This window comes from Dyadobacter luteus (assembly GCF_003383615.1).
GTDB lineage: Bacteria > Bacteroidota > Bacteroidia > Cytophagales > Spirosomataceae > Dyadobacter > Dyadobacter luteus.
Map to the genome: position 1 here is coordinate 115344 of NZ_QNUL01000007.1, position 114101 is coordinate 229444.

The 114101-nt window shown below is 42.7% G+C and carries 107 protein-coding genes (1 of these 107 only partly in view); 55 read left to right on the plus strand and 52 right to left on the minus strand.

Going from position 1 to position 114101, the window contains the following annotated elements; genetic code table 11:
* On the plus strand, positions 1-741 hold the 3' portion of the coding sequence (locus tag DSL64_RS11570) for a patatin-like phospholipase family protein (RefSeq protein WP_115831051.1). The gene continues 162 nt to the left of window position 1, outside the view; only the last 741 of its 903 coding nucleotides appear in the window; its start codon lies off the left edge, out of view; the stop codon is at positions 739-741.
* A 78-nt stretch (positions 742-819) separates the two neighbouring features.
* Here the strand turns inward: DSL64_RS11570 and DSL64_RS11575 are convergent, their stop codons facing one another.
* Positions 820-4134 carry a TonB-dependent receptor gene (locus tag DSL64_RS11575; protein WP_115831052.1) on the minus strand — a complete coding sequence of 1105 codons (3315 nt, stop codon included), beginning with the start codon at positions 4132-4134 and terminating at the stop codon, positions 820-822.
* Between the two features lie 375 nt (positions 4135-4509).
* On the opposite strand from DSL64_RS11575, the gene DSL64_RS11580 reads away from it, so the two are divergent.
* Entirely contained in the window at positions 4510-5277 is a 768-nt protein-coding gene (locus DSL64_RS11580; RefSeq protein WP_115831053.1) for an alpha/beta fold hydrolase, read from the plus strand.
* 26 nt (positions 5278-5303) lie between these two features.
* On the opposite strand, the gene DSL64_RS11585 is transcribed toward DSL64_RS11580, so the two are convergent.
* Positions 5304-5738 carry a hypothetical protein gene (locus tag DSL64_RS11585; protein ID WP_147300355.1) on the minus strand — a complete coding sequence of 145 codons (435 nt, stop codon included), beginning with the start codon at positions 5736-5738 and terminating at the stop codon, positions 5304-5306.
* Positions 5739-5810: 72 nt separating this feature from the next.
* Between DSL64_RS11585 and DSL64_RS11590 the strand changes: the two genes are divergently transcribed.
* The 5 genes from DSL64_RS11590 to DSL64_RS11610 all read left to right on the plus strand — a co-directional run bounded on the left by DSL64_RS11590 (position 5811) and on the right by DSL64_RS11610 (position 9868).
* Positions 5811-6518: an SAM-dependent methyltransferase gene (locus DSL64_RS11590; RefSeq protein WP_115831055.1), complete on the plus strand. Its 708-nt coding sequence runs from the start codon at positions 5811-5813 to the stop codon at positions 6516-6518.
* Between the two features lie 61 nt (positions 6519-6579).
* On the plus strand, positions 6580-7296 hold the full coding sequence (locus DSL64_RS11595; protein ID WP_147300356.1) for a hypothetical protein: 717 nt from the start codon (positions 6580-6582) through the stop codon (positions 7294-7296).
* A 100-nt stretch (positions 7297-7396) separates the two neighbouring features.
* A complete protein-coding gene (locus DSL64_RS11600) occupies positions 7397-8035 on the plus strand; it encodes an MBL fold metallo-hydrolase (RefSeq protein WP_115831057.1) in 639 nt (212 codons plus the stop codon).
* A gap of 20 nt (positions 8036-8055) precedes the next feature.
* Positions 8056-8757 carry a CDP-diacylglycerol--serine O-phosphatidyltransferase gene (gene pssA / locus DSL64_RS11605; RefSeq protein WP_115831058.1) on the plus strand — a complete coding sequence of 234 codons (702 nt, stop codon included), beginning with the start codon at positions 8056-8058 and terminating at the stop codon, positions 8755-8757.
* A gap of 109 nt (positions 8758-8866) precedes the next feature.
* Positions 8867-9868, plus strand: a complete 1002-nt coding sequence (locus DSL64_RS11610; protein WP_115831059.1) for a 3-oxoacyl-ACP synthase III family protein — start codon at positions 8867-8869, stop codon at positions 9866-9868.
* 19 nt (positions 9869-9887) lie between these two features.
* Here DSL64_RS11610 and DSL64_RS11615 read toward each other — a convergent pair whose 3' ends face one another.
* The gene (locus DSL64_RS11615; RefSeq protein ID WP_115831060.1) at positions 9888-10247 is read right to left on the minus strand and encodes a CoA-binding protein; all 360 of its coding nucleotides are present in this window, start codon (positions 10245-10247) and stop codon (positions 9888-9890) included.
* A 129-nt stretch (positions 10248-10376) separates the two neighbouring features.
* Between DSL64_RS11615 and DSL64_RS11620 the strand changes: the two genes are divergently transcribed.
* Entirely contained in the window at positions 10377-10949 is a 573-nt protein-coding gene (locus DSL64_RS11620; protein ID WP_115831061.1) for an NUMOD4 domain-containing protein, read from the plus strand.
* 9 nt (positions 10950-10958) lie between these two features.
* Here the strand turns inward: DSL64_RS11620 and DSL64_RS11625 are convergent, their stop codons facing one another.
* Positions 10959-11258: a HesB/IscA family protein gene (locus DSL64_RS11625; protein WP_115831062.1), complete on the minus strand. Its 300-nt coding sequence runs from the start codon at positions 11256-11258 to the stop codon at positions 10959-10961.
* A 135-nt stretch (positions 11259-11393) separates the two neighbouring features.
* Between DSL64_RS11625 and DSL64_RS11630 the strand changes: the two genes are divergently transcribed.
* Together DSL64_RS11630 and DSL64_RS11635 are read left to right on the plus strand one after the other, a co-directional pair.
* On the plus strand, positions 11394-11915 hold the full coding sequence (locus DSL64_RS11630) for a DUF7935 family protein (protein WP_115831063.1): 522 nt from the start codon (positions 11394-11396) through the stop codon (positions 11913-11915).
* Positions 11916-12056: 141 nt separating this feature from the next.
* Entirely contained in the window at positions 12057-14465 is a 2409-nt protein-coding gene (locus DSL64_RS11635) for an endonuclease MutS2 (RefSeq protein WP_115831064.1), read from the plus strand.
* Between the two features lie 63 nt (positions 14466-14528).
* Here the strand turns inward: DSL64_RS11635 and DSL64_RS11640 are convergent, their stop codons facing one another.
* The gene (locus DSL64_RS11640) at positions 14529-14837 is read right to left on the minus strand and encodes a hypothetical protein (RefSeq protein WP_147300357.1); all 309 of its coding nucleotides are present in this window, start codon (positions 14835-14837) and stop codon (positions 14529-14531) included.
* A 124-nt stretch (positions 14838-14961) separates the two neighbouring features.
* Between DSL64_RS11640 and DSL64_RS29545 the strand changes: the two genes are divergently transcribed.
* Positions 14962-15399: an energy transducer TonB gene (locus DSL64_RS29545; protein WP_115831066.1), complete on the plus strand. Its 438-nt coding sequence runs from the start codon at positions 14962-14964 to the stop codon at positions 15397-15399.
* Positions 15400-15420: 21 nt separating this feature from the next.
* Positions 15421-15858 carry an energy transducer TonB gene (locus DSL64_RS11650; RefSeq protein ID WP_115831067.1) on the plus strand — a complete coding sequence of 146 codons (438 nt, stop codon included), beginning with the start codon at positions 15421-15423 and terminating at the stop codon, positions 15856-15858.
* Between the two features lie 101 nt (positions 15859-15959).
* On the opposite strand, the gene DSL64_RS11655 is transcribed toward DSL64_RS11650, so the two are convergent.
* On the minus strand, positions 15960-17195 hold the full coding sequence (locus tag DSL64_RS11655; RefSeq protein ID WP_115831068.1) for an MFS transporter: 1236 nt from the start codon (positions 17193-17195) through the stop codon (positions 15960-15962).
* Between the two features lie 242 nt (positions 17196-17437).
* Between DSL64_RS11655 and DSL64_RS11660 the strand changes: the two genes are divergently transcribed.
* The 4 genes from DSL64_RS11660 to DSL64_RS11675 all read left to right on the plus strand — a co-directional run bounded on the left by DSL64_RS11660 (position 17438) and on the right by DSL64_RS11675 (position 24501).
* Positions 17438-18571, plus strand: coding sequence for a Gfo/Idh/MocA family protein (locus DSL64_RS11660; RefSeq protein WP_115831069.1), 1134 nt, complete (start codon positions 17438-17440; stop codon positions 18569-18571).
* 66 nt (positions 18572-18637) lie between these two features.
* Positions 18638-19783: a Gfo/Idh/MocA family protein gene (locus tag DSL64_RS11665; protein WP_115831070.1), complete on the plus strand. Its 1146-nt coding sequence runs from the start codon at positions 18638-18640 to the stop codon at positions 19781-19783.
* A 119-nt stretch (positions 19784-19902) separates the two neighbouring features.
* Positions 19903-20955, plus strand: a complete 1053-nt coding sequence (locus tag DSL64_RS11670) for a sugar phosphate isomerase/epimerase family protein (protein ID WP_115831071.1) — start codon at positions 19903-19905, stop codon at positions 20953-20955.
* A gap of 201 nt (positions 20956-21156) precedes the next feature.
* Positions 21157-24501: a ThuA domain-containing protein gene (locus DSL64_RS11675; RefSeq protein ID WP_229217052.1), complete on the plus strand. Its 3345-nt coding sequence runs from the start codon at positions 21157-21159 to the stop codon at positions 24499-24501.
* Between the two features lie 78 nt (positions 24502-24579).
* On the opposite strand, the gene DSL64_RS11680 is transcribed toward DSL64_RS11675, so the two are convergent.
* The 4 genes from DSL64_RS11680 to DSL64_RS11695 are packed head-to-tail and all read right to left on the minus strand — an operon-like array spanning position 24580 to position 27397.
* Entirely contained in the window at positions 24580-25416 is an 837-nt protein-coding gene (locus DSL64_RS11680; RefSeq protein WP_229217044.1) for a TIGR02757 family protein, read from the minus strand.
* Entirely contained in the window at positions 25406-25615 is a 210-nt protein-coding gene (locus DSL64_RS11685) for a hypothetical protein (RefSeq protein ID WP_115831073.1), read from the minus strand. Before DSL64_RS11685 ends, DSL64_RS11680 begins: the two co-directional genes overlap by 11 nt.
* Before the next feature lie 17 nt (positions 25616-25632).
* Positions 25633-26601: a septal ring lytic transglycosylase RlpA family protein gene (locus DSL64_RS11690; protein WP_115831074.1), complete on the minus strand. Its 969-nt coding sequence runs from the start codon at positions 26599-26601 to the stop codon at positions 25633-25635.
* A 7-nt stretch (positions 26602-26608) separates the two neighbouring features.
* Positions 26609-27397: a DUF4905 domain-containing protein gene (locus tag DSL64_RS11695; protein ID WP_158547908.1), complete on the minus strand. Its 789-nt coding sequence runs from the start codon at positions 27395-27397 to the stop codon at positions 26609-26611.
* Between the two features lie 57 nt (positions 27398-27454).
* Here DSL64_RS11695 and kdsB point away from each other — a divergent pair, with 57 nt between their 5' ends.
* Positions 27455-28192 (plus strand): 3-deoxy-manno-octulosonate cytidylyltransferase, encoded by a 738-nt coding sequence (gene kdsB / locus DSL64_RS11700; RefSeq protein ID WP_115831076.1) that lies wholly within the window; start codon positions 27455-27457, stop codon positions 28190-28192.
* A gap of 150 nt (positions 28193-28342) precedes the next feature.
* The gene (gene porX / locus DSL64_RS11705; protein ID WP_115831077.1) at positions 28343-29908 is read left to right on the plus strand and encodes a T9SS response regulator signal transducer PorX; all 1566 of its coding nucleotides are present in this window, start codon (positions 28343-28345) and stop codon (positions 29906-29908) included.
* A gap of 160 nt (positions 29909-30068) precedes the next feature.
* On the opposite strand, the gene DSL64_RS11710 is transcribed toward porX, so the two are convergent.
* The gene (locus DSL64_RS11710; protein ID WP_115831078.1) at positions 30069-30746 is read right to left on the minus strand and encodes a cell division ATP-binding protein FtsE; all 678 of its coding nucleotides are present in this window, start codon (positions 30744-30746) and stop codon (positions 30069-30071) included.
* A 159-nt stretch (positions 30747-30905) separates the two neighbouring features.
* The gene (gene fsa, locus DSL64_RS11715; RefSeq protein ID WP_115831079.1) at positions 30906-31565 is read right to left on the minus strand and encodes a fructose-6-phosphate aldolase; all 660 of its coding nucleotides are present in this window, start codon (positions 31563-31565) and stop codon (positions 30906-30908) included.
* Positions 31566-31843: 278 nt separating this feature from the next.
* On the opposite strand from fsa, the gene DSL64_RS11720 reads away from it, so the two are divergent.
* Together DSL64_RS11720 and DSL64_RS11725 are read left to right on the plus strand one after the other, a co-directional pair.
* Positions 31844-32548 (plus strand): tetratricopeptide repeat protein, encoded by a 705-nt coding sequence (locus DSL64_RS11720; RefSeq protein ID WP_115831080.1) that lies wholly within the window; start codon positions 31844-31846, stop codon positions 32546-32548.
* A 15-nt stretch (positions 32549-32563) separates the two neighbouring features.
* On the plus strand, positions 32564-32896 hold the full coding sequence (locus tag DSL64_RS11725; protein WP_115831081.1) for a transmembrane 220 family protein: 333 nt from the start codon (positions 32564-32566) through the stop codon (positions 32894-32896).
* Here DSL64_RS11725 and DSL64_RS11730 read toward each other — a convergent pair.
* Positions 32893-33663 (minus strand): biotin--[acetyl-CoA-carboxylase] ligase, encoded by a 771-nt coding sequence (locus DSL64_RS11730; RefSeq protein WP_115831082.1) that lies wholly within the window; start codon positions 33661-33663, stop codon positions 32893-32895. The genes DSL64_RS11725 and DSL64_RS11730 overlap by 4 nt on opposite strands.
* 47 nt (positions 33664-33710) lie before the next feature.
* Between DSL64_RS11730 and rsfS the strand changes: the two genes are divergently transcribed.
* From rsfS to DSL64_RS11745, 3 genes are all read left to right on the plus strand, one after another.
* The gene (gene rsfS, locus DSL64_RS11735) at positions 33711-34094 is read left to right on the plus strand and encodes a ribosome silencing factor (RefSeq protein WP_115831083.1); all 384 of its coding nucleotides are present in this window, start codon (positions 33711-33713) and stop codon (positions 34092-34094) included.
* 71 nt (positions 34095-34165) lie between these two features.
* A complete protein-coding gene (ftsH, locus tag DSL64_RS11740) occupies positions 34166-36238 on the plus strand; it encodes an ATP-dependent zinc metalloprotease FtsH (RefSeq protein ID WP_115831084.1) in 2073 nt (690 codons plus the stop codon).
* Positions 36239-36329: 91 nt separating this feature from the next.
* Complete coding sequence (locus tag DSL64_RS11745) at positions 36330-37277, plus strand: aldose 1-epimerase (protein ID WP_115831085.1); 948 nt, start codon at positions 36330-36332, stop codon at positions 37275-37277.
* On the opposite strand, the gene DSL64_RS11750 is transcribed toward DSL64_RS11745, so the two are convergent.
* The 6 genes from DSL64_RS11750 to DSL64_RS11775 all read right to left on the minus strand — a co-directional run bounded on the left by DSL64_RS11750 (position 37258) and on the right by DSL64_RS11775 (position 42715).
* Positions 37258-38361 (minus strand): nucleotidyltransferase family protein, encoded by a 1104-nt coding sequence (locus DSL64_RS11750; RefSeq protein WP_115831086.1) that lies wholly within the window; start codon positions 38359-38361, stop codon positions 37258-37260. The two genes, DSL64_RS11745 and DSL64_RS11750, sit on opposite strands and share 20 nt — an antisense overlap.
* On the minus strand, positions 38361-39278 hold the full coding sequence (locus DSL64_RS11755) for a phosphoenolpyruvate carboxykinase (ATP) (RefSeq protein WP_115831087.1): 918 nt from the start codon (positions 39276-39278) through the stop codon (positions 38361-38363). Before DSL64_RS11755 ends, DSL64_RS11750 begins: the two co-directional genes overlap by 1 nt.
* 22 nt (positions 39279-39300) lie before the next feature.
* Positions 39301-39741, minus strand: a complete 441-nt coding sequence (locus DSL64_RS11760) for a lasso peptide biosynthesis B2 protein (RefSeq protein ID WP_229217047.1) — start codon at positions 39739-39741, stop codon at positions 39301-39303.
* 5 nt (positions 39742-39746) lie between these two features.
* Entirely contained in the window at positions 39747-40013 is a 267-nt protein-coding gene (locus DSL64_RS11765) for a PqqD family peptide modification chaperone (protein WP_115831088.1), read from the minus strand.
* A gap of 62 nt (positions 40014-40075) precedes the next feature.
* Positions 40076-41614, minus strand: coding sequence for an L-piperidine-6-carboxylate dehydrogenase (amaB, locus tag DSL64_RS11770; protein WP_115831089.1), 1539 nt, complete (start codon positions 41612-41614; stop codon positions 40076-40078).
* 45 nt (positions 41615-41659) lie between these two features.
* Positions 41660-42715 (minus strand): saccharopine dehydrogenase family protein, encoded by a 1056-nt coding sequence (locus DSL64_RS11775; RefSeq protein WP_115831090.1) that lies wholly within the window; start codon positions 42713-42715, stop codon positions 41660-41662.
* Between the two features lie 111 nt (positions 42716-42826).
* Here DSL64_RS11775 and DSL64_RS11780 point away from each other — a divergent pair, with 111 nt between their 5' ends.
* Complete coding sequence (locus tag DSL64_RS11780) at positions 42827-44035, plus strand: BaiN/RdsA family NAD(P)/FAD-dependent oxidoreductase (protein WP_115831091.1); 1209 nt, start codon at positions 42827-42829, stop codon at positions 44033-44035.
* Between the two features lie 3 nt (positions 44036-44038).
* On the opposite strand, the gene uvrC is transcribed toward DSL64_RS11780, so the two are convergent.
* Genes uvrC through porW form a run of 4 tightly spaced genes read right to left on the minus strand, consistent with a single transcriptional unit; the run spans position 44039 to position 51566 of the window.
* Positions 44039-45847, minus strand: coding sequence for an excinuclease ABC subunit UvrC (gene uvrC / locus DSL64_RS11785; RefSeq protein ID WP_115831092.1), 1809 nt, complete (start codon positions 45845-45847; stop codon positions 44039-44041).
* Positions 45848-45888: 41 nt separating this feature from the next.
* Positions 45889-47019, minus strand: a complete 1131-nt coding sequence (locus DSL64_RS11790; RefSeq protein ID WP_115831093.1) for a glycerate kinase — start codon at positions 47017-47019, stop codon at positions 45889-45891.
* A gap of 12 nt (positions 47020-47031) precedes the next feature.
* Positions 47032-49329 carry a penicillin-binding protein 1A gene (locus tag DSL64_RS11795; RefSeq protein ID WP_115831094.1) on the minus strand — a complete coding sequence of 766 codons (2298 nt, stop codon included), beginning with the start codon at positions 49327-49329 and terminating at the stop codon, positions 47032-47034.
* 44 nt (positions 49330-49373) lie between these two features.
* On the minus strand, positions 49374-51566 hold the full coding sequence (porW, locus tag DSL64_RS11800) for a type IX secretion system periplasmic lipoprotein PorW/SprE (protein WP_229217048.1): 2193 nt from the start codon (positions 51564-51566) through the stop codon (positions 49374-49376).
* 133 nt (positions 51567-51699) lie between these two features.
* Here porW and DSL64_RS11805 point away from each other — a divergent pair, with 133 nt between their 5' ends.
* The 6 genes from DSL64_RS11805 (at position 51700) to atpH (ending at position 55012) form a co-directional block, all read left to right on the plus strand.
* The gene (locus DSL64_RS11805) at positions 51700-51945 is read left to right on the plus strand and encodes an AtpZ/AtpI family protein (protein WP_115831095.1); all 246 of its coding nucleotides are present in this window, start codon (positions 51700-51702) and stop codon (positions 51943-51945) included.
* A 15-nt stretch (positions 51946-51960) separates the two neighbouring features.
* Positions 51961-52320, plus strand: coding sequence for a hypothetical protein (locus DSL64_RS11810; RefSeq protein ID WP_115831096.1), 360 nt, complete (start codon positions 51961-51963; stop codon positions 52318-52320).
* Between the two features lie 24 nt (positions 52321-52344).
* Positions 52345-53439 carry a F0F1 ATP synthase subunit A gene (gene atpB / locus DSL64_RS11815; protein WP_115831097.1) on the plus strand — a complete coding sequence of 365 codons (1095 nt, stop codon included), beginning with the start codon at positions 52345-52347 and terminating at the stop codon, positions 53437-53439.
* Positions 53440-53486: 47 nt separating this feature from the next.
* Entirely contained in the window at positions 53487-53750 is a 264-nt protein-coding gene (gene atpE / locus DSL64_RS11820; protein ID WP_019942415.1) for an ATP synthase F0 subunit C, read from the plus strand.
* 180 nt (positions 53751-53930) lie between these two features.
* Positions 53931-54425: a F0F1 ATP synthase subunit B gene (atpF, locus tag DSL64_RS11825; RefSeq protein WP_229217049.1), complete on the plus strand. Its 495-nt coding sequence runs from the start codon at positions 53931-53933 to the stop codon at positions 54423-54425.
* A gap of 50 nt (positions 54426-54475) precedes the next feature.
* Positions 54476-55012 carry an ATP synthase F1 subunit delta gene (atpH, locus tag DSL64_RS11830; RefSeq protein ID WP_115831098.1) on the plus strand — a complete coding sequence of 179 codons (537 nt, stop codon included), beginning with the start codon at positions 54476-54478 and terminating at the stop codon, positions 55010-55012.
* 76 nt (positions 55013-55088) lie between these two features.
* Here the strand turns inward: atpH and DSL64_RS11835 are convergent, their stop codons facing one another.
* The 11 genes from DSL64_RS11835 to DSL64_RS11885 form a co-directional block, all read right to left on the minus strand.
* Positions 55089-55976 (minus strand): sugar phosphate isomerase/epimerase family protein, encoded by an 888-nt coding sequence (locus DSL64_RS11835; RefSeq protein ID WP_115831099.1) that lies wholly within the window; start codon positions 55974-55976, stop codon positions 55089-55091.
* A 33-nt stretch (positions 55977-56009) separates the two neighbouring features.
* A complete protein-coding gene (locus tag DSL64_RS11840) occupies positions 56010-57701 on the minus strand; it encodes a carboxylesterase family protein (RefSeq protein ID WP_115831162.1) in 1692 nt (563 codons plus the stop codon).
* A gap of 150 nt (positions 57702-57851) precedes the next feature.
* Complete coding sequence (locus tag DSL64_RS11845) at positions 57852-59102, minus strand: OmpA family protein (RefSeq protein ID WP_115831100.1); 1251 nt, start codon at positions 59100-59102, stop codon at positions 57852-57854.
* A gap of 145 nt (positions 59103-59247) precedes the next feature.
* The gene (locus DSL64_RS11850; RefSeq protein WP_115831101.1) at positions 59248-61791 is read right to left on the minus strand and encodes an ATP-dependent Clp protease ATP-binding subunit; all 2544 of its coding nucleotides are present in this window, start codon (positions 61789-61791) and stop codon (positions 59248-59250) included.
* Between the two features lie 63 nt (positions 61792-61854).
* The gene (locus DSL64_RS11855) at positions 61855-62511 is read right to left on the minus strand and encodes a WbqC family protein (protein WP_229217050.1); all 657 of its coding nucleotides are present in this window, start codon (positions 62509-62511) and stop codon (positions 61855-61857) included.
* A gap of 103 nt (positions 62512-62614) precedes the next feature.
* Positions 62615-63241, minus strand: coding sequence for an L-threonylcarbamoyladenylate synthase (locus DSL64_RS11860; protein ID WP_115831103.1), 627 nt, complete (start codon positions 63239-63241; stop codon positions 62615-62617).
* Positions 63242-63258: 17 nt separating this feature from the next.
* Entirely contained in the window at positions 63259-64266 is a 1008-nt protein-coding gene (locus DSL64_RS11865) for a glycosyltransferase family 2 protein (RefSeq protein ID WP_115831104.1), read from the minus strand.
* Between the two features lie 101 nt (positions 64267-64367).
* Positions 64368-65306, minus strand: a complete 939-nt coding sequence (locus DSL64_RS11870) for a YihY/virulence factor BrkB family protein (protein WP_115831105.1) — start codon at positions 65304-65306, stop codon at positions 64368-64370.
* A gap of 22 nt (positions 65307-65328) precedes the next feature.
* Positions 65329-65736, minus strand: coding sequence for an acyl-CoA thioesterase (locus tag DSL64_RS11875; RefSeq protein ID WP_115831106.1), 408 nt, complete (start codon positions 65734-65736; stop codon positions 65329-65331).
* A gap of 84 nt (positions 65737-65820) precedes the next feature.
* Complete coding sequence (gene mltG / locus DSL64_RS11880) at positions 65821-66858, minus strand: endolytic transglycosylase MltG (RefSeq protein WP_115831107.1); 1038 nt, start codon at positions 66856-66858, stop codon at positions 65821-65823.
* A gap of 62 nt (positions 66859-66920) precedes the next feature.
* Positions 66921-68000, minus strand: coding sequence for an Ldh family oxidoreductase (locus tag DSL64_RS11885; protein WP_115831108.1), 1080 nt, complete (start codon positions 67998-68000; stop codon positions 66921-66923).
* A 246-nt stretch (positions 68001-68246) separates the two neighbouring features.
* On the opposite strand from DSL64_RS11885, the gene DSL64_RS11890 reads away from it, so the two are divergent.
* The 6 genes from DSL64_RS11890 to DSL64_RS11915 all read left to right on the plus strand — a co-directional run bounded on the left by DSL64_RS11890 (position 68247) and on the right by DSL64_RS11915 (position 74938).
* Positions 68247-68876, plus strand: coding sequence for a DUF502 domain-containing protein (locus DSL64_RS11890; RefSeq protein ID WP_115831109.1), 630 nt, complete (start codon positions 68247-68249; stop codon positions 68874-68876).
* A gap of 79 nt (positions 68877-68955) precedes the next feature.
* Positions 68956-69570: a hypothetical protein gene (locus DSL64_RS11895; protein WP_115831110.1), complete on the plus strand. Its 615-nt coding sequence runs from the start codon at positions 68956-68958 to the stop codon at positions 69568-69570.
* A gap of 90 nt (positions 69571-69660) precedes the next feature.
* Positions 69661-70893 carry a 3-phosphoshikimate 1-carboxyvinyltransferase gene (locus tag DSL64_RS11900; RefSeq protein ID WP_115831111.1) on the plus strand — a complete coding sequence of 411 codons (1233 nt, stop codon included), beginning with the start codon at positions 69661-69663 and terminating at the stop codon, positions 70891-70893.
* A gap of 82 nt (positions 70894-70975) precedes the next feature.
* Entirely contained in the window at positions 70976-72568 is a 1593-nt protein-coding gene (locus tag DSL64_RS11905; RefSeq protein ID WP_115831112.1) for an FMN-binding glutamate synthase family protein, read from the plus strand.
* Between the two features lie 28 nt (positions 72569-72596).
* A complete protein-coding gene (locus DSL64_RS11910; protein WP_115831113.1) occupies positions 72597-73283 on the plus strand; it encodes a hypothetical protein in 687 nt (228 codons plus the stop codon).
* Complete coding sequence (locus DSL64_RS11915; RefSeq protein ID WP_115831114.1) at positions 73280-74938, plus strand: S8 family peptidase; 1659 nt, start codon at positions 73280-73282, stop codon at positions 74936-74938. The genes DSL64_RS11910 and DSL64_RS11915 overlap by 4 nt, the downstream gene beginning before the upstream one ends.
* On the opposite strand, the gene DSL64_RS11920 is transcribed toward DSL64_RS11915, so the two are convergent.
* Positions 74928-75464 carry an NUDIX hydrolase gene (locus DSL64_RS11920; RefSeq protein ID WP_115831115.1) on the minus strand — a complete coding sequence of 179 codons (537 nt, stop codon included), beginning with the start codon at positions 75462-75464 and terminating at the stop codon, positions 74928-74930. The two genes, DSL64_RS11915 and DSL64_RS11920, sit on opposite strands and share 11 nt — an antisense overlap.
* A gap of 72 nt (positions 75465-75536) precedes the next feature.
* Between DSL64_RS11920 and DSL64_RS11925 the strand changes: the two genes are divergently transcribed.
* The gene (locus DSL64_RS11925; RefSeq protein WP_115831116.1) at positions 75537-76451 is read left to right on the plus strand and encodes a DUF2911 domain-containing protein; all 915 of its coding nucleotides are present in this window, start codon (positions 75537-75539) and stop codon (positions 76449-76451) included.
* A gap of 75 nt (positions 76452-76526) precedes the next feature.
* On the opposite strand, the gene DSL64_RS11930 is transcribed toward DSL64_RS11925, so the two are convergent.
* The 5 genes from DSL64_RS11930 to DSL64_RS11950 all read right to left on the minus strand — a co-directional run bounded on the left by DSL64_RS11930 (position 76527) and on the right by DSL64_RS11950 (position 81820).
* Positions 76527-76946 carry a hypothetical protein gene (locus DSL64_RS11930; protein ID WP_115831117.1) on the minus strand — a complete coding sequence of 140 codons (420 nt, stop codon included), beginning with the start codon at positions 76944-76946 and terminating at the stop codon, positions 76527-76529.
* Between the two features lie 13 nt (positions 76947-76959).
* Complete coding sequence (locus DSL64_RS11935; protein WP_115831118.1) at positions 76960-79524, minus strand: PEP/pyruvate-binding domain-containing protein; 2565 nt, start codon at positions 79522-79524, stop codon at positions 76960-76962.
* Between the two features lie 102 nt (positions 79525-79626).
* Positions 79627-80235 carry a trimeric intracellular cation channel family protein gene (locus DSL64_RS11940; RefSeq protein ID WP_115831119.1) on the minus strand — a complete coding sequence of 203 codons (609 nt, stop codon included), beginning with the start codon at positions 80233-80235 and terminating at the stop codon, positions 79627-79629.
* A gap of 306 nt (positions 80236-80541) precedes the next feature.
* The gene (locus tag DSL64_RS11945) at positions 80542-81363 is read right to left on the minus strand and encodes a thymidylate synthase (RefSeq protein WP_115831120.1); all 822 of its coding nucleotides are present in this window, start codon (positions 81361-81363) and stop codon (positions 80542-80544) included.
* A gap of 28 nt (positions 81364-81391) precedes the next feature.
* A complete protein-coding gene (locus DSL64_RS11950) occupies positions 81392-81820 on the minus strand; it encodes an OsmC family protein (protein WP_115831121.1) in 429 nt (142 codons plus the stop codon).
* Between the two features lie 168 nt (positions 81821-81988).
* On the opposite strand from DSL64_RS11950, the gene DSL64_RS11955 reads away from it, so the two are divergent.
* From DSL64_RS11955 to DSL64_RS29410, 6 genes are read left to right on the plus strand one after another with little or no spacing between them, the layout of a single operon-like run.
* Positions 81989-82228 carry a 4a-hydroxytetrahydrobiopterin dehydratase gene (locus DSL64_RS11955; protein ID WP_115831122.1) on the plus strand — a complete coding sequence of 80 codons (240 nt, stop codon included), beginning with the start codon at positions 81989-81991 and terminating at the stop codon, positions 82226-82228.
* Entirely contained in the window at positions 82225-82926 is a 702-nt protein-coding gene (rsmI, locus tag DSL64_RS11960; RefSeq protein WP_115831123.1) for a 16S rRNA (cytidine(1402)-2'-O)-methyltransferase, read from the plus strand. Before DSL64_RS11955 ends, rsmI begins: the two co-directional genes overlap by 4 nt.
* A gap of 22 nt (positions 82927-82948) precedes the next feature.
* The gene (locus DSL64_RS11965) at positions 82949-84172 is read left to right on the plus strand and encodes a lipoprotein N-acyltransferase Lnb domain-containing protein (RefSeq protein ID WP_115831163.1); all 1224 of its coding nucleotides are present in this window, start codon (positions 82949-82951) and stop codon (positions 84170-84172) included.
* Entirely contained in the window at positions 84162-84953 is a 792-nt protein-coding gene (locus DSL64_RS11970; RefSeq protein WP_115831124.1) for an inositol monophosphatase family protein, read from the plus strand. The genes DSL64_RS11965 and DSL64_RS11970 overlap by 11 nt, the downstream gene beginning before the upstream one ends.
* A gap of 38 nt (positions 84954-84991) precedes the next feature.
* A complete protein-coding gene (locus DSL64_RS11975; protein WP_115831125.1) occupies positions 84992-85528 on the plus strand; it encodes a YfiT family bacillithiol transferase in 537 nt (178 codons plus the stop codon).
* A gap of 17 nt (positions 85529-85545) precedes the next feature.
* On the plus strand, positions 85546-85674 hold the full coding sequence (locus tag DSL64_RS29410) for a FeoB-associated Cys-rich membrane protein (protein ID WP_115831126.1): 129 nt from the start codon (positions 85546-85548) through the stop codon (positions 85672-85674).
* A gap of 226 nt (positions 85675-85900) precedes the next feature.
* Here the strand turns inward: DSL64_RS29410 and acs are convergent, their stop codons facing one another.
* On the minus strand, positions 85901-87790 hold the full coding sequence (gene acs, locus DSL64_RS11985; RefSeq protein ID WP_115831127.1) for an acetate--CoA ligase: 1890 nt from the start codon (positions 87788-87790) through the stop codon (positions 85901-85903).
* A 256-nt stretch (positions 87791-88046) separates the two neighbouring features.
* On the opposite strand from acs, the gene DSL64_RS11990 reads away from it, so the two are divergent.
* Entirely contained in the window at positions 88047-89279 is a 1233-nt protein-coding gene (locus tag DSL64_RS11990) for a THUMP-like domain-containing protein (protein WP_115831128.1), read from the plus strand.
* 50 nt (positions 89280-89329) lie between these two features.
* Entirely contained in the window at positions 89330-89980 is a 651-nt protein-coding gene (locus DSL64_RS11995; protein ID WP_115831129.1) for a hypothetical protein, read from the plus strand.
* Between the two features lie 50 nt (positions 89981-90030).
* Here DSL64_RS11995 and DSL64_RS12000 read toward each other — a convergent pair whose 3' ends face one another.
* Both DSL64_RS12000 and DSL64_RS12005 read right to left on the minus strand, forming a co-directional pair.
* Positions 90031-90387 carry an ArsC family reductase gene (locus DSL64_RS12000; RefSeq protein WP_115831130.1) on the minus strand — a complete coding sequence of 119 codons (357 nt, stop codon included), beginning with the start codon at positions 90385-90387 and terminating at the stop codon, positions 90031-90033.
* 26 nt (positions 90388-90413) lie between these two features.
* Positions 90414-91811 (minus strand): dicarboxylate/amino acid:cation symporter, encoded by a 1398-nt coding sequence (locus DSL64_RS12005; RefSeq protein WP_115831131.1) that lies wholly within the window; start codon positions 91809-91811, stop codon positions 90414-90416.
* A 374-nt stretch (positions 91812-92185) separates the two neighbouring features.
* Here DSL64_RS12005 and DSL64_RS12010 point away from each other — a divergent pair, with 374 nt between their 5' ends.
* Together DSL64_RS12010 and corA are read left to right on the plus strand one after the other, a co-directional pair.
* Positions 92186-93037 (plus strand): universal stress protein, encoded by an 852-nt coding sequence (locus DSL64_RS12010; RefSeq protein WP_115831132.1) that lies wholly within the window; start codon positions 92186-92188, stop codon positions 93035-93037.
* An 8-nt stretch (positions 93038-93045) separates the two neighbouring features.
* On the plus strand, positions 93046-94170 hold the full coding sequence (corA, locus tag DSL64_RS12015; RefSeq protein WP_199539380.1) for a magnesium/cobalt transporter CorA: 1125 nt from the start codon (positions 93046-93048) through the stop codon (positions 94168-94170).
* 79 nt (positions 94171-94249) lie between these two features.
* On the opposite strand, the gene pgl is transcribed toward corA, so the two are convergent.
* From pgl to gnd, 3 genes are read right to left on the minus strand one after another with little or no spacing between them, the layout of a single operon-like run.
* Positions 94250-94972 carry a 6-phosphogluconolactonase gene (pgl, locus tag DSL64_RS12020; protein ID WP_115831133.1) on the minus strand — a complete coding sequence of 241 codons (723 nt, stop codon included), beginning with the start codon at positions 94970-94972 and terminating at the stop codon, positions 94250-94252.
* Positions 94973-94976: 4 nt separating this feature from the next.
* Positions 94977-96482, minus strand: a complete 1506-nt coding sequence (gene zwf / locus DSL64_RS12025) for a glucose-6-phosphate dehydrogenase (protein WP_115831134.1) — start codon at positions 96480-96482, stop codon at positions 94977-94979.
* A 12-nt stretch (positions 96483-96494) separates the two neighbouring features.
* Positions 96495-97910, minus strand: a complete 1416-nt coding sequence (gene gnd, locus DSL64_RS12030; protein ID WP_115831135.1) for an NADP-dependent phosphogluconate dehydrogenase — start codon at positions 97908-97910, stop codon at positions 96495-96497.
* Between the two features lie 524 nt (positions 97911-98434).
* Here gnd and DSL64_RS12035 point away from each other — a divergent pair.
* Positions 98435-98818 carry a VOC family protein gene (locus DSL64_RS12035; RefSeq protein WP_115831136.1) on the plus strand — a complete coding sequence of 128 codons (384 nt, stop codon included), beginning with the start codon at positions 98435-98437 and terminating at the stop codon, positions 98816-98818.
* A gap of 58 nt (positions 98819-98876) precedes the next feature.
* Here the strand turns inward: DSL64_RS12035 and abc-f are convergent, their stop codons facing one another.
* Entirely contained in the window at positions 98877-100466 is a 1590-nt protein-coding gene (gene abc-f / locus DSL64_RS12040; RefSeq protein ID WP_115831137.1) for a ribosomal protection-like ABC-F family protein, read from the minus strand.
* A gap of 382 nt (positions 100467-100848) precedes the next feature.
* Between abc-f and DSL64_RS12045 the strand changes: the two genes are divergently transcribed.
* The 3 genes from DSL64_RS12045 (at position 100849) to DSL64_RS12055 (ending at position 105974) form a co-directional block, all read left to right on the plus strand.
* Positions 100849-101685 (plus strand): VOC family protein, encoded by an 837-nt coding sequence (locus DSL64_RS12045; protein WP_115831138.1) that lies wholly within the window; start codon positions 100849-100851, stop codon positions 101683-101685.
* A gap of 474 nt (positions 101686-102159) precedes the next feature.
* A complete protein-coding gene (locus tag DSL64_RS12050; protein WP_115831139.1) occupies positions 102160-104610 on the plus strand; it encodes a TonB-dependent receptor in 2451 nt (816 codons plus the stop codon).
* A gap of 14 nt (positions 104611-104624) precedes the next feature.
* Entirely contained in the window at positions 104625-105974 is a 1350-nt protein-coding gene (locus tag DSL64_RS12055) for a DUF4374 domain-containing protein (protein WP_115831140.1), read from the plus strand.
* 86 nt (positions 105975-106060) lie between these two features.
* Here the strand turns inward: DSL64_RS12055 and DSL64_RS12060 are convergent, their stop codons facing one another.
* Complete coding sequence (locus DSL64_RS12060; RefSeq protein WP_115831141.1) at positions 106061-106861, minus strand: class I SAM-dependent methyltransferase; 801 nt, start codon at positions 106859-106861, stop codon at positions 106061-106063.
* A 517-nt stretch (positions 106862-107378) separates the two neighbouring features.
* Between DSL64_RS12060 and DSL64_RS12065 the strand changes: the two genes are divergently transcribed.
* Positions 107379-109814, plus strand: a complete 2436-nt coding sequence (locus tag DSL64_RS12065) for an ABC transporter permease (protein ID WP_115831142.1) — start codon at positions 107379-107381, stop codon at positions 109812-109814.
* Between the two features lie 283 nt (positions 109815-110097).
* Complete coding sequence (locus DSL64_RS28825) at positions 110098-110445, plus strand: hypothetical protein (protein WP_147300358.1); 348 nt, start codon at positions 110098-110100, stop codon at positions 110443-110445.
* Between the two features lie 177 nt (positions 110446-110622).
* On the opposite strand, the gene DSL64_RS12075 is transcribed toward DSL64_RS28825, so the two are convergent.
* The 4 genes from DSL64_RS12075 to DSL64_RS12090 form a co-directional block, all read right to left on the minus strand.
* The gene (locus DSL64_RS12075; RefSeq protein WP_115831144.1) at positions 110623-111204 is read right to left on the minus strand and encodes a PIN domain-containing protein; all 582 of its coding nucleotides are present in this window, start codon (positions 111202-111204) and stop codon (positions 110623-110625) included.
* Complete coding sequence (locus DSL64_RS12080; RefSeq protein WP_199539381.1) at positions 111201-111650, minus strand: helix-turn-helix domain-containing protein; 450 nt, start codon at positions 111648-111650, stop codon at positions 111201-111203. Before DSL64_RS12080 ends, DSL64_RS12075 begins: the two co-directional genes overlap by 4 nt.
* Positions 111651-111776: 126 nt before the next feature.
* Positions 111777-112289 carry a helix-turn-helix domain-containing protein gene (locus DSL64_RS12085; RefSeq protein ID WP_229217051.1) on the minus strand — a complete coding sequence of 171 codons (513 nt, stop codon included), beginning with the start codon at positions 112287-112289 and terminating at the stop codon, positions 111777-111779.
* Between the two features lie 279 nt (positions 112290-112568).
* A complete protein-coding gene (locus DSL64_RS12090; protein ID WP_199539382.1) occupies positions 112569-113015 on the minus strand; it encodes a helix-turn-helix domain-containing protein in 447 nt (148 codons plus the stop codon).
* A 136-nt stretch (positions 113016-113151) separates the two neighbouring features.
* On the opposite strand from DSL64_RS12090, the gene DSL64_RS12095 reads away from it, so the two are divergent.
* Together DSL64_RS12095 and DSL64_RS12100 are read left to right on the plus strand one after the other, a co-directional pair.
* The gene (locus tag DSL64_RS12095; RefSeq protein ID WP_115831145.1) at positions 113152-113820 is read left to right on the plus strand and encodes a hypothetical protein; all 669 of its coding nucleotides are present in this window, start codon (positions 113152-113154) and stop codon (positions 113818-113820) included.
* A 30-nt stretch (positions 113821-113850) separates the two neighbouring features.
* A complete protein-coding gene (locus DSL64_RS12100; protein ID WP_115831146.1) occupies positions 113851-114057 on the plus strand; it encodes a hypothetical protein in 207 nt (68 codons plus the stop codon).
* Positions 114058-114101 lie beyond the last annotated feature (44 nt).

Consider the following 114101-nt stretch of genomic DNA (forward strand, 5'->3'; position numbering starts at 1 on the left):
GCCGAAAAAGGCATTATCAACTGGCAGACGACAGGTAGGCGTTTACTGGAATTCTGGATCAAAAATATCACCCATCCTCAGGATATTTCTACCTTACGTTCCAGAGTGATGTTGGGCGTCAACACGCTTATGAGCCGGTTTGATGGTCTGTTGGATCCTTCTCCTCTGCACGAACTGATTCGTAAAAATGTCGATGACTCTTTGCTGGAAAACAGCAAAATAAAGCTGAAGGTAGGTGCCGTGAATATGGAAAGCGGTCAGATCAAATACGTATCACCCAAGGATGGGCATTTTCTGGATTTTGTAAGGGCAAGTTCGTCCATTCCGATGCTGATGCCTGCTGTAGAAATAGAGGATGATTTATATCTGGACGGCGGTCTAAGGGAAGTACTACCTATCAGGCCCGCTCTGGCCGACGGAGCCACTGAGATCGTCATGATCGGTTGCCATTCACCCCATTTATACCAACCCGAAGGCCTTAACGCCCGCAACCTGATTACGCTGATCGAACGCGTGCGTGACATCACAGTCAACGAAGTGGCCAATAGCAATATCATCTGGGCTGAGTCATTTGCCGAACGGGCTAATCTGCGTGGCACGCCTATGAAACTGACCGTCATTCGCCCGGAAGCCCCCCTTATTCTGGATCTTCAACATTTTACTTCTGATGATATTTCCAGGCTGATTGTGGAAGGGTATAAGGCGGGGACTGAGGTATTGAGGAAAAAAGCGGTAGTATAAAACTTGGAGGTCTACAAGCAAAAAAGGCTCGAATCGCGATGATCCGAGCCTTTTTTGCTTGTAGACATTGTTAACTTCTTAGAAAGTATAACGCAATCCAACTTGCATATTCCAGGTATTACGTACGTCAAACCATTTACGATATGCTGTTTCCGGCAACACAGTCTGACCATCGATACTCACACTATTCATCGTAAATGTTGGCTTCCCGTCAGCAGTGACGCTTGCAACATTCAATAAAGAGTAGTTAAAGGTTGAACCACTGTTCAATTCTTGTCTCAAACCCCAATCTGAATTGAGCATGTTACCAAAATTCATAATATCTACAGTAAGTTGCAGAGAGTGGCGTTTCTTACCCACGTTTGTAAAGATATCCTGCAACACTCTCAGGTCAAAGCGGTTGAACCAAGGTAAAAGTCCAGCATTACGTGACACATAACCACCTTTTGCATCTTTCAACTCTTTATTGTTCTCAACAAACTTGTCGTAAGCGGCACGTTGCTCTTCAGGTGAAGCGGTCAGCAATACAGTACCAGCTGTGTTTCTCACCGTCAAAGGAGCAAATGTCAATTCAGAAGAATTGTTAGGAACATACATTAAATCCAAACTCACACCATCTCTGTTGATATCACCTGAATAGGTATAAGCAAAGCGACCTGCGCTGGTTCCCTGATAGAACAGAGACACTGAAGTAGCAAGGTGGTTAGCATATTCAATTCTGTATGAAAGACTACCCACTACACGGTGAGGAATAGCATACTGAGACTGGCTCAACAACATTTCGTTAGGATCGTTGATGGAATAGTTGTTTGACCAAGCAGAGTTTGCGGCAGAACCAGGGTTACCACTCACATCCTTCGCATTGCTGTAGTTGTAGAACAACGATCCGTAGAAACCTCTTCTAGCAGGAAGCGTCAAACCTAATGAAAGCGCTGAAGAAAAACCTTTGCTTGTATTGCTCAACACAGGTACAATAGCTCCTGTAGCAGGATTGTAAGTTGCATTTGCAGCACCGTTCCAGAAGTCACGTGTATCTCCAGAATAAGTCATTTTTGCAGTTGCTCTCTTTCTGTTTGCGTTGTATTGATAAGTAGCGTTGATATCTTTTGAATAGATGTAATCAACTGTCGCCACTAACGGTGTTCCCGGTATTTTATAATCTACACCTATGTTGGATCTCCAAACCTGAGGCATTTTGAAGTTTTTGTCAATAAGCGCTACAGTTCCCGGAGCAGTTGTTCCTGGTTGTTTCGGGAAACGATCCGGTAATTGATTTACCCAGTATAATGGATCAGGATTAAAGCCGGTAATAAGTGCCTGAGTAGCCGCGTTAACCGGCTCGAAAGTATTTTGCAATACACCAGAGTTAGTAGGCTGGTTGGTGAACCAAACAAAAGGTATCACCCCTGTAAAGATACCTGTTCCTCCACGCAATTGAAGTGAACGATCTCCGAATACATCATAATTCACACCCAAACGAGGCGAGAACAATGGTTTGCTCTTAGGCCATGTTTTTGTTGAGAAAGTTGTCTCGTTACCATTGATATCCAACAATTTCAAATTGTCAATTGCCGGGTTGTTCAAAGGCTCGTCGAAGAAGAATGGCATATCCGCTCTCACACCCAATGTCAGGTTCAGTCTGTCATTTACTGCGAATTTATCCTGCAGATACAATCCACCAAGACCAAAGTTAACAGTAGCCCATGTATCGTTCTGGAAAGGATAAGTAACACCGTAAACCGAAGGAGCTTTTTCTGTTAAGAAATCCTGAACCGAGTTATATCTGTAGTATGAAGTACCCAAACGCACATAGCTGTTTTCGAACTTCATCATTTCAAAACTAGCACCACCTGTGAAAGTGTGTTTCCCTGCAAGGAAAGTAACGTTATCAACAAAAGATAAGTTATTGTTCTTCATACCATTATTGTATGAGAACAACTCAGTACCGAAGCTCATGTAATTTTTACCGCCTTCCCATATATCAACCATTGGGAACAATGCCCCAGGAGTTGAACGGCTGGATTCAATATAACTATATGTAGCCAAAAGTTGATTAGACAACCTCGATCCAAAACTGCTGTTTAATTCAGCCGTAAGAGAGCGAACAATGTTCTTCTGCGCATAGTTGGCATTTTCGAATGCTATGGATTCCTTACTTATCCTGTTCGCACTTGAACGAGGATTAGGACCTGATGTCGCGTTGGTTCCCTGATCGTTGGTACCTACAACCTGGTTATAACGTAATGCCAGTTTATGCTTGTTACTGATGTTCCAGTCGATACGGGCAAGGAACTTGGTATTTTCGTTCTTATATTCATTTGCATAGTTTTCATAACGTCCCGGCTCGTATGAATACCGGCTTCTCAGAAAGTTACCCACTGCATCAAGATCTTCGGCGCGAACATTTGTTACGTTAGTTCCAGTGTTTCCACCACGTGAGGCAACCCAGTTATTACCAGGGAATACACTAGACTCTCTCTCAAAATTACCAAAGAAGAAGAGTTTGTTTTTTACAATAGCACCACCCAGACGTGCACCAAAAACTTTATTGCTTGATTTTGCTGCCTCATCAAGCTCCTCTCCGGCAACTTTTTTCCCGTTAAAATTCTGATTACGGTAAAATCCATAAACTGAACCGCTCAATTCATTAGTACCGCTACGTGTTACAGCATTTACTCCGGCTCCTGTGAAACCGGACTGACGAACATCAAACGGAGCGATATTAACCTGTACTTCCTGAATAGCATCTAATGAAATAGGCTGAGCCTCTCCGCCAGGAAGCAAATCATTGCTCAAACCAAAACCATTGCTGAAGTTAGCTCCATCAATTGTTACTCTGTTCAAACGGGCATCACGTCCGGCAAAACTTGTTCCGTTAGCCTGAGGCGTTAAACGTGTAAAGTCAGTTAACCCCCTTGAAATAGTTGGCAAAGAACTCAATTGCTTTGCATTGATGTTGGTGGAAGCACCAGTACGCTCTTCTCCGAACACATCTCCGCGAGCTGAACTTACAACCACTTCGCTCAATTGAGTGCCTTCATCCGACATTTGAATATTCACAATCGCAGTAGAACCAAGATCTGCAACGATATTGGTCTTTGATTGCTCCTTGTATCCGATGTATGTTACAGTAACTTTATAAGGACCACCTACACGAACAGTAGGAAATGCATAACGTCCTGTTTCGTTGGTTAGGATACCATATTGAGTACCAGATGGCTCATGTACGGCCTGAACTGTAGCTCCGGGAAGTCCTTCGCCCTTATCGTCTGTAATCCGACCACTGATTGTAGACGTTGTAACCTGTGCCATGACGTGACCGCCTAGCAAGGTCAATGAAAACACAAACAGCGCGGTGAACGCTGCCCTGAAAAGTAAACTTTTCCTGTTCATAAAATTTGGGAATTTGTTTGAAATTTGTGACAGGATCCTTCATGGATCGATGATCTAATTGCGTCGTAAAATAAGGGTATTTTTCTTGTATAACCAAAGTGTCCAATCCTACTAAAATGCTATACTATTGACGATAAATCGTTGATTTATTGAAATAATACACATTTCTATCATTAAAATAACACCACTTCTTATGTTAAATTTTCGTTAACAATAGGGCACAAAAATGCTTTTCTTTCCAACAATTACTCCCGACCTTTACCGCTATTGCAACAAACTGCAATTATGTATTCAATTTTGTTAATGATTATTTAACATTAAGCACTTTAAATGATCATAAAAATTATTTAAGCAACCATCGATTTTTTTTTCAGGATGAATCTTAATTATAAAAAATTTGGAGAAAATGGTCCGGCCCTCGTCATACTTCACGGTGTCTTTGGCTTTTTAGACAACTGGTTAACAGTAGGAAAGGCTGTGGCGGATCGTGGCTTTCAGGTATATCTGGTAGATCAGCGGAACCATGGGCGCTCACCACATGAAGGCGCACTGAATTATGAAACCTTCGCTGAAGATCTTAAAGAATTTATCGGACAACAGGAACTGCATAACCCCATTCTGGTAGGGCATTCCATGGGCGGAAAAACGGTGATGGAATATGCGGTTCGTTATCCGGATACCTTTTCCAGGCTGGTTGTCGTGGATATTGGTCCCAAGGCCTACCCTATTCATCATAAAAAGATACTGGAAGGGCTAAACCACATTCCTGTAGACACGATTGAGAACCGCCAGCAGGCCGACGATATACTGTCAGAATATGAGCCTATACCAGCAGTTCGTCAGTTTTTACTCAAAAACCTGTATCGTAAAGATGAAGGAGGTTTTGGATGGAGGTTTAATTTACCGCTGCTTTCTACAGATATGGCCCACGTGGGACAGGCCATTGCAACAGACACACCTGTAGAGATTCCCACATTATTTATGCGCGGCGATCACTCAGACTATATTCTCGACGAAGACTGGGAGGACATACAGAAAATATTTCCTGATTCGAAACTCGATACAATTCAAAATTCGGGGCATTGGATACAGGCTGAACAACCGAAGGCATTTCTGGAAAGCCTGCTCAACTTTGTCAGCTAATCCCTGTGCATACGTGCATTGCCGGATCACTGGCGACGCACGTATTTGAATTTTTCACCTTTACAATAAGTGATAATCAGCTGGTCGCCTTTCAAATCCATTTCCCATACTGAGCAATTTTCGCATTGGACTACAGCACATGCCGGATTAACATATTTCGCCGCCGGTTCAGGTATATCTTTCAGAGTATTACCAATTTTGTAAGCTTTTGGAGCACAACATACCTGCAAGCTGTCGGAAGTTAGCATGGTCCCATCCTGCAAAATAATCCTGATATCCTTGGCCGTTCCGTTCGCTTTCACCCAATACCTGTTACCGTAGGGACCTGTTTCCAGCTCGCTCAAATGCCACATCCCTGAAGACGACGCATCAAGAAAATCCATCTGCGGCATATTATCGCTATCCGTTGCGCAAGCAGATACGAGTAATAAAAGGAGTAAAATAAATAGTTGTCGTAACATTACATTTAACTTTGCTTGTTGATAAGATGCCTTTTCAGCTCCAAAGGTTGGAAATGAATATAAATATGTAGCATGAAAAACCCGCAGGGGACATCCCTTTACCTTATACCGTGCCCTCTGGCCGAGGATACCAATGACACAGTACTTAGTCCTTCCATCAAAGAAGCTATCCTCGAACTTGATGTTTTCTTTGTTGAAAACATACGTACCGCAAGGCGCTTTATCAGTAGCCTCAGATTGGGGAAGGTAATCGATAATCTCACTTTTTTTGAACTTACCAAAGATACTCCGGAAGAAGAAACCAGAAAGCAATTGCTTCATCTTCAAAAAGATGCGGGAATTATATCCGAAGCGGGTTGTCCCGGCGTGGCTGATCCCGGAGCCGTAGCTGTCAAAATCGCGCACCAGCTGTCTATACAGGTAGTTCCTCTGGTAGGGCCATCTTCAATTCTATTGGCGCTGATGGCATCGGGCATGAGTGGTCAATCCTTTGTTTTTCATGGTTACCTTCCTATCGATAAAGCGCTGAGGAAAAAGAATATTCAACAACTGGAGAGAGACGCGCATGCCAAGCTACAAACACAGATTTTCATGGAAACCCCTTTCCGCAATAATCAGCTGATGGATGCAGTTTTAGAGACATGCCAGGCGGAAACCATGTTGTCTGTCGCATCCAACATCACTGCCGCAGACGAGTTTATGAAAACATTGCCAGTAAAAGAATGGCGCAAAAAGAAACCTGATTTACATAAGAAACCAACCATTTTTATAATCGGGTAGTCTTACTGAAACACATATTTCCTTGCTCCTCGAAAATGCGGAGCTTGTTAAACGTTTTTTTATGAATAAATGGATATTTATCATGAGTATTGCTTTGGTAACAAGCTTGTACTCATGTAATAATGATACTAAATTAAATGGTGTAATCATGGTCGAATCAGAGTTTCAATCTGATTCGGATCCTGACGCTAACGGATGGACTGCCAGCTTCGCTGAATACAGGACAACAGCAGTTGATAGCGTTCTCAACCTGCAAGCCGGCGTTTCCAGATTACCGGCACCGCTGGACACAACACGGTATTCGTTGCGAATGCAAAGCAATAACCGTAGCGGTAATATGTTCATGTTTATGAAGAAGAGAATAACGGGACTCCGTAATAATACTGACTATCAAATCACATTTGATGTCAACCTGGCTACGCAATATCCCGATGCCGCTGATGTGATTGGCTCTCCCGGCAGTTCCGTATATCTCAAGGCAGGTGCATCTGCGGAGGAACCGGTTCGAATTGCAGAAAATGGTATTTACAAAGTTAATATTGACAAAGGAACTGAGTCAGCCGGAGGAACCCAGATGGTTACGCTTGGCAATGTGGCCAATGGTGGGAACACCTTTGTATATCGGCTCATTTCCCGCTCCAGCCCAGGCAACTCTTTGGTAGTACGAACCAACGACAAGGGCGAACTATGGCTTTGTGTTGGAACCGACTCTAAATATGAGGGATTAGTCAATCTCTATTACGACAAGATCAAGGCTACACTCAATCTGGCTGAATAATTGTAACGCTAACGATAAACTGGCTTGGCAAAGAGTTCAAGAAGTGTTTTGTAACTTTGCCGCCCTGTCAACGACTTTAAATCAGATCTTACCTATATAAATGATACAAGTACAATCCTTCACATTCAATCCATTTTCGGAAAACACCTACGTTCTCAGCGACGAAACGGGAGAAGCAGTCATTATTGATCCCGGTTGTCACAACAAAGCTGAGTTCGCGGAATTGTATCAGTATATAGAAACGAATGCGCTTAAACCGATCAGTATTGTAAATACCCATGCACATATTGACCATGTGCTTGGCGTGGAAGCTATTAAAATAAAGTATAATATCCCTTTTTACCTGCACCAACTGGATGAGCCAGTATTGAAAGCAGTAAGATCCTATGCATCCAACTATGGTTTTCCTGCTTTTGATGAACCAGCTATTGATGGTTATCTGAAAGAAGGTGAAAAAATCAGTTTTGGTTCTTCACAACTGGATATTCTATTCGTACCCGGCCATGCTCCCGGCCATGTAGCTTTTGTGAGTCATGAGCAGCAGTTTGTGATAGGCGGCGACGTATTGTTCCGCCAGAGCATAGGCCGTACTGATCTTCCGGCTGGTAATTTTGACGTACTGATCAACAGTATCAAAACGCAGTTATTTACACTTGGTGATGCATATAAAGTTTATGCAGGACACATGGGCCCCACCACTATTGGTTTCGAAAAAAAGAATAACCCATTTCTAAAATAGCTGCTACAAGCTCAGATTTCATGATCCGTAAAAATATTCCCAACGCGTTAACATGCGCCAATTTGCTCTGTGGCTGTATTGGTGTCGTTGAGGTTTTTCATAACAATGTTCTGCTATCCTGTCTGCTGATTGGTATAGCACTTGTATTTGATTTTTTTGACGGTTTCGTAGCCCGCCTCCTGGGAGTGTCATCACCTATTGGCCGCGACTTGGACTCGCTTGCAGATATGGTCACTTTCGGTCTGTTGCCTGCAGTTATTGTTTTTCAGCTACTGATGCAGAGTATTCCTGATCTGTTCGGCATCTGGAAAGCCTACCCTGCTTTTATGATAGCGATTTTCTCTGCTATCAGGCTTGCCAAATTCAACAACGATCCGCGCCAGAGTGATACTTTTATCGGTGTTCCAACACCAGCCAATGCCATGCTGATCGCATCGCTTCCTCTGATTCTTCATTTTTATGGTGACGAATGGAAGTGGCTGATCGTCAACACAACAAATTTATGGATACTTACAGCGGTAATGTCTTTTTTACTGGTGGCAGAAATTCCTCTACTTGCCCTCAAATTCAAATCATTCGGGTGGAAGGGGAATGAAATGCGGTTTAGTTTGATCCTAGTCAGTTTGACATTGCTATTTCTGCTGAAAATCCTTGCAATTCCTGTCATTATTCTCTTCTACATCCTGTTATCCCTACTTAACAACCTCATCGCTAAGAAGTAAAGGTCGGCGAAAATGACAGGTTTATTATTTTTTTTATTTCATTTGTAATCATGTTGCAATAATGCGCTTTCGCTAAGGTGCGACACTACTAAATCTTCTTATTGCAGATATGACTTTTTCCCGTATAACCGGTCTGGGCTATTATGTCCCTGAAAACGTAGTTACAAACGACGATCTTTCTCAATGGATGGAAACTTCCGATGAATGGATTCAGGAGCGGACTGGTATTCGGGAACGTCGTTTTTTTGAATATGGAAAAGACACCAACTACAGCATGGCTACCGCTGCCTCCCGCCAGGCTATGGAACGGGCCGGAGTCGGTGCCAATGAGGTGGATGTGATCATTTACGCTACTATTACTCCCGACTATTTTTTCCCTGGCTCCGCATTTTTAATGCAGCGTGAATTGGGAATGGATGGGAAACCTGTAATTGATATTCGTCAGCAATGTTCCGGATTTGTATACGCTCTTTCCATCGCCGACCAGTTTATCAAAACCGGGATGTATAAAACTGCATTGGTAGTGGGAGCCGAGATACAATCTTCATGGATTGACAAGAGTACTGCAGGAAGGAACACTGCGGTTATTTTCGGCGATGGAGCTGGAGCGGCAGTGCTTCAGGCTACCAATGATCCTGAACACGCTATTCTCTCCACCCACCTGCACGCCGACGGGCGCTATGCTGAAGAACTGTATGTGAAAGATCCGGGAAGCAGTCGTCCTGATCGTCCTGTGACACAAGACTTGCTGGATTCAGGTGGTTTTAATGTGTATATGAACGGAAATGCCGTTTTTAAACATGCCATTGTAAAATTTGGGGAGGTGATTCAGGAAGCTCTCAATGCCAATGGGTACAAATCATCGGATGTAAACCTTCTGGTTCCGCACCAGGCCAATATCCGTATCAGCGATTATGTAAGACAGCAAATGGGTCTTGCCGAAGAACAGGTGATTAACAACATTCAGCGATTCGGAAATACTACCGCGGCCTCAATACCTATTGCAATGGCTGAAGCATGGGAAAACGGGAAATTCAAAGAGGGAGATCTGGTGTGCCTTGCGGCATTTGGAAGCGGATTTACGTGGGCTTCAGCACTTATCCGCTGGTAATAATGTAGCGGTTACTTAACTAATATTGTCCTGATGCCAGCATCACCAATGTACAGCCCTGCACTGGTATGATATTTTTAGAACGGAGCATAATTTCAAACTCAGGATTTTCAGTTCCCGGATTGAAAATGACACGTTTGGGTTCCAGTGAAATAATATAGTCGTAATACTCAGGTTGATGACTTGGATTGACATACAGCGTAACTGTATCTATATCAGACAGGTTAATCTTTTCAAGATGAATCTCCTGACCCAAGACAGAACCTTTCCTGCGACCCAGCAAAAAAATAGAGTGCCCCATTGCAGTTAGTCTTTGTGCAGCCAGATAAGCGTATCTGGAAGGATTGGAAGAAGCTCCGATAATTAAGGTGTTCTTCATGTGTATAATTAGATGTAGAAAGTGAGAATTAATTTCATCAGACTAAGGAAACAGGCCACCGGTCAAAAATGTTTCATTTGATGATATGAGACGAGATAAAGCAATATCAAAAATATTACCTGAAATAAAATGAGCGAATCAAATGTAAGTCGGAGTTTCTGGAACGAAAAGTGGGAAAAAATAAAGTTCGACGAAATCGAAAATGCTCCCCATTACGAAGTTTCCAACTATGGCAGGCTGAAAAGTTTTCAGAACAATCCTAAGGATGGAGCAGTAATCAAAGGTTCCGTAATACAAGGTTATCGGTCGCTGAACATACGGGTTAGCGGAGGTAAAACGATTAACCGCTATGTCCACAAGCTTGTAGCAGAGTATTTCGTGGACAAGACAAGTGCTGAACATACCTTTGTTATTCATGTTGATTTTGAAAAACAGAATAACTATTATGAGAACCTTAAATGGGTTACTAAAGCAGAGATGATTGATCACAACAGAGAGAATCCTGCATTCATCAATCGTGTTATTCCCAAGCGAACCAAAAACTACAAACTGACAGAAAGTAAGGTGCGGATTATCAAAAAGTTGTTAAAAAATGACAACAATCGCCTGAAGATGATCGCAAAGCAGTTCGGAATTACCCACACTCAGCTAAACCGCATAAGATCAGGAGAGAACTGGAAACATGTAACTATTGAAGATTAAAATTACTGGCTATTGCTTATCTGAAAGAGTAGAAACCGTATAACCGCTGCCGTTCATCCCTTCTTCGTAATCAACCGAAAGGCCAACCACGTACATCAGATGCCGGCGGTCAATGTAAACCCTGATACCATCTATAAGATATAGCTGGTCAAATTCAGACTGGGTGTCAAAACCCAGTAAAAATGTACCACTACAGGCTCCGCCTTTCAGGCCGACCCGTAATCCATAGCTATCTGGTATCTTGTTTGCCTGCAAAGTTGAGATAATTTCCTCCCTTGCTGCTTCGGTAATTGTAATCGGATCTTCCATGTAACAGATATGCGGTAAAGCTAGCTAACATGAAATTACTTAAGGGAATTCGTTTTCTTCAAATATTCTTCTGAGTAATGTAAGTTATCTTGTAATTTTGGCTTCTTTAAATCAAAATTATCCTTGTTCTGCACAATGGACTACTATCTGAGTATTGCAACGGTTATCCTGGGCTTATCAATTATTGTTTACGGTGTTTACCTTACCATCACAACGGTAACGGATAAGATCATTTTAAAACAGCAGATCGAAGCAAGAAGAAAAAATACCGATCTCACTTTGCCTTTACGGCTGCAGGCGTACGAGCGCATGTCGCTTTTTCTGGAGAGAATTAGTCCTTCGAGTCTTCTGTTACGCCTGGCGCCTGTCGCTACCAGTGCATTGGAATTACAGCAAATCCTTTTGAACGATATCCGTGAAGAGTACAATCATAACGTCGCACAGCAGATCTATATCAGCAACAATACCTGGGAACAGATAGGATTGGCGATGAATGAAGTGATAGCCGATATCAATAACGCAGCAGCACAGGTTTCTCCGGAATCTCCTGCCACTGATCTGGGAAAGAAAATATTTTCGATTGTAATCGCACGGGAAACTCAACCCACCACTCATGCATTGAAAATCCTCAAAGACGAAGTCCGTGAAATCTTCTGATCGGTGATATTGAACTAATTACCTCTAAAAAATCTTATTTTGTTCTGAGTCGTATACATAAGTACTGCGACTCAGATTCAGTATTTATTTAATTTGACCTTTTGATTGGATAGCTACGCTGTTCAGTATTTATAAATAAGCATGTTATACCCTGCTACACTTGAACAAAAACTAGGCTTCGACAAATTACGTGACTGGCTCAGAGATGCATGCATTAGTCCGCTTGGCCAGTATTTTGTTGAAAAAATAAGATTTTCAGACAATTTTGGTATGGTTGAAAAACTGGTAAGCCAAACTGCTGAAATGAAAAAGATCCTGGAGATCGGAGAGAATTTTCCTTCGCAGAATTACATTGATGCCACGCCTTACCTCAAACGAGCTGCGATTGAAGGAATGCTACTCACTCAGGCTGAGTTTTCTGACCTGAAAGTTTCAATGCATACGATTAAACTTTGCATAAGCTTCTTCTCAAATCAGGAAGAAGGTGCATTTCCTTTGCTAGCGGAATACGCTAAAAACGTTCGTGTCGATAAGGCTATTACGGATGCTATTGAGAGGATCATTGACGACCGCGGACAAATCCGTGACTCTGCATCACCGGAGCTTTCCAGAATACGTCAGAAACTCATTTCAGAGCAAGCTGGCATCAGGAAGAAGCTGGATACCATGTTGCGTTCAGCCAAGAGCAACGGTTGGGTGAGCGACGATGTTTCTCTTACCATTCGTAATGGGAGAATGGTGATACCCGTAGCGGCGGAGCATAAAAGGAAACTCAAAGGATTTATCCATGATGAATCGGCGACGGGACAAACGGTGTTTATCGAACCGACTGATGTATTCGAATCCAATAACGAAATACGTGAACTGGAATACGAAGAGCGTAGGGAAATCAATAGAATTCTGTTAGAACTGACCAGTAAACTGCGCCCTTTCGTTCCTGATTTACAGAAAGCCTATCAATTCCTCGGATTAATGGATTTTCTGAGAGCGAAGGCAAAACTGGCTCAGGAAATGAGTGCGATCAGTCCCGAATTTCATAACCGGCAGTTTGTACAATGGTCCGAGGCGAGGCATCCCCTGCTCCATCTTTCTTTTCAGAAACAAGGAAAAAAAGTAATTCCTCTTAATATTGAATTGAAAGAGAAAGAGCGGATTTTAATCGTATCGGGGCCAAATGCCGGTGGTAAATCTGTTTCTTTGAAAACAGTCGGATTGATACAATATATGTTTCAATGCGGGTTGCTCGTGCCTATGCGCGAAGACTCATCCATGGGTTTTTTCCAGAACATTTTCATTGACATCGGTGATGAACAGTCGCTGGAAAACGATCTGAGTACATACAGCTCCCACCTGACCAACATGCGTCACTTCCTGACCATGGCCAACAAGCGAACCCTGTTTCTGATAGATGAGTTCGGAACCGGTACAGAGCCCGGATTGGGTGGCGCAATTGCCGAAGCCATTCTGGAGGATCTGACCAAATCGGGCGCTTTTGGTGTGATTAACACACATTACACCAACCTGAAAGTGTTGGCCGATAAAACCGACGGACTTGTTAATGGTGCCATGCGTTTTGATGGCGAACATATGGAACCGCTTTATCAGCTGGAAATAGGTCGTCCGGGAAGCTCATTTGCATTCGAAATTGCTTCCAAAATTGGTCTTCCAAAAGCTGTGGTTAATCGTGCAAAGGAAAAGCTGGGAACACAACAGGTTAATTTCGAGAAGCTTTTAAAAGAACTGGATATTGAACGACGCGTATTTTCGGAGAAAAATATCGAGTTGGGCATTAAGGAACGTAAGCTTAGCAAACAGCTTGAAGATTATAATCATCTAAAAACAAAGCTCGAAACGAACGAGAAAAAAATAGTAAACGATGCCAAGCAAAAAGCCAAAACGCTGATTGCCGATGCCAACCAGATGATCGAAAACACGATCAGGGAAATCAAGGAAAACAAAGCTGAGAAAGAGAAAACCAAGACTGTCAGACAAAATCTGGAGAAGTTTGGTAAGACCAGCTTGCAGCCCGAAGTCATTCCTGATCAGGAAAAACCTGAGGATATCTACGAACCGGAGGAAGGTGCTATTGTCGCGGGAAGTTATGTTCGTATTACCGGACAAACTGCTATCGGAGAAGTACTGAATATCAAAGGTAAGGATGCTGAAATACGTATTGGTGATCTTAAATCGACTATTAAGCTGAACCGCCTGGAAAGAGTCAGCAACAAAACCTACAAAGCAGCAACCGGCGAGAAAAAACTCAAAACAAGTGCAAAAGGTGTAGACCTGAACGAGCGCATGATGAATTTCAGTTTCAACCTGGACATGCGTGGCAAACGTGGCGAAGAAGCCCTCGGCATGGTTGATCAGTTTATGGACAACGCTATTATGCTCGGCTATGACGAGATTCGTATTGTACACGGAAAAGGAGATGGTATCTTACGAACGCTTGTCCGGAATCATTTACGTGGGTATTCCCAGGTAGGTGGTTTTCAGGACGAACATCCGGACCGCGGAGGTGCTGGTGTTACCATTGTGAAAATAAAGTAAGTGTTAAAAACGATCTCCTCAAGAGGTCGTTTTTTGTTTTTCTATACATTTCAAAATACCCGCCTATCGCACTGATTGCCACAAAAGGACGATAATTACTGGCAGTAAAACTCCAAGAGTTAAGTAACCAAAGAATTTTTTGTCTCTTGTAAAGAAGGTAAATAATAGACTTGATACCAGAAACAGAGCCGACAAAGCCAGCATCATAAAAAATGTAACCATCACTCCTGTCGCACACCGGATCCCTCCCTGCCCTTCCCACTTCGCTTCAATACTATACACTCCGCTCACAAACAAAATCCATAGCACGATATAAGTCATATAAGTTACTACAGCAAAGGGATGCCTCTTTAATTCAGTGGCGGATATCATAGTTATCATATTTTTATAAACACCCTAATAATAGCAATTTACGAAATAATAGATCTATTATTTTATATATAAAATAATTATATATAAATTTAACTATTGTTCCCGTATTGATTTGTAAAAGCCTATGTCTGCTCAATCGACTTTCACAACAGTGTTAATCATCAACCTTATCTACAATACAAATCTTGTTCAAGCACAGTCCCGTCAAAAAGCGATTTCGCAAATTGACAGTGTGAGCACAGAAAAACCTTATTGGGAATGCGTATTATCAAAGTCGCCAGAATTCCCGGGAGGACACACTGCGCTTCAAAAATTCATTCATGACAATCTGGTATCACCTCAATCTCCTGGATCTTTAAAACTTCCAGGACGAGTGTTTATGTCGTTTATTATTAATGAAGATGGCAGTTTATCTGATATACGTGTTCTTAAGGGATTGAGTCCTCAGCATGATCTGGAAGCAACAAAAATCATAAAATTAATGCCCAGGTGGAAGCCAGGCCGCTACAGGCACGATGAAATATCGAAGATAAGATATAATCTCCCCATCCTATTTCCTTAAAGTATCCCAAACCTCTTTACAATGAAACTTTACCGCCATCTCAAAGCCAAATACCCCTTTTCGATACAAATTGCTCTATGGACTATTTTACTGGTAGGCAAAGCTTATTTCCCATCATTTGGTCAAAGTAATTTGAATAAATCCGAAGAGCGGTATTTTACAGTTGTAGAGCAACAACCCGAATTTCCTGGTGGAGCTGAAGCCAGAAAGAAGTTTATCACTGAGAACCTGGTTGTCCCCGAATCTGCGCCCAATCAGAAAATAACCGGAAAGGCTTTTATTTCCTTTATCGTGAATACCGACGGTAGCAGACAGGATGTGACACTTGTCAAAAGTCTGAGCGCCGAACATGACAAAGAGGCACTTCGGGTAGTGAACGCCATGCCACAATGGAGCCCGGGTTCTCAATCTGGTAAAATGGTACGGGTCAAATACATGTTGCCAATTGACTTCAGATAATCCGTTCTGAATTAATCATTACAATCTCTCATCTATCGTGTAAAAGAAAAGGGTCGTCTCACCAGCTGAAACGACCCTTTTCCTTAATTAACTTTTATCTGTTAGTGAGCCGCTACAGCCGCAGTGTTCTCAACTTTACGTCCTTTCATCCAGAAGAACAGGATACCGAATGCAACGATCAACACTGCAGGGAATGCAATCATAGTACTCAGCGTAGCCTGACCAGCAGCCAGCGCCAATTCGTCACCAGTCAATCCCTGAGCAGCTTTTTCAGCAGTATCAGCATCAATCCATCCACCGATAATTGGCTGGAAGATTGAAGTTGAAAGCATACCTACACCACCGATGATAGACATACCCAATGCACCGCTCAATGGAACGTACTGTGCTACAAACCCTACCATAGTTGGCCAGAATAGACCTACACCCAGTGCAAAAATAACAGCTGCAAAGTATGCTGCAGGTCCTGTTACTGTGCTGAACAGGTAAATACCAATTGCAGTAAGGAATGAAGCAGTCCACAAAATACCTGTTGCACCCAATAGCTTCACTACCGGAGCAGCGAAGAAACGCATCACCGCCATCAGACCAGTAACCAGTGCAAGGATCAACATAGGGCTTGCACCGCTCTTACTCATAATCATTCCAGTCCATTGTTGAGGTCCGAATTCTGAGATTGCAGTGAACGCCATACAGAAGAAGATAAAAAGGAATAGCGGAGAGAACATTGCCTTCACGTTTTCCGCAATTGAACCAACAGCTTCGCTCGCAGGTTTCGGGAATGCCTGTCCGAAGAAAAGGAATACATAAATGATCGTTGGGATCATAATCACCCAAATCTGTGCCTGCCATCCGAATCCGAAATCTGTCATAAATTTCGAAATAAGACTACCTACCACAATTCCCCCAGGGAACCACATGTGAAAACGGTTAAGCATTTTATTCATTTTCAAACCTGTGTAAGCATCCGCAATCATAGGATTACATGCTGCCTCAGTACAACCGTTACCAATACCAATAAAGAATGTTGAAATCAAAAGCCCGGTATAGCCTCCTGAATAAATGGTCATCACAATCCCGATGATGTGAGAAACAAATGCCACCTGCATGATAGTTTTGGGTCCCACGCTTCTGTAAACCAACCCGCCGATTACCATAGAAATCGGGAATCCGAAGAAAAACATGGAGTTAATAAAGCCAAGCTGCTCGGCAGTAAGATTGAATTCTGTTCCTAATTGAGGAAGGATACCAGCACGTATACTGAAAGAGAACGCTGTGGTAATGAGCGCAAAACAACTTGCGTTAAAGAGTCTTGTGCTGTTAATCGGTTGAGACATGTGACCAGTAAATTTGAATATTTGAATGAGAAAGATTAAGAATTGGGGCTATACTTTAAATGTAAGATTTTCACAAAAAAAACAAATAATTGTCAAATCTACTACTCAATTCGGCAGTTATACCACGTTTTTTACACTATAAATTTATATTTGTAAAAAGTAAGAGTCACTCAGGGTGCACTTTTATGAACAGTTAATCTTTTCTAAACTTTAAACAAACAGGAATGTCACGAAAGATAAGAATGGGTATGATCGGTGGCTCACTTGATGCATTCATCGGTGGGGTTCATCGTCGTGCGGCCATCATGGACGGAGAGATTGAACTGGTTTGCGGCGTTTTCAGCTCTAATCCGGAGAAGTCCAAAGAAACGGGCAAAGCCCTTTATTTGCCTGAAGACAGGGTATACAGAGATTTTGAAGAAATGATCGCGAAGGAAAAGCTGCTTCCATTAGGTGAAAGAATGGATTTCGTTTCCATCGTTACACCTAACCATATGCACGCAGGTCCTACCAAACTTGCACTTGAAAATGGCTTTCATGTGGTATGTGATAAGCCGGTAACCCTAAATACCGAACAAGCAGAAGAGATCGTAAAAGTAGTTGAAGAAACAGGCCTCATTTTCTGCCTGACGCATAACTATACAGGTTATCCGATGGTGAAAGAGGCAAAAGAAATGATTGCGTCGGGTGCTATTGGTAAAGTAAGAAAAGTGATTGTAGAATATCCGCAGGGATGGCTTGCTACACTGGTGGAAGTTACTGGTAACAAACAGGCTGCCTGGCGCACTGACCCGAGCAAATCGGGAGCAGCCGGCGGATTAGGTGATATTGGTACGCATGCGGAAAACCTTGCCGAATATATCACAGGACTTAAAATCACGCAACTTTGCGCCGACCTGACCATTTTCGTAGAAGGTCGCCAGCTGGATGACGATGCCCATATTCTCCTGCGCTTTGACAATGGAGCTAAAGGAATTCTGCAAAACAGCCAGATTGCCAACGGGGAAGAAAATGATTTGAACATCCGTGTGTACGGCGAGACAGGTGGATTGCAATGGAAGCAGCTGGATCCCAACACATTGATCCATAAAACAAACCAGGGCGCAAGGATCATCCGCACGGGCGTGGGAAATCTGTCACGTGCAGCGCAGGTACATACCCGTATCCCGGCAGGACATCCAGAGGGATATTTTGAAGCATTCGCCAATCTTTATCGTAATTTCGCCGTGCATTTACGCGCCAGATGGGAAGGTAAAAATCCTGATCCGGTATATGATTTCCCGACTGTTTACGACGGCTTGCGCGGAATGAAATTTATTGATACTGTACTGGAATCAGATAAATCAGATCAGAAATGGACTGATTTCCACGAATAGCATCCAGTCGCTCTAAAGCAGAACACAACAATATTTTATACCTTTTTCAATTTCACAATCCATTCTATGAACAAAATTAAAGTTGGCGTAGTAGGTACCGGATTTATTGGACCTGCTCATATTGAAGCGTTACGACGTCTCCCTAATGTGGAAGTCGTTGCTCTTTGCGAGGTAACTGCGGAACTGGCACGCGAAAAAGCTGATTTGCTTGGTATACCGCGTTCTTACACTTTCGAAGACTTGCTGAAGCAGGAAGATATTCAAGCTATTCATATCTGTACGCCAAACTTCCTTCACTATTCTCAATCTAAGGCTGCTCTTCTTGCAGGCAAACACGTAATCTGCGAAAAGCCGCTGGCAAAAGATTTGGCTGAAGCTGAAGAACTGGTAGAACTTGCTGCAAAAACTGGTTTGGTTAATGCCGTTCACTTCAACCTGCGTTACTACCCGCTGGCACGCCAGATGAAGTCAATGCGTGAAAGAGGTGAGTTAGGTGAAATCTATTCTTTCATCGGTTCTTACCTGCAAGATTGGCTTTTCTACGAAACGGATTACAACTGGCGTCTTGAACCAGACAAATCAGGCGATTCAAGAGCGATAGCAGATATCGGTTCTCACCTGATGGATATTCTTGAATACATCACAGGCTTGAAGACTGTCTCAGTTCTGGCTGACTTCAATACAGTGCATAAGACACGCAAGAAGCCTCTTAAACCTGTTGAAACGTATTCAGGAAAAATGCTTCAACCTGAAGATTATGCTGATGTCCCCATCACAACTGAAGACCACGCCAACGTATTGCTTCGTTTCGACAATGGTAGCAAAGGGGTGATTACAGTATCTCAGGTTTCTGCCGGTCGTAAGAACCGTATGACTCTTGAAATCTCAGGATCCAAGAAAACTTTCAACTGGACTTCAGAAGCTCCGAACGAAATGTGGATTGGAAACAGAGACAAAGCCAATGAGGTTTTGATACGCGACCCATCGCTTGTAAACGACGATGTACGTTCTCTGATCACATTCCCGGGCGGACACAACGAAGGTTTCTCCGATACGTCGAAACAATTGTTCAAAGAAGTATACGCAGCAATCGCAGAAGGTAAGCAACCTGAGAACCCAACATTCCCAACCTTCGCAGACGGATACCGCGAGCTATTGATCTGCGAAAGAATCCTGGAAAGTAACAAGTCACAAGCTTGGGTAACTGTATAATTTTGAGTGAGTGATTGATTGACCGGGTCGGTGCGATGAGAGAATATCAAAATCAGTCAAGTAAATTAATACGATTGGTATGCTAACAGCTCAATGCTAATCGCTAAAAGCTCTTAAACATGAAAACAATAAAAGGACCAGGTATCTTTCTTGCCCAGTTTCTGGGGGATGAAGCACCATTCAATACTTTTGATGGAATTACCCAATACATGGCTGACCTTGGCTACAAAGGTGTTCAGCTTCCTATATGGGATCCGAGAATTATCGATATTAAAAAAGCTGCTGAGTCGCAGACTTATGCTGATGAGCTGAAAGGTAAACTGGCCGACAAAGGGCTGGAAATTACCGAACTTGCCTCTCACATTATCGGACAGCTTGTGGCTTCACATCCGGTTTATGATGAGCTGTATGATGGTTTTGCAGTTCCGGAAGTACGTAACAATCCGAAAGCAAGAGCGGAATGGGCTACACAACAGCTGAAGTATACGGCTATTGCAAGTAAAAATCTGGGATTGAAAGCTAGTGCTACTTTCTCAGGTGCTTTGGCATGGCCATTTCTGTATCCATGGCCACAACGTCCTGCCGGTCTGGTAGAAACAGCATTTAAAGAATTGGCAGCTCGCTGGAAACCAATTTTAGATGTATATGATGAAAATGGCGTGGATCTTTGCTACGAGCTTCACCCGGGAGAAGACCTTTTCGACGGTTCTACTTTCGAAATGTTTGTAGATTACCTGGATGGTCACTCGCGCGCGAATATCAACTACGATCCGAGTCACTTCGTATTGCAGCAACTGGATTACCTACAGTTTATCGATCTTTATCATGACCGTATCAAAGCGTTCCATGTGAAAGATGCCGAGTTTAACCCAACAGGTAAGCAAGGTGTTTACAGCGGATTTGCGGGATGGGCCGACAGAGCAGGTCGTTTCCGTTCATTAGGTGATGGTCAGGTTGACTTCTCATCTATCTTCTCAAAACTATCGCAGTATGACTACGATAGCTGGGCTGTTTTGGAATGGGAATGCTGCATTAAGTCGCCTTCACAAGGTGCAGCAGAAGGTGCTCCTTTCATTGCCGGACATATTATCGAAGTTACGACAAAGGCTTTTGACGATTTCGCAAGTGCGGGAACCGACGAAGCTTTCAACCGTAAAGTATTGGGTCTGTAGTCCTCAACTGTCGATATACAGTATATTAAGAGCCTATCATACTTATGTGTGATAGGTTTTTTCTTACATCATATTATAATTTTTGCAATAAAGTCTCGTTGAAACAGACCGTCCACTATCCTTTTCATAACCTCAATACAATTGCACATGAACCTCATTTCTTGCAAAATTCATTCAGGAGGAAAATTGATTCTCTCCATAATGATGCTTGTATGTTTTACATTCACCGCGTTCTCTCAGATCGTAGTACCGGAAAAACGAATTCTGGTATTCTCAAAAACAGCCGGATTCCGGCACAGCTCTATTCCTGCTGGTAAAAATGCATTAATTAGGCTTGGTAAAGAAGTTGGCTTCACAACTGACACCACCGAAAACGCGGCATTATTTACAGCTAAAAATCTAAAACGTTACAGTGCGGTCGTCTTCCTGAATACTACAGGAAATGTCCTGAATGACGCTCAACAGGAAGCTTTCGAAAATTACATTCAGGCTGGTGGAGGTTACGTTGGTATCCACGCTGCCACCGATACTGAATACGACTGGCCATGGTACAACCAGCTCTCGGGCGCTTACTTCGCGAGCCACCCGGGCAATCCTAACGTACAGGAAGGTGAAGCATTCGTGGTTAATGACAAGCATCCTTCCATGGAAGGTTTCCCTAAAAAGTGGAAAATCAAAGACGAATTCTATGACTTCAAAAATTTTAACAAGAAGGTAAATGTGCTGGTTAAAATAGATGAAAAGTCGTACAAAGATGGGAAAATGGGTGATGACCATCCCATGTCATGGTATCACGAATACGATGGTGGAAAGGCATTTTATACCAACTTCGGACATGAAGATGCTACTTTCGTTAATCCTGTTTTTGTGAAACACCTCACCGGCGGACTGCAATATGTAATGGCTGCGCAGCTCGACTACAGCAAAGCTCGCCCTGAAGAAAACCGTTTTACCAAAACGGTTTTGGTATCTAAGCTGGACGAACCAACTGAACTCGCAGTATTAGACGACCATCGTGTACTCGTAACTGAGCGTAAAGGGAAAGTGAAACTTTACAATCCTAAAACCGGTAAGATTAAACTTGTTGCAGAAGTACCGGTTTACAGCAAGCAGGAATATGGATTGATGGGGATGAATATCGACCCGAACTTTAACACCAACAAACTTGTATATCTTTACTATTCTCCTCCTTCCACCGAAAAGGATACTGCGCAACATTTATCAAGATTCAAGTATGACGACGTAAACGATACGCTGCTCCTTTCTACTGAAGAAGTGTTCCTGACGGTTCCGGTAAAAAGAACAGATTGCTGCCATACCGGCGGTTCCATAGAATGGGACAGCAAGGGCAATCTGTATCTCTCAACTGGTGACGACATCAACCCTTTTCAATCCGATGGATACGGGCCCCTTGATGGCCGTCCGGGGCGTGAAGGATGGGATGGCCGCCATACTTCTTCCAATACCAATTCTCTGAGAGGTAAAATTTTACGTATCAAACCGCGCTATGGCGATCGCAGAGCTAATATGCCAGGCGGCACCAACCTATATGATATTCCCGAAGGAAACCTTTTTCCCGCAGGAAATCCAAAGGCTCGTCCTGAGATTTACGTGATGGGCACCCGTAACCCTTACCGTATCTCTATTGACCAACGTACCGGTTTTCTTTACTGGGGTGATGTAGGTCCGGATGCTTCCAATGACAGCCCGACACGTGGGCCACGCGGATACGACGAGGTAAATCAGGCAAGAAAAGCAGGGTACTTCGGATATCCGATGTTTATTGCAGACAATAAGCCTTACATAGAATACGATTTCGAAACCAAAGTTTCAGGTAAACCTTTCGATCCGGCAAAACCGGTAAATGACTCTCCGCATAACACCGGGTTACGCGAGTTACCACCCGCGCAGCCAGCGTTCATTTACTATCCCTATGCTGATTCACCTGACTTTGGAGCTATTGTTGGTAAAGGTGGCCGTAATGCGATGGCAGGTCCGATTTATTATGCCGACGATTTCAAAAATACCAACATCAAGTTTCCGGAATTCTATAATGGCAAGTTTTTTTCTTACGACTGGATCAGGGATTATATCAATCTGGTGACGATGAACAAGGAAGGAGACCTGGTGAGTATTGAACGCTTTATGCCCAATACGAAGTTCAGCCATCCTATTGATATGCAGTTTGCCAAGGATGGCTCACTTTATACATTAGAATATGGCCCCAACTGGTTCGCGCAGAATGATGAAGCCAGCTTGTCACGCATTACTTACAATCCGGGTAACCGCGTTCCTCTGTCTGTGGCCAAAGCAACCAATACAACAGGCGCTGTTCCTTTGAAGGTGACATTCTCTTCAAAAGGATCTATGGACTACGACGGTGATGCGATCAAATACGAATGGACATTTGGCAAAGGGCTTGGAAAGAGCACATTACCTAATCCTACATTTACCTACACCAAAGCAGGAGAATACACAGCAGTTTTGAAAGTGACAGATAGCGCTGGCAACAGCCATAAGTCTGAGGTTGTGGTGAAGGCAGGAAACGCTATTCCAAAAGTGGATGTAGCCATAAAAGGTAACAAAACCTTCTATTGGGCCAACAAACCGGTTGCCTACGAGGTATCCGTAACTGACAAGGAAGATGGAAGCCTGGCAACCAAAAAAATCCCCGAAGATGAAGTGACACTCACGATCAATTATCTTGAAGGATTTGACAAAACACAATTGGCGCAGGGACACCAGGCCAATACAGGTTTTGAAACAGGAAAAAGAATGATCGAATTAAGCGATTGCAAAGCTTGCCATTCTGTTGATAAGAAATCTATCGGACCATCTTACCGCGAGGTAGCCAAACGCTACGAAAATGAGCGTAATTCCGTTAAAACTTTGGCTCAAAAAGTGCTGAATGGCGGCGGCGGTGTATGGGGAGAGCAGGCCATGGCAGCCCACCCACAGCATAAGCCGGAAGAGGCAGAAGAAATGGTGAAATATATACTGTCTCTTGCAAAAGAAAAAGTAGTTGACAAAAAGCCATTAAAGAGCACCTACCTGCCTGAGAGCAAGCCCAAAAGTGGTTCTTATATTTTCACGGCAAGTTATACAGACAAAGGAAATGGTAACATGGGCCCTCAAACCGGTTCTAAAACTGTGGCTCTTCGTCCGGCCAAAGTCAATGCAAACACATTTGACGCTGGTAAGGATTTTACCAAATTTAAGCTGGAATCAGGATCGGAAATCGTGATTGGAAAACACAATGCCTATATCGCATTCGATGATGTAGACCTCAGCGGAATCGCAAATATCGAAGCTGCTACCAGCATCAATGACCGATTCCAGGCAGGCGGAACTCTGGAAATCCGATTAGATTCTCCTGCGGGAATCAAGATTGGAGAGGCAAAAGCAGGTTCTGCTACAACAAGTATTCCTGTGAAAGCACCGGCTGATAACAAGTTGCATAAGCTCTATTTTATTTTCAAAAATCCGGAAGCAGGAGCTAAACCACTTTTTTCTATCGATACCTTACAGTTCAACCGTATTCAATAGAATCGGATGTAAAAAAAAGCAAAAACGCTATCGGAGTACTAATCCGGTAGCGTTTTTGCTTTACAAGAAAATCTACTTTTAAAGAGATTGAAATCTGTTATTCAGGATTGCCGGTGTTGCGAATCCTTCTATTCCAAGTCCGAATAAAGCGAAGTCGTATTTTGCAGGATCCTTAGGATCTAATGTTCGCAATGAAGCCGTCAATTCTACTGCAGTCTGCCAGTCTGTGACAGGTCTTTTAATCAATCCCAGTAATCGCGCAACGCGATCCACATGTACATCGCACGGACATACCAGTTGTGCAGGACTGATGTGGTTCCAGATACCAAAGTCTACACCTTTGTCGTCCTTACGGACCATCCAACGCAGAAACATATTGAGACGTTTACACGATGACTTACGAAGTGGGTTGGCTATATGTTTTCCGGTGCGGGCAGGGAAATTCTCTGAGTTTCGAAAAAGGGTATTGAAACCGATAAGTCCATTCTCAATAGTCACATCGTCTTTCGATACAAAATTGCTGAAAGCAAATTCGAGAGAATCGTGTTTGCTGTAATAGTTTTTAAAAAAATCCAGGAAATACAAGGTATCCGTGGCATTAAAAGTACGATGCTTGAAGTTCAGGAATGGTTTGAGATCACTATCCTCATAGTTGAGCATGAAGTCATGCGGAGCATTATCCATCATGACAGCTAACTCCAGACATTTGTTAATAATGGTTTTGCGCTGTCCCCAAGCCAGCACCGAAGCCCAAAAACCCATAATTTCTACATCCTGTTTTTTGGAAAAGCGGTGTGGAATACTGATCGGATCATGGGGAATGAAATCAGGCTTGTTATATAAAGCTGTCTTCTCTTCCAGCAAATCAGATACATACGCAGAAAAGACACTGGTCTCCTGAAAACTATTTTGCACTTGTTTTTCCTAAGAAATAAGCCAGGATTCTGGATATGCCTGAAAAGAACATTACTATTCCTGAAAAAAGAAAAGTAAAAATGGCGATAAAAGGATAAAGTACTGTAAAAAGAGCACTCCACAATTTATAGCCGGTCGTGTTTTTCAGTGCGGCTCTTTCCTCTTCTCTTTTAGAGCGGAATTGTGGTGAATGTTTCATAAATAACTATGTATCAATTATTCCAAATAACTTACTACAGCACGGAAACGTTTGCTGTTAGGCGAAACTTTCTCAAATGCCCTCGATGACAGCTTGATCACAATGTCATCATTAATACTCGTATCAGGTATACGGCCTATTACACGCACGATAATTTTTTCCTGATTATACTCATTCAGGACTTCGACCAGCGCGCCTATCGGTGCGGTGCGGTGTAATCCCAAAAACTTACTCGTACTCTCATCTGTTTCAATCATTTCCGCCAACCCTGACTCTGATTTTCTCTTACCACTCACCACTTTAGGTGCCACTACCTCTTCAACAGGTTTTACAACTTTTTCGGGTACTGCAGTTTTAGCTCTCACAGAATCTTTTACCACAGTGGTAGCAACCACCTTAGGCGCGGGGGCAGGTGCTGGTGGAGGCGTTTTAGCTCCTGCTTTCTCACTTACGATCAGCTCTTGTCCATCTTTCAGATTGTCATCTGTCAGGTTGTTCCATTTTCTGAGATCAGCCATTAAAACGCCGTATTTTACGGCAACACGGTACAGTGTTTGTCCTGCTTCAACTTTGTGTATACCATTCGGTGCTACCGCAGTAGTGGTGGTAGCTGATGCAGGAGTAGTAGCTTTGGGAACTTCTGTCTTTGTTGTTTCTGCCGGTTTCACAGCTTCAGCAACTTTCACTTCTTCCTTCTTTACTTCTTTTGGTGCAGCCCCCTTCGGAGTATAAGGAACCCTTATCGTTTGCCCGAATTGTATCTGATCACTGATTCCCGGATTCGCCTCTCGTAATGCGTGAATAGTTGTTCCATATCTTCTCACAACGGCAAACATCGTTTGCCCCTGATTCACCCGGTGTAGTATAAATACTTTACCACCAACCCTTTCAACTCCCACTGAATCTACCGCTACACTTCCGTTAGCACGTGTACTAAACCCTCCAAATAAACCGGCGATCAGAGCCAGGCAAAAAATATACTTCATTTAAATATTATAGTGTTAAACTTTTAAATTCGTTGTTGTTCTTCAAATAGACCAGATTTCTTCCCTTAAGTAACACTGTCGATCTCCCTATTCCTTCTCTGCCTTCAGATAGCCTTTCGTGGAGTAATTGCTCCATTTGATCGGTCATTATCAACAGATATTCTGATATTTTATCCTGCTCGTAAAGATAATAAGAAAACATCATATAGGGTCTTTTATCCAGATAATCAATAGCCACAGGAACATGCCCGTCAGTAACACGGGAAATAAAAGATGCCAGCTGGTCAAAATAGTCGTTTCCAACCATGTAACGAACCGGCTCAGCTAAAATTATTTGCCGATGTTCCGATTCTCCGTCTGTTTCTCTATCCGAAACAACCAAACCGGTTTCCGCTTTACACTGCAGATATTTGTATTTATCACCAAACCTCGTCGCTACCTCAATTTTGTCTTGATCAATCGTTCTGACCAATACATGATTGGGAAGAGCCCATTGCAATTCTCCGTTACCACTGTCTATCATGAGCAAATCTGTCGGCTCGGGAATATCAGAATGCCTGTAGTTATGTAAAAACAGGTGTTTGTAAGAAAAAGCTGTCATAGAGCTAAACCAATCCGCACCCACCACCGAGGCTTCCCACAGCACTTCCGAACGACCTGTATCAATCACCGCAAAAGAAACTTCTTTGTTTTGTCCACTTCTCAGCTCAATTGCCCATAAATTACTCTCGTTGTCCTGGTCGGGTAAAATCCGCCATATATTTCGCGAAAATTGATGTGAAAAAAGTTTTTGCAATTTTTTAGCTTTATTTTGAAACGAAATTTGAAAGTAAACAATCTAACACCAATATCTGTGCAAATTTTAGGAATAATACCCGCCCGATATGCATCCACCCGATTTCCAGCCAAGGCGCTTGCCGACATTGGTGGGAAAAGCATGATCCGGCGAGTATATGAGCAGGCGTTAAAAGCAGAAAAACTTCATAAAGTAATTATAGCCACCGACGATCAGAGAATAATGGATCATGTCAGGGATTTCGGGGGTGAGGCAGTGATGACTTCTACTGAGCACCAAAGCGGCACAGACAGATGCTTCGAAGCACTAACTAAAACAGAAGGAAAATTTGATTATGTAATTAATATTCAAGGTGATGAACCTTTCATAAACCCGGATCCTATTAACAATCTGGCTAATGAGCTGGACGGACAAACTCAATTGGCCACACTGGTAAAGGTGATTGATCAGGAAGATTTGCTTTTCAATGTGAATGTTCCCAAGGCTGTGCTTAATACGCGAAATGAAGTCATGTATTTCAGCAGACAAACCATTCCTTATCTGCGCAATCATGAAAAAGAAGAATGGCTTCAGCATCACAGATTCTATAAACACATCGGTATATATGCCTACCGTTCAGACATTCTGGAATCGCTTACGCAATTGCCGGTAAGTTCTTTGGAAAAAGCAGAAGCACTTGAACAGCTCAGATGGCTTGAAAATGGCTATGCAATTCGTGCAGTTGTAACCAGCGACGACTCCCATGGAGTAGATACGCCGGAAGATCTTGACAAGGTTTCCCGCAAATTTCTGTAGTCGCTCTGGCGTGGTATTTTTAGTGTTTTTGGGACCTGTATTGAGAAAATGTTAAAATAGGTTAAAACGGTAAATCTTATACGAGTTTACTTTTCGACTCGTTATCCTGTAAAGTTTTTAATTAAAATCATTAAATAAGAATCCCCGCTTATGCAATACAATATTCTTTGGGCCGATGATGAAATAGATCTTTTGAAACCACATATCATGTTTCTTACCAACAAGGGTTATAACGTTACGCCTGTTAACAGCGGAGCAGATGCCCTGGACCGGATAGAAAATGATCGCTTCGACATCGTTTTTCTTGACGAAATGATGCCTGGTATGACTGGTCTTGAAACCCTGGCTCAAATTAAGCAACAGCAGCCCAATCTTCCTGTGGTAATGATTACCAAAAGTGAGGAAGAGCATATCATGGAAGATGCGATCGGATCAAAAATCGACGACTACCTCATTAAGCCGCTGAACCCAAATCAGATACTACTTTCGGTTAAGAAAATACTTGATAACAAGAGACTTGTTACTGAAAAAACCACATTAAGTTACCAGCAGGAATTCCGCAACCTGGCCATGCAATACCAGGATCGGATAGGTCATGATGAATGGGCTGATATCTATAAAAAGCTTATCTACTGGGAACTGGAATTGGAAAATTCTGATGACGATGGCATGTCGGAGGTTTTCAGCATGCAGAAAAGTGATGCTAATGCCAATTTCTGTAAATTCATTGAAGACGAGTATGAAGACTGGCTGAATGATCCGAAGTCTGACAAACCAATCCTATCTCATCAGTTGATGAAGCAGAAGGTGTTCCCGCATCTTAAAGGGTCCGACGAACCGGTCTTTTTCCTTTTAATTGACAACTTCCGCTACGATCAATGGAAGATGATCCAGCCGATTCTTCAGGAGTACTTTAATATCGAGGAAGAATCGTCCTACTATTCTATTCTCCCAACCACCACAGGTTATGCCCGTAACGCGATTTTCTCCGGATTGATGCCGAGTGAAATGGAAAGGAAGCATCCGCAATGGTGGGTGAGTGATGAAAATACACCGGATGGTGAAGAAGGATTGAACAATCATGAATATGATTTCCTTCAAAAACAATTGGAGACAAACCATCTGAATATAAGGTCATCGTATCACAAAATCCTGAATACCAACCAAGGGAAAGCACTTATTGATAACTTCAATAACCTGCTGAATAACCAGCTGAATGTGGTCGTTTACAACTTCGTTGATATGCTGTCACATGCACGCACGGACGTACAGATGATCAAGGAACTTGCACCGGACGAAGCAGCTTATCGTTCCATTACCAAGTCGTGGCTGATGCACTCTCCTCTGCTTGATTTCATCAAAAAAATAGCTGAGAAAAAAGCAAGATTAATCCTGACTACAGACCACGGGATGATTCGGGTTCAGAAGCCTGTTAAAATTATTGGTTACAGAGAAACCAACACCAACCTTCGCTACAAGCACGGTAAAAATCTTGGATTCGACGACAACCACCTGATGGTATGCAGAAAGCCTGAGAGATTGTTCCTTCCAAAACCACACGTGTCCACTTCATATGTGTTTACCAAGGAGGATTATTTCTTTGCTTACCCAAACAACTATAATCAATATGTGAATTTATACAGAGATACTTTCCAGCATGGAGGAGTTTCTTTGGAAGAAATGATCATTCCTTTTATTGATATGAAGGCGAAGTAGATTTTTGATAAGAGGAGTAAGAGGTAAAGAAGTAAGAATTACCTGACAAATCTAATCAATAAAAAAGGTTCAGAATTTGCAGATCCCGGTAAGGGACTTGTAAACTCTGAACCTTTTTCGGTTAGTATTTATAACTTCAGCTAATACCTGTTACTCGGAATCAACCTTCTGTAACGCTTCCGTTTTCGCATTTCAGTACGCGGGCGGGAAACTTACGCAAAAATTCGTGGTTATGTGTTGCCATCAGAATGGCAGTACCTGCGTTGTTGATGGTTTTAAAGACCTGCATAATCTGATCGGCTACCTCCGGATCCAAATTACCTGTAGGCTCATCTGCAATTAATATTTTAGGTTCGTTGAGCATGGCCCTTGCGATTACCACACGCTGCTGCTCACCTCCCGAAAGTTGATGCGGCATGCGTTTTTGTGAAGTACCAAGCCCAACCTGCATCAGCACTTCTGCAATACGTTTTGAAATCTTACCTTTATCTTTCCAGCCTGTTGCACGAAGTACAAAAGAAAGATTGTCTTCAACAGAGCGGTCTGACAACAATTGGAAATCCTGAAAAACAATCCCGATTTTACGTCGCAGAAAAGGAATATCGCTTCGTTTGATCTTGTGGAGCTCGTGACCTGCTACTTTAGCTGAACCAGTATGCAACCAGAGGTCAGCGTATAAAGTTTTCAAAAGCGAACTTTTACCACTACCGGTTCTTCCAATCATGTACACGAACTCACCATTCTTGATTTCAAAATGCACATCATTTAGTACAGGGCGATCTCCCTGGTAAATGTCTGCCCGATCCAGTAAAATAATCGGCTCTGCTGCCTCAGTCATAGTCAACTAAAAAAGGTTTCAAAAAACTCAGTGTGCTCTCATTATAAACACAGTCGGAAACAAAAACCATAGCTTCTGCCTCCGACTGCCGAGACCTGTCATGTTCTGAGGATATCAGAACGTGACCAGACCTGAAATATTACTGTTGTTACCTGTCAATTACTTTGAATTTCCTTTTGCGTAATCAGCAAGGAATTTTTCAAGACCGATGTCAGTAAGTGGGTGCTTCAACAATGCTTCCATTGCGCTCAATGGGCCTGTCATTACGTCAGCTCCAACTTCTGCGCACTGGATAATGTGCATTGGGTGACGCACTGAAGCAGCAAGAACCTGAGTTTCGTAGCCGTAGTTACGGTAGATAGTCAAAATTTGCTCGATCAAACCAATTCCGTCTGTTGAAATATCATCAAGACGACCAATGAAAGGAGATACATAAGTAGCGCCAGCCTTGGCAGCCAAAAGAGCCTGTCCGGCAGAGAAAATCAAAGTACAGTTGGTACGGATACCTTTCTGAGAGAAATATTTAAGTGCTTTCACACCCTCTTTGATCATTGGAATCTTCACAACAATCTTGCTATCGATTTCAACCAATTCTTCGCCCTCACGAATCATTCCCTCCAAATCAACAGAAACAACCTCAGCACTTACATCACCGTCTACGATATCGCAGATCGCCTTGTAGTGGCTCAGGATATTGTCTTTACCTGTGATTCCTTCTTTAGCCATCAAAGAAGGGTTTGTTGTTACTCCGTCCAAAACACCTAACTCGTGCGCTTCCTTAATTTCTTTAAGGTTTGCGGTATCAATAAAAAATTTCATATCGGGAATTGTATGGTTTAATTTCTCACAAAAGTAGAAAACGATAATCAAACCAAAAAGAAAGATGTGAATTGAAATAGAAAGGCACAAAAAAAGGCAAACCGAGAATCTCACTGCATCAACCACCTACCCTTGCTTCCGTCAGGACCTGGGGGATTCGGAAGGAGCTAGTAGTTCCGATTTGCCGCTGCAAAGATAAAGACATTTTATTGACAAAAAGAAAACATTCGCATCACTTTCCGATTACTTTTGTGCGAACCATCTAGAAATGAACAATTATGCCGCGTCAATTTTTTTTATTTTTTTTATTTATCATCACCTCTTGCTCCCAATCTTCTGATGCTTTCCTGAAAAAAGGGAAGGATTTAATGCGCGAAGGAAAAACCCGCGAAGCCATCGAATTCATCAATAAAGCCATTGAAAAAAATACTTCAAACGCCGAAGCTTTCAATTTGCGTGGGGTAGCCTACTACGAATTGAAGGAATATCCGAATGCGATGCTTGATTTTAATCAGGCCATCAAAATTTCCCCCGATTCCTATCGTCCCTATTTTAACCGCGCTCTGTTGCAAAAAAGTGAAAACCGCCTTGACTCTGCTCTGGCAGATTACAACAAGGCCGCCGCTCTTGCACCTGACACCTCCGATGTATTTTTGAATCGTGGTGAACTGCTTGCATTGCTTGAAAAACTGCCAGACGCAGTTCAGGACTTCGAAAAAGCCACAAAACTGAACGAGAATAACAAAATGGCATGGTACAATCTTGGTAATACGTACTACAGACAAAAAGACTATACAAAAGCGTCTCTGGCATTCCGTCAGACTCTTAAACTGGATTCTCAATATGGGAAAGCATACTATGGCCTCGGGCTGTCGCAGTGGTATGAGGGAGAAAAAGATCTGAGTTGTGGCAATTTCAAGCAAGCTGCCAATCTAGGGTATTCTGATGCTGTATCAGCGATGAGCCAATTCTGTCAACAATAATAATTCTGTACATCAATGAAAGCGTTACTAAAAATCGGCCTGGGTATTATGTTCATCATATTCTCTTACCTGCAGGTCAACGATCCGGACTCGGGCATCTGGATAGGGATATATAGCTTTGCTGCATTAGGCTGCTATATGAGTTTACGGGATCTATGGCCTTCCTGGGTATATTATGCCCTGGCAGCAGGCTATGTCATTGGTGCAATACTTCAATGGCCACCGGAATTCGAAGGCGTATTGTTCGATCAGATGCAAATGAGAAGCATGAATATAGAGTTGGCGAGAGAATCTCTCGGACTCGGAATATGCGCGATAGCAATGGCCGTATTAGGCAAATGGGGTTAAGCATTCCAAACCCATTCAATCTCTTTTAAACCAAAGGACCTGATTTCCTCTTCACCGTTTAACTGAACAAGAATCTGTCCGCTTTCAGCAACTCCCTGTACTATTCCGCTTACGTCTTCATTATTGTAACGGAATAGTACAGGAGACTGAAAACCATATAAATGCGAAAGATATTCTTCCCGGATTTTGTTGTAGCCATCACTTCGAAGCAATTGCTGATACCGGATATCCAGGAAGCTTATTATTCTGTCAAATTCTTCCTTAAGAGATACCTGTCTGCCTATAACCTGAGCCAGTGAGGAAGTCCTGCCTGACTCAAATACGAGTTGATTGATATTGACTCCTATACCTACGATGGAATGGGAAATACTGCCACCCTGAATAGAATTTTCAATGAGGGTTCCACTCAGTTTTTTACCTGACACATAAATGTCATTGGGCCATTTGATTTTCACCTGATCCGTGTGCACCCGAAGCATGTCATAAATCGCCAAGGCGACTACCTGACTGATCAAAAACTGCTGATCAATTGCCACAGTCCGTGGTTGCAGGATGAGCGAAAACATCAGATTCTGCCCGGGTTCAGAATGCCAGGTAGTTCCTCGCTGACCCCTTCCGCCAGTTTGGTTGTCGGCTATGACAACAGTCCCCTCCTCTCCTATACCACTATGCACTAATTCAGCCGCTATGTCGTTTGTTGAATGACAACTTGGCAGATATATTATCTTTTTGCCAATAATTAGGGTATTATGTATAGTGTTGTACAATTTTTTTGCTTTACTTTAGAGTTTATAGAAATGGGAATCAATTACGCATGAAACAACGCAAAAATAAAGAACTATCATCAAAAGATCTCTCCGAGCTTGTAGCTAAAGGAATGGCGGAAAAGAAAGGGCTTGATATAGCAATTCTGGATCTCAGAAATGTTAAAAATTCAATTACTGATTTTTTTGTAATCTGCTCGGGTAACTCCGATACACAAATCGACGCACTTGCCAGCTCTATAGAGGACGAAGTGTACAAGGTTTCTCAAACCGAACCATGGCAAAAAGAGGGTAAAGCCAATGGGGAATGGATATTGATAGACTATGTCGATGTGGTTGCACATATCTTTAATAAAGACCGTCGCCAACATTATGATCTCGAAGAGTTATGGGGTGATGCTGTTGTAACGCACTTTGAAGACTCCGTGGCTTGAACTGACAGAGCAGTGAACACTCACCGCTTTGTAAATGTTGTTTAGTATATTTCTCTTAATTAATACACAGAATGTCTGAAAACGATAATAAGCGAGGGCCGCTAGGCCCGAAAAGTCCGCAGAAAGGTTATCAGGGATGGATTATAGCCGCTTTGGTAGCTACTATACTGGGGATTACCTACCTGAACCGGACATCAACGATACGTGAAACAACTCAAAAGCGTTTTGAGAAAATGATGGCCGACAAAGAAGTCGCCCGTGTAACGATTGTTAATGATAAGTCCGTTGAGGTTACATTAAAACCTGAAGCGCTGAAGTCGGATAAATATAAATCCCTGAACAAAGAGAATACGTACTTTGGCGGAGAGTCTGTTTCACACTATCAGTTTCAGGTAACATCCGCTGAAACGTTCAAGAAGGACTTTGAAAAAATGCAGGAAGGAACTCCTGCCAATGATAAAGCTGAGCTTGTAGTTGACACCCGCAATGACTGGTATAGTTTCCTGGGAACGTGGGGATTCTTTATTGTAATGATACTTGTCATGTATTTTATACTTGGCAGAATGTCAGGAGGTGTTGGTCCGGGTGGACAGATTTTCAATATTGGCCGTTCACGTGCGACATTATTTGATGCTGAAAACAAGGTAAAAATAACGTTTAATGATGTTGCCGGTCTTGAAGAAGCGAAAGAAGAGATAAAAGAGATTGTGGAGTATCTGCAATTTCCTGACAAATTCAAGAAACTTGGTGCTAAAATTCCAAAAGGAGCTTTACTTGTAGGACCTCCGGGAACTGGTAAAACACTCCTTGCAAAAGCTGTGGCAGGAGAGGCAGGCGTGCCATTTTTCTCTCTGTCGGGTTCCGACTTTGTTGAAATGTTTGTCGGAGTAGGTGCTGCACGTGTACGTGACCTTTTCAAACAAGCAAAAGAGAAAGCACCTTGTATCATCTTTATTGATGAGATTGACGCAGTAGGTCGCTCTCGTGGAAGAGGTGCTATGCCTGGTTCTAACGACGAACGTGAAAATACACTGAACTCCCTTCTTGTTGAGATGGATGGTTTCGCGACTGACTCGGGAATAATTATCGTAGCTGCGACCAACCGTCCGGATGTATTGGATCCTGCATTGCTACGTCCGGGACGTTTTGACCGCCAGATTTCTATTGACAAGCCAGATGTAATTGGCCGTGAAGCTATCTTCAAAGTTCATTTGAAACCATTGAAGTTATCAAGTGACGTTAATATTCAAAAATTATCTTCTCAAACTCCCGGATTTGCCGGAGCTGAGATTGCTAACGTTTGTAACGAAGCAGCACTTATCGCCGCCCGTCGCGATCGTGAGGAAGTAACCATGCAGGATTTCCAGGATGCAATGGACCGTGTAATCGGTGGATTGGAAAAGAAAAACAAACTGATTTCTCCTGAAGAAAAGGAGATCGTTGCCTACCACGAAGCTGGTCACGCTGTAGCGGGCTGGTTCCTGGAACATGCCGATCCCTTGGTAAAAGTTTCTATTGTTCCCCGTGGTGTTGCAGCTTTAGGTTATGCACAATATCTACCGAGAGAACAGTATCTGTATCGTACCGAGCAATTGTTTGACGAAATGTGTATGACCCTCGGTGGCCGTGCCGCTGAAGATGTAGTCTTTGGTAAAATTTCTACAGGTGCGTTGAGCGATTTGGAAAGAGTAACCAAACTTGCTTACAGCATGGTTACTGTATATGGTATGAATGAGCGTATCGGTAACGTCTCTTTCTACGATTCGAAGCAAAGTGATTACGCCTTCACAAAACCATATTCTGAGTCTACATCTCAGGCTATTGATGAAGAAGTAAGAAATCTGATTGATAAAGCTTACCAGTTCGTGAAGCAAATGCTGACTGATAGAAGAGATAAGCTGGAAGTGCTTGCAAAAGAACTTCTCGAAAAAGAGATCTTATTCCAGGCTGATCTGGAAAAACTGATTGGCAAACGTCCTTTTGATAAGGAAACAAGCTATCAGGCTTATATCAATCGTCGTTCGAATGAAGAAGCAGCTATTCATGAGGAAGTTGTAAAACATTCTTTGGATCAGGAAAAACAAGAAGTAAAACCATCGGAAGATGAAATGATTGCTGAAAGCAAAGATGCTTCAAACGAATAGCATAAATTAATTTTTAAAAGCCGGATAGTCCTCAACTGTCCGGCTTTTATTTTATACATTAGTTTCACATTTTCCCTAAATCAATGCAACTATGGCCTTCGAAATTATAAAACAAAAATTCGGCGAACTGACAGAATACGTTTTACAGGAAAGTGAATCGGGCAACCGATGTGTGATTATCCCGGAACTTGGTGGAATAGTGCGACAATTATCCCTTCGTAAAGGTTTGACGCTTTTTTCGGTCATCAAGACACCACCCACTCCGCTGAGCCTCCAGGAGGATACCAAAAGTGCAAGTGAGCTATTGTTCCCGTTTGCCAGTCGTATACCGGATGGTCAATATACATTTCTTGGAAAAAAATATCAGCTTAGTAAAAACGAGACAGGCAGACGTAATGCAATTCACGGGCTTGTGAGGAAACATCCGTTTAAGCTCGAAGAACAGATTGTGCATCCTGACTTTGCGAGTATTAAACTTTCTTTCCACTTAGATAACACAGAAGGTTATCCGTTTCAGGTCAGATTTTTTGTTACTTATAAACTTAGTGCAGACGGAAAATTTACTGTTAGTTACAGCGCTATTAATGAGGGTCATGAGCCGTGTCCCGTCATGTTTGGCTGGCATCCTTACTTCATGCTTGGCAATGAAGACGTGGATGCATGGAAAATAGATATCCCGTCCAGTCAAATTGTGAAGTTCGACGACAATATGATACCGCAAGGAGTTGCTCCGTTCAATGAGCAATTACCGATGCTTCTGTATAAAAATGAACTCGATAATTGCTTTATTATAAATACCGAAAGTGCTGCTGTAACAACAAGGTTGATTTCAGATAACCAGCATGTAACCCTGAATATTGAACAAGAGACTGGCGAAGGCAAGTTTAACTATCTGGTATTGTACACACCACCAACACGCGATTGCATAGCCATTGAGCCTTTAACCGGTAATGTAGATGCTTTTAACAATGGAGAAGGATTGAACATTCTTGCCAAGGGACATACTGTTGATGGTACTATTACAGTACATCTGAGTTAGGATTTTGCCTGTACCAGCGTGCTTTGTCAAGCAATAGACCTACTTCGGAAAGATACTCAAGGTGCTTGGTAAGCACCTTACTTTTATGCTTAAGACCATCGTGAACAGACATACCATGCAAGAAATAAGGCCAGGAAGAATTAGAAGCTGCCGGCGGCATTTCTGTCCAGGTCTTAATAAATGAGGTTACATCCACCGCTTCAGGTTGAATTTGCCACGCATCTCTCCATGGTAATCCAAGAGATTTCAACAAACCAAGGCTACGGACAAGTAATGTATAAATACCCTTTTCTCTGGCAAGCTTTGCTACAAGATTCCAGTCTATTTCACTTCCCCACCTTATCATAAATGCTGAAAAATCAGCGATGTATTTCAAACGACTCCATTGTTCCTTACCGCCATGGTGAACCAAAAGCAGTAAAAACTGATACTCGTTACTAAACGCATCAATCTTTATGTTTTGAATAGTGTACTCTTTATGAAACTGGTTCCATTCACCGGATGGAAATTGAAAGTGTAAACGGGGATATGCTACTTCCCAATGTGCTTCCACCATACTGGACGTAGCAGAAGCTGTATTTTCCAGGGGAATGTGATAGTCGGTACGAAAAAATGCTTCAGTACGGGACTTAGACTCTAAAAGAAACTGACGATAAGGATCAGGATGATAACCTGCTTTGGCAAGTAGTTTTAAAGCCTGTTGGAAGGTCGCACGATCAATGAGCAAATCAATATCACCAAATTCCCTTTTGCCTACGTCACCATACAGCCAGTCGGCCCACACGCTTCCTTTATACGCATAGCAAACTACACCGTTCTCCTTCAATATATTGAACAAACCGGACAGCTCCCGTAAAGACAGTAAATTGATAAAGGCGATTCGCTGACATTCCTCAATCAACTCTTTCTGAAAAGAAACACTGATCCCACTCTGATGAAGATAGTTCAGGAACTGCGGTCTGACGCCATGATAGCGAACCATTCTTTTCAGGGTCACTTCATCAGGATTTGACGCATCCGTCAACCTGGTCTGCAAACATGCTGAAAGCAATAAATTCATTTCATCAGAGAACTGTGCAGGCATCAGACGGGATTTAATACGCTTGAAATACTGTCATTCACCCATTTTTCCAGATTGGCAAAGCCGTCAGGTCTACGTTTTCGCCACATCTCCGCATGAACTGCACATTGAAAACTCTGCTTAAAATGCTCTTTCAGCTTATCCCCCTTCAACAGCTGAACAGGTAAAGGAAAGTTTTTAATCGTCTCGATAGGTATAGCAGTTGCCGCAAGTGAAGTCAGCACAGCCTGGTTTTTTGCCTTATGAATAAAATATACCGCCCTCAACCTTACGGGTTCCTGAGGAAAATCAGCAGTCGGATGATAAGAAAACTTGTTCACTCCTTCGCTTACAGGCTGTAATTCATTTCTGTCATATTCCAGTCCTTTTACAGTATTGTCCCAGATTTTTAATTGCGGATAGGCCGGAACAATATACGGTGCGCCGGTAGAGTCAAAAGTAATTGCCGTGAGGTCATCACTCAGTAATTCACAGCCAGTCTTGATAAATGCTGCTGCGGTTGTCGACTTTCCGGCTCCGGGGTTTCCCATAAAACACCAGGCTTCATTACCCACTTTCACTGCACTCGCATGAAGCAGAAAATGGCCTCTTTGGAATAGTAGCAGACCTATAGCCTCGCTTACAGTGAACAAACTGATCAAATTAGGATCAGTTGTGTAGGGAGATACGATGAGGGTGCTTCCGTCTATAGCCTCAAAATCGGCTATTTCCGGCCAGTGTAAAATTAAGCTTCCAGCTTTTCCCTTGCCAAACATGGCACGGATACCACGCCGGTAAATGGGAGTTTTAAGTAATTTAGGCAACTGAATATCCCCTGCTTTTATATAGAGGTCAATATCAGGCACATTTTCACCGATACTCAACTCAGGCAAACTAATTTCAGAGCAAATATTTAATCCAAATGCTTTATAGAAGTACATCGAAGAAGGCTATTTTAATTTATCATTCCCATACCCATAAACGCTGGTAGGAAACAGTTTCCGGCCAGTCACCAATGATGACCGAACCATTCTTTTCAACCCAGGCATGCGCTTCAAATACTTTGGCCGGGGTGATTTCCACACCTATTTCCAAAGTTAAAGCAGGAACTTTACGGAGTAAATATTTGGTAGCTAATGCTCTGGGCAGACATAGCAGTTCCACAGGTAGATGATCTGCTGCTGACTTCACCGCCCATACCGCAGCATCAATTTGCTGACCTGACACGTCTTTCTTTTTGTCCGATTTTGCCAATCGGTTATAGACTTTTCTGAAGGTGGGAAAAGGCAACAAAAGCAAGCCCGACTTAATAAGCAACAAACTTACAGAAGCTTTAAAGAAAAGCATTTTTTCTTCATTGCGAAGTTGTTTCCACCTGTTGCGATATGTGTGTAGACTTTTCAATTTGATCAGTCAGCTTGCTCTATCAGTCTTTCTGAAATCAGATCTTTCAGTAAATCTTCTACATCTGTTTCACAATCTGCCTTGTCAACATCATATTCTGCCAGAACAGCTTCGCACAATTGCTCCTTCGTTTGAGGTCCTTTTTCCAGTAAATCCCAAACAAGCCCTCCTACTTCATCCAATCCGTAGTAAGCACCTTTGCTGTGATTGAGTATGACTGTCTCACCTGCCACTTTGGAGGCGATTTGCTCAGAAGTAAGCCTGTATTTCATAGTATCGAATGTTTCTGTATTGATTATAATGTGTGCCTTATTGTAACAAAGTTAAAATATAATCAGTCGATCTCAAACTTTATCCCTTGCGCAAGCGGTAATACTGATCCATAATTGATGGTATTAGTCTGACGCCTCATGTAAGCTTTCCAGGCATCAGACCCGGATTCGCGTCCTCCGCCGGTTTCTTTCTCTCCACCAAATGCCCCCCCTATCTCCGCTCCTGACGTACCAATATTTACATTTGCGATACCACAGTCGGAGCCCGATGCCGATAAATACCTTTCGGCTTCTCTTATATTCAATGTAAAAATTGCTGATGATAATCCTTGCGGAACATCATTTTGTAATGCAATGGCTTCATCCAAACTATCATATTGAATGAGGTACAGCACCGGAGCAAATGTCTCATGCTGTACAATTGGAAAGTGATTCTCTACTTCTGCAATACAAGGTGCTACATAACAACCTGATTCAAAACCTAAACCCTGCAGTTTTTGAGGTTCAATAAGAAAACTTCCGCCCTGTTCTTTCACCGCTGTAGCCGCTACTTCATACTGTTGCACCGACTGCTGATCTATCAACGGACCTACATGATTTTTTCCATCCAATGGATTTCCGATCCGAAGTTGGGAATAGGCTTTAACAAGCCGTGTCTTTACTTCTTCATAGACATCTTTATGGATGATTAGTCGCCTTGTGGATGTACAACGTTGCCCGGCAGTTCCTACAGCCCCAAAAACCACTGCAGGAATGGCTACCTTCAGATCAGCAGAAGGAGTGATGATGATTGCGTTATTTCCACCTAATTCAAGTAAACTTTTCCCAAGACGCTTTGCCACTGTCTCTGCTACCTGCCGGCCCATCCTCGTGCTTCCTGTGGCAGATATCAGCGCGACACGATGGTCAGCAGAAAGCCATTTCCCTGCATTGCTATCACCGGTAAGTAAACATGAAAGCCCTTCGGGCAGATTATTTTTCTCGAATATTTCAGCAACTATATGCTGACATGCCAGTGCCGTAAGAGGCGTTTTTTCAGATGGTTTCCAAATGCATACATTACCGCACACCCAAGCCAGCATCGCATTCCACGACCACACTGCCACAGGGAAGTTGAACGCTGAAATAATTCCAACAACTCCCAACGGATGCCACTGTTCGTACATGCGGTGGTCAGTACGCTCGCTATGCATGGTAAGACCATATAACTGACGTGATAATCCTACAGCAAAATCACATATATCAATCATTTCCTGCACTTCCCCCAAGCCTTCCTGCAGGCTTTTACCCATTTCATAGCTAACAAGTATTCCCAAATCTTGCTTGTGTCCGCGCAGACTGTCTCCAATTTGTCGCACTATCTCCCCGCGACGGGGCGCAGGTACGAGCCTCCACTCTTTGAAAGCAGCTACCGCTGAATCCACAAGCTGGTTATAGTCCGACTCCCCCGCTATCGTAACATCCGCAATTTGTTGACCATCGACTGGTGACCAGGAAATTAATGTTCCCGCTGCTCCGTCCCAAAACTTCTGTCCGGTACTCAACCCCTTATTTGAAGACGCTATTTTTAATTTTTCAAGAACTGCTTTTATATCTGCCATTTAATTAAATGCTTTTGTACATAATACCACAAACTACCAACCACATCAATCTTTAAAGAACTGACCATTTCCCGTATTCAGGAAATCGGCAAGGACGATATCTTCCTGTTTAATAAAACCTTTGGAAGGCAAACTCCCATCCGCAACCATTTCCACTACAGACGCAATGGAAGCAGCGGTTGTCCAGGATATAGCTCGCCAGTGCTGTCCGTCAATATTGACCGGGTGGTAGGCTCTGTAAAATTCCTCTCTTTCCAGTTGTTCGCCTTTCCATCCTTCCACCACGGCATACACATATACCACATCCTGCTGAACCGGTGGTTTCGCTTCCGTCAGTATCTTTTCTACTAACTCTCTTTTTTCTTTCAGGATCAGCTCGTAAAGCATAAACCGCATCAGCTGACAATGCCCCGGATAACGAATGGTCTTGTAATTTAAAGTATCCAGTTTGCCTTCGTACGTTTCACACATGGTTCCTAAGCCGCCGGATGTACTGAATGCCTCAAACTCCTGTCCTTCAATATTAATCATCTCAATCCCTTCAAGAGAAGGCACCATTTTCCTGACTCCGTTATGAATCACTTCTGCATCATTGATATATTCATTAACAACCCCAGCCGGAGACCATGTAAAGGAGTAACCCATCAGGCCATTCGGATAACGCGGTAATGCTCCAACCCGTAGTTCAATATCTCTAAGTTTGGTAAACCTCTTTGCCAGATCTGCACCTACAATACCGATGAAACCTGGCGCAAGTCCGCACTGAGGCGCCATTACACCACGGCTGTCTTTAGCCATTTCTCTGATCGCAGTTGTTGTGGGCACATCTTCAGTAAGATCGAAATAATGAATTCCGGATTGATATGCCTGTTTGGCAATAGGTAGATTCAGGTTGTAGGGCATACAAGACACAACTCCGTCGAAATCGGAGAAAATGCCTTCTAAAAAACCAGGCTTTAAAATATCTCCTTCCATAACCTGAAAAGGCAGCTTTGTATCAGGAATCACCTTATCAATGCCTGTTACTGTAAATCTTTTACTCAGTAGAGTTCCCACTAGGGAGCCTACCTTACCTAATCCGATGACAAGAATATTACGCATATAGTTTATAGATGAATAAGTAAAATTATTTTTAGGATTGAAGAAAGATAGGAAAAGAATGAACAGTTTTTAAAACTTACCTCTCATTTTTGTATTCAACTTCACTTTGTTATGCAAATTGTTATTATCGGCGGAGGCGCATCCGGATTTATGGCAGCAATTACTGCTGCTGAGACTTTTCCTGGTTCAGGTATACAAATTCTGGAAAAAAACAGAACGGTACTTAATAAGGTACGTATATCCGGTGGTGGCCGCTGCAATGTAACACACCGTCCTTCCGATCTCAGGTTCTATATCAAAAATTACCCGAGAGGAGAAAAATTGTTGCGTAAACTTTTATCACAGTTCAGCGCACAGGATACTGTCGATTGGTTTGAAAGTCGTGGCGTAAATCTCAAGACGGAAGAAGATGGCAGGATGTTTCCCACTACTGATTCATCTCATACGATCATCGAATGCTTAACAAGAACTGCAAGAGAACTTGGTATTGCTATCAGGACATCGGCAGGTGTGACATCATTTACGCAAGATGAGTCCGGCTTCGCCCTAACTATGGATGACAACAGTATAGTTCATTGTGACCGATTGCTGATTGCGACAGGAGGTTTTCCCAAACGTTCGGGATTCGACTGGATCGAACAACATGAAATTATTGCTCCGAATCCTTCTCTTTTCACATTTAATACACCAGATAACTATTTGCTTCCCTTAGCGGGAGTATCTGTTCAGGATGCGCTTGTGAAAATTTCAGGTACCAAACATGAATGGCGCGGGCCACTATTGATTACGCACTGGGGATTCAGCGGGCCGGCTATTCTCAAACTATCGGCCTGGGGCGCAAGAGACCTGGCAGATAAGAACTATGAATTTACATGCCGTATTAACTGGATTCCGGAAATGAATGAGCAGCAGTTACGTGAATTTCTGGTTGCTGAGAAAAGCAAGACTCCGAAACAACAGATCAGTAGTCACGCCAAATTTGGTTTATCCTCACGTTTATGGAAAACTTTTACAGAACAGGCTGAAATTCCTGACAATCTGATCTGGTCGGAAGCGCCGCATAAATTACTGAATCGCCTCGTTGACATGCTGACAAACAGTCAATTTGAAGTAAAAGGAAAAACTACTTTCAAAGAAGAGTTTGTCACCTGCGGTGGCGTGGCCCTCTCTGAACTCAATGCTGAAACACTGGAAAGTAAAAAAATACCAGGCTTGTTTTTTTCAGGTGAAGTAATCGATGTGGATGGCATAACCGGAGGCTTCAATTTTCAGAATGCATGGGCATCCGGTTATGTGGTCGGGAAATCTATCGGGAAGTAATAGTTACTGTGCCATGGCGTCGAAATAGGCACGAACCTTCCTGGCACGATCCAGTCCGATCAGGGGAGTTAATGTCTCCAGCGAGCTTTCCCGAATAGCTCTGACAGAACCAAAGTGTTTTAATAGCTTCGTGGCAGTCACTTTACCTACGCCATCAACCCCTTCAAGCTCACTCACCAGGCTTCCCTTGCTTCGTTTGTCGCGGTGGAAAGTGATAGCAAACCGGTGCGCCTCATCCCGGATCTGTTGAATCAATTTCAGAGATTCGGATTTTTTATCGATATACAAAGGCAGAGAATCCTCAGGGAAATAAATCTCCTCCAGTCTTTTGGCAATACCAATAATAGGAACCTGTCCATAAATCCCAAGACCTTTCAATGCATCACAGGCTGCGCTAAGCTGCCCTTTCCCCCCATCTATAACGATCAGATCCGGCAATGGCTGGTCTTCAGCGATTAAACGTAAATACCTCCTCCCAACTACCTCATTCATCGAAGCAAAGTCATTAGGCCCTACTACAGTTTTAATATTGAAATGGCGGTAATCTTTCTTTGAAGGTTTTCCTTCTTTGAAACACACCATGGCCGACACCGGATTTGTTCCCTGAATGTTGGAGTTATCAAAACACTCAATATGTCGGGGAAGTGTTTTTAGCTGTAAATCCGTTTTAAGTCTGATCAGCACCCTGTCCTTTTTAGAAGTTGTGGCAGAAGCCTCCACTTCACGACGCTCCGCCTTCTCTCTCCGGAAATACATCACGTTTTTCATGGACATATCCAGCAATTTCTTTTTATCGCCAATCTGAGGGACATTCACCTCTAATTTCATTTCAAGATCCGGCCGGATATTACAGAGCATTTCCCTGGCTTCGCTGCCATACTTTTCGCGCATCTCAACGATCATCATAGCCAGAATTTCTGTATCACTTTCGTCCAGCTTCTTTTTGAGCTCTATGGTCTGTGTTGCTACCATATAGCCCTGCTTGATCTTCATGAAATTCAGATACGCCGCCTCTTCATCCGATACGATGGTGAGCACATCAATATTCCCGATCTTGGGATTGATCACTGTTGCTTTACTTTGAAAAACAGAAAGATGCTCTATCTTGGTTTTCCAGGCATGCGCTTGTTCAAAAGCCATCTGTTCAGCGGCAGCTAACATCTTTTCTTTAAAATATTGTTGTGGCAAAGCCAGATTCCCTTTCAGTATCTGATGAATCTGTTCAATTTCCACATCATAATCCTCTTCTCCCTGCAAACCTTCACACGGACCTTTACAATTACCAATATGATATTCCAGGCAAACCTTGAATTTCCCCGCTTCCACGTTACTTTTAGTCAACGGCAACTGGCATGAACGAATCGTATACAGCGCCTTAAACATATCCAGCAAAGCATGCATGGAACGTAATTGGGCGAAAGGACCGTAGTAGGTACCTTTTTTCCTGTCCAGATTTCTAGTTACAAATACGCGGGGGAATCGTTCATGAGTAATACAAATGAACGGGTAAGTCTTATCGTCTTTTAAAAGAATGTTGAACTTAGGCTGAAGCTGTTTAATTAACTGATTTTCCAGTAACAAAGCGTCCCATTCACTGTTAACGATGGTATATTCTATCCTTCTGATCTGACTAACCAGCCTTTTTGTCTTACGGTCGTGCTGACTGGATTTGAGGAAATAGCTGGAGACACGGTTGCGCAGGCTTTTTGCTTTACCTACATATATAATCTCTCCGGTTTCATCGAAATATCGATAAACACCAGGATCAAAGGGGATTTTTGAGAGTTCTTCCTTGTAATTAAATTCAGGCATTCTGAGAATTCGTGTCTGTTAAACCGGAAAAAATCCAGGCGTTATTTCCGAAAAAACAACCGTACCAGATTAAAAGTTGCCTCTTCAACCAACTGACCTGCCTGAGAAAGCGCAGCATCCAGATCCATAGGAGCATTCAGAATAGAAGTTGCATAGGTAACCCCGGCATCTCTGGTTTCCTGAGCTGAAATTTGTAAAGATCCGCACACTACGGCCAAGGGCACATTGTATTCACCACATATATCTGCAAGCCCCTTCACCACTTTTCCTTTCAATGTCTGCTGATCCACCTTGCCTTCACCAGTAATGACCAAATCCGACTTTTCAATAACCGAAGCAATATCAGCCTGCTCCATCACAATACCGACACCATTTTTAAGTGTTGCATTTAAAAACCACAGACAGCCGGCACCAAGCCCTCCGGCAGCTCCTGCGCCTGGTACCTGACTTACATCCTGATGAAACTGATTGGTTGCAACTTCTGAAAAATGCCTGAGTCCATTATCAAGAAAAGCCACCATTTCTTGATCTGCTCCTTTCTGCGGACCATAAACATATGCTGCACCATTTTCACCGTAAAGCGGGTTAGTGACGTCACAGGCTACAATGACACTAACCGAATGCAGTTCGGGAATCACCTTTTCAGAATCAATCCGGTCAACAAGATGCAGGTTACCACCGACAGGTGAAAGTTCGTTTCCTTCTTTATCCAAAAAAACATAACCCAATGCGGCGGCCATGCCCATACCACAGTCCGTTGTAGCACTACCACCAATCCCCAGAATAATCTTTGAAACTCCACCTTCCACTGCCAGCCTGACAAGTTGTCCTGTCCCAAATGTGCTGGTTTGCGTCGGGTTATGCTCTGAAGGATCAAGCAAATTCAGACCCGAAGCAGCGGCCATTTCAATATAGGCCGTATTTCCGTCCGAAGATATTCCGTAAAATGCATCAATAGGTCGCCCCAGCGGATCCTGAACATGCGCTTTCACCTGTTGCCCACCAGCCAATCTTGTTAAAATTTGCATGGTACCCTCTCCGCCATCCGCCAGCTCCATGGCTATGACTTCAGCTTCAGGATAAGCCAGCATAATACCGGCTTCCATAGCTTTGCATACTTCGCCGGCTTCCAGCGATCCCCGGAATTTATCAGGAGCAACAAGTATCCGCATTTTCTTTATGAATTAGAACAACACACCTTCATCTTCTGATCTTGAAGGCGGAATGTAGGTATCAGTGCTATCCGTTGAAGAAACACCACAATCTCTGACATAGTTATCAGGTTTGTTAAAAGGGCCTTTGCGGTACTCTGTCAGGGTCGCATCATTATATACCTTTTGCATAAATAGTCCCCATGCGGGCATGGCCATTCTACCACCCTGACCGAGTGCAATGGTACGGAAGTGAATACTTCTATCCTCTCCTCCTACCCAGATTCCCGATACCAGATGCTGAGTCATACCCATGAACCATCCATCAGAATAATTCGAAGTTGTTCCGGTTTTTGCAGCAATCTCATTTCCTTCTGTCACACCATACTGACGCAGACGACCTGCAGTTCCTCCCGGATCTTCCACAGCACCACGCATCAGATACAACATATTATATGCCATATTCTCACTCAGCTCCTGATTTTGTTTCTGATAGAACTGTTGCAGGATGTTACCATGTCTGTCTTCAATACGAAGAATTGTCATAGGCTCTGTACGATGCCCGCCGTTCGCAAATGAGCAATAAGCCCCAACCATTTCATAAACGGATACATCACTGATACCCAAACAAAGCGCCGGCTTGGGATCTAGCGGACTTGTGATACCCAATTTGTGAGCATACTCAACGACAGTCTGCGGTCTTACCATTTTCATGATGTGCGCACTGACAGTATTAATAGATTTCCCCAAAGCCTGTCGCAAGGACAAAGAGCGATAAGAATATTTATTGTCTGAATTTTTAGGAGACCAACCGCCCGGAACGCCATCAGCAGGACCGAAATACACCGGAGCATCCGTTACATGGTCACAAGGCGTAAGGAAACTTTTATCCAATCCTGATACATAGACAAACGGTTTAAATGTAGAACCAGGCTGACGTTTACCCTGCTTCACGTGATCATATTTCAGGTGTTTAAAATTGATACCACCCACCCAGGCTTTGATGTGTCCGTTTCGCGGATCCATCGACATCATACCCACTCGCAGGAAACGTTTGTAATACTTAATAGAGTCAATAGGACTCATAGTAATTTCTTTTTCTCCGTCCCACGAGAATACCTTCATTTTGTAAGGTGTCCTCATCACCTGCCACGCTTTCTCTTCACCCAAATCACGTTTCAGCGCAATGAAATGCGGAGACATCCTCACCGCACGGTCTATGAAGCCAGGAATTTCTTTTCCATTTGCATCTATCCATGGATTACGCCCCTTCCAGTGTTCATCAAAAAGTTTCTGCTGTTGCTTCATATGTTCCTGCACAGCTTGCTCCTGATAGCGCTGCATGCGGGAATCAATAGTGGTATAGATCTTTAATCCACTTGTATACAAATCCAGATCCGTATCGTGTTCCTCATTATAAAGCTTCACCCAGCTTTTCAGATAATTACGCATCGACTCTCTGAAATAGGGAGCTAATCCTGTATTATGGCTGTCTACAGTGAAATCCAGATTGAGTGGCTGTTCCTTGTAAACCTCAAACTTTTCCGGAGACAAATAATCATATTTCATCATCTGCGCCATCACCGTATTCCTTCTATTGATGGTATTAGTCGGGAAACGAAGGGGGTTATATAAGGTAGGATTTTGAAGCATCCCAACCAGTACAGCTGATTCAGGCACATTCAAATCCCAGGCTTCCTTATTGAAATAAGTTTTCGCAGCTACTTTAATACCGTAAGTATTGTTCCCGAAAGAGACGGTATTCAGATACATTTTAAGAATTTCCTGTTTGGTGTACTTCCTTTCCAGGATAACTGAAAGAATCCATTCTTTTGTTTTTGAAATAACAGTCCTGACCAACGGAATATAGCCCAACGCACCGCGGTACTTTTCTGAACGTGTCTGAAAAAGGTTTTTAGCCACCTGCTGTGTAAGTGTACTACCTCCACCCGAGCTCGAATTTCCTGATACAACCCCCTTTACTACCCTCAGCAAACTACGCGGGTCAATTCCCGAGTGGTTTACAAAACGGGCGTCCTCAGTAGCAATAAGCGCTTCCAGTAAATTTGGAGAGATCTGTCCAATTTCAATAGGAGTTCTATTTTCAAAGAAATATTTACCCAACGATTTTCCATCTTCTGAAATCAGCTCGGATGCAAGCTCACTCTTTGGGTTTTCTAATGTCTTCAGATCAGGCATTCCTCCGAACAACCAGAAGAAGTTAAAACTTACAGCAACAATATAAAAAATGATCAGTCCCAGTCCGAGTCCTACAAATCTCCAAAGGCGGATGATGCTACGACGGTATTTTCCTGGTTGTAATTCAATCATGTGACGGGGTATTATGAATAAAGACAAAGATATAAAAACAGAAACTATCTCCTTCCGGCAGATATTGAGCCCAGTTCCTGCATTTCTTTCAAGCGGGGCAGGTAGACGCTCGAAGGATATAAACTAATAAACTCAGTAATAGATTGTGCGTAAGCTTCCTTTCCCCGCACTTTTCCAATCAGAAATACGCGCAGCAGAGCAAATTTGTCTTCCAGTGAGCTACCTTTATAGGAAGGCATATTATTTTCTATGCTATTCAGAGCCTTGTCATAGTCTCCGCTGCTGTACATTTTGTACATATCCTCATATTCCCTAACCTGGCCTCCTGCTGCAAGTTCGCCTTCTTTGGCCGGAGCTTTGCTAATAAGTCGCGCATACGTTGAGTTCGGAAATTCGGCAAGCAATCTGTCCTTCCACTTAGGCTTCTCAGGATTTTCTTCTGGGAGACTCAAATACATCAGATAATATACTTCATCCTTATAACCTGTTTTAGGGTAGTCATTCAGCACCCGTGTGAATGTGGTAACGGCACGTTCATCTTCACGCAAGTCGAAACGGTACACCTTGCCCAGTTTATAAAGCGATTCTTCTTTTACTTTATGAGAAGCCGCAAGTGTTTCCGGAGTTAGCGGAACATGGCTTTTCAATTCCTTATGCTGTGCGAGCCAGGCATCGCTCCCTTTCTTCATTTCCCTATTTTCTTCCACTGCAGCGGAATCAACAGATGCAGCAGCAACCATGTTAGCAGCGGAGCTCATCTGTTTGCTACTTCTTCTCCAGTTATCCTCCAATACCCTGTTACCCCATATTCTCCGAAACTCAATCTTTCCCTGATTAATCATGGCAGGGTCATACAATTCCCATCTTCTCTGACTCAGATCCAAAACCGGTCCGTTGCCAGGTTGGCCATTGGTATTGGCAGCCGCAGCAGCTTTCATTTTTTTCTCCTCTTCTACCCTTTTCTTCTCATTTGCTGCTATAATATCATCAATCTTATTGTCCAGAGCTGCCGGATTCATAGCTGCCAGTTTCTGCAAGCTGTCCTCCCTACTTACAATCGTAAACTCGTTCACGAAGTTGTCCAGAGCGCGTTTTCTTTCCGCCACCAATTTATATTCAGGAGCTTCTCTCGGTAAAATTGAGAGGGCGCTATCGTAATACATTTTAGATAAATCGAACTTCTCCAGTGACTCATAATTGATACGGGCCAACTGCAGGAATGTATAGGCTTTCTGTGTTTTATTTGAGCCTGCGTTGGCAGCTGCTGATTTTTGAAGATACTCTACCGCCTGCGGCAAGTTGTTCTTGTGCTCTGCAAGAAGCCCCATCGTGAAGTACAATCTGTCCAACAGATCCAAATTCTTTCTGTCATTGAGCATCTTTTCAAATCCTACGGAAGAAAGGTCCACCTTCGGATCCAGAATTACCTTGTTCTGAAGAGAATTCATGGAAGCATAAAATCCCAGATCGTAGTCAGGTTTATTCTTCGATACTGCTTTATAATGTTTGTTGGCTAGTGCATACTGACCCAACTTGTCGTACATCTGCGCGGCAGCAAAATGCAAACGAGCTGTTTCAATGGACTTTTTCAAAAGAGGGAAAGTTTCTTCCAGAATAGCCACTGATGTCAGATACTCCTCATTTTGCTGGTGCAGATATGCCTTAGTAAGATAGAAATCCCGGGTGGTGCTCTTCGATAATGGTTGCTGACTCAGGTATTCAGCTACACCTAATGCATTCGAAAAATCCTTTCTTGAAATATAAGCTTTCATTAACACCACCATGGCGTCGTTCTTGTCCTTCTCGTCTTTACCATTGGCATATACATAACGCAATGCTTCCAGACCATCGGCCCATTGTCCCAGATACAACCTTGCCTTTCCAAGAATGATATAGCTGTTGTCCACCCACTTACTATTCTGGTGTTTTTCTGCAACTATAGATGTTTTCTTTATAGCATTCTCCAACTGAGGCTTTGCCGGAAGAGCAAGTATAGAATCAAGAGGTATGAGGATAGGCAGTATTTGATTGTAATTTTCTTTATATGCTTTTTTAATAGCGAATTCAGCCTCTTTCAAGTCCTGATCTGCCATGAAATAAGCATTGTATCTGGCAGAAAAATTGTGAGCACCCACAGCTGCAGGCCTGGTGCTGTACTGCGAACATGCCGCAATTACATACACGAACAGAAGGCAACAGATGAATTTGCTCGAACCAGATATTAATTTTCTTATCACAAACAGTTATTTTAAGGGGTGATTTGATGGGTTTTGCGCAAAAGTAAAACGCTGTTTCGGACAATTACGTATCGAAGATAATGCCATTTATAAAATTTGAATCAATTTTGCACTGAAAATCCCATGACGCAATATGGCTACTCCACAGAAAGAACCGCAAAATGAGTCCTCCGGTAAAAATGTTTCCAGCTTGGTAAGGTACTCAGGAATGGCCATGCAAATGCTGGGAACGATTCTCGTTTTCACCTACGCAGGCTACAAGCTGGACGAATGGCAGCAGAACAAAATACCTGTCTGGACACTCATTTTGTCACTGATATCGATCGCAGCGTCACTTTATTTATTAATCACCGGAATTTCGCGTACCGGCAAACAGTAACCTATTCTTTAACTCATGCTACGCAGCATCCTTGCTACACTGATATTAGGAATTGTACTATTCCTTGCTCCTTACATAGGACTTGATTCCTACCTGCATCCGTACATCTGGTACATCCTTGCATTCTTTCTGGGCATATCTTTTTTGATTCACCGCCTGATGGAATTTGGCTTACAAAACAACAAAGAGAAATTTGTCAGTTTTTACATTTCAACCATCGTAGCCAAGCTGATTCTGAGCCTTATTTTTATTGGCATATTTTTATACAAAGGGCTAAGTGATTCATTTCTATTTGTTATCAACTTTTTTGCACTCTATTTATTTTATACATGCTTTGAAATATATGGTTTGTATCGTAACTTGCGCCGCGATTGACAAAGCATAGTATTTCAAGCATTTATGTATAAGCATTTCAGACTGTTATTAACCACTGCCCTTGTTGCGGCAACTTGCTTTTTTTCTGCTCCGGCAAACGCCGATGATCATGCACAACACGAGCCTAAAAAGGTAGTGGAAGGCATCAACGACGCAGAGCACAAAATTGAACATAATCTGGAAGAGTCAGAAAAAGAGTTCAACATTGGCGAGATGATTATGCACCACATTGCAGACTCACACGAATGGGAGTTTACACATGGTGTAGTATTGCCGCTTCCGGTAATTCTTTATTCCGAAGACAGAGGTCTTGAAGTATTCTCTTCAGCCAATTTTCACAACGATCACCACGAATACAACGGATACCACCTGGTACACGGAGATTCAGAGCAAATCGTTCCTGTTGATGAATCACGTGTGATCTACGATTTTTCCATCACGAAAAACGTGGCATCCATGCTGATCAGCGCAGTGCTTCTTATTCTGATCTTTACAAGTGTTGCAAAGTCATACAAAAGAGGAAAAGGAAAAGCGCCTAAAGGATTCCAGTCCGCAATGGAAGTGATCATTCTTTTCATCCGTGATGAAGTAGTGAAACCTAACGTAGGTCCTAAATATGAAAGATATTTACCTTACCTGCTGACTCTGTTCTTCTTTATCCTGATTAACAACATCATGGGTCTGCTTCCAGGCTCGGCTAACCTTACAGGTAATATCGCAGTGACAATGACGCTGGCAGTGTTGACATTCATCGTTGTTCACCTGAGAGCTAACGGACACTACTATAAGCACCTTGTTAAGCCTGACGGTGTACCGATTCCTTTATTGCTGATCATGATCCCGGTTGAGATCGTAGGTGTGTTCATGAAGCCTTTCTCTCTGATGGTTCGTTTGTTCGCAAACATCACAGCTGGTCACATCATTCTTTTAAGTCTTTTTGGTCTGATCTTTATATTCCAAAGCTTTATGATTGCTCCGGTAATCTCGGTTTTCGCCCTGTTCCTTAACTTCATTGAGATCATGGTTGCGTTTATCCAGGCTTTCATCTTTACCCTTTTGTCGTCTATGTACATCGGAAGTGCTATTCAGGAGCACAGCCATGCTGACCACGGACACTGATTTTGTATCTCTTTTTTATTAACTATATATTTTAAAACAAAACAATTATGTTGCTTCAAATCTTACTTCAGGCTGCAGAACAAGGTGGTGCAGGTCTAGCTGTTTTCGGTGCTGCTATCGGTGCTGGTCTTGCTGCTATCGGTGCTGGTCTTGGTATCGGTAAAATCGGTGGAAGCGCTGTTGAAGGTATCGCTCGTCAGCCAGAAGCTGCTGGTGCTATCCAGACGGCAATGCTTATCATCGCTGCTCTTATCGAAGCGGTTGCGTTGTTCGCAGCGGTAATCTGTCTGCTTATTTCTTTCAAGCTTTAACAAAGGCTTTGCAAGAAAACGGTCATCCGTTTTCACTTTCTGTTTGTACTAGACTACAGAATGGCACAAAAAATTTACCGTGGGAGCAATAGGCTTCCACGGCTTTTAATAACAAAAGAGGTCAATAATTATTCTGGCAGCAGTTGCCTTACATTTTACCACTAAAACTCATTTAATACTATGTCATTGCTTACTCCTAACCCAGGCCTTATTTTCTGGATGCTGGTGGTATTTTTGCTGGTTGTTTTTATCCTGGCGAAATTTGCATGGAAGCCAATTCTGAATGGTTTGAAAGAACGTGAAAACGAAATTCAGGGTGCACTTGATCTTGCAGAAAGAACAAAGGCGGAAATGGTTCAATTAAAGTCTGACAACGAAAAACTTATTGCTGAAGCTAATGCAGTAAGAGATCGTATACTTCGTGACGCTAAAGCTGCGGCTGACCGCACTATTCAGGAGTCAAAAGATGTAGCTTCTGTTGAAGCGCAGAAAATCATCGAAAGTGCACGTGAAACGATCCGTCAGGAGCAACAGGTTGCAGTTTCTAAAATCCGTAAGGAAGTTGCTACGCTTTCACTGGAAATCGCTGAGAAGGTATTGCAACGCGAATTGAAAGACAAAGAAGCTCAGCAGTCATTGATTTCTGAACTTGCAGCTTCTGCGCGCCTGAACTAATTTTTCTCATTGAGGCCGATAAACCTCATTTTCAATAAAATTCAATTACTATGTCTGTTAGTATAGTTGCAGCCAGATACGCAAAATCGCTGATTGAACTTGCAAAGGAGAAAAATGTTTTGGAAGCAGTATTTGAGGACATGAAATTGTTCAAAGATACAGCAGACAATAACCGCGGACTAATGCTTGCATTGAAAAGCCCTGTAGTACGCCACGAAAAGAAACTTGGCATTCTTAAGTCGCTTTTCGAAAACCGTGTTCATGAAGTGTCTTTTGCTATATTTAATATCATTACCCGTAAGAATCGTGAAGCAATTATCGATTCAATCGCGGAAGAGTTTATCATAGCATACAATAAATTAAAAGGAATTCAAAAGGCTACCGTGGTAACTCCGGTACCTCTTACTGACGAACTTCGTTCTCAATTCAGCAAAATCGTTGCTTCTGCTACTGGCAGTACCATTGAGCTGGAAGAGAAACTGGACGAAAATCTGATCGGAGGCTATATACTTCGTGTAAATGACCGCCAGATTGACGCGTCTATAAAAAGTAAACTCAACGAGTTGAAACTTCAGCTTGCTGATTAATTTTTTTTATCTGCATAATGTGGAAAGACCCGGCTGCAATGCGGCCGGGTCTTCTTTTTTACAGCATTTTTCAGAACTAAACCTTCAGCGCTTTTACGTTCTTAAAGCTTGTCGCAATCGCATCAAACACAGGGCGCTTAGACACATCCTGTTCTACGAAGAAATTGGTAAGCCCCGCCAGTTTTCTCTGGGCAAATATCCTTTTAAAGTCGATAGAACCCGTTCCTACCTCAGCAAAAGACTGATCGCCTTTGTCCATATCCTTTACGTGCCACATTGGGAAACGACCAGGGTACTGTTTGAAAAGATCTACCGGATCAAGACCTGCTTTTGCAACCCAATACAAGTCAAGTTCAAGTTTCACTAGTGCAGGATCAGTTTTTCCCGCGATATAGTCGTAAGGAAGTTCGTCATTCAATTTCTGAAACTCGAAATCGTGGTTGTGGTAAGCAAACTGCAACCCAGCTTTCTTGGCTACCTCTCCTGCTTTGTTGAAAAGATCAACATACTTTTTGTAATCCTCGATAGACTTTCTCTCGCCGGGAGTAAGATATGCACAAACAACATATTTGTGACCCAATTCTGCGGCATCATCTACGGCTTTCTCCCATCCGTTGGACAAGCTTCCCTGATAGCCTGAGTTTTGAACACCTGCACCGTAGTGACCACTCACCGGATTCAACTTATACTTTGCCAATAAAGCTTTCAGCTCCTTCGCAGTTTTACCAAAGAACTTACCTTCGCTGTATCCAAACAATTCAACTTCTTTATATCCGATCGCAGCCACTTTCTGCAATGTACCTTCAAGATCTTTGCTTATAGCGTCACGTAATGTATAAAGCTGTAATCCTACATTAGAGGTCTTCTGAACCTCGAAATCAAAACGGGACAACATTGGAGTCACCAACGCAAATGCGCTGGCTTTGATAAATGATTTCCGGGAAATCTTTTCGTCAACGTTCATTGTATATAAAATAAAAGTAATTAATAGATGTGCTTATTCAGTGATTGTCACTGCACCACTCGCCGCGACCGCCTCCCGCAATTTGCCGGTAAGTTTCCAGAGATCAGACAAATAGCCTTCCGCTACTACGTTATCGCTCTTGCCCTTGTATAAAATCAAATCCTTATATGAGTTTAGTTTCCTATGAGCTACCGGAACAAAAGGCAAACCCCTATCTTCAGAGCCTTCCCACCAGGGCAATCCGGAATTGACCGCTACATAACGTCCGTTAACCGGAAATACGTATAGCAGACCAAAGTCCTTTGCAGACTCTTTCAAATGGACAGGAAGACTGGAGGCGTATTGCGCTACTACAGAATTCGTTTCTTTGGTTCCGAACAGGATCAGATTAGAACTTTCTATATCTGACTTACGCAGTTCTTTATCGGATACAACTCTCGGGAAAAACATCATTCTCCCTAAAAACGGGCCACGATACTGGGCCCAATCTGCCGCTTTTGTAGCAATGGCAATCCTCTTTGCCAGCTCTTCAGCAGATGGGGCATCCTTCGTCCCATACACATATACATGGCGGGAAGAGAATGCATCGAAAATAGGACCTTCTGCACCTTTTCTCTTAGTCAACTGAGTACTGGTATTTAACGGAAGTTTTTTTAAACTCCATTTATTATCAACTTTTTCCAGCGCAATTGTACTGTCTGCCTTTGTATTCAATATTGTTCCGTCCGCATCTATTTTAAAGCTTGTACCTGACTTAAAACGAGGATGATCCTTTAAATTGAATGTAACTGCGTTAAGATTTTTGCTTTTGAAAACCAACGAATTTTCTTTACCTAACTGAGCATCAATATCCGCCAGACTACCCTGTTCTATTTTATCGAATGTTATCCAAAATGCCTTGTTGTACTTATACTGTTTGCTCACAAAGCGCACTTTCGCAGGAAAAGGATCACGTACTGCCGGACCAAACCATTCGAAAATAAACTGGTTGTCGTAAGCATTAACCCAGCTGTCATGTTTGACATTAGCAAACTCCTTATAGAATACTTCAACACCCATATCCTGCAAGTCTGATACCCACTTTCGGGTTCCTTCTACAGGTACCACCGGATCTGCATCACCATGGAAAAAATGTACAGGAAAATTCAATGCATTAGGAGCAAGGTCTTTTGTTCCTGCCGGCGGAGCCGGACATACCGGTGCAATGGCCGCCCAGATATCTGGTCTGGTTAGTCCGATCCACAGTGTACCGCCCCCTCCCATTGAGAGACCCGTCAGATAGATACGGTTTTCATCAATACTGAATCTTTTTTTAACATCGTCAAGCACATCATAAACATCCTGCTCAGGTACGCCCTGGTAGCCTGCTGTTCCTCTTGCCAGAGGTGAAGCTACAATGTAATCCACATCGTCCCAGGCGGGAAAATATCTGCTCGCTTCCACGTCCATTTCGTCTTCTGCATTACTCTTTCCAAAGACACGCCGCAATGCAAGACGGTGATTGGAGCCTGCGCCGTGCAACATCATCACCAACGGATATTTTTTTGCGGGGTCATAATTCTTTGGAAGGTATAAACCATAGGGTTGTTCCGTGTCGTCAACATCGGAAAAGAAAGTGAGCACCTGTGGCCCGGATGGTAACTTTTGTGACCTGGCAGGATGAGAAATCACAAAAAGCAGGCAAATAACAGTGAAAATGTAACCTATTCCGGAATTTGTTTGCATTACCATTGTCAAATATGATGTAGCTCTAAATTTAGGATAAATCCTCCATAGATTCGGACATTAGCGGTATCAAAATATATTTTTTATACAATAAGAACAAAAAAAGACCCGGCGCAAACCGGGTCCTCATGGCTAACAAATCAACAGGATTTACTTCTTTGTAACTCTTACAGCAATTCTACGGTTCTGAGCCCTTCCCTCTTCGGTATCGTTGCTTGCTACAGGATGTTCCGGACCATATCCCTCTGCATCCAATCTTTCCGTAGCTACACCTTCCGATACAATTGCAGCCTTAACGGCATCCGCTCTTTCCTGAGATAACTTTTTATTGATTGCCGCTGTCCCGGTGTTATCTGTATAACCTCCTATTTTCAGAGAGGCAGCTGGAAATGCTTTCAATATCTCAGCAATATTCTTTGTCTGTTCGAGCGACTCTGCACTCAATTTATTACTTCCAGTCTCAAATGTGATCCGATCGAAATTAAACCAGGTTGTTTTGTCAACCAACTTATCTTTGTCTTCAATAAAAGTTACAAGTTTGTTCTCGATACCAAACTCCGGTATATTCAACTCTACACCATTAGGCAACTTTCTTTTAAAGAAACTACCAAGGACTTCCAGACCGTCTTTGATTTTTCCCGCCGTGGAATCAACTAAATCTGAAACTGCAACCGTTGCTGAATCCAAAGCCGCGCCGGTTCCATTAACTACAACCGTTTCATCCTTTTTGCAGGTTTTCAGTATCCATAACAAACCTAATATCGCCAATATAACAATCAGCCAGATCGGCCAGGACGATTTCTTTTTCTCCTCATATTCATGTTTAACATGTGTCTCTTCCGAACCTTTAAAATCTCCCAAATCTTTAAAATTAAGCAGACTACTGAACCCGGCTGGCAAAGCAGCCAGCACCGCATTTTTCTGCCCCATCAAATGGGAAGTAAGTCCCGACAAGCCATAGCCGGATGATTTTACGTCACTCCCAATAATACTCAAAATCAAAGGCGCAACTATACCGATCAGTGAATTGGAAGACGATTGTTTTAAACCGGTATCCTCGGAAATTTTGGCAGATAATCCAGGTAGTGTACCTTCAAAAAACACAGGTAACAACTTCTTTCCGGCAGCCAATATTTGCTGAAACTTATCGCCATTGCTTAATATGTCTGGTAAGTTAGACAGCAGGTTATTTTCTTCGTAACCTCTTACAACTTCGAGTACCTCACCTGCTCCGCGGGTAGTAGAAGCTTTTTGCATAACGGCCCCTAAGACTGATGGCAGAATGGCATTCAAACCATGTTGTACAGCAGAAGGCTCTTCATTCAGCTGGCCCGCTAGTTTTCCTACGTTTGAAGTGTTTAGATAACTCTTGGCTAACTCAAGAATATTGATAGTTGACATAAAAGTGGTGTGTTTGATGTACAGTGAATAAAATCCCCAATGAGACGCCAACCTACCTGGAAGTCACACAAATTCTCAAATAATATGTACAAAAACAGGGCAGATCTTTCGACCTGCCCTGCAGCATTATAATTTATCTGAAAAGTTAGTTAGCTAACTCCTCTTCCTTCTTTCTTACTTTGATCGTTAACTCCTCTGAGTTTTCCTCATGATTCGCAACCAGAACATCTCCTTCTCTCAAATCACCCTTCAGAATCTCTTCCGCAACAGGATCTTCAAGATATTTTTGAATGGCTCTGTTCAAAGGACGGGCACCATATTGCGGGTCATATCCTTTCTCTGACAAAAAGTCTTTCGCAGCTACGGTCAATTCGATTTCATAACCCAAACCTTTTACGCGGCTGAACAATTTACCAAGAGAAATATCAATAATCTGGTGCAGATCTTCTCTCTGAAGAGAATTGAACACGATCACATCATCCAAACGGTTCAGGAACTCAGGTGAAAATGCCTTACGCAAAGCACTCTGAATTGTTCCTTTCATGATATCATCCAGATTTTCAGTCTTCGCTTTGGTAGAGAAACCAATACCGGCACCGAAATCTTTCAGGTCACGCGCTCCGATGTTCGAAGTCATGATAATGATCGTATTACGGAAATCAACTCTGCGACCCAAACCGTCAGTTAAGATACCGTCGTCCAAAACCTGAAGCAGGATATTGAATACATCAGGGTGCGCCTTTTCAATCTCATCCAGCAGTACTACACTGTAAGGCTTTCTTCTGATTTTTTCAGTCAACTGGCCACCTTCTTCGTAGCCAACATATCCCGGAGGTGCTCCAACCAGACGAGATACACTGAATTTCTCCATGTACTCACTCATATCGATACGCACCAGCGAATCATCTTTATCAAACAGATAAGTAGACAGAACTTTCGCCAGCTCGGTTTTACCCACACCTGTTGGTCCAAGAAAGATAAACGATCCGATTGGTTTCTTAGGATCTTTCAACCCTACACGTGTACGCTGAATTGCTTTCACAAGTTTCTCAATCGGAGGATTCTGACCGATAACCTTCGCTTTTAATTCATCGGCCATGTGCAGCAATTTCTTGCCTTCATCCATCGAAACATTGGTAACAGGAATACCAGTCATCATCGCTACTACCTCTGCTACATTATGCTCAGTAACTGTATAGCGTTTTTGTTTCGTTTCCTCTTCCCAAGCCTGTTTTGCACGCTCCAACTGATCGATCAACTTTTTCTCACGATCTCTCAATTGCGCAGCTTCTTCGTATTTCTGGCTTTTTACAACACGATTTTTCTCCTGTTTGATATTCTCGATTTGTTCTTCCAAAGCAAGAATGTCTTCAGGAACCGTAATGTTGCTGATGTGCACACGAGCACCCACCTCATCCAGTACGTCAATCGCTTTATCAGGCAGGAATCTGTCTGTGATATATCTCTCAGACAACTTTACAGCTGTACTGATCGCTTCCGGTGTATAATTAACGTGGTGATGTTCTTCGTATTTATCCTTGATGTTTTCAAGAATCTGAATGGTTTCCTCAATTGAAGTAGCGTCTACCATTACCATCTGGAAACGACGGGCTAACGCGCCATCTTTTTCTATGTACTGGCGGTACTCGTCTAGAGTGGTAGCACCAATACATTGAATTTCTCCACGTGACAATGCCGGCTTAAACATATTGGATGCATCCAAAGAACCTGACGCACCACCAGCTCCTACGATTGTATGAAGTTCATCAATGAAAAGAATTACATCCGGAGATTTTTCCAGTTCATTCATAACCGCTTTCATTCTTTCTTCAAACTGTCCGCGGTACTTCGTTCCTGCAACAAGAGAAGCAAGATCAAGCGTTACCACACGTTTCCCGAAAAGAACTCTTGAAACCTTTTTCTGAACAATTCTCAGAGCAAGACCTTCGGCAATCGCAGTTTTACCAACTCCGGGTTCACCTATCAGAATCGGGTTATTTTTCTTGCGACGACTAAGTATCTGGGCTACGCGTTCGATTTCCTTTTCACGACCAACGATAGGATCTAATTTTCCAACTTCAGCCATTTTTGTCAAATCACGACCAAAGTTATCCAGTACAGGAGTACGTGACTTTTCTCCGCCTTTAGCTTCTTTTCCAGAAGCCTGGCCGCTACCTCCTCCACCGAACATGCCACCTCTTGCTTCGTCGTCTCCGTCTTCGGTTTCCGGCCCCATGTGAGGTCTCGAACCAGATGATTGATATTCCAGCATTTCTTTAATGACTTCGTAATTAACGTTAAACTTATGTAAGATCTGAGTGCCTACATTATCTTCATCTCTCAGGATGGACAGTAGTAAATGCTCAGTACCTATCAGAGGGCTTTTAAATATTTTCGCCTCCAGGTAAGTAATCTTAAGCACCTTTTCCGACTGTCGGGTCAAAGGGATATTCTGGAGATTTTTTACATTATTAGTAGCAGCACCCTTGGTTGCCTGCTCAATGGTCTGTCGGACGTCGTCCAGCGAAACCCCCAGCTTCTTCAGCAGCCCAATCGCCACTCCATCGCCCTCACGAATCATTCCTAATAATAAGTGTTCGGCACCAATGTAATCATGCCCCAGCCGTAGCGCTTCTTCCCGGCTCAGAGAGATTACTTCTTTCACTCTATTCGAAAATTTTGCTTCCATTATGCAGCAATAAAAGTGTTTACTATTCTAAACGCTACATGAACCATCTTTGTTCAATAAGCTTTATCGACTCTTCAAGGATCTTAACAAAACACTTTTTGCTTCCGGCCCCATATTAAAAATCAGATCAACAATACTAAGATTACTCACAAAATCATTCCCAAAGGTCTGATAATAGGGTTCGGGTGCATAATATTTGAAAATATACCCCGCTTTTTTATTGTTAATTTGAGAAATCTCATTCAAAACGCCATTTTCGCCATTTTTAGTACCTGACAAATTGTACGTTACTCTATTCTTAATGCCTACCAATCTAAGACAAATTGTCAATAATTCATAATTCAGATCGATCAGGAAGTTATACTTCTTCTGAAATATACCTAAAAATTCAGGGGCGTAGTACTCATAAAACGGCGACTTTCCGTAAGCAGCCTGCAAACACCCAAGATGACGCCTTACCCAATCCTGGCTATAGTCTATTTTCACATCTTTTGTCAAACCGTGATTATCGATACTGACAGGAACCGTGAGTGTATCCACTTTATTGGCGGTTAAAACCTGACACCGGTTGCGGAAAGTCTGCTTCACATACCGCTCTTCAACGTCAATCCAGATGTGATCGTAATGAAGTATACAAGCGAAATATTCCAGACTGGGAAGATACTGCAATTCAATGCGCGCCTCCCGTGAAGGCAGTTCATTTACAGGTGATTGTGGCACTATCAAATATGGGAAACGGGAGCGAGATTATCAAAAAAACAATAACAAATATTTTGTATATATGCTAATATTCAACTCCAACTTAATTATATACAAAATTACTCTAAAGAAAGACTGACGTATCCCCAAGCCCCTCCCTTACAATTTCAAAATCGTCGCCATCAGCCTTTATGATCGTGGATCCTATGTTTCCTCCATATCCGCCATCTATCACGATATCTACCTGGTGCTGAAACTTTTCGAATATTAGTTCGGGATCCGTAGAATACTCAATCACTTCATCATCATCTTTTATAGATGTGGTAACGATTGGATTGCCGAGCGCTTTAACGATTTCACGGGGAATATTATGATCAGGAATACGAATACCAACCGTCTTTTTATTGGTATTTAACAACTTGGGAACACTATTATTAGCATTCAAAATAAAAGTATAGGGACCGGGAAGGACTCTTTTCATCATCTTAAATGCTACATTTCCTACCCTTGCATAGTCAGCAATATGGCTCAAATCATAGCAGATAAATGAAAAGTCGTTTTTCTGAGGTTTGATACCTTTTATACGCGCTATCTTTTCGACAGCCCGTGTATTAAAAATATCACATCCCAGACCATACACCGTATCCGTCGGGTAAATGACCAGACCTCCATCTTTGAGGCATTCAACAACCTGACGAATTCGTCTCTCATCAGGATTTTCAGGATATATTTTGATTAATTCTGCGGGCATGGCGGAAATTAGCTTTTTTAGTGAACAATATCAAAAGCTAAATCCTTCCCTGAAGTGATTAATTTATAGATATTGTTGATATAGAACCGATACAGAGAATTGACCGGGATATGTAATCGGCACAGAAATACAATCATCTCCGTCTTCCAGCCAGGGTTTTCTATATAATTAAGTAATTTCCTAAATTTTAATGCCAGATCGAATTCCTGAGCATAAAGACATTTTCTGATGAAGCTTCGGATCCTGTTTGCCAGCAAATCAAATTCTTCCTGATCCCGATTTAAATCGTAGGCTTTGTTACAAACCGTATAACAACTATCCAGGATACCACTTCCTTTTTCCAGAATCTGGAATTTAAGAGAATTAGGAACATCTCTTTTCGAAGTCAGGATTTCATCGAGGTAATAATATTTATAAGCAGAAGCAGAACGTATCCAAAAATCAAAGTCTTCAAATGCCAAAGACTCATCATAGCCTCCAAGGTGTTTCAGCACACTCGTCCGCATCATCATTGTTGGTGTACAGATAAAATATTTCTCCAGAACACGCTTATATACATCTCCGCTTGGCACTGTTCCTATCGCTTTCCCTTCAGCGTCAATTTGAAAATGATACTGAAGATGCTTTCCATCCACGTCTATGTACCTGGCATTGGAGAACACTACGGCATAGTCTTCCGAACAGGACTCAAATGCTGCAACCTGACTTGATATCCTGTTTGGAAAAAATACGTCGTCACCTGATAAGTCAATCACATATTTCCCTTCTGCTATCGCAAGTCCCTGATTGAAAGCTTTACAGAGGCCTTTATTAAACACATTTCGGATTAAAGTTAGCTCAGGATGAATCTCCCTTGCCGCCTCTATCAGATTTAACGTATTGTCGGCACTTGCATTATCAATAACAATGAGCTGAATATTGGGATAATCCTGGGCAAAAACGGCAGAAAGGCATTCGCCTATAAACCTTTCATGGTTATAGGTCGTCAAAATAACACTTACGAGGGGTTGTTTTCTATCTTCCATCCTTCTGTGAACCACCTGTATTAACTGGTAATTTTAAACGATTATAATAACCGTAAGTCACAAAAATCCGAAATAATACTACAAAACAGAAGACCTACTTATTATTCGGTTCCAGCCTTCCGAAGTCGCTGACGCACACGTCGTTTGGCGGTATCAATACTTGCGTTTACCTCGAAACCCAGAATAATTACAAAAGCAAGCAAGTAATACCAGATCATCAGCGCTATCAGCGTCCCGATAGAACCGTATAGCTTGTTATAAGAACTGAACCGCGATAGATAGAAAGAGAAACCAAGGGTTGCCACTAAAATGAGTACAGAAGCAATAACAGTACCAAAGTTAAAAAGCGTGTAGCGCTTGCCTTGGCTCGGGGCGAAACGATAAATCAACGATATAGCCAACATCAGTGCACCGAAAGTAATCAGGTAACGTGTAACGTTAAACAGGAAAACCACCCAGCTATTCTGAAAAATATTCCATCCACTCAGATAGTTGATAACGGCGTCGCCTACAATAAGCATCAGTATTGCGACAACCACTACAGCAATAAGTAGTAATGTAAGTAAAATGGCAATACCACGTTTCTTTAAAAACCCTCTGGTTTCCTGTTCTTCGAATACGACATCAAAAGAATGCATTAAAGACATCATCCCATTGGTCGAGGCGATCATGGTGAAGATGAAACCAAAGGAAAGTACACCACGGCGAGGTCTGCTAAGAATATCCATAATAGTCTGGTCAGCATCTTCATATATGCCCCGGGGCATCGCCTCCTGTAGCATCGTCATAATCTGCTTGTCCAGATCCGCAATCGGGATATATGGAATGAGTGTAAAAAGAAAGATAATCGCAGGAAAAGAGGCAAGTGTCAGGCTGTAAGCAACTGCAGACGCTCTCTGGTCTATATCAAATTTTCTGTTGCTATGGACAAGATTCAGCAGAATCTCATAAAGAGATATTGTACCGCGAAATAAGGTATTCCTTTGAGCCCAGAGAATCAGCTGCTTGATATGCCGGTTTCTCAACAGTTTTTCAAGCATAGTATGCGTCTTAAGATTCAGTTTAAAAATACGGTTTCAATTTTTCGAGCAGTCGGTCGGGTGCCATGCACAATTTGGCATTATCCATACGCTGAAAAACAAGGGTGGTCTCGCCGGTATTTAATAAATCGCCATCCTGATTACGGATCTCGTAATGAAAAATTACGCGAACACGGGGCATTTCATTTAAAGTCACCTTGATACTCAGCAAATCGTCGTAACGGGCAGGTTTCAGATATCTTGACCGGTTTTCATAAACGGGCATCATTACCCCTTCACCCTCCATCGCCTTGTAATGAAAATCGATGCTCCTTAATGCTTCCACCCTACCGATTTCATAGTATCTGGCATAGTTTCCATAATAAACATATCCCATTTGGTCTGTGTCCGCGTAACGTACTCTGATTCCTTTTACTTCGTATGAAAACATGTAAATATTTTATAATTCTGTTTAAAAACAAGAGCCGGATGAATCGTCAACCCTTCATCCGGCTTTCTGGTATTTACATCTATCTTATTTCATAATGTTCAATCTGTTAAGCTCAGCCTGATACATACGGGCATTGTTCAGATGGTCGGGATAAGTTTTGGCAAATGCATGATAACCTGACAAATCTGCTTTGGCACACATGTACAAATACTCGTGTTTGTCATAATTTAATACCGCATCCAGCGACTTAAAATCAGCCACGCGAATAGGCCCCGGAGGCAAACCTATATTCACATAAGTATTGTAAGGAGACTTCACCCTTAGCTGATCATTCAGAATGCGTTTAATTGCAAAATCCTGCAACGCAAATTTGATGGTAGGATCGGCTTGTAACGGCATCTGAGCATTGAGGCGATTCATATACAAACCTGCTACTCTTGGTCTCTCATCTACCTTACGCGCCTGCTCTTCTTCAACGATTGATGCAAGAATAGACACCTGTACAGGTGTCAGACCGATTTGTTTGGCTTTTGATAAGCGCTCTTCATTCCAGAATTTTTTATACTCTGAGTGCATCCTGTCAAGGAACTTCTCCGTACCCGTGGTCCAGTATATCTCATAAGTATTAGGCAGGAACATCGAAACAATCGTGAGTGTATCCAAACCATATTTACGACACACTTCCTGGTCATTCAAAGCCTTTCTGAAATTATCTTCTCCAAATTCAAAACGGCTGCCGATTCTACGGATCAGGTCTTCCTTCAAACGGATGTTATTAAAGGTCAACTTTACAGCATCCTGTTCACCGGATACGAGCTTTTTTACAGCCTGATAATTGGTTGTATTCGGTTTAAAAACATAACGACCCGGTTTGATATTCTCGGGATAGTCAAGGAATTTTGCCAGAAAACGGAATGAAATCTGGTCGGTAATGACCTCATGTTTGTTCAATGAGTCCAGTACCGTTTTGTAATCAGCGCCTTCAGGTATTAATAAGGCAAAGCTCGACTCCTTGTCAGCCTGAATATTCGGCGTTTTGAAAATCTGCCAAAAGTAAAAAGTGAATGTAGTGGTCAGAATCGCTATCGTGACAAACAACCCTACTTTAAAATTACGCGACATGGTGGTTAGCTTTAAGCTGTTAGTGGTGAGCCATCAGCCATTTAGATAATTAAATTGTACAATTATAAATTACTTTCAAAACTGATACCGAAGCGCTTTGCCAATTCTGATAGTGACAAAACGACCGGTTCAAGCAACTCGATACCTTCAACACTTCTGACTGCTTCAATTTCCCTTTCAGGGTCACCAGGAATCAGTACACGTTTACCTTTCACAGCCTTTGCTCCCCGGAATGCACCAATCCATTTATCCATATCTTTTTTGAATTCGTCGGCAGGCCTGAAACCGTCGATACGCATCGCGCCCAGAAAGTGGCCGGTTCCCAAGCCTACTCCTTCCTGCGCAGACATAAATCCGGCAGTGGCAAATGGCGGAACCCATGGACCAAAATTAGCGCCTGACAACACACCCGAAAAAATATCAACAATGGCTCCCAGCCCGTATCCTTTGTGGCTCCCATGTTCTCTGTCTGAACCCAGCGGAAGCAATCCGCCGCCGCTTTTCACAGCATTGGAATCTGTAGTATCTTCTCCCTTAGCATCCTGCGCCCAGCCCAATGGTGCCGGCAAACCTTTGCGCTGCAGAATTTCGAACTTTCCATACGCTACAGCAGTAGAAGCAAAATCAGCAACAAACGGAGGTTCATTTAATGCTGGTACGGCCACTGCGATTGGATTGGTACCCAATAGTTTTTCCAATGAAAAAGTAGGTGTCACAAGCGGTGCTGCATTAGTCATGGTCATTCCGATCATTTCCTTCTGAAGAGCGAGCATGGCATGGTAGCCGGCAATTCCAAAATGATTGGAATTACGTACAGACACCCAGCCTGAACCCACTTTTTCCGCTTTCTCCATCGCAATTTCCATTGCACGTGGTGCTACTACCAACCCCAATCCCTTGTCTCCATCCACTACCGCAGTACTGGGCGTTTCATGCACAACTTTTATATTAGGAGTAGGATTAAGCCGGCCATGATCATAAAGGCGGACGTAACCAGCGAGCCGCGCAATTCCGTGAGAATCAACTCCTCTCAAATCGGCACTCACCAACACTTCTGCTGCCAGTCTGGCCTCTTCGGGCCTGCAACCAATAGCTAAAAATACTTCTTCTGTAAAATGCTTTAAATAACTTGCCTGATACATATATGGTCAAAAATGTGCGATACTATTTACAAAGAAGCCTCCGGCACGAAATACCAACCTACTTCGCCGGGTGCAAATATCCATATTACATTAACATCGTCCAATATTTTACCATTCCAATAATATCGGCAGCGGATCATTAATCTTTTACCCCCAAATGCACGTATAATGCTGAAATAAGTGAAAATTTGTAGTGAAAACAGCTGATTCAGCTTTTCAACTCTCTTTTATTAGCATGAAATATACATGGAAATAAGAAACAGCTTTTTGAAACGAATCCTCAGTTATTTTATCCGCGGACTTGTTTTGGTAGCTCCGTTGTACGCAACCGCCCTTATTATCTGGACGGGGATAGAGTTTCTGGATAACATCATCCCGATCAATGTTCCCATCTCAGGAAGAAAAGACGTATACCTTCCCGGCCTGGGCGGACTCATCATTATCGGTGGGATTGTATTGCTTGGATTTTTCTTTTCAACAGTTGTACCGCAATCCTTTTTGCGGTTCACAGAGAGCATCATGCGGAGAATTCCGTTGGTAAGCCTGATCTATTACTCCATTAAAGATCTCATTCTCGCGTTCGTAGGGGATAAGAAAAAATTCAATCAGCCTGTGCTTGTTACTGTGTACAAGGATACGGGTATAAAAAAAATCGGTTTCATTACACAAACAGATCTTAGTCATCTCCATATTGAGGAGCATGTGGCGGTATATATGCCGTTTTCCTATTCTCTGTCAGGCGAATTATTTATTGTGCCTGCTGAAAATGTTACGGTTTTGGATACAAGTGCTACTGATGTGATGAAAATGGTCATTTCCGGCGGTGTGTCAGTGAAAATCTCCAAAGAAGAGAGTGAAATTGATGAAGAGCAATAGTGCAGTTGCAAGCAACATTGCGCACGCTTTACCCGTTTTAAAGGAATGATTGCCTATCTTTGAACGATTCCTTTTTTACATGAAACAATATCTTACAATACTATTCTTACTGGCGGTCGGACATTTTACAGCTTCGGCCCAGGATCAGTACGATCCGCAAAAAGCGCTTTCCAGTGAAGAAATTTTCCTTAAACAAAACAGTAACAACAAGGTAATAGCCACTCCGGGTCAGAAATATATCGTTCTCGATGCTTCTCCCGCAATAGGAGGATTTCACCGCTACAGATTTTTCCCGGGAGATAATATCAAGTTCAGACTCAAAAACGAATCAATCCGCTTTAATGAACTGATCACCGGCGTTACCGATTCATCCTTCACTATAGGAACGGTGAATGAAGTCATGAAAAGAATGGATTATCAGGATGTACTTCTGAAAGACATTCGCCTGCTGAAAGTGTCACGTCGTATTCCATTTGTGACGCAGGCAGCCTATTTGCTCCCTTTTGCAGGACTGATTTACGTAGGTGCTGATTTCTTCAACAGAGGTATCGACAACAAACGCTTTACCACCGACGGATCCACACTGATTGTAGGAGGTGCCATTGTAGCTACAGGTATATTTTGCTACAAAGTTTCATTTTCATCCCTTAAGATCAACAACAGAAATAAGTTGAAAGTATTGGAAACATACTGACGCCAACCCTGTAAACACTTCATCGTACAGCAAGCCTATTGAAATTTCAAATCCACCATTTTTTGCTCCAATAACCTGTTATTCAATAAAGTGAAATCTATACTTGTTCATCCGCCTCAGAATCCCATAGCTACAGAAATTAAACTTGCTGCATCCAAAAGTGAGTGTAACAGAGCGCTGATTATCAATGCGCTGACCGGATTTACTTCTGAACTTACCAACATTTCTGAGGCACGTGATTCACAAACCATGTTACGTCTGCTGGCTTCTGACGAGGAAACCGCTGATGTAATCGACGCCGGAACAACCATGCGCTTTCTGACTGCCTATTTCGCAGTGACCAATCAGAAAAAACGCATGACAGGCACGCCAAGAATGTGCGAGCGCCCGATCGGAATTCTGGTAGATGCTTTGAGAACACTTGGAGCAGATATTCAATATGAAAAAGTGGAAGGTTATCCTCCGCTGTTACTGAATGGATTTAAGTATTCAGGACAAAATACTGTTAGCATACGCGGCAATGTCAGCAGCCAATATATCTCTGCCTTACTCCTTATAGCTCCGTCTTTACCGGAAGGTATCACCATTCAGCTTGAAGGAGAAGTAGGCTCACGCCCGTATATCGAAATGACGCTGAAGCAGATGGCTGCTTTCGGAGTGGATTATCAGGCAGACTGGCACACGAATACATTGCACGTACCTGCTTCGAAATACAAATCAACTCCTTACGCCATCGAGTCAGACTGGTCAGGAGCAAGCTACTGGTACAGCATCGTCGCTTTGGCAGAAAATGCTGAAGTAGAATTACTGGGTCTGAAAGAAGATTCGCTTCAGGGCGACAGCGCTATTGCCGAAATCATGAGCCACCTGGGAGTTGAAAGTATTTTCACTGAAAGAGGTGTTTTACTACGTAAAATAGCTCCTTCGCCATCTATAGGATGGGATTTTACAGACTGCCCCGATCTTGCCCAGACAGTTGCCGTTTGCTGTGCAATGAAAAATATTCCTCTGTCATTAACAGGCATTGAGAGTTTAAAAATAAAAGAAACAGACCGTGTGCTCGCACTCCAACAGGAACTTCAAAAACTGGGTGCCGAGTTAAAAGAAATTGAGACCAATCACCTATACCGTGTTTCACGTATAGCCGATTTTCCTGATACGACACCGTCTATTCACACGTATGACGACCACCGCATGGCCATGGCCTTTGCTCCAGTTGGTATGATGCATCCTATATTGATTGAGGAGCCGGGCGTAGTGGTGAAATCGTATCCGGGTTACTGGAACGATCTTGCCAAAGTGACGACCTGGGAAGAAGTATAGTATAAAGGGTCCGTCAGGATAATATGGCTAAACTTTATTATCTTGACGGATTCATCATACTGTATTCTGAACTAGTTACCAAATGGAGTCCTTTTTTCATTTCCTCTCAGTTATCCCGATCTGGGTTTATATTATTGTCCTGTTACTGGCTATCGCGCTCAGGGACATTTTTCAGAAAAAACATACCATCCAACATAATTTCCCGCTTGTAGGTCACTTCCGCTACCTGATTGAGACCATAGGGCCTGAGTTACGCCAATACATCGTTGCCAACAACAGAGAGGAACTTCCCTTCAATCGCAGACAACGTTCCTGGATTTACGCCTCCTCCAAGAAGGAAAACAACTACCAGGGATTCGGTACGGATCAGGATATGACAGAGCCTGGTTATGTGCTCATTAAGCCGGCTATGCTTCCTTATCAGCTGCCTGTCTCTCATCCGCACCATGTGATCAATGCGAAGGATCCCAATCATTACACAATTCCAAGTGCCAAAGTAATCGGAGAATACCACAGCCGAAAACGTCCTTATCGTCCCCGTTCGATCGTCAATGTGAGTGCGATGAGTTTCGGCTCGCTTTCTGCAAGAGCTATAGAATCCCTGAACAAAGGCTCTTTTGAATTCGGCAACTACCACAATACCGGCGAAGGCGGGCTTTCGCCTTATCATCAGTATGGAGCCGATATAGTGTTCAATATGGGAACTTCTTACTTCGGAGTACGCGATGACGACGGAAACTTTGTAATGGAAAAGCTGGTCAGAATGACTGAGTCAAAACCCGCCGTGCGGCTGATTGAGCTCAAACTATCGCAGGGCGCCAAACCGGGCAAGGGTGGTGTTCTTCCTGCCAGTAAAATCACAGAAGAAATTGCTGAGATCCGCCAGGTACCTCTTGGTAAGGATATCGTATCACCTCCATACCACAGCGCTTTTTCAGGGGTGAGGGGCATGGTAGATTTTATTGAACAAATGGCTGCTGAAACCGGATTACCGGTTGGAATTAAATCGGCTGTCGGGAAGACCGATATGTGGGAAGAACTGGCAGATATTATGGTAGAAACCGGGAAGGGACCCGACTTCATTACCATCGATGGCGGTGAGGGTGGCACCGGAGCTGCTCCTCCTTCATTTGCAGACCACGTGTCCCTTCCTTTGGTTTTTGCTTTCAGTACCGTTTACAAAATATTTCAAAAAAGAAACCTTACTGATAAAATCACCTTTATTGCCTCGGGAAAACTGGGGCTACCTGCTCAGGCGATCATGGCATTTTCTATGGGTGCCGATGTGATCAACGTAGCGCGGGAAGCGATGATGGCCATCGGATGTATACAGGCTCAGACTTGCCATACCAACCGCTGCCCGACGGGTATTGCCACAAACAACAAATGGCTGGAAGCAGGTATTGACCCGGCACTTAAAAGCGCCCGGTTCAGGAATTATGTACAGACATTTTCGAAAGAAATCATTGAACTCACGCATGCTGCAGGCTACGAGCATCCGTGTCAGTTTGGGATGAATGACATTGATATATCTATGGGCGATAATAACAAAACTGTTCCGCTGGCTGATAATTACGGCTATCTGAAATCGATAGTTCCTTATTCGGGAATTGATGCATTATTGGAATGCAAGCATTTGGGGGGAAGAAAAAAAGCTGCTCCGGCGACAGCCTGAAACACGTTGATCTAAATACTTTGCTACGATGGTCTTCAATACAAAAAGAAGTTTCATCCTACTGATTTTCAGTCTGATCTTATCAGGTTGCAAAGAAAATACTGCACCTGAAAGTGTTTCAGACTATGACTACTTTCCGGTTCAATCCGGAAGTATATCCCGTTTTACTGTCACCAGAACAACCTATTTCCCATCCGGCCCTCAGCGGGTCAGTGATTATCAGATTCAGTCAGTTGTTGGTGAAGTATTTAACATTACAGATAAACAAAGTGCTAACCGGATTGCATATATCAGCAAATGGAGCCAGTCCGAATGGCGTACTGATTCTTCAGCAGCAATATGGCGAACTGCTGATAAAGCGTTCGCTCAGGAGCATGGACAAACAATCATTAAAATGTATTTTCCATTGTCTGAAGGTCTGTCATGGAACGGAAATAGCTATAATCAGGGAGCAGAACAGCCCTTTCGCTGTGTAGACAAAGGAAAACCCAAACAGATTGGTTTACAGTATTTTCCTAATACCGTAACCATCGTCAGACAACAGGACTCAACACTTTTATCGAAAAATAAGTATATTGAAATATACGCTGCCGGAGTCGGTCTGGTAGCTACAGAAAAAATACATGTGAAATACTGCTATACACCAGATTGTTCGGGCACAATTGTTTCGGGATATGAAGAAAAAGCAGTGATTCAGGAACTCAACACGTTATGATTCGACCTATATTCCTTTCTTTTATATTTATGGTATGTCTGGCGAACATCTCTCTGGCACAAACCAATCCCAGATATCTGGTTCTGTTTAAAGACAAAAACAATTCTCCTTATTCCGTCGAAAACCCCACTGCGTTTCTCTCTGAACGCTCTGTCTCACGAAGAGAACGACAAAGAATCAGATTAACGAATACCGATTTGCCAGTGAATCCTGCCTATGTGGAAGCAGTCAAACAGACCGGCGCTAAGGTTATTTATACTTCACGGTGGTTCAATGGTGCCCTCGTTGAGGCCTCAAACGTACAATTAGATCAAATCAAGTCACTACCTTCTTACAAAGGAATCGAGCTCAATCTTCCTGTAGCTAACATCACTACTGCTTCTCCGGGCATACATCGTGTCGGGGCTGTCAATGATAAGCTTGGCACTGCGGAACTGGACTATGGCCGAATGGCTAATCAACTGGCATTGATGGAAACCAGCGTACTGCACAACAAAGGTTTTTATGGGCAAAATATGCTGATCGCTGTCCTCGACAATGGTTTCTCAAACGGAAATCTGGTCAATTTTCTAAAACCTGTGTTTGATGAAAACCGACTTGTTGATTCGCACGATTTCGTTGCCCGCGATGGCAATGTTTACAATGATGGCGCTTCGGAGCATGGCCTGAAAGTCTTGTCTACTATGGCCGCCTATCTCCCTTCTTCTATGATCGGGGTTGCTTATAAAGCTTCCTTTGCCTTGTATCGTACAGAAAATGACGAAGGAGAATCACCTTATGAGGAGATTACATGGTTGATGGCGGCTGAAAGAGCGGATAGTCTGGGTGCGGACATTCTCAATTCGTCGCTAGGTTATCGTACTTTTTCTGGCGAATTCAATACCCCGGCGTACAATTACACACGTGCGCAAATGGATGGCAAAACCACTATTATAGCCAGGGCAGCCAGATTCGCTACACGAACCGGCATGCTCGTCATCAATGCCGCTGGCAATGAAGGTAGCGCAGGTCTGGCCTCCCCTGCCGATGTCGATTCTGTTCTTACAGTTGGCGGTACCACCTATGATTTCAGTCCGTATTCCAATACTTCCGTAGGTCCTAATGCGCTCAATCAGCGCAAACCGGATGTAGCCGCCGTTGGCGCTGGCACTGTAGTTGGAACCAGCCTGGGAAGTGCTACATCAGGTAATGGAACCTCGTTCGCCGCTCCGCTGATCGCCGGGCTCAGTGCTATTTTATGGCAGGCACATCCGCAATTAACTGCCCAACAGATTATTGGTATTTTACAGAAATCGGGTCACCAGTACACTACTCCCGACAACATTCTTGGATACGGTGTTCCAAGGCTATCCAGAGCTGAGCAGATTATCAATGAAGAACTTGTCCCACTGGGAACCGAAGGAAGTATATTGAATGCAATTCTTCTGCATCCAAATCCCACAGAAGGAGATCTTACATTGACGATTCCTGTTGCACTCAGAGACAAAAAAGCCACTCTGGAAATTTACAACCAGAGCGGCAATACCTTGTTCAAAAAAACACTTTTATTGACTGAAAAAACGCCGGTTGCTCCTACGCAGCTAACTTCAGGTTTGTATATTCTGAAAATACGGGTCGGCGAGCAGGAACGTAGTATCCGTTTTATCAGGAAATAGTTTTTCTTGCCATCCTGACAATGGATTCCGAATTGTTGTATTGTTCGATCTGACTCAAAGGAACCCATTGCAAATCGCGGGATTCTGAATTGATAATCAGCGGTTCATTAGCATCTGCGATAAACAGAAAGCGAACATCGTAATGATAATGCGCCTCATCTTTCGGATTCGCAGGAATCAAATGAATATCCACGTCAAAAATCCCATCACTGTCTACTCTGAAGTTTAACAAACCCGTTTCCTCTTCAATTTCTTTGCGGGCTACAGCGAGTACATCAGGATCGCCATCACAATGCCCGCCCGGCTGAAACCAGCGATTCAGCTTTCTGTGATGCATCAATAATACTGACTTCCGGTCTTCAGATATCACCCATCCTGATGCTGTGACGTGGCCTGTTTTTAAGGTACGTTCGAAGCAATCTTCATGTTCTGTAACAAAAGTCTTCATTTCCGACTGCATCTTCATTTCTTCCGGATCGCTCGTTTGATAAGCGTCCAGCAGAGAAAGCAAACTGTTTCTATTCATCTTAGGCTATCTGATTATTTCATTCTAATTTCGCCGCAAGTTAAATTATACTTACACAAACCACCTTGTAAAATGAAAAAGTATCTCCTATCGGTTTCCCTGATATTAGCACTTGCCTCAGCATCAGTTGCTCAACGTACTCCGCAACCAAGTTCGGCGGCAGGGTTAACGCAGGCAGTCGGTGTTTCTGACTTTACCGTAAAATATTCGCGTCCAAATATCAAAGGCCGTTCTATATTCGCTGAAGGTTCAGCACTTGCTCCTTACAATGAAGTATGGCGTACAGGAGCCAACATGGCCACCACGTTCGAATCAAGTACAGATTTCTCCTTCGGAGGTAAAAAAGTGGCAGCCGGTAAGTATGCCTTATTTTCTATTCCATCCGGTGCAGCCTGGACTGTAATTTTGAATAAAAACTTCAATCAGGGCGGAACTGACAATTACAAAGAGGCTGAGGATGTTGCACGTATTACAGTGGCACCTACATCAGCGGAATTTACAGAATCATTTTCTATTGATTTCTCCAATATCACAGATAGCACTGCATTTTTGAACATCAACTGGGCATCTGTGAAGGTACCTGTGCAAATCGGTGTTGCGACTGAAACACTTACAATGACAGGCTTGAATAAGGCTCTGGCTGACAAACCGGAAGATGTTGCGGCTTTGCAAAGCTCCGCAGGTTATATGCTTACCACAGGCAAAGACCTTCCACAAGCGCTTTCTCTTGCAGACAAAGCCATCGGTTTGAAAGAAACATTCTCAAACCTTTGGTTGAAAGCACAGATCCTGAATAAAATGGGAAAAGTAGCTGAAGCAATACCTGTTGCTCAAAAAGCTTTGACAGTCGGCGCTGCCTCAGGCGAAGGTGCTTTTGCAAGCTTCTACAAAGGCCAGATCGAAAAAGGAATTGAATCGATGACTGCTAAATTGCCTACCGTGAAAGAAGCTGCAAGTGCTGTAAAAGGGAAGAAGAAAAAGAAGTAATTGAACGACTGTAACGGTCCAACTGACAGCCATTCTTATGTGAGTGGCTGTCTTTTTTTTGCGTTTATTTGATGCTTACTTTGTGAACCCTGATAATACCAGCGCGTTATTATCACAATAAGATAATTGGCGTGTACGCAGATCCCCCCCTTCATACAGGTTCTTTTTAATAGCAATTCTCTGTTCTAAAATAAAAGTACTGTCAACCGCCTTCAAAACCCGGACGCTGATGAACTCGTCCTTCGTTCCCTCTATCTGAGCATTCTTTTGATCCCGTGAAGGAACAGATACCCATACCTCTTCACTGTCAGCCTTACTCACATTTTTGACGGTAAAGATCACATCAACGCTATCTGCGAGACAACCACTTTTTGAACTGTTATTATATAAATACAAAGAAAAAGAGGTGAACTTGTCATTTCCAAAGTCAAGTAGACAACCCTGGCTGACAAAGACGAAAAATAGGATAAACAATGACGGTCTGATACGTTTCATGGTTTGCTGACGATTATTTCTTAAAAATTCTGGTTGTTTGGCTATGGTTTTTATATTGTCCTTCCAGGGTGATTTTCGCAATAAAACCGGTTACTTTAGGAACGATATTTTTCAGGTCAACCTGCTCTTCGTAAGTTCCGGCGAATTTGTAGCCGAGCGATTTTTCAAGAATTTTAGTACCATTAAGTAAGTATAGTTCAATCTTTACACCTCCTCCTTCTTTATTTTCAAATTTAAAATGAACAGTTTTTTCAAAAGGATTGGGGAAAGCGAAAAAATGAAGGGCTGGTGTATCGGCAATCTTATCCTCTTCATAAAAATCCACCCCGGAACTTGTATTGGCACCCAGCCAGGGACGGGCCTGTTTAATTGACAGATAATCTTCCTTTACAATTTTGTATTCGATTTCAATTGAAAAATGTGGATCATTTTCGGCTTTGTATAATCTTTTGAAACGGTTATGAATCACCTTTAAATGATCCTTCATTTGCGCCATGTATTTTTTATCCAGAATCAATTTTGAATTGGATAAATTAGAAAATCTGACCACCGTAAAATCCGCATTGCTCTTGTTACCCGCTTCCAGAATAATCTCCTCCGGTATTGATAAAGCCTCCGGATTTGTAACCAAATCTTCACCCAGCTGATTATTGAGATAAAAGGTTTCATCAGTATAATAAATCGGATCAGCACTTACACCAACCCCATTTAATATTTCATCCTTTTCATTGGGGTGACACAAAACCCCCATTGAAGCTGCAAAATGATCTATTCTGTAAAATTCACGCTCATCGTAAGCTCTGAAGTTCCACATACTTGCATATACCTGCTTTATAGATTTTGAGATATGGCCTTCATCAGGCTTCTGGGTCTTGGAATCATAAAGACCCGCGCCGCTGAAATTGGGAAGGTCTTCATTATTAGTACTGGATCTACATCTTATAGGCTGTCCCTTGGGAAACGCGTTTTGCATTACAGCCAGATCGTCGAGCATCCACTGTGGCATCTCTCCCTTCTCAATCTCCTTTCTGAATTTCTGCAACTGTTTATCTCTCGCAGTCGCGTCGTGGATAAAAGTAGAGTCGGAGCGGATGTGTGCTATTTTTTCAAAGAAACCATTGTGTTCCATAAAAACACGATAGTAATGAAACGGCACACCAAAACCGTCCGGAATGGTTTCAGCACTGAAACCAAAAGTTCGCATTTCGGCGAGATTCGCGCATTTGGCACCAAAAGAGTCCGACATATCAAAGCGAATATCATCCAACCTTGCAATTTTGGTCCGGGTCAAATTCAATGGCGGTATCTGATTGTTCTTTGGTCTTAGCGCATCAAACCATGCATTTACCGCTTCCAGATTAGACTCCTCAATACTAAACTCGTTTTGTTTTACGATGTAATGCACATATTTCCCTACGAGATTTGCTATTCTCTTGTTGTTTGCAGGATCTTTTATGTAGGCATTAGGCACTTTATCCTGAATAGCCCTCAGATTCACATGCGAAAGCGGAGTCTGAGAAACAGCGCTGATAATGCCCCCTGTGCGAGGCATTTCATTCGGAAGACTTTCATAAATGACGATGTCACGAATACCCGGAATATCACCAAATTCCATTTTACGAAGTAGTCCATAACCCTCTGCCTGATTGAGCGCCATATAGTCGATATCAGCAAGAATATCCTCTTCCAATAATACAGGGATTCTGGAACGGTCATACAGTTTTTTCTCTTCATGATACAAAGGAAGAGCTGCATTGGGCATTGGATAGTAAGCCAGATTATTCTTTAAAAACGGCATGTTCGCTGCAATCAACTCATAGGCCATTTGCACCTTTTTGAAAGAGAAGCTATCATTGGGCTCGAATTCAAATCTATAAACACCCAGTGCACCGCTTGCAGATTTAAGATTCTGATGAAATACAATTTCGCCTCTTAATTCAAGTGGAATTTCTCCAAAACCGCCACCAGAATTGATCTTTGTCGCCAGCTTAAAAGAGGCATGCAGCTGATGCGTATTTGAATTCATAAAATAGAGCTGAGCGCCCTTAGGATTATCACGCACAATGTAGAATTTCACGAATTGCAGGTTTTTCAAATGCGGATCTATATCGGAAACTCCATTATGCTGAAAAGATAATTTCGTAAATATTTCCCTGGTCGGTATATGCACTGCTCCATCTTTGAAGTTGATTTGTTTGGCAGCATTAAATGGAGATTGATTAACAGGATTGACAAATTCAGTCAGATCGTCAATACCGTCTCCATCTGAGTCATGAGGCTTGGAGACAGGATATTGCAAAACCTGGTAATGACCTGCAGAATACGCTCCTATCGATTCCTTTAAAGTTACAACACCATCCTTGCCCGGCGCCATGTCTGTACAATAGACAAAAGGCTCATCTAAGGTGTTCCTCACCTTTAACAGATAATAGAAGTCGGGCCTTCCCTCTACTTCGAAATTGGCAATATGATTTTGATCAATGTTAAATTTGTGAGGTACAACATCCTGAGCATTAATCCAGTGAAGAGGGAGAACACAGAGAATAAATAAAATCAAGTATGCAGAACTTCCTTTCATAAATATTTATTCTGATGTGTGTAATCCTGTGTGAAGGACTGTCGAATTGTCTGGCAGTTACTTAAAGACGAACGCAGTTAATACTACTCAATCATAAAGGCATTATCTGAAAAAGCGTGGTACCGTCCACTCATATCGGACAGCCAATATTCTGATTACGATAATGAGCAAAGACGCCGATATAAAAGCCACATTACGGCTTGCTCCCAGATTGTCCAGTAAAAGATAACAGCAGGCACCGGCAAAACAGGCTGTAGCGTATACTTCCTTCCTGTAAATAATCGGGATTTCGTTTGTCATTACATCCCGGATTACTCCTCCCATAATCGCAGAGAAAATTCCCATAATGGCGGCAATTTCAGGTCTCACTCCCAGATTCAATGCTTTCTCTGTTCCTACAATAGTGAAAAGTGCAATTCCACAAGTGTCAAAAAGGAAGAGTGTCTTACGAAGATTAAGAAGAAATTTGTAGAAAATAAACGTAACCAAAATCCCTGCCATGATAGCATAGATGATCGTGATGTCGCTAATCCAGACAAGCGGGTAGCTATCAAGCAGAATATCACGCAAAGTACCACCTCCGATAGAAGATATAAAAGCAGTAAAGCTGGCACCAAACCAATCCTGATGCTTCTGGTCTTTCATTGCCAGTGCACCGGAAATTGCAAATGCAAACGTTCCGACAATTTCCAGAATATACTGAATACTCATTTTTTTAATGAAGAAGGAAGAATAGGGAATTAAGAATTATGAATGAAGAATTAAAAATAGTAAAAAGCCTTGCCGATAACTTCTTAACTCCGGATTCCTTAGCTTCCCGTTCTTAATCTCTCAGTTTTCTAAGTAGCCACAGGCCGTCGAGAATTATATAAAAGGGAGTTAAGAATTATGAATGAAGAATTAGAAATAGCAAAATCCTCGCCGATAATTTCGTAACTCCGGACTCCTTCACTCCTCATTCTTAATTCCTAACTCCTTAACTTCCTCCTTCCTCCTTAACTTCTCATTATCAATTCCCTAAACCGCCACAGGCGCCTTAATTCCCGGCCACGGGTTATAGTTTTTCAGTTCAAAATCTTCGTATTTGAAATCAAAAATACTCTTTACATCCGGGTTGATTTGAAGTATTGGCAGAGCACGCGGTTCCCGGCTCAGCTGAAGATCAACCTGTTCAAGGTGGTTCGAATATATATGGGTATCTCCGCCAGTCCAGACAAAATCCCCCAGGTCAAGATCACATTCCTGAGCAATCATCATAGTCAGCAATGCGTAGCTGGCAATGTTGAACGGAACACCCAGAAATACATCAGCACTACGCTGATACAATTGGCAAGACAATTTCCCTTTCGTTTCACCAGCCGCCTCATCCGGAGGTGCTACATAAAACTGAAACAAAGCATGGCAGGGCTGCAACTTCATTTTTGAAAGTTCAGTAGGGTTCCAGGCAGAAACCATAATTCTACGTGAATCAGGCGTATTTTTCAGCAGTTTCAGTACCTCTTCCAGCTGATCCACCGACTTTCCGTCGATACCTTCCCAGCTTCTCCACTGCTTTCCGTACACCGGCCCCAAGTCACCGTTTTCATCTGCCCACTCGTCCCAGATCGAAACTCCGTTTTCTTTCAGATAAGCGATATTGGTCTCACCTTTCAGAAACCACAACAGTTCATGAATGATCGATTTGGTATGTACTTTTTTGGTAGTTACAAGTGGAAAACCATCTTTCAGATCGAAACGCATCTGATAACCGAACACACTGATCGTTCCTGTTCCGGTTCTGTCCGTTTTCTTTACTCCGTGTTGAAGAATATGGCGGAGTAAGTCGTGGTATTGTTGCATGGGATATTAAGTCTCTGGTCTGGTAATATTAAACAGTAGCAATCTCCACACTGTGCGTGATTTCCGCTAATGCTTCAAGTTGTGCTGTAGCCGAGCAGTATTTCTCCATCGACAAACCAATCGCACGGTTGATCTTGTTCTCGTCTAATGCATTACCCGCAAACTTGAAGGTAAGATGTATTTTCCTGAAAGGTGAACGTTTTGTTCCTTCCTCTTCCACGCGATCGCCGTCGGCAACAATCCTGAAATCGGTAATGTCCTGCTTTTGTTTTTTCAGAATCAGAACTACGTCTATGGCGCTGCAGCTTGCAAGCCCCATCAACAGAAGTTCCATCGGACGAACGCCCTGATTACTGCCACCAATTTCCGGTGAACCATCGGTATGTACCTTGATCTCAGAAGATCCGCTTCCTTCGAAGTGGAATGCGTCATCCACTCTTACAAGTTCAATTTTCATAATTCAATTTCGTTCTGTTTTCCTGTTTGCAACAGGCTGTCTTATCTTTACCTATAATGTTTATCAGGTAATCAAAGTTCAAATATACTTGATCGCCGGAGTTATAAAGTTAATTACTGTATATTCGTTCTGAAATGACATTCCGTTTATACCAAAAGCCTGAAAACTATGTGGACCGAAGAGAATGATAAACTGAAGAGGACTTTTGAATTTAACGATTTCAAAGAGGCTTTCGCCTTTATGAAAAAGGTGGCTGTAGTAGTAGACGATATGGATCATCACCCCACCTGGACAAACACCTATAATAAGGTCGAGATAACACTCACCACACATGACGCAGGCAACAAAGTCACAGCCAAAGACAAAAAACTCGCTGAGGCTATAGATCAGATTTTTGAAAACAAATGAAGCTTTTTGTAGTACCTACTCCCATCGGGAATCTCGAAGATATTACCCTTCGGGCAATTAATGTTTTAAAAAGTGCCGACGTGATTCTGGCAGAGGATACACGCACTTCCGGTAATCTTCTGAAACATCTCGGAATCAGTAAACCATTACAGAGTTACCATATCCACAACGAGCACCAGACAGTCGCCCGGGTTACCGAACGTATTCTGAAAGGTGAAACGATGGCACTTGTTTCCGATGCCGGAACGCCGGCCATTTCTGACCCTGGTTTCCTGTTGGTGCGTGAGTGCCTGCGGCAGGATATTCCCGTGGAATGTTTGCCCGGCCCTACGGCTTTTGTACCAGCGCTGGTGAACTCAGGTTTACCCAATGACCGGTTTACATTCGAAGGTTTTTTACCCCATAAAAAAGGAAGACAAACCCGCTTGCAGCAGCTTGCTCAGGAAGAGCGAACGATGATTTTCTACGAATCTCCGCACCGACTCCTGAAGTCTTTGCAGCAGTTTGCTGAGTATTTCGGTGCCGACCGCCCGGTATCAGTATCACGTGAACTCACGAAAATGTTTGAAGAGAATGTTCGGGGAACAGTTACCGAAGTACTGGCACACTTTTCTGCCAAAACCATAAAAGGAGAAATCGTGATTATTGTTGGCGGGAAAAACAGCGCTCAAAAAGTTACAGATGATTCTGAAGATTAATAATTCCCGACAGCCATTCTCCATGAAGACATTAAGCAAATCCACCTTTACACAAAAGATATTTTTAACCCTTTCTCTAACATTCCTACTGATTTGCCACCAGGCTACTGCTCAGTTTGAAACCCTTAGTCCTGAAGCCAAGGTGAGCCTGATTACGGTAAGTCCGGGCAAGGAGTTATATTCAGGGTTTGGCCATAGTGTTTTGTGGGTCTCAGATCCGATTCAGCGTATCGACCGCGCCTATAATTACGGTACATTCAGTTTTGAAACAGGCAATTTTTACGTCAAATTCCTGAGAGGTACACTCCCCTATTCTTTATCTGTCGGGCCGCTTTATTACCAGACAGCCTATTGGGAATCAGAAAACCGTTCTATTAAGGAGGAAGTATTAAACCTTTCAGCTGCTCAGAAACAGAAGCTTTACAACTTCCTGGAAAACAATTATCTGCCGCAAAACAGGCTCTATCAGTATAAGTTCTTTTTCGACAACTGCTCTACCCGGATGGCCGATGCGCTGAAAGCTGCTTGTGGAGATAGTTTGCAGTTTCCGGGATATACGCATGAAAAACGTAGTTTCAGACAATGGATTGACAAATATGCCTACAAACAAAACCCATGGGCTGACTTCGGGATGGATCTGGCGATCGGTGCTCCTTCCGATGAGATTGCGACGCCAGAGCAGGCCACCTTCCTCCCTGATAACCTGAGCACTGCATTCGCCGATTCCAGGATTAAAATCGGAGGGCAAACATTGCCTCTCATCGCTTCTAAACGAGATATTTTTATAGCCCAACCTGCCGATCATGCGGAGCTGATCACTCCGATGATTTTCTTTTGGGCATTGGCAGCAATCATACTGGCGTTCACCTACTGGCAGATCAAAAAAGATAAACTCAATTTTTTTCTGGATAAATTTTTATTTGGATTTGCAGGAATTATAGGCTGGTTCATTCTTTTGTTATGGTTCGGAACAAACCATGGAGTAACGGCCTACAACTACGATATTCTTTGGGCTTTCCCGCTTTGGATGCCCTTGATCTTCTTTATCACTCCAACCAGAAAGCCATCCTGGTTTCAGTTTTTATTGATATTCTATGGATTTCTATTACTTTGTGCAACCGGAAATCTGGCAAAACATAATCTGGTCGTTATTCCTATATTACTGACCCTGATTACCCGGGTTTACTATATGAATAATTCACTTTCTAAAATTCCGTCAGGCGGAAAAATTGCGAATGAATCTTGAATTACTGACCCAACAAACCGTAGAACTCGTTAGAAAAGCTTCGACTTTTATTCAGCTCGAAGCTGCGCTTTTTTCACGGGATAAAATAGAATATAAAGACCTGAACAACCTGGTTTCCTACGTCGACAAGGAAGCAGAGAAACTACTGGTGGCAGGATTGAGTGAAATATTACCGGAAGCCAGTTTCATTACAGAAGAAGGCACTACAGGGCAGGAGCCGGACCCTAATGCTTTGAACTGGATTATTGATCCTCTGGACGGAACAACCAACTTCATTCATGGAATTCCTGTCTATTGCGTAAGTGTTGGGTTAGCCAGAGGAAAAGACTTGCTGGTAGGAGTGATTCATCAGCCCAATATGGACGAGATGTTTTACGCCTGGAAAGATGGAGGAGCATGGTGTAATGACAAAAAACTTTCCGTATCAGGTACGCCTACATTGCAGGAAAGTCTGATCGCAACAGGCTTTCCCTACTACAAATTTGAGAAACAGAAACGCTACATGCATATCCTGGAATTGCTGATGCGCAAAACGCATGGTATACGGAGAATGGGAGCTGCGGCTGTGGATCTGGCATATGTGGCTGCCGGAAGGTTCGACGGTTTCTATGAATACAATCTTAACTCCTGGGACATGGCTGCCGGTGTATTGATGATCAAGGAAGCTGGTGGAACAGTCACAGATTTTAATGGTGGCGATAACTATCTTTTCGGAGGTGATATCATAGCAGCAGCCGGAGCACATCAGGAACTCGTTGAAGTAATAAGGTCCAATTTTTGATGTGACCTTATTCCGTTAAATTATAAAATCACAACACCATGGAACTTGAAAAACTGCGTTACCCTATCGGCCAGTTTACGGCTCAGGATAGCTACTCACCTGCTGAAAATAAAACCAACATTCAGATCATCAGTGCGCTCCCATCCAAGTTTATCAACTTACTGGGAAGCTGGAACGATGAAAAACTAAATACGCCTTACAGGCCAAATGGCTGGACAGTCAGGCAGGTTGTTCATCATGTCGCGGACAGCCACATCAATGCGTACACCAGGACACGGCTTGCGCTTACGGAGGACAATCCAACTATTAAACCTTACGACGAAACTGCATGGGCTGAATTGCCAGACGCGAAAACAGCACAGGTAGAATTGTCGCTTCAACTGATACGCTATGTGCATCTTCGGTGGGTATTGCTTCTCAACTCGATGAATGACGCGGATCTGGCAAGAACGTATTTCCATCCGGGAAGCCAGGAAACGGTGCGAATGGATACGATGATAGCGCATTATGCATGGCATAGCGAACATCATTATCAACATGCTTTCCAGTTGGGTGCGAGGAACAATTGGCAATAAACTGATGTTTTCACGGCATGGGTATACAAGAAATCATCGTTCTGCTCCTATTCGCCGTTGCAGCAGGATTTATGGGCTGGAAATTTTACAAATCCTTTAATCTCAAAAAAGGAGGAGGTTGCGACAAAGGATGTGGATGTAAATGATAATGGTTAATTGTTAAGGATTAATGGTTAATGTAAACCACTAACCATGATTATCAACTATTAATACTATAGCAAACAGTTAGGAGCAATTGTTTGTAATTATTGTATATCAATAGACATCATTGTAATTGATATCAGCAAATAAAAATGGTTAATTGTTAATATAGATCCCGAATCCGGTCATCATTAACAATTAACCATTTACCATTAACAATTAATCACTGCCTCACAGCGCTCCTTTTTTGATTTCCTCTACTACTGCCGGATCCAGCAAAGTGGACGTATCTCCAAGGTTATTCATCTCTCCCTCCGAAATTTTCCGGAGAATCCTTCTCATAATTTTCCCTGAACGCGTCTTCGGCAATCCTGAAACAAACTGAATTTTGTCCGGCTTGGCAATAGGGCCTATAATGCGTGACACCGTTGCCAGAATATCCTTGCGGAACATTTCTGCATCATCCGGCTTCGACTCCGTAATGATGTAGGCATATATCCCTTGTCCTTTAATATCATGCGGATAACCCACCACAGCAGATTCCACCACACCGAGGTGCATATTAATCGCATTCTCAACTTCGGCAGTTCCAATTCTATGGCCTGACACATTCAATACATCATCCACCCTACCGGTAATGCGGTAGTAGCCATCCTCATCTCTTAAGCAACCATCACCTGTAAAGTACATACCCGGGTAAGTAGAGAAATACGTTTGCTTACAGCGTTCATGATCTCCGTAGGTAGTCCGGATAATACCCGGCCATGGAAACTTGATACACAAATTACCACTCACGCCATTTCCTTCAATCTCCTTACCGTTTTCATCCACCAGTACAGGCTGTATACCAGGTAATGGCAAAGTAGCATATGTCGGCTTTTCCGGTGTAATACCTGCCAGCGGAGATATCATAATACCGCCGGTTTCAGTTTGCCACCATGTATCTACAAGAGGACAATGACTGCCACCAATGTTCTGCTTGAACCATTGCCATGCTTCTTCATTGATTGGCTCTCCTACCGATCCCAGTTTGGTAAGCGAGGACAAATCATGATCCTTTACGAAATGTAGCCCAAAGCTCATCAGCGAACGAATTGCAGTTGGAGCAGTATAAAGAATATTCACTTTATGCTTCGCAACGATCTGCCATAAACGTCCTGCATCGGGGTAAGTCGGTACACCTTCAAAAACGACAGATGTCGCTCCGTAACAAAGCGGTCCGTAAACGATATAGCTGTGCCCGGTAATCCAGCCGATATCTGCTGTACAGAAATGGATCTCTCCCGGTTCGTACTGGAATACATTGGCAAATGTATAAGTAGCGAAAATCATATAACCGCCACACGTATGCACCACACCTTTAGGTTTTCCGGTAGAACCCGATGTATATAAAATGAAGAGCGTGTCCTCTGCATCCATGGGTTCCGCAGGGCATATCGAATCGACATGTTTTACTTCTTCCTCCCACCACAAATCACGGCCTTTCAGCATGGATACAGGAGTCCTTGTTCGTGTCATGACGATCACACTTTTTACCGTTGAGCACTGATCAAGGGCAGTATCAACAGTTTCCTTCATCGGGATCACCTTATTTCCACGGAAAGCACCGTCCGAGGTGATTACCATAGTACAGGCCGAATCATTGATCCGGTCGGCTATAGATTTGGCAGAAAACCCTCCGAAAACAACAGAATGAACGGCACCGATACGGGCACATGCCAATACTGCTACCGTAAGCTCGGGCACCATTGGCAGATATATACAAACACGGTCGCCTTTTTTGACACCATGCTTTTTTAGTACGTTAGCAAATCTGCAGACACGGTCATGCAGCACGCGATAAGTAATACTTACAGCTTCATCATCCGGGTCATTAGGCTCCCAGATCAAAGCTACCTGATCTCCTCTTTCTTCAAGATGGCGATCCAATGCATTTTCTGTGATGTTCATTTCGCCACCTTCGTACCACTTCACATTAGCTTCATTGAAATCCCAGCTCAATACTTTCTTCCAGGGTTTGCGCCATTTGAATTGCTGACCAATTTCAGCCCAAAAACCTTCGGGATCATCTACACTCTGCTGATAGGCTGTCTGGTATTCTTCAAAGGTCTTTATTCTCATGATCAATACAGGTTAACATAGCGAAATAGGATAATAACCGTCAATTTATAATTTTCATTTGGTTAGTCCTACTCAATCAGGAACAGAAATTATTGTTCATTCTGAGAAAAAATAACACTTAAATCAGAATCAACTGATAATCATTTAGAAAAACATGAAAATTTATAATTTTTACAATACGAAACATTACTTACTAAATACAATTGACAGAAATTTCTGTACTTTCGAATGAATATCCGTCTGCATAAATAGCTTCATGAACTCCGAAATTCCTCCACTTTCTACCCATCTTAACAACGGCTTAACCGAGACCGAACTGGCATTTATTGAAGTGCATCAGCACGACGATATCACTCAGCTTCTTCTCTCTGCAGCAAGGTTTAAAAATGTGGATGTTAAAAAGCTTGCAGGCCAGATTCATGCAAGACAAAAAGCTACCAAAAAACTTCCAGAGTGGGTGGCCGAGCCAAAAATCTGGTTTCCTCCTGCTCTTTCTGTAGAACAAAGCTCTTCGGAAGCTACCGCACGTTTCAAAGCGAGTCTGGTATCGGGCAAATCGTTAATTGATACCACAGGAGGTATGGGAATTGATGTATTTTACATGAGCCGGAAGTTTGAGTCAGCCATGTATTTTGAACTACAAAAAGAGGTAGCAGATGCAGCTGTTTTCAATTTTGGTTTATTCAACTGTAAGAATATTACAGTCAGGAATACCGATTCTGTGGGAGCCATCGCTTCTGAAAAGCTCAAAGCAGACTGGATCTTTTCGGATCCCGCGCGAAGGGATAGTAACAAAGACAAGGTAGTAAAACTTTCTGATTGTGCTCCTGATATACCGGCCCATCTTGACCTGTTGCTGGAAGCAGCTCCGGATATACTGATTAAAACATCCCCATTACTGGATATTGATCTGGCTGTAAAAGAGTTAAAGTATGTAAAGGCGGTGTACATTATCGGATACGATCAGGAATGTAAGGAACTTTTATTTCACCTTCGCCGTGAGGCGGTCGAAGTGGATTTCGAGTTGAAACCACGTGTTTTAAATCACAATGGTGATGTAACATCCTCACTGGACTTTACGAAATCAGAAGAGCAGAATGCATTGGTGACTTACAGTAATCCGCTCGGTTATCTCTACGAACCTCATGCCGCTGTATTAAAGTCGGGCGCATTTAAGACTGTAGCTACAAAACTTGAGGCTTATAAACTGGCTCCAAGCAGTCACCTGTATACTTCAGAAAATAGCATTGAACACTTCCCCGGCCGCACATTTGAGGTCATCGGGTACTGTAAACCTGACGGTGGAGATATCCGGAAATTGATCGGACAAGACAAGGCAAATCTGACAATCAGAAATTTTCCTGCAAAAATTCAAGACCTGAGAAAAAAATGGCGTCTCAACGAAGGTGGCGACATTTATCTATTCGCAACTACACTTTCCGATAATAAAAAAGTTGTAGTAGCCTGCAGAAAACCAGCCACGTTATAATCATCTCAACGCCGGTTCAAACGGTCTTAACTTCTTGGTAAAAGAAAACTATGAAATCAAACATTGCCTCCGCAGCTGTTGCCTTATTTGCTATGCTTTCTATATCGGCATCGGCTCAAAGCGTATTTCCGGGAAAAGAAACAATTGATAAAAAAGAGTTTTCAGGTCTTACACTAAGTCAGGGAATACAGGATAAGTACCTGAGCAACTATTGGGAAACTTATCTGGCTAAGTATGGAAAAGTAAAAGGTAAAAAGGGGAATTACAGTATTGAAAAAGCAGGCATCACAAATATTTCTCCGAACGCTGTTCAGGTTACCAGCCAGGTAGCATCGGTAAACAAAACGCTTTCGAAGGTATTTATCGCACTGAATGTCGACGGCTCTTATGTAACAAGTGAAAATGAACAGTCGTACAAAGCCGCAGAGCAATTGCTTAAAGATTTCTCGGATTACGCTGCCGCAAGCGAGCAGGTACGATTGGCCGATGAAGTGTTCACTACATCTGAAAAAAGTCATCAGAAACTGCAAAAGCAGATTGAAGATACCACCAAGGATATCGACAAAACTGAAAAAAAACTGGTTGAGCTAAGAGCAGAACTGGAAAAAGGTAAAACAGACTCACAAACTTCACTGGCCGATTTACAGAATAAACAAAAGGCACTGGAAGCTGCCAAAGTTAAAGTTCCTTCTCTGAAATAGCCTCAGAAAAAATAATCCCCGGATGAGCAAACGTCCGGGGATTTGTGTATTTACGAAAGTAATGTTTTCTGATATTCAGCTTCTGAAAATCCAAGCAACACTGCTTTTCCAGATTCATCTTCTATCAGAGGTCTTTTGATTACCGAGGTTTTATCAGTCATTAGTACTACTGCTGAATCAATATTGTTTACAGCTGCTTTTTCTTCATCTGTCAAAGCCTTCCACGTAGTACCTGCTTTGTTTACCAACTTCTCCCAGGGGAATACCTCCGACCAGGTTTTCAGTTTATCCTCCGTAATCCCTTTCTTTTTATAATCATGAAAAGTATATGGTATTTTGTTCTCGTCTAGCCAGGTACGCGCTTTTTTTACAGTATTACAATTGGGAATCCCATATACAGTCAACATACTATCAATTACTTTTAAATTCGAAATTATACCTCTGTACCTCCGTCAACTGCAAGCTGATCGGAATTATGCATTTTTTCATCGTCAAGCTCCCCTTCCCAACGTGCCACCACAGCTGTAGCCAGGCAGTTTCCTGCCACATTCACAGTGGTTCGTGCCATATCCATCAGCTCGTCGATACCCATAATCAGCAACACGGGCCATTCAGGCATTCCGAAGTTTGCAATAGCACCCAGCAAAATTACAAGCGTCGCCCTTGGTATACCCGCTACACCTTTACTGGTTAACATCAAAAGAAATACCATGGTGATCTGCTGACCGATAGACATTTCTGTACCAGTTGCCTGTGCCACAAAAACCGTTGCCAACGCAAGGTAAAGTGTAGAACCATCCAGATTAAAACTATAGCCTGTTGGCATTACAAAGGCTACAATCTGACGGGGTACACCAAACTTCTCCATTTTCTCCATGGCTTTGGGTAACGCGGCCTCCGAACTGGTGGTAGCAAATGCAATAGATAATGGTTCGAATATATTTTTAGCAAGTTTGATAACCGGAATACGGGCAATAAGCGCGACAGGTACAAACACAACCAATACAAATACAACCAGCGCGCAATACAAGGTTGCCAGTAGTAACGCCAGATTTTTAAGTACATCAATACCCATGTGACCAACCGTTTCCGCAATCGCAGCCCCTACCCCGATCGGAGCGAAAAGCATGATAATTTTGGTAAACTTGAACATCACTTCGGCAAGCAGTTCTACGCCGGCAACAAACTTTTCTTTCTTAACGGCAGGTAGCATCGCAAGACTGACACCAAACAAAACACTGAAAACAACGATCTGCAACACTTCGCCATGGTAGATAGACTTCGCCATGTTCTCAGGAAATGAGTGAACGATAATGTCCTGCCAGGTTTGTTGCTTCACTTCAGGAAGCGTCGCATTCAGCGAAGCTGGTGGAATAATTCCTTCACCCGGCTTAAACCAGTTTGCAAAAACAAGTCCGATCAACAGCGCGAAAGTGGTGACAACTTCAAAATAAACCAGAGACTTCCATCCCATACGTCCTACCTGTTTCAGGTCGGAGTGACCTGCTATCCCAGTAACCAGCGTAGCAAATAGCAACGGCGCGATCACCGTCTTAATCATTTGCAGAAATATCTGTCTTAGAAAATGAAGATTGGTCCCCATTTCCGGAAAATCATAACCAATTTCTGTTCCAACCAGCATTGAGATCAGAATAGAGGTGGTTAGATTTCTTTTGATAAATGCGAATACGAGCAGCCCCGCCAATGCAAGCCAACGTAACACAAGCAGGACCTCGTCCTGTATGGAAACGATATTGTAAGCATTCAGAACGGTGGCAATGGCAGCAACACTAATGAGGGCTATATTAACAATGGTAATTTTGCTCTTCATACAGAAAATTTGGTGTAGGATATGCGATATAAAAGGTAAACATAGGGAAAATCATTTTAACGAACACTGCACGCCCGACCGCAATTCACACGAATTACAAAATAATACAAAAGCATATCCCAATTTTTCTACCACCTTGTATTATTTATCTCATAATCAACCAAACAAAGAATCGTTTTAGAGCATTACCGATGGTCGGAGTAACACCTGAGGATATTTCAACTTACCCCTGCATGGCATGGTATTTGAACTGCTTCGTATAGTGGTGTTAAATATTTGTTATTTTTATAAAAAACAGGATTTATCATCATTTGTTGGATTTAACTTACCAGGATAATATCTAAATACTATTTCTGAATTTAACCACTTTCCACATGAATCGAATCCTCATTCCTGTTGACTTCTCTGAAAATGCCGACCGCGCTCTTGCAGCAGCCAAGATTATTGCAGACAAAGAAACAACTTCATTGCTGATACTTCATGCCTATCAGCCTTACATAGCTGATACCACGACTTTGCAAGGTAATGTATTGCCGGGAGTAGGCTCCCCTGATTTCTATTCTGTGACGGCTGAGCTTGAACACGAATTTGAGAACCGGCTTAACGAATATGCACAAACTTTGAAAGATGAAGGATATCTGGCCAGTACAATATGGGCTGTGGGTGGCGTTCAATCGGCGGTTGAAGAAGCGGTAAAGGAACATAATCCGGACCTGATCATCATGGGGCGTACCGGAACAGGGGGCTTTCTGGATAAACTGATCGGTAGTTCTGCTACAAGCATAGCACTACATTCGCCTTGCCCTGTCATGATTATTCCGCCTCAGGTGACACCGAAAAAATTCAGCCGTGTGGTATATGCGACACAATTTGAATATGAAGAAAGAGACATATTAAGGGAAGTATTTGTGCTGATGAACCACCTGGGTGCAAAACTACAATTACTCAAAGTGAGCGCCGACACACAGCCGGATATACAGCCCGACAATCAATTTATCAGTGAAATTAAAAGTGAATTCACGATAGCAAATGAAGATATTGTAATCCGGAAGGCGAGATATGTAATCGACGGAATTGAACAATACTGTGATGAAGTACAGGCCGACCTGTTGATTATGTCCTCGCGCGAGCGTTCCTTTATTGAAGAATTTCTGATCAATCCGAGTGTGACTAAAAAACTGGTGATTGATACACATGTTCCGTTACTGGTATTTCATCTTAAGTAAAGTATACCTTGAATACATCTGACACCACAAACCTCGTACCTAAAAAAGGAGAGAAACCTCCCAAAACCAAGCGTTACAAGCGGCACAATCTGCTTACATCGCCTGGAACACTTGTGTACATAGGTCCCGAAACTGAGTTAAAAACAAGGATAAAAAAGATTCAGTACAATGAAAAAGTATTTTCGGAGAGTGTTGTCAAGTCATTAATTGAATGTGTACCCGGAGAGCGATCAGAAGGGTTAATCACCTGGCTCAATGTAGATGGTATCCATCAAACATCTCTGATTGAAAAGCTAGGTACACTATATGAGCTGCATCCGCTTTTATTGGAAGATGTCGTTAATACAGAGCACAAACCTAAAATTGAGCTGTACGACAGCGGTCATCTTTTTGTCACACTTAAAATGCTCCATATTGACAGTGAACTGCCGCTTTCGATCAGTGCTGAGCATGTCAGTTTTGTTCTCGGACATAATTATCTGATCTCATTTCAGGAAGAGTTAAGCGACGACATATTTACCTCCGTGCTGGCCAGGTTAAAAGCGTCTGTAGGCAAAACCCGTAAAAACGGAGCGGATTACCTGATGTTTGCTTTGATGGATGTAGTCATTGACAACTACTTCATTATTCTTGAAAAGCTGGGTGATCAGCTTGACCTGGCTGAAGATCAGGTTATAAGAGGATCTAAACATTTTACGCTGGCAGATTTATATGCCTTAAAACGTGAGATAACACTCGTGCGCAGGTTTATCTGGCCGGTTCGGGATATTATCAATCAACTGATCAGGGAAGACAACCCTCTGGTTAGTAAAAAGTCAGTACCGTATTACCGCGACTTGTACGATCATGTCGTGCAAATGATTGACACCATTGATTCTTACCGAGAATTGCTGGCCAGCTTGGCGGACGTTCATTTGTCCACCATGAGTAACAGGATGAATGCGGTGATGAAAACGCTGACTATTTTTTCAGCCATCTTCATGCCGCTGACTTTCATTGTAGGTGTATACGGAATGAACTTTGATAATATGCCCGAGTTGCACTTCCACTACGGTTATTTTTATACCTGGGCGCTCATGCTGTTGGTTACTGTAGGAATGGTATTCTATTTCAAGTGGAGGCGATGGTTCTGATTCAAATGTTGAAACAAAAAACAAAAGTGCTTCAGGATCGCTCCCGAAGCACTTTTAATATGCAATCGATTTGAGATTACTATGACAACTGAGCTGCTGCCGCTTCATCAACGAACCAGTGTAATTCTCCGTTTACTGGCTTGATAATCTGAGAAGGGAATTTATCCAGATTCTGATCACCTTCCAATACACTTTTCAAAGTCTCAGCTTTACCGGCTCCCGTTGCCATAAATGCCACATATTTCGCAGCATTGACTACAGGAGCAGTTAGCGTGATGCGATACATATCCTGCGCCTGAAGAAAGAAAGCAGATGTCCATGCTTCGCTTTCATGCACCACTTCCGTTCCCGGAAACAGCGATAAGGTATGTCCATCGTCTCCCATGCCCAGCAATACAAAATCAAAAGTGGATTCACCGTCTTTGAAATATGATTTCAACACTTTTTCATAAGCCGCTGCAGATTCTTCGGGAGATACATCCGTACGCATAATATGGATATTCTCAGCAGGAACGTTTACCTTATTCAAAAGCTGATCGTAGCACATTTTGGCATTATTTCTTTCATCCTCGAAAGGAACTGCCCTTTCATCTCCCCAAAAGAAATGAACTTTCTCCCAGGGAATGTTCTCGCTGTAAGGAGACTCAGAAAGCAATGCATAAAGTGCCTTGGGCGTACTTCCTCCCGACAAAACGAAAGTAAACCGATCCTGCTTGCCAAGGGTAGCATCAATCAATGTGACAATCCTATCCGCAAGGTCTTTACTCAGGTCAGCTGTATTTTTTGATACGTGAATTTCCATAGACTCAATCGTGTGGTGGAAAATTAATCCATGTATGTCCGTCACGGGCGATCAACGCATCCGCTTCGTCTGGCCCCCATGAATCCGGAACATAGTTCGGGAAGTTGGATGGACGACGGTTTTCCCATGTTTCAAGGATTGGCATAATTACCTTCCAGGCAGCATCCACCTGGTCGCCACGCATAAACAATGTCGCATCGCCTTCCATCACATCCAGCAGTAACGTTTCATAAGCCTCAGGCAAATGTTCGCCTGGAACGCCATAATCAAACGTCATATCCACAGGATCCAGGTTCATAGTCTGTCCCGGACGTTTTGTCTGGAAACGGATACTGATATCCATATTAGGCTGAATACTGATTGTCAACCTGTTGGATCTCCACGTTTCAGCAGATTCCGACGGGAACGCATAGTGAGGTGCAGGCTTGAACTGCAACGTGATATGTGTTGTCTTTTCATTTAAGAACTTACCCGTTCTCACATAAAAAGGTACTCCCTGCCATCTCCAGTTATCAATATAAAACTTGGCCGCTGCAAATGTCTCTACATTTGACTCAGGATTCACTCCCTCCTCTTCTCTGTAGCCTACAACTTGCTGCCCTTTTTTCCAACCTTTAGAATATTGTCCGCGTACTGCATAGTCGTGTACCTGATCCTTGGAAATTCTACGGATTGCATTCAATACATCCACTTTTTTGTTACGTACCTCATTAGCATCAAAAGATACCGGTGGCTCCATCGCAACCATACAAAGGATCTGAAGAATATGGTTCTGAACCATATCTCTTAATGCGCCCGAACGCTCAAAATAACCACCACGACCTTCAAGACCTACGCTTTCTGCAGCCGTAATTTGTACATGCTCAATGTAGTTTCTGTTCCACAATGGCTCGAACAGCGCATTTGCAAAGCGTAGTGCCAATATATTCTGAACTGTTTCTTTACCCAGGTAGTGGTCAATTCGAAAAATCTGTTCTTCGGTAAACATACCTGCAAGCAGCTCATTCAGTTCATGCGCGCTTTTCAGGTCATGCCCGAATGGTTTTTCAACTACAATACGCGTACTGCTTTTGTCTGAGCAAATCTTCAATGCGCCAAGTTTTTCAGCAATAGAAGGTACAAGCTGAGGTGCTACAGCAAGGTAAAAGATTACGTTAGGATGCACTCCCCATTCTTCTTCCTTTTCCTTCACAACATCAGTAATCTTGTGATAGGCCGCCGCATCGTCTCCATCCATTTGCAGATAGGAAACATGCTGAGCGAAATCAGCCCAGTGTTCATTTTCCTGATCTTTCCTTCTGGAGAATTTACTTACCCCGTCGAGCAAATGCGTGTGATACGCCTCGTTGGAATAAGGACTTCTGCCAATACCCGCAATAGCAAATTGCTCGGGCATCCAGTTGTCCAGAAATAAGTTATATAACGCCGGAGTAAGTTTTCTATAATTCAAGTCCCCGCTTCCTCCGAAAATGAAGATTACCGATGCAGGGGGACGCTTATTTGTTTGCATAAAATTCAAAATTTAGTTTTGGCCCCATTCTGTGTGAAAAGTACCGGGGATATCAATACGCTGATAAGTATGTGCTCCGAAGAAGTCACGTTGTGCCTGGATCAGGTTTGTTGACATACGCTCGCTTCTGAAAGCATCAAAGTAGGCAAGAGACGACATCAGTGCGCCCGCTGCAATACCTTCGCTTGCAGCAAGTGCCACTACAGCTCTTGTATTTTTCAATGTCGATTTAACAATCTTAGCTACCTCTCCGCTCAACAGAATGTTGGACAAATGCTTATTCTCTGCGTATGCTTTGGTAAATACCTCCAATAACGAAGAACGGATAATACAGCCACCTCTCCACACGCTTACTACTTTCGGAAGTGGAATATCCATAGCTAATTCTTTGGAAGCCTGGAACAACATCGCCAATCCCTGTGCGTAGCTTAATATAGTAGCAAAATAAAGCGCATCATGTACCATGGCAATCAGTTCTTCCTGCGAAGGAGCCTCTCCCTGAGTTTCGTCTGCATATAGCGAAGAAGCCTGCACGCGCTCATCTTTGTAACCTGACAATGTACGCATTGCCACGGCAGTATCAATCACAGGAACGGCTACCGGAAGCTCCATAGAATCCTGAGACGTCCATTTTCCTGTACCTTTTGAACCTGCTTTATCTGATATCACATCCACAAGATGTGCGTCTGTTTTATCGTCTTTCTGAGCGAAAATATCAGCTGTAATTTCAACCAGGAACGACTGTAATAAGCCTTCATTCCAGGATTTAAAAGTTTCATGCAACTGCTCGTTAGTCAGTCCGCCTTTTTTCAGGATTACATACGACTCGCTGATCAGCTGCATAATTGCATACTCAATTCCGTTGTGTACCATCTTCACGTAGTGACCTGCACCACCTTTACCCAGATAGTCCACACAAGGAACGCCGCCCACCTTTGCAGCGATAGATTCAAGGATAGGTTTCACATGCTCGTAAGCAGCTTCATTCCCTCCCGGCATCATACTCGGACCCGTTCTGGCTCCTTTTTCACCACCGGAAACACCCATTCCCATGAAATTGATACCTGTTTCTTTCAGATATTCTACTCTTCTAAGCGTATCTGTATAATGTGAGTTTCCTCCGTCAATCACCACATCGCCTTTATCCAGCAAGGGAATCAGAGAAGCTATCACATCATCTACGGGCTTACCTGCAGGTACAAGCATCATGAGTTTTCGCGGAGTTTTCAATCCCTGCACCATTTCTGCAAGATCAGGCACACCTTTTACAGTTGTACCTTCGGTAGCTGAATCCTCTAATGCTGTTGTCTTCGCATTATCCTTATCAAAACCGATAACGGAAAAACCATGATCAGCGACATTGAGTAATAGATTTCTGCCCATTACCCCAAGTCCGATCATCCCAAAATCGAATAAGTTATCTGCCATAAATTATTTCAGTAAAGTAAAATTAGGTGCAATACCAGGTTCTAAAAAAAGCAATTCCTGCCATTCTCATACTGACAATTTCGAATTACAACCTATGAACATAAAAAAGCCGCATCTGTGTTCAGAAGCGGCACATTAAATAAGACAAGGTAAAATTCTCACTGTTTTATTCGTCTGACAATCAATAAAATTTATACTTCAGCCAACCTATTTCGAATACATTTTCATGACATTCGTCATTTCCGGCTATCTGCGGGCAAAGAAACAACACAGCTGGTTAATTTACAAGATATTATTTGCATCATTCGGTGTAAAACCGGCGATACTATCGTTATAATTAACTATAAAAAACATATCCTTATGTAGTATTTCTATAGAATTTATATTACATTTCACATTCATCCAGCTTATCCTGCCGAATTCAGAGCTCTCACTAGCAAAAACATAATACGCTGATTGATTGTAAGATCCGATAAATTTTAGAAAATTTACTGACCACCAACCCAAACAATCCCTGAATACTTATGGCAGCACAAAATCCAATAGGCTGGTTCGAAATCTATGTAACGGACATGGACAGAGCCCAAAAATTTTATGAAACTGTATTAGGTGTATCGCTCATTGAATTACCCAATCCTGAAGGAACAACCGGAAAAATGATGGCTTTTCCAGGAGATGAAAACGCTCCGGGCGCGTCGGGATGCCTGGTAAAAGATGAGATGGGCGCACCAAGCGCAAAGGGTACACTGATTTATTTCGTTTGTGAAGACTGTGCTGTTGAGCTTGCACGCGTAGAAGCAGCCGGTGGCAAAGTAATCACACCCAAAATGGATATCGGCGATTTTGGATTTTGTGGTATTGTTTCCGATACAGAAGGCAACTCCATCGGACTACATTCCATGCAATAAACTTTTAATTTCATTTGGTCAGAACGGGAAGACAATTCCTGCTCTGACCAAATGAAAACTAACTGAATTCAATGCTCCTCTCTACACCAATCTCCCTCAGAAACCAGTCATCGTGGGATACCACCAGCAGTGTTCCCCTGTATTCATTGATCGCGTTTGTCAGAATCTCCACATTCTGAATATCCAGATTATTGGTCGGTTCATCCAGAATAATTATTTCGGGAGATTGTTGCTGAATCGTGAGACAACATAACATCAATCTCATTTTTTCGCCGCCACTCAATGCATCACACGGTTTATCCCAATATTCTTTTGGAAACAGGAAACGATTCAGCCTGATCTTCACTTCGTGCTCTTGCAAGCCCATCTGGTTGAAAGTTTGTGCAATTTCAAAAATAGAAATGGAACCACGTATCAAAGAATAATCCTGATCAATATACAAGGCATGACCAAAGTTGGTAATCATATTTCCCCTAACCGGCTCACTCTGCCCTAAAATCAGCTGTATCAACGTTGATTTCCCTGAACCATTCGCACCACGCAGTACAATCCTTTCACCGCTGACAATCTGAAATGAGAGCGGTTGGCCCCAAAGCATTTTGCCTGCATAGCCAAAATTGACTTCTTCAGCCGTGATCAGAATTTTGCCCTGATGCAACCTGGAATGGTCGAAATCAATCTTCATTTTATCATGTGCGGTAACAGCACTCCGTAAGTCGCTCAATTCCCTGGCGATGCCACCAACCTTTTCAGCATGCAGGTCCTTCTGCTTTGCAGTACTGTTTTCCGCACTGTTTTTAAAGGTATTCATCATGATTTTCGGCAATCCGGCTTTTTCCTGTTTTTTTCGTCCCCGTGCATCCAGTTTTTGCTGCCGCTCTGCCGTCTCTCTTTCCGCTTCCTTTGCTTTCCGCAGTGCTTTTTCCTTACTCTTTAAATCCTCCTGTAAAGCGTTAGCTTCTATCTCTTTTTGTTCCAGATAGAATTCATAATTACCGCCATACAAAGTAATACCCTGCTTTTTCAGGACTGCAATCATATCAAAATGATTGAGTAGTTCACGATCATGGCTCACAAGCAGAATAGCACCTTGCCAGGAATCCAAGAAGTCGAAAAGAAGTTGCTTTCCGGCTCTGTCGAGGTGGTTGCCCGGCTCGTCCAGCAATACCAGATCAGGTTGGTGAATAGAGATTCCTGCCAGAAAAACCTTAGTCTTCTGGCCACCACTGAGCTCAGCCATGGGTTGATCCAAACTCAGCTCATCCAATTGCCAGCTTTCCAATGCCTGCGCACATTTCTCCTCGATCATCCAGTCATCATCCAACGCGTTCATATTTTCTTCGCTCGCATCTCCCGCGAGAATTGCATGCAATGCATTCAGTTTTGTATTCACTTTTAACGCGTCACCAACGGTGAGTGAATCGTATTGACCGAAATGCTGAGGAACATAATACGGGGCAGAATCCATATGAACGGAACCGCCGGATGGAGTGAGTTGACCTGCAATAATTTTCAGTAAGGTTGATTTCCCCGTTCCGTTGTTGCCGATCAATGCAACCTTATTGTGATCCGATATACTCAGATCGATGTTTTCAAACAATAAATCTTTATTGGAATGTATATATGTAAGATGCTGAAGAATTAACATAATTCCTTTCGTTTTTAGACGTGAATAATGGCAGCCGAACCGTCGCCGGCTTCATGCTGCTTGTCTTTAACCAGAAAGAAATTTGATCTTACACTATGGGCACTATTGATTTTGCGGTTACAAAGTTACTAAAATTTCCTTAATTTGAGCTGGCAGTTAGCAATGAGCTGTTAGCTTCTGGCCAATCATTCGAACCATTAACAGACTATTACGTGATTTAACTTCCTAAACTTACTTCTCAATGGCATTTTCAAAGATCAGCACCGACAGAAAGTAGGTACATACGCAGTAGATTCTGCTCTGCTCAGAATTTATCATAAAAATCTCGCACCTGTTTTTCATATAATTGGCTGTATAACTGACTTGTAAAAGTTCCGACATCATGGTAACTCATCTATATCCCTGCATCTGGTTCGACAACAACGCAAAGGAAGCTGTCGCTTTTTATCAGTCTGTTTTCAGAAATACCGAATTGCTTCATGAAACGCCGGTTGTGAGCACTTTGGCTATTGAGGGTACCAAGTTCATGTTTATGAATGGCGGAAATCATTACCAACCCGGACCAGCCGTTTCCTATTTCGTGTACTGTGGCAGCGATGAAGAAATTGAAAGATTGTACAAAGCTTTGTCTGAAGACGGCACGATCATGATGCCTTTGGGCAAATACGAATGGACGTCTAAATATGCGTTCATCAGCGATCGCTTTGGTGTAGCCTGGCAGCTGGATATTGACCCGATCAATTCCTACCAGAAGATCGTACCTACTTTGCTATTTGCCAATGAAAAAATGTTGCAGATCAAAAACGCAATCAATTTCTATTCATCCGTCTTTCCTAAGCCAAGGCTGTTATTGGAAGCTCCCTATCCGCAGGACAGCAATTTACCTGAACATACCGTTCTGTTTGCCCAGTTCAAACTCAACGATTTTATATTTAACGCGACGAGCAATGACAGAGGTGATGCCTTCGACTTCACACGCGGCAACTTTTTCATGATCGAATGCGAAACCCAGAAGGAAATTGACCACTACTGGGATAAACTTGGCGAAAATGGTCACTATGACAGCTGTGGCTGGCTGGCAGATCAGTACGGCGTTTCCTGGCGGATTATTCCTGCGATTCTTCCTCAGCTTATGCTTGATCCCGACAAAATGCAACAGGTTACAAATGTGATTCTAAGCTCTCAAAAAATTCAAATCGAAAGGCTGACGGGCATTTGAAACCGGAGATTTTTATAACCGGTTTTCATCTCATTTTTTCTTTGAAAGTCAGGAAACAACCTCATTCTGTTATGTAATAAATGCAGCCTATATGAGTCTTTATTGTTAAAATCGGTTACTTGCCATACCACTTGTTGTTCATTAAATGTACATTGTTCGTTATCAGCCTTATAACTATCCTCATCCCATTTGACAGCTGGCACAAATTGACAAGTTTCATGACCTAAAAATCACATTTCTTGCCATAAAAATCGCTAATTCTTGCCAAAAATTAGTTCCTTATTGCAATAATCAACGATTTTACACTAATTTTCAAAGCTACCTTCTTCTCGTAAAAGTTATATTCTATCTTTGCGACCGTTAACTATTTAGTCTAGGTCTAAATTAAAATTGAAGTAATTCAATAGTCGACCAGCTGAGGCCATTAACACTACCATCTAACTAAATATTTAAGCTCCTCGTCTGTTTCAGTATATGAGACTACTCTTTACTTTATTGCTGATACTGTCATCAGTTTCGGTAACGCTTGCGCAAAATGCCACCGTTCGTGGTCGCATCACTTCCGACGGAAAAACACCTGTAAGCTTCGCCACCATTCATGTTGCTAAGGGATCTCAGGCTGCGACTACGGATGAAGCCGGTCGTTATGAAATCAAGAATGTTCCTTTTGGTCATCATACGTTAATCGTTTCTTCGCTGGAAATCCACCGCCATGAGTCACGCATTCATGTCCAGAAGTCGGATCAAACGCACCATGTCACCGTAAAACTGAAAGATGCCAACGATCTTCAGGAAGTACAGGTAACCGGAAAGACAGAGAAAAAAGAACTGGAAACACAGGGTTTTGCTGTAAGCATCATCGAAACTAAAGAGGCTTCACTAAGGAACCTGACGACCAACGAGCTCTTAGACAGATCAGTAGGTGTGCGTGTTCGCCAGAATGGCGGTGTGGGTTCACGGGTTGAATATAACCTGAACGGCATGTCGGGTAGTGCAGTAGGTTTGTTTCTGGATGGTATAGAAATCTCGACCTACGGATCTTCCTTCAACCTGAATAACATTCCGCCAGCTATGATTGAGCGAATTGAGGTATACAAAGGTGTACTTCCCTCCCACCTTACCGGTGACTATGTAGGAGGTGCGATCAACGTAGTATTGAAAAAAGACGCTTCTCAAAATAATATCACTGCTGCTGCATCCTACGGATCTTTCAATACTTTCCAATCTGATATATCAGGTATTTACAGAAATAAAAACACAGGTTTGACTGCGAGGGCTTCCGGTTTTTACACTAAAACTGACAATAGCTACGAGACATGGGGCAAGTTCTCCAAATTTGTACATCCTGACCGGACATTGGAGCGCTACTACAGAGCAAAAAGATTCAATAATGATTACAGAACAGTGGGGGGCCGGTTTGAAGTAGGTTACACCAATGTAAAATGGGCGGATCAGTTCTTCCTGGGTTATAATATTTCAGATACTTACCAGGAAATACCTCACGGTACAACTATGGCGAGACCCTACGTGGGCCGTGTTGCCGAATACAAGGCGCATGTTGTCAGTCTGAATTACAATAAGAATAACCTCTTGGTGAAAGGGCTCGCGCTCAATGTAAATGCCGTAAGAAGCTACCGCAGCACATTTGTTACAGATACCGTAGGGCAGGTATATAACTGGGATGGCAAACCCCGAATGCTTATCCGAAACGGCGTAGCCATTCCCGTGCCACCTACGCCCGGCATGGGACAACAGGGACCTAAAAGTATTACCGAGGTAAACAGACAAATCACCAACATGCGGTCTAACCTTGCCTATACCATTTTTCCTGGCCACCGAATTTCGGTTAACCATAAACTCGAAACTACCTCCCGGGACGACAGGAATTTGCTGGTACCTGTTGACCGGAATATGGTCACGATCAGCGATATCACAAACAATATTTTCGCGGCCAACTATGAGGCGCAGCTGTTTAACGACAAGCTAAAAACCAATATTTTGGGGAAGCTGACCAATAACAGAACTGTTCAAACGCGGCCTGAGCTGGTTACTGCTGAAGGTATTACTACGGTGAACAGGGTACGCAACACCATGGTAAACCGAAACAAGGGTTACGGCGCAACGGCATCATACAATGTTATTCCAAAATTCTATATCATAGGGTCAACCGAAAACTCTTATGTAGCCGCAACGGAAAGCCAACTATTCGGAGATCCTGAAAACAACATTCTGGAAGCCCCGGATTTGATCCCTGAGAAAAACGTTAACTACAATATCGGTTTCCGTTATGCCTCAAATGGGACAGGCAAACATAAGTTTACAGTATATGCCAATACTTTCTGGAGAAATGGTTTTAACAAAATCACTTTGCGTGCGGTCGAAGATCAGTTGATTCCGGGCAGGGAGAGTGATGCGGATATAGAAGTGACAAAATATGTCAATCTGAATAAAACGCAATCACGCGGATATGAAGCAGAGATTACCTATATATACAACAACAGACTGAACGCCCTTTTCAACTTCTCTAAATTCAATTCTCTTTTCAAACAAGAGACCGATGAAGCAGGCAGACCTCACGATCTCTACAACCTGCAATTGCCCAACGAGCCTTTCTTTACAATGAACGGCAGTGTGCAATACCGCATGAATGATAAGTTTCAGAAAAACTCAATTCTAAATATCTACTACAACACCGGCTACGTGGCCCCATTCCGTACGGTATGGATGGAATCCCCGTGGTTCACTACGCCTACTCAGTTTTATCACGACGTGGGTGCCAGTTACCGGTTCCCAAATGGAAAACTGGTGGCGAGTGTGGATGTAAAAAATATCCTGAACGCGGAAATGTATGACAACTTCGGTGTACAGAAGCCGGGCCGCGCAATCTCTTTTAAACTCAATTATACTTTAAGTAAATTTTTATAAACCTACGTCTAACTATGAAAAGAATATTTTTCAAATCAGCGTTCCTCTGCGCAGCTATTATAGCCGGTACATTAACCAGTTGTAACGACGACAATAATAACCCAAATCCGGGAACAGAAAATCCTGCTGAAGGAAGAGAATTTATCTCTCTTACAGCCTCTGTACCTGATGCTGAGGGAACAGCCGGTAACGGAGGAACCAGGGCCTTTGCCATTACCCACGCACAGGCAATTGACCCTAACTTTACACTCGACATCTATACCAACGGATATCCTTTGAGATCTGCACGTACTGCGCGTGTGCAGGCATCTGAAAATGGAACTGAACTTTATAACATCCAATATACAGGTGAAGATGGTGGCGTGTTCAACAAATACCTGGTGAAAGGTGCAAAAGATTACCAGGATTCAGGAAAAGAACTGGATCTGTTTGACATGATCGGAGCATCTCCACGCTGGGTAAAAGCTGCTGAAGATATCGGAATTGGTGTTCACCTTACCGGAAGTACTACAGTTTCAGAAGGCACTGCGCCAAACCATGTTTTCAAGTATACAAGAGGGGAAGTAAGGATTGCTGAAATTGATCTGGACAATGTACGAGTACCTAACTCCACCAAATTTGATTTTCCTCTTTCAGCTGAGCTGGAAGCTCAGGGCTACTCTGTAGGACGTATTGACGTACCAGTTTTAAATGAAGCCAAAAACAAGATTTACATCGGATGTAATGTAACTAAAATTGACCCGACCAAATTGTCTTACAACGCCACTGGAAACCCTGTATGGGCTAACGACAACGCGAACCGTACGATTGGAACTGCTACACTGGTGGTTGATTATCCATCTTTGTCGAATCCAAAGATGATCTATTCTACTATTTCTAAAATCAACAACCATTCGTACCGTACCATGACACAACACGTTGGATCTGACGGTCATGTGTATCAGGCAACTGCAACAGGTGGAAAAGACATTTTGCGTATCAGCAAAGCGACAAACGACTACGATGCGAGCTACCACTTCGATCTTGACGTTGCTTTGGGTGTGAAGGACAGCCGTATTCAGGCCTGGAGATATATCAAAGACGGCGTTGGTATCGTGTTGTACAACATCGCAGGACAAGGCGGATACATGGCACTTATTGACCTGAATGCAAAAACGGCGACTAAACTGGCAAGCGATTACGAAGCAGGGCTTAATTTCGGTCAATACCAGAACATCGCCATTGACGGAGACAACGTGTATGTACCATTGACTCCGACAGGAGCAGCAGGAAGACTTTACGTGATCAACTGGAAAACAAAAGCTGTGACCAAAGGAGCAACCCTTACAGGAGCAACCGGATCTAGCTATATTGGTTCTTACTAAGAGATTCCTATCCACTTATATTGCAAAAAGGACCGCCGCGAGGTGGTCCTTTTTAGTTTCAGGCTCAATAAAGAAAATGAAAATCCTTATTTTATCTCATCAATTCCTCCGTCGTTGGCATCAAACGGGTGTATGGTATCCTTCTTGGGGACAAAGAGTGCTTTCAGCGAAGACAGGAAGGTTTCCTTTTCGGGCTGTTTCTCACTTGTAGATATGTAGGGCGTAATAGTCTTTTTTCCTATCTGCTTGTGAAAAGGCTGTTTTCTGAGCTTCTTTTCAAAAACTACAATCGAGTCATAAAAGGCAATGCAATTGATATGCTGCGTGATCTCATCGATTCTGATCTGACTTTTATCCATTACATGGTGATCGTAAAGGGAATCTACAAGACTTTTTGATTTTTCAATAAAACTGCCCGGATTTCTCAGACCGCCGTGAAACTGATCCCAATAGGAAGTATGTGTATCTTCCACAAGATAAGCTCCCCCTTCTTTCACCTTCATAAACAGCATCTCGAAAGAAAGAAGCTGCTGTTGCATCGTATGCCCGCCGTCATCAATGATAAAATCTACAATCGGAATCTGGTCTGCTACGTACTGTAGAAACACCTTATCCTCCTGAGAACCTATAAAAATGGTTGTGTTCTCCTCTTCCAGTTTTTTACAGTCGGGGTTGATGTCAATGGCGTAGATATGCACATGCTCACCAAAGTATTTCTTCCAAAGCTGAAGCGACCCGCCATGCGATATCCCAATTTCCAGGATATTGATCACCTTGCCGCGGTAAGAAGCAAAATACTTTTCATATATATCAAAGTAATGATCCCACTTATGAATCAGATTCCCCCGATGATTGTAAAAAATATCCCTGATGCTCTCTGGTTCCATAGTGTATTAGTGGTTAAGATAGTTGGGTAGAGAACAAAGATAGGGTTTGGGGGAAATAATCGGTCGGTGGCGGGTGAAGAATTGTTGATGGGTGGTTACATGAGACGAGGATTAAGGAATACTTATGGGTAGTTGGCGATAATGATTGTGGAACAATCCTGTGGTGAGGCAGGCTGTGGAGCAGGCTTTGTGTCAGTCCTGTGAGGACACAGGCCGCGGAGGAATCAATAATCTCATTACAAAACTACCACATATTAAACGTATATATGATCAGTAGGCATACCGAGCTCTGCACTTTTACAATCCAATAACTATTCCTCAAATGACAAAGATCCCAAAACCCAAATTACAGTGATTACAAACCAGCTGGTAATTTGGTGATACCGACAACAAGCATAATACAGTCGTTGCTTCAGGTCTTTGAGGAAATAGTCCACCGAAGAAAACTTAACAGCATAAATCTGGTAGTATTTATCACTTCATCATTTCAAAGGTTGTAACTATTCTATTCGCTGACATGCTTACAAACAATCTTAAAATTGCTTTCAGAAATATAGGGAAACACAAAGTCGTTTCTTTTATTAATATTTTTGGCCTGGGTGTAGGCATGGCAGCTTGCTTTATCATTCTTCAATTTGTTGTTCATGAGCTCAGTTACGACAGATTTCATGTGAACGGAGATCGAATTTACCAGATACAGGGTTACGATTTCATGGAAGATAATGAATCTGTCTGGACGGAATTTGAGGCTGAACTGGCTCCGCATCTTAAATCCACGGATCCATCAATTGTTAACTATGTGAGGCTAGGTAAGGGATATGACGCGTTAATATCAAATGCGTCAAAACCCGGCGGGCTCCGAAAGAAACAAAGCATTGCATTTGCGGATACATCCTTTTTTTCTGTCTTTACATTTCCGCTCCTGAGAGGAAATCCGGCCACGGCACTTTCCAGACCTATGACCATAGTGATATCTGAGCGCGTTGCAGAGCAGTACTTTGGCGACCAAGATCCCGTTGGTCAGAAGCTGATATATAAGGGAAACGACTTATTTTTTTACGATGAGAAAAAGAAGGATGAGCCTTCTTTTAAAGGACAAACGGAATTACTGGAAGTGTCGGGTGTCATGAAAAATATGGCTTCCAATTCTTCCCTGAAATATGATCTGGTAAGTTCGGTAGCAACTGGACTAAAGCTGGATACCGCATTCTCTTCGCCCAGCTATGAAACTTACCTGATGCTGGGGCCGAAGAAGTTGCCTGAAAATGTACTGAGAAAGTTACCGGCAGCACGTAAATTTTTAAACGGTGACGGTTCATCAGGAGTGTTGTATGGCTTAAATGATAAATTTAGGCTTCGATCCGTGCACACTTTACACAGTGGCGAATTTGGCTCACAGAGTACAACAGTAAAAGTTTTTTTTGGAATTGCAATGGCTGTGCTATTGCTGGCATTGTTTAATTATATCAACCTTACCACGGCAAGGGCTGTTGTGCGAGCCAGGGAAGTAGGGTTACGTAAAACACTTGGCGTCAGCCGGCTTTCTCTGTTCGGGCAGTTTTTTAGTGAATCCATGCTCACTACCGTGCTGGCTTTTTTACTGGCGCTGGTTCTGGCGATAGCGGGCCGGCAATTTTTCAATGAGTTGCTTGGGTTTGAGATCGACACTTCCATCTTAGCAAACGGATACTTTATTTCGGCTGTTATTCTGGTGCTTGTTGGCACAGCGCTGCTTGCCGGAATTTATCCCTCATTTGTCCTTGCCGGCTTTTCTCCTGCCAGGGTTTTAAGGGGCAACCTGGTTTCTGATAGTAAGGGATTGCTTACCCGGCGTGCATTCATCATTATTCAGTTCGCTATTTCCACCTCACTCATATTAGGCAGCGTGGTTGTTAGCAAACAGGTTACGCACATGAAGAACAGAAATCCGGGCTATAACAAGGAGCAGCTCGTTAACATTGATCTGAAGGGAAGCATATCCAGAAAAAGCAGGATTATAAAACAGGAATTAAAAAACCGCTATGGGTTTGATAATGTAAGTACATCTCAAAATCCTCTGCTGCTTTATTTCAGTGGAATTTCTCATTACAACCCCGTTAAAAAAACGCAGACGATGATATTTACAAATAGGGTGGATGAGGATTTTATTGAAAATGTGGGCATGAAGATGCTGGTGCCCATAAACCGAAACGTACCGTCGGTTAATGGACTTTACAATGTTGTGAATGAAACCATTGTTAAAGAACTGGGTTTTACGAAAGAAAACGCAGTGGGACAAACTCTGTATTCCAGTGAGAATATTCCTATGGGTAAAATAGCAGGTGTAGTGAAAAATTATGATTCCGGCGGCCCCAAGCGAAGGTCGGGAGCTTTCTTGTTTCAGGTTCATGACGGAAAAGAATTAAAAGATGTTATGTCATCCCTGCAGGTTCGATTAAATCCCAGGGATAACAAACACGAAAAAATAACTCAGCTCGAAAAGGTGTACAAACAATATGAATCTGAGCAGACTTTCACTTATTCATTTGCGGATGATGACTTTAATAGCATGTTTAGTGATGATCTGCGCACGTCGAAGCTAATAACAGTTTTTATGGCAATTGGTGTTTTCATCGCTTGTCTTGGCTTGTTTGGTCTGGTCACTTTTATTACCCAGACACGCATGAAGGAGATCGGCGTACGCAAAGTTTTGGGAGCGAGTGCATTCAGCATTGTAGGTATGTTGTCTTTTGAATTCGCAAGGCTGGTTCTTATCGCAATAGTAATCGGGCTCGGCCTGTCCTATTTTGCAGCTGACCGATGGTTACAGGACTTCGCTCATCGCACCGAAATCAGTTGGGCTATATATCTCGGAGTGGGGGTAATTTCTGTTTGTATAGCATTGCTTACGGTGAGTATTCAAAGTATGAAGGCAGCCATGAGAAATCCGGTTGAATCTCTGAAGAATGATTAACGTAATACAGAATAGAATGCTAGCCATCGTGTATTATTTAGACCCGACAACCAGGAATGAATTGATAGTACCAATCTGACAAGCTCAAAGTACGTAAAATTGATCATGAGCCTCCAGAGGCATTTTTTTATTGATGAGCCGGGAAAATACAATCATGTGACTACCCTACATCAAAAGCTCTACTTCTCGCAAGTAGTACAGAAAGCAGCTATCCGGGCAGACTTTAACCGCTCAAATCAGTGGCTTACACAAAAGCATCGAAGCCATCTCTCGCCAATCCCAAGTGAAGCACCACCATCATTTCGACCTGCGCACTAAGGGTTTTATTGTTTCAGCGGCGATCCTATTAATCGTAGCTGCTATTAGTGTCGGTCTTGCTGTCACAAACAGTGGTGAAAACAAGCGGTTGCATGCAATGGATGTTAAATACCGGATGATCCGACAGGTGTATCCGCAAATAGCAGCTTGGAGCGATAGTAGCTATTATCTGAACCCGGAATTTGCAGAGCGAGAGACTGTAAAACTGGAAGCACAGGAATTGGTAGTCAAGGATGCGGAGGTACTTTTAAAACAAAAACAGCGAGAGGCAAAAGAAGCAGAAAATATCCTCAAAAAGCTCAAAAAGGACTGATTTGGATCTTTGCTGCTCAATATGGCTCTTTTCGGATCTAAATGGACCTGTTGGGCAGCAAAAGTTTACGAAAGTTCGTATTTGGTGGGAAAAGTTAACTTTGGGTAAGAATAAGACGGATTCATTTTGGACGTATTTATGATCTAAATAAGATGAGGTCACATAGAACCATACATATTAAACAATATTTCTCAAAAGTTCCAATAAACTGTTGGCTGTATTATTAAGCCCAACTTTCTTGAAGTTATCTAGTACCTGAAATGCAGTCAAGGGTGGATTTTTCAGATATGACACCTGCTTTAGAAAAGCTTTCAGCGAAGTCTCTGGATTTAAACCTATAATATTATTTATAAACTCATCCGGATGCTGCGCTTCCATACTGAATTGGGCAAGACATTCCTTTGGGAAGTCTTTGAGATTTGCAGTAACTATTAAGTCCGCTTTGCAACGTATAGCTGCAGCGAGAATATGCCGGTCATCTTCATCTGGCAGCTTTATTGATTTAATAAGCGTAGTATAATTCGAAACCTTCGCATCAGGAAACGCTCTGCTCATAGCATCAACGGTGCGTTGCAACTGACCACTTGATAGTTCAGGTCTGTTTTTGAGAAGATTTCGGGTCCACTCATCGTGAATCTGATCTGTCCATTTGGGCAAAAACAGACCTTCTGCTGCGAAGTTTAATAATAAATCTCTGATTGGTGCCGGATACAAAACACATGCGTCAAGTATAGCAACAAACCGGGATGAAGAAATCATTCGTAGCCCATATTTAAGTCCTGAGCTTGCTTAGCTAAAAATTCCAAATTGGTGTTTCGTACTTGCTTTTGCTCCGTTTCATAGGCTAGCAACGCTTCTAACGGAATTCTTCTATGGGTGCCAACCTTTTTAAATGGAATTACACCTGTTTCAAGTAACTTAACTACATAGGGCCTGGACACATTCAGCATATCAGCCGCCTGTTGAGTACTTAATTCAGATTCGGATGGGATCAGAGATATAGTTTTACCCTCTGCCATACTGGATAAAATCTGTGAAAGAAACTTAAGTGCTCTGCGAGGAATAGTAAAGATCTCGCTGTTTTCTTCTATCCGAATATGAACAGTGTCTGACTTTCGGCTATCTACCGCCGCAGAAAAGTTATAAACTGACTCGCCTGCCATCTTTTGTTCCCGGCGTGATGGCTTGGTTAATACTGTTTCCATCTTAATCTCGTTTTTTATTTAAAGATACTAAACGAAATAAACGAAACGAAATTTATAGTAATTTTATTCGTTTGAGAAGCATTTCTGAAAAGTACCACTCTCTTCTTACTCTTCCGTATCCTGTGTCTAAAGCATCAGCCTTTTTATTTGCGCCAATGCTACTTTTTTATCTCTCGACCGCCCTACCCTCAGAATATCTATACTTGATAACAGAAGATGAAGTACTTCATCCACCTCTGAAGCATTCGCTACCCCTTTGTGTAAAGGCTCAATAGACAAACCTCTTATTATCCCATTTTCATTTCTCCATACATAATCTTCGGTACCGGTAAATTGGCTTTTATAGACTGGATGTGAATGTGCAGTGGGGGTACCTGTAACGATCTGGCCCGGAATCACCGGAAATACGTAGGATAGCCCAAATTCTATGAAGTCCATTAGATTATGCACTCTAACCTTTTTCTTACTTTCATCAATCAGGCCAGCGATATGGCTACGGCTGAGCGATTCCGATACTTCTGAAATACTGATGCATAGTTTAGCGGATAAATCCCTGTACTGCCAAGCGGAGTCACCCAGACTAACTATTTTAAGCAAGATTACTATGTCCAAAGGACGCATACCATTGTGTGCTCTCATAATATCAAATTACAGACTCCGTTCTTTGTTTGCAAATCGCAAACAAAGAACAAGGTAAAGAAACGCTTTTCACTTCATCCTTTATTTTAGGCAATGAGTAATACGATGGTATTAGGTAATTCGTGCAAGTGACGCTTGCACAAAATTTTAGACCCTATTGGCTGTGACAAGCGGAAGCTGTAGGTTTCCAATATTAGGATGTTGGAATTTCAGACAAGAGTAACTCCCCAAGAGAAAGCATTGTACATGAAATAAGTAGAAATACGCCTGTAGTGCGATCTAGATATCCCTACCTTGGCTGTCAAGGAGCTTCTGAAGAAGATCATTTTTATACTGTTCAGCTTTCAAGAGCCTTTCGTACAAAAGCTTATTCTCTTCCAGAACCTGAAAAAGCTTTTCTACAGGGTTGATGTTGCAATTATGAAAGATACCTATCGTACCGGAGCTTGCATTGGAGCCTTCGTAGTTATTTTGGATATTGAATATTGCAGTTTCTTCATCGAAGTTTTTTATCGCATCTGCAGGCACCTTGAGGATGCCAGCAATTTGATCTAAAATATCCTGTTCTATAGTCTCCTTCTGTTCGAGCAACGATACTTTTTTCTGATTCCAGTCATCACCCAATTCAAAAGCAAGAGCCTCCTGCTTTATTTGCATCATTTCGCGAAAACGCTTTATGTTTCTGCCTTGGTGTATGCTTCTGGTCATATCTGATGATGAGCTCATGCCGTAAATGTAGTGCTAATAGATTGCTTTCAAAGTTCTAAAATAGTCGTTTCTGGCTAAAATTCCCAATATCAGAATTTTTTAGAAATCGGATTTAGCTGAATTTCCAGGATGGTTTATCATAAATGACAGTGTTATGAGATTCATTTCAGAAGATGACACAGACGTCTGTCCGCTTTGGATGTCGCCGCAGGAAATTAGCGATCCGTCCGATTTCATTCGTCAGTTTTGCAGTTTGCACAGCATTGCTGATTGCAGGTTTTTCCTATGGCAGATGTTAAGTAATTCCGTTTCAGCTAAAAACACAGATGCAAACGCATCTGCTGGGGAACAGCTTTATTTTTTTGAAAACCTGATACCTTTTATTGAAGCGGTTTTCTTATGGCAGCAGGCTGAGTCACACGAACATTCAGGCACAAATTCCAAAGACGGCACTTCCCATGAAAGTACCGAACATCTTATTTTAGACGCAAATTCCGAAACAAACACTACCAATGATCCTTCACTTGCCGAACAAAATGGAAAGAGTAGAGACAAGAAAAAGCATAAAAAATTAAAAAAGCATTCAATATGGTACAGGGGAAAGATAAATGACCCCTTCCGGATTATCGACGAATTCTTCGACTACTCCTCGCTAATGAGCTTCAAAGCAAATTTCTATGAAATATTAAAAGTAACCTCAGAGGATTATTTTTATCAAAAAGGTAGCCCAAATGAGGTTTTACACAATCTCGAAAGGTTTGAGTCTATGATCAACGTAGCTTATCTTATGAATGGAGAAGACCTAGCAGCCTGTCGGGCTTGAACATTTGGAAATAATTGGTATCTTAAGGTTATGAAACACTTTGTAGGAGCCAACCGCGGACAAACAACATTTATGCCTTATGATCTAGAAGAATGGTTGCCCCAGGATCATTTGGCCCGATTCACAGTTGAAATTGTCGATAAGCTTGATTTTACCAGGATCTATGCACAATATCGTGGTACTGGCACTGCCGCTTACGACCGTTGGTACTGTCGTGAAAAACAAGATTTGAAATAGAATTTTTTTAATAAATTTGGACTATGAAGGAGTGGCGGTTTTTA

Bases quoted from the DNA above. Each gene is read 5' to 3' on its own strand.
- DSL64_RS11965 (WP_115831163.1), top strand. From the start codon at position 82,949: ATGAAGACATTAAGCAAATCCACCTTTACACAAAAGATATTTTTAACC.
- DSL64_RS11805 (WP_115831095.1), top strand. From the start codon at position 51,700: ATGGCTACTCCACAGAAAGAACCGCAAAATGAGTCCTCCGGTAAAAAT.
- rsmI (WP_115831123.1), top strand. From the start codon at position 82,225: ATGAAGCTTTTTGTAGTACCTACTCCCATCGGGAATCTCGAAGATATT.
- pssA (WP_115831058.1), top strand. From the start codon at position 8,056: ATGATCCGTAAAAATATTCCCAACGCGTTAACATGCGCCAATTTGCTC.
- pgl (WP_115831133.1), bottom strand. From the start codon at position 94,972: ATGGAAATTCACGTATCAAAAAATACAGCTGACCTGAGTAAAGACCTT.
- atpE (WP_019942415.1), top strand. From the start codon at position 53,487: ATGTTGCTTCAAATCTTACTTCAGGCTGCAGAACAAGGTGGTGCAGGT.
- DSL64_RS11840 (WP_115831162.1), bottom strand. From the start codon at position 57,701: ATGCAAACAAATTCCGGAATAGGTTACATTTTCACTGTTATTTGCCTG.
- DSL64_RS11945 (WP_115831120.1), bottom strand. From the start codon at position 81,363: ATGCAACAATACCACGACTTACTCCGCCATATTCTTCAACACGGAGTA.
- DSL64_RS11675 (WP_229217052.1), top strand. From the start codon at position 21,157: ATGATGCTTGTATGTTTTACATTCACCGCGTTCTCTCAGATCGTAGTA.
- DSL64_RS11580 (WP_115831053.1), top strand. From the start codon at position 4,510: ATGAATCTTAATTATAAAAAATTTGGAGAAAATGGTCCGGCCCTCGTC.
- DSL64_RS12000 (WP_115831130.1), bottom strand. From the start codon at position 90,387: ATGTTGACTGTATATGGGATTCCCAATTGTAATACTGTAAAAAAAGCG.
- DSL64_RS11885 (WP_115831108.1), bottom strand. From the start codon at position 68,000: ATGTATCAGGCAAGTTATTTAAAGCATTTTACAGAAGAAGTATTTTTA.
- amaB (WP_115831089.1), bottom strand. From the start codon at position 41,614: ATGGCAGATATAAAAGCAGTTCTTGAAAAATTAAAAATAGCGTCTTCA.
- DSL64_RS11845 (WP_115831100.1), bottom strand. From the start codon at position 59,102: ATGTCAACTATCAATATTCTTGAGTTAGCCAAGAGTTATCTAAACACT.
- DSL64_RS11970 (WP_115831124.1), top strand. From the start codon at position 84,162: ATGAATCTTGAATTACTGACCCAACAAACCGTAGAACTCGTTAGAAAA.
- DSL64_RS11810 (WP_115831096.1), top strand. From the start codon at position 51,961: ATGCTACGCAGCATCCTTGCTACACTGATATTAGGAATTGTACTATTC.
- DSL64_RS11835 (WP_115831099.1), bottom strand. From the start codon at position 55,976: ATGAACGTTGACGAAAAGATTTCCCGGAAATCATTTATCAAAGCCAGC.
- DSL64_RS11655 (WP_115831068.1), bottom strand. From the start codon at position 17,195: ATGTCTCAACCGATTAACAGCACAAGACTCTTTAACGCAAGTTGTTTT.
- atpH (WP_115831098.1), top strand. From the start codon at position 54,476: ATGTCTGTTAGTATAGTTGCAGCCAGATACGCAAAATCGCTGATTGAA.
- DSL64_RS11660 (WP_115831069.1), top strand. From the start codon at position 17,438: ATGGGTATGATCGGTGGCTCACTTGATGCATTCATCGGTGGGGTTCAT.
- DSL64_RS11765 (WP_115831088.1), bottom strand. From the start codon at position 40,013: ATGAAATACAGGCTTACTTCTGAGCAAATCGCCTCCAAAGTGGCAGGT.
- DSL64_RS11595 (WP_147300356.1), top strand. From the start codon at position 6,580: ATGAATAAATGGATATTTATCATGAGTATTGCTTTGGTAACAAGCTTG.
- DSL64_RS11910 (WP_115831113.1), top strand. From the start codon at position 72,597: ATGGTCTTCAATACAAAAAGAAGTTTCATCCTACTGATTTTCAGTCTG.
- DSL64_RS12005 (WP_115831131.1), bottom strand. From the start codon at position 91,811: ATGAAGAGCAAAATTACCATTGTTAATATAGCCCTCATTAGTGTTGCT.
- DSL64_RS11640 (WP_147300357.1), bottom strand. From the start codon at position 14,837: ATGATATCCGCCACTGAATTAAAGAGGCATCCCTTTGCTGTAGTAACT.
- DSL64_RS11920 (WP_115831115.1), bottom strand. From the start codon at position 75,464: ATGAATAGAAACAGTTTGCTTTCTCTGCTGGACGCTTATCAAACGAGC.
- DSL64_RS12055 (WP_115831140.1), top strand. From the start codon at position 104,625: ATGAAAAGAATATTTTTCAAATCAGCGTTCCTCTGCGCAGCTATTATA.
- DSL64_RS11940 (WP_115831119.1), bottom strand. From the start codon at position 80,235: ATGAGTATTCAGTATATTCTGGAAATTGTCGGAACGTTTGCATTTGCA.
- DSL64_RS11895 (WP_115831110.1), top strand. From the start codon at position 68,956: ATGAAACAATATCTTACAATACTATTCTTACTGGCGGTCGGACATTTT.
- fsa (WP_115831079.1), bottom strand. From the start codon at position 31,565: ATGAAATTTTTTATTGATACCGCAAACCTTAAAGAAATTAAGGAAGCG.
- DSL64_RS11865 (WP_115831104.1), bottom strand. From the start codon at position 64,266: ATGGAAGATAGAAAACAACCCCTCGTAAGTGTTATTTTGACGACCTAT.
- ftsH (WP_115831084.1), top strand. From the start codon at position 34,166: ATGTCTGAAAACGATAATAAGCGAGGGCCGCTAGGCCCGAAAAGTCCG.
- DSL64_RS29545 (WP_115831066.1), top strand. From the start codon at position 14,962: ATGTCTGCTCAATCGACTTTCACAACAGTGTTAATCATCAACCTTATC.
- DSL64_RS12095 (WP_115831145.1), top strand. From the start codon at position 113,152: ATGAGATTCATTTCAGAAGATGACACAGACGTCTGTCCGCTTTGGATG.
- DSL64_RS12090 (WP_199539382.1), bottom strand. From the start codon at position 113,015: ATGAGCTCATCATCAGATATGACCAGAAGCATACACCAAGGCAGAAAC.
- DSL64_RS11685 (WP_115831073.1), bottom strand. From the start codon at position 25,615: ATGAAACATTCACCACAATTCCGCTCTAAAAGAGAAGAGGAAAGAGCC.
- DSL64_RS11755 (WP_115831087.1), bottom strand. From the start codon at position 39,278: ATGTACTTCTATAAAGCATTTGGATTAAATATTTGCTCTGAAATTAGT.
- DSL64_RS11750 (WP_115831086.1), bottom strand. From the start codon at position 38,361: ATGCCTGCACAGTTCTCTGATGAAATGAATTTATTGCTTTCAGCATGT.
- DSL64_RS11635 (WP_115831064.1), top strand. From the start codon at position 12,057: ATGTTATACCCTGCTACACTTGAACAAAAACTAGGCTTCGACAAATTA.
- DSL64_RS11670 (WP_115831071.1), top strand. From the start codon at position 19,903: ATGAAAACAATAAAAGGACCAGGTATCTTTCTTGCCCAGTTTCTGGGG.
- mltG (WP_115831107.1), bottom strand. From the start codon at position 66,858: ATGTCGCGTAATTTTAAAGTAGGGTTGTTTGTCACGATAGCGATTCTG.
- DSL64_RS11625 (WP_115831062.1), bottom strand. From the start codon at position 11,258: ATGGAAGATCCGATTACAATTACCGAAGCAGCAAGGGAGGAAATTATC.
- DSL64_RS11615 (WP_115831060.1), bottom strand. From the start codon at position 10,247: ATGAAGAACACCTTAATTATCGGAGCTTCTTCCAATCCTTCCAGATAC.
- DSL64_RS11935 (WP_115831118.1), bottom strand. From the start codon at position 79,524: ATGAAAGGAAGTTCTGCATACTTGATTTTATTTATTCTCTGTGTTCTC.
- atpF (WP_229217049.1), top strand. From the start codon at position 53,931: ATGTCATTGCTTACTCCTAACCCAGGCCTTATTTTCTGGATGCTGGTG.
- gnd (WP_115831135.1), bottom strand. From the start codon at position 97,910: ATGGCAGATAACTTATTCGATTTTGGGATGATCGGACTTGGGGTAATG.
- DSL64_RS11725 (WP_115831081.1), top strand. From the start codon at position 32,564: ATGAAAGCGTTACTAAAAATCGGCCTGGGTATTATGTTCATCATATTC.
- DSL64_RS11950 (WP_115831121.1), bottom strand. From the start codon at position 81,820: ATGAAAATTGAACTTGTAAGAGTGGATGACGCATTCCACTTCGAAGGA.
- DSL64_RS11590 (WP_115831055.1), top strand. From the start codon at position 5,811: ATGAAAAACCCGCAGGGGACATCCCTTTACCTTATACCGTGCCCTCTG.
- DSL64_RS11710 (WP_115831078.1), bottom strand. From the start codon at position 30,746: ATGACTGAGGCAGCAGAGCCGATTATTTTACTGGATCGGGCAGACATT.
- DSL64_RS11745 (WP_115831085.1), top strand. From the start codon at position 36,330: ATGGCCTTCGAAATTATAAAACAAAAATTCGGCGAACTGACAGAATAC.
- DSL64_RS11930 (WP_115831117.1), bottom strand. From the start codon at position 76,946: ATGAAACGTATCAGACCGTCATTGTTTATCCTATTTTTCGTCTTTGTC.
- DSL64_RS11905 (WP_115831112.1), top strand. From the start codon at position 70,976: ATGGAGTCCTTTTTTCATTTCCTCTCAGTTATCCCGATCTGGGTTTAT.
- DSL64_RS11790 (WP_115831093.1), bottom strand. From the start codon at position 47,019: ATGCGGATACTTGTTGCTCCTGATAAATTCCGGGGATCGCTGGAAGCC.
- zwf (WP_115831134.1), bottom strand. From the start codon at position 96,482: ATGCAAACAAATAAGCGTCCCCCTGCATCGGTAATCTTCATTTTCGGA.
- rsfS (WP_115831083.1), top strand. From the start codon at position 33,711: ATGAAACAACGCAAAAATAAAGAACTATCATCAAAAGATCTCTCCGAG.
- DSL64_RS11870 (WP_115831105.1), bottom strand. From the start codon at position 65,306: ATGCTTGAAAAACTGTTGAGAAACCGGCATATCAAGCAGCTGATTCTC.
- DSL64_RS12080 (WP_199539381.1), bottom strand. From the start codon at position 111,650: ATGGAAACAGTATTAACCAAGCCATCACGCCGGGAACAAAAGATGGCA.
- DSL64_RS11990 (WP_115831128.1), top strand. From the start codon at position 88,047: ATGAACTCCGAAATTCCTCCACTTTCTACCCATCTTAACAACGGCTTA.
- DSL64_RS11995 (WP_115831129.1), top strand. From the start codon at position 89,330: ATGAAATCAAACATTGCCTCCGCAGCTGTTGCCTTATTTGCTATGCTT.
- DSL64_RS11575 (WP_115831052.1), bottom strand. From the start codon at position 4,134: ATGAACAGGAAAAGTTTACTTTTCAGGGCAGCGTTCACCGCGCTGTTT.
- DSL64_RS11975 (WP_115831125.1), top strand. From the start codon at position 84,992: ATGGAACTTGAAAAACTGCGTTACCCTATCGGCCAGTTTACGGCTCAG.
- DSL64_RS12010 (WP_115831132.1), top strand. From the start codon at position 92,186: ATGAATCGAATCCTCATTCCTGTTGACTTCTCTGAAAATGCCGACCGC.
- DSL64_RS11620 (WP_115831061.1), top strand. From the start codon at position 10,377: ATGAGCGAATCAAATGTAAGTCGGAGTTTCTGGAACGAAAAGTGGGAA.
- porX (WP_115831077.1), top strand. From the start codon at position 28,343: ATGCAATACAATATTCTTTGGGCCGATGATGAAATAGATCTTTTGAAA.
- DSL64_RS11650 (WP_115831067.1), top strand. From the start codon at position 15,421: ATGAAACTTTACCGCCATCTCAAAGCCAAATACCCCTTTTCGATACAA.
- DSL64_RS12045 (WP_115831138.1), top strand. From the start codon at position 100,849: ATGGTAACTCATCTATATCCCTGCATCTGGTTCGACAACAACGCAAAG.
- DSL64_RS29410 (WP_115831126.1), top strand. From the start codon at position 85,546: ATGGGTATACAAGAAATCATCGTTCTGCTCCTATTCGCCGTTGCAGCA.
- DSL64_RS11665 (WP_115831070.1), top strand. From the start codon at position 18,638: ATGAACAAAATTAAAGTTGGCGTAGTAGGTACCGGATTTATTGGACCT.
- DSL64_RS11860 (WP_115831103.1), bottom strand. From the start codon at position 63,241: ATGCCCGCAGAATTAATCAAAATATATCCTGAAAATCCTGATGAGAGA.
- DSL64_RS11585 (WP_147300355.1), bottom strand. From the start codon at position 5,738: ATGTTACGACAACTATTTATTTTACTCCTTTTATTACTCGTATCTGCT.
- acs (WP_115831127.1), bottom strand. From the start codon at position 87,790: ATGAGAATAAAGACCTTTGAAGAATACCAGACAGCCTATCAGCAGAGT.
- DSL64_RS12100 (WP_115831146.1), top strand. From the start codon at position 113,851: ATGAAACACTTTGTAGGAGCCAACCGCGGACAAACAACATTTATGCCT.
- DSL64_RS11875 (WP_115831106.1), bottom strand. From the start codon at position 65,736: ATGTTTTCATACGAAGTAAAAGGAATCAGAGTACGTTACGCGGACACA.
- DSL64_RS11955 (WP_115831122.1), top strand. From the start codon at position 81,989: ATGTGGACCGAAGAGAATGATAAACTGAAGAGGACTTTTGAATTTAAC.
- DSL64_RS12075 (WP_115831144.1), bottom strand. From the start codon at position 111,204: ATGATTTCTTCATCCCGGTTTGTTGCTATACTTGACGCATGTGTTTTG.
- DSL64_RS11690 (WP_115831074.1), bottom strand. From the start codon at position 26,601: ATGAAGTATATTTTTTGCCTGGCTCTGATCGCCGGTTTATTTGGAGGG.
- uvrC (WP_115831092.1), bottom strand. From the start codon at position 45,847: ATGCCTGAATTTAATTACAAGGAAGAACTCTCAAAAATCCCCTTTGAT.
- DSL64_RS11915 (WP_115831114.1), top strand. From the start codon at position 73,280: ATGATTCGACCTATATTCCTTTCTTTTATATTTATGGTATGTCTGGCG.
- DSL64_RS11795 (WP_115831094.1), bottom strand. From the start codon at position 49,329: ATGATTGAATTACAACCAGGAAAATACCGTCGTAGCATCATCCGCCTT.
- DSL64_RS11780 (WP_115831091.1), top strand. From the start codon at position 42,827: ATGCAAATTGTTATTATCGGCGGAGGCGCATCCGGATTTATGGCAGCA.
- DSL64_RS11720 (WP_115831080.1), top strand. From the start codon at position 31,844: ATGCCGCGTCAATTTTTTTTATTTTTTTTATTTATCATCACCTCTTGC.
- DSL64_RS11890 (WP_115831109.1), top strand. From the start codon at position 68,247: ATGGAAATAAGAAACAGCTTTTTGAAACGAATCCTCAGTTATTTTATC.
- abc-f (WP_115831137.1), bottom strand. From the start codon at position 100,466: ATGTTAATTCTTCAGCATCTTACATATATACATTCCAATAAAGATTTA.
- DSL64_RS11850 (WP_115831101.1), bottom strand. From the start codon at position 61,791: ATGGAAGCAAAATTTTCGAATAGAGTGAAAGAAGTAATCTCTCTGAGC.
- DSL64_RS11600 (WP_115831057.1), top strand. From the start codon at position 7,397: ATGATACAAGTACAATCCTTCACATTCAATCCATTTTCGGAAAACACC.
- DSL64_RS12065 (WP_115831142.1), top strand. From the start codon at position 107,379: ATGCTTACAAACAATCTTAAAATTGCTTTCAGAAATATAGGGAAACAC.
- DSL64_RS12035 (WP_115831136.1), top strand. From the start codon at position 98,435: ATGGCAGCACAAAATCCAATAGGCTGGTTCGAAATCTATGTAACGGAC.
- DSL64_RS12085 (WP_229217051.1), bottom strand. From the start codon at position 112,289: ATGAGAGCACACAATGGTATGCGTCCTTTGGACATAGTAATCTTGCTT.
- DSL64_RS11775 (WP_115831090.1), bottom strand. From the start codon at position 42,715: ATGCGTAATATTCTTGTCATCGGATTAGGTAAGGTAGGCTCCCTAGTG.
- DSL64_RS11610 (WP_115831059.1), top strand. From the start codon at position 8,867: ATGACTTTTTCCCGTATAACCGGTCTGGGCTATTATGTCCCTGAAAAC.
- DSL64_RS11630 (WP_115831063.1), top strand. From the start codon at position 11,394: ATGGACTACTATCTGAGTATTGCAACGGTTATCCTGGGCTTATCAATT.
- atpB (WP_115831097.1), top strand. From the start codon at position 52,345: ATGTATAAGCATTTCAGACTGTTATTAACCACTGCCCTTGTTGCGGCA.
- DSL64_RS12060 (WP_115831141.1), bottom strand. From the start codon at position 106,861: ATGGAACCAGAGAGCATCAGGGATATTTTTTACAATCATCGGGGGAAT.
- DSL64_RS12050 (WP_115831139.1), top strand. From the start codon at position 102,160: ATGAGACTACTCTTTACTTTATTGCTGATACTGTCATCAGTTTCGGTA.
- DSL64_RS11925 (WP_115831116.1), top strand. From the start codon at position 75,537: ATGAAAAAGTATCTCCTATCGGTTTCCCTGATATTAGCACTTGCCTCA.